107 protein-coding genes, 2 tRNA genes and 1 other annotated feature (2 of these 110 running past the window's edge) are annotated in these 115,343 nt (G+C 33.0%); of the genes, 25 read left to right on the plus strand and 84 right to left on the minus strand.

Going from position 1 to position 115,343, the window contains the following annotated elements:
• The 18 genes from asnS to L6651_RS02375 form a co-directional block, all read right to left on the minus strand.
• Positions 1 to 231, minus strand: the start of a protein-coding gene (asnS, locus tag L6651_RS02290) for an asparagine--tRNA ligase (RefSeq protein WP_237036441.1). The gene continues 1,155 nt to the left of window position 1, outside the view; 231 of the gene's 1,386 nt are visible here — the first part of the coding sequence; it begins with the start codon at positions 229 to 231; the stop codon falls past the left edge of the window.
• A gap of 1 nt (position 232) precedes the next feature.
• Positions 233 to 1,546 carry a replication-associated recombination protein A gene (locus tag L6651_RS02295; RefSeq protein ID WP_237036442.1) on the minus strand — a complete coding sequence of 438 codons (1,314 nt, stop codon included), beginning with the start codon at positions 1,544 to 1,546 and terminating at the stop codon, positions 233 to 235.
• Positions 1,547 to 1,668: 122 nt separating this feature from the next.
• Positions 1,669 to 2,118, minus strand: coding sequence for a transcriptional regulator NrdR (gene nrdR, locus L6651_RS02300; protein WP_237036443.1), 450 nt, complete (start codon positions 2,116 to 2,118; stop codon positions 1,669 to 1,671).
• A 3-nt stretch (positions 2,119 to 2,121) separates the two neighbouring features.
• Positions 2,122 to 3,198 carry a cell division protein FtsZ gene (gene ftsZ / locus L6651_RS02305; protein ID WP_334301415.1) on the minus strand — a complete coding sequence of 359 codons (1,077 nt, stop codon included), beginning with the start codon at positions 3,196 to 3,198 and terminating at the stop codon, positions 2,122 to 2,124.
• Between the two features lie 317 nt (positions 3,199 to 3,515).
• Positions 3,516 to 4,226, minus strand: coding sequence for a cell division protein FtsQ/DivIB (locus tag L6651_RS02310; RefSeq protein WP_237036445.1), 711 nt, complete (start codon positions 4,224 to 4,226; stop codon positions 3,516 to 3,518).
• Positions 4,216 to 5,319: an undecaprenyldiphospho-muramoylpentapeptide beta-N-acetylglucosaminyltransferase gene (gene murG / locus L6651_RS02315; protein WP_237036446.1), complete on the minus strand. Its 1,104-nt coding sequence runs from the start codon at positions 5,317 to 5,319 to the stop codon at positions 4,216 to 4,218. The genes L6651_RS02310 and murG overlap by 11 nt, the downstream gene beginning before the upstream one ends.
• 1 nt (position 5,320) lies before the next feature.
• Positions 5,321 to 6,439, minus strand: coding sequence for a putative lipid II flippase FtsW (gene ftsW / locus L6651_RS02320; protein WP_237036447.1), 1,119 nt, complete (start codon positions 6,437 to 6,439; stop codon positions 5,321 to 5,323).
• On the minus strand, positions 6,440 to 7,756 hold the full coding sequence (gene murD, locus L6651_RS02325) for a UDP-N-acetylmuramoyl-L-alanine--D-glutamate ligase (RefSeq protein WP_237036448.1): 1,317 nt from the start codon (positions 7,754 to 7,756) through the stop codon (positions 6,440 to 6,442). It abuts the gene before it with no gap.
• Position 7,757: 1 nt separating this feature from the next.
• Positions 7,758 to 8,723: a phospho-N-acetylmuramoyl-pentapeptide-transferase gene (mraY, locus tag L6651_RS02330; protein WP_237036449.1), complete on the minus strand. Its 966-nt coding sequence runs from the start codon at positions 8,721 to 8,723 to the stop codon at positions 7,758 to 7,760.
• A gap of 57 nt (positions 8,724 to 8,780) precedes the next feature.
• Positions 8,781 to 9,461: a Crp/Fnr family transcriptional regulator gene (locus L6651_RS02335; RefSeq protein ID WP_237036450.1), complete on the minus strand. Its 681-nt coding sequence runs from the start codon at positions 9,459 to 9,461 to the stop codon at positions 8,781 to 8,783.
• Positions 9,462 to 9,553: 92 nt separating this feature from the next.
• Positions 9,554 to 11,800, minus strand: a complete 2,247-nt coding sequence (locus tag L6651_RS02340) for a penicillin-binding transpeptidase domain-containing protein (protein ID WP_237036451.1) — start codon at positions 11,798 to 11,800, stop codon at positions 9,554 to 9,556.
• Complete coding sequence (locus L6651_RS02345) at positions 11,790 to 12,239, minus strand: septum formation initiator family protein (protein WP_237036452.1); 450 nt, start codon at positions 12,237 to 12,239, stop codon at positions 11,790 to 11,792. Before L6651_RS02345 ends, L6651_RS02340 begins: the two co-directional genes overlap by 11 nt.
• Positions 12,239 to 13,174, minus strand: a complete 936-nt coding sequence (rsmH, locus tag L6651_RS02350) for a 16S rRNA (cytosine(1402)-N(4))-methyltransferase RsmH (protein WP_237036453.1) — start codon at positions 13,172 to 13,174, stop codon at positions 12,239 to 12,241. The genes L6651_RS02345 and rsmH overlap by 1 nt, the downstream gene beginning before the upstream one ends.
• A gap of 9 nt (positions 13,175 to 13,183) precedes the next feature.
• Positions 13,184 to 13,621, minus strand: a complete 438-nt coding sequence (gene mraZ / locus L6651_RS02355) for a division/cell wall cluster transcriptional repressor MraZ (protein WP_237036454.1) — start codon at positions 13,619 to 13,621, stop codon at positions 13,184 to 13,186.
• Between the two features lie 265 nt (positions 13,622 to 13,886).
• A complete protein-coding gene (locus tag L6651_RS02360) occupies positions 13,887 to 14,867 on the minus strand; it encodes a helix-turn-helix domain-containing protein (RefSeq protein ID WP_237036455.1) in 981 nt (326 codons plus the stop codon).
• 592 nt (positions 14,868 to 15,459) lie between these two features.
• A tRNA-Leu gene (locus L6651_RS02365) sits at positions 15,460 to 15,543 on the minus strand.
• A gap of 5 nt (positions 15,544 to 15,548) precedes the next feature.
• Positions 15,549 to 15,625: transfer RNA gene (locus L6651_RS02370), tRNA-His, on the minus strand.
• 189 nt (positions 15,626 to 15,814) lie between these two features.
• Positions 15,815 to 18,694 carry a penicillin-binding protein 1A gene (locus L6651_RS02375; protein ID WP_237036456.1) on the minus strand — a complete coding sequence of 960 codons (2,880 nt, stop codon included), beginning with the start codon at positions 18,692 to 18,694 and terminating at the stop codon, positions 15,815 to 15,817.
• 128 nt (positions 18,695 to 18,822) lie between these two features.
• On the opposite strand from L6651_RS02375, the gene L6651_RS02380 reads away from it, so the two are divergent.
• From L6651_RS02380 to lgt, 4 genes are read left to right on the plus strand one after another with little or no spacing between them, the layout of a single operon-like run.
• Positions 18,823 to 19,461 (plus strand): YigZ family protein, encoded by a 639-nt coding sequence (locus L6651_RS02380; RefSeq protein ID WP_237036457.1) that lies wholly within the window; start codon positions 18,823 to 18,825, stop codon positions 19,459 to 19,461.
• An 8-nt stretch (positions 19,462 to 19,469) separates the two neighbouring features.
• Positions 19,470 to 20,198: an NAD(+) synthase gene (nadE, locus tag L6651_RS02385; RefSeq protein ID WP_237036458.1), complete on the plus strand. Its 729-nt coding sequence runs from the start codon at positions 19,470 to 19,472 to the stop codon at positions 20,196 to 20,198.
• The gene (locus L6651_RS02390) at positions 20,199 to 20,939 is read left to right on the plus strand and encodes a YebC/PmpR family DNA-binding transcriptional regulator (RefSeq protein ID WP_237036459.1); all 741 of its coding nucleotides are present in this window, start codon (positions 20,199 to 20,201) and stop codon (positions 20,937 to 20,939) included.
• Between the two features lies 1 nt (position 20,940).
• The gene (gene lgt, locus L6651_RS02395) at positions 20,941 to 21,687 is read left to right on the plus strand and encodes a prolipoprotein diacylglyceryl transferase (protein WP_237036460.1); all 747 of its coding nucleotides are present in this window, start codon (positions 20,941 to 20,943) and stop codon (positions 21,685 to 21,687) included.
• 35 nt (positions 21,688 to 21,722) lie between these two features.
• Here the strand turns inward: lgt and L6651_RS02400 are convergent, their stop codons facing one another.
• From L6651_RS02400 to L6651_RS02435, 8 genes are read right to left on the minus strand one after another with little or no spacing between them, the layout of a single operon-like run.
• On the minus strand, positions 21,723 to 23,177 hold the full coding sequence (locus L6651_RS02400) for a hypothetical protein (RefSeq protein ID WP_237036461.1): 1,455 nt from the start codon (positions 23,175 to 23,177) through the stop codon (positions 21,723 to 21,725).
• Positions 23,174 to 24,574, minus strand: a complete 1,401-nt coding sequence (locus L6651_RS02405) for a sensor histidine kinase (protein WP_237036462.1) — start codon at positions 24,572 to 24,574, stop codon at positions 23,174 to 23,176. Before L6651_RS02405 ends, L6651_RS02400 begins: the two co-directional genes overlap by 4 nt.
• A gap of 2 nt (positions 24,575 to 24,576) precedes the next feature.
• The gene (locus L6651_RS02410) at positions 24,577 to 25,257 is read right to left on the minus strand and encodes a response regulator transcription factor (RefSeq protein WP_237036463.1); all 681 of its coding nucleotides are present in this window, start codon (positions 25,255 to 25,257) and stop codon (positions 24,577 to 24,579) included.
• Complete coding sequence (locus L6651_RS02415) at positions 25,254 to 28,253, minus strand: UvrD-helicase domain-containing protein (protein WP_237036464.1); 3,000 nt, start codon at positions 28,251 to 28,253, stop codon at positions 25,254 to 25,256. The genes L6651_RS02410 and L6651_RS02415 overlap by 4 nt, the downstream gene beginning before the upstream one ends.
• Positions 28,254 to 28,258: 5 nt before the next feature.
• Positions 28,259 to 30,946, minus strand: a complete 2,688-nt coding sequence (locus tag L6651_RS02420; protein ID WP_237036465.1) for a PD-(D/E)XK nuclease family protein — start codon at positions 30,944 to 30,946, stop codon at positions 28,259 to 28,261.
• The gene (locus tag L6651_RS02425) at positions 30,939 to 31,838 is read right to left on the minus strand and encodes an ROK family protein (RefSeq protein ID WP_237036466.1); all 900 of its coding nucleotides are present in this window, start codon (positions 31,836 to 31,838) and stop codon (positions 30,939 to 30,941) included. Before L6651_RS02425 ends, L6651_RS02420 begins: the two co-directional genes overlap by 8 nt.
• A 1-nt stretch (position 31,839) precedes the next feature.
• Positions 31,840 to 33,468 (minus strand): nucleoside kinase, encoded by a 1,629-nt coding sequence (locus L6651_RS02430; protein WP_237036467.1) that lies wholly within the window; start codon positions 33,466 to 33,468, stop codon positions 31,840 to 31,842.
• Complete coding sequence (locus L6651_RS02435) at positions 33,449 to 34,423, minus strand: RluA family pseudouridine synthase (RefSeq protein WP_237036468.1); 975 nt, start codon at positions 34,421 to 34,423, stop codon at positions 33,449 to 33,451. Before L6651_RS02435 ends, L6651_RS02430 begins: the two co-directional genes overlap by 20 nt.
• A gap of 71 nt (positions 34,424 to 34,494) precedes the next feature.
• On the opposite strand from L6651_RS02435, the gene L6651_RS02440 reads away from it, so the two are divergent.
• Positions 34,495 to 34,938 (plus strand): hypothetical protein, encoded by a 444-nt coding sequence (locus L6651_RS02440; protein ID WP_237036469.1) that lies wholly within the window; start codon positions 34,495 to 34,497, stop codon positions 34,936 to 34,938.
• Between the two features lie 54 nt (positions 34,939 to 34,992).
• Here L6651_RS02440 and L6651_RS02445 read toward each other — a convergent pair whose 3' ends face one another.
• From L6651_RS02445 to L6651_RS02550, 22 genes are all read right to left on the minus strand, one after another.
• Positions 34,993 to 35,706 carry an ABC transporter ATP-binding protein gene (locus tag L6651_RS02445; RefSeq protein ID WP_255784608.1) on the minus strand — a complete coding sequence of 238 codons (714 nt, stop codon included), beginning with the start codon at positions 35,704 to 35,706 and terminating at the stop codon, positions 34,993 to 34,995.
• Positions 35,707 to 35,716: 10 nt separating this feature from the next.
• Positions 35,717 to 36,499 carry an ABC transporter ATP-binding protein gene (locus L6651_RS02450; protein ID WP_255784609.1) on the minus strand — a complete coding sequence of 261 codons (783 nt, stop codon included), beginning with the start codon at positions 36,497 to 36,499 and terminating at the stop codon, positions 35,717 to 35,719.
• Positions 36,492 to 37,466, minus strand: coding sequence for a branched-chain amino acid ABC transporter permease (locus L6651_RS02455; protein WP_237036471.1), 975 nt, complete (start codon positions 37,464 to 37,466; stop codon positions 36,492 to 36,494). The genes L6651_RS02450 and L6651_RS02455 overlap by 8 nt, the downstream gene beginning before the upstream one ends.
• A gap of 1 nt (position 37,467) precedes the next feature.
• Positions 37,468 to 38,355: a branched-chain amino acid ABC transporter permease gene (locus tag L6651_RS02460; RefSeq protein WP_237036472.1), complete on the minus strand. Its 888-nt coding sequence runs from the start codon at positions 38,353 to 38,355 to the stop codon at positions 37,468 to 37,470.
• 56 nt (positions 38,356 to 38,411) lie between these two features.
• The gene (locus tag L6651_RS02465) at positions 38,412 to 39,593 is read right to left on the minus strand and encodes an ABC transporter substrate-binding protein (protein WP_237036473.1); all 1,182 of its coding nucleotides are present in this window, start codon (positions 39,591 to 39,593) and stop codon (positions 38,412 to 38,414) included.
• Between the two features lie 60 nt (positions 39,594 to 39,653).
• Positions 39,654 to 39,890, minus strand: a binding site (T-box leader).
• A gap of 216 nt (positions 39,891 to 40,106) precedes the next feature.
• A complete protein-coding gene (locus tag L6651_RS02470) occupies positions 40,107 to 40,634 on the minus strand; it encodes a DUF6648 family protein (RefSeq protein ID WP_237036474.1) in 528 nt (175 codons plus the stop codon).
• Positions 40,635 to 40,692: 58 nt separating this feature from the next.
• Positions 40,693 to 41,115: an ATP-binding protein gene (locus L6651_RS02475; RefSeq protein ID WP_237036475.1), complete on the minus strand. Its 423-nt coding sequence runs from the start codon at positions 41,113 to 41,115 to the stop codon at positions 40,693 to 40,695.
• Positions 41,116 to 41,157: 42 nt separating this feature from the next.
• Positions 41,158 to 42,099, minus strand: coding sequence for a tRNA modification radical SAM protein MnmL/YtqA (gene mnmL, locus L6651_RS02480; protein ID WP_237036476.1), 942 nt, complete (start codon positions 42,097 to 42,099; stop codon positions 41,158 to 41,160).
• Entirely contained in the window at positions 42,092 to 42,532 is a 441-nt protein-coding gene (locus L6651_RS02485) for a peroxiredoxin (protein ID WP_237036477.1), read from the minus strand. The genes mnmL and L6651_RS02485 overlap by 8 nt, the downstream gene beginning before the upstream one ends.
• A complete protein-coding gene (locus tag L6651_RS02490) occupies positions 42,525 to 43,388 on the minus strand; it encodes a Cof-type HAD-IIB family hydrolase (protein ID WP_237036478.1) in 864 nt (287 codons plus the stop codon). The genes L6651_RS02485 and L6651_RS02490 overlap by 8 nt, the downstream gene beginning before the upstream one ends.
• A gap of 47 nt (positions 43,389 to 43,435) precedes the next feature.
• The gene (locus L6651_RS02495; protein WP_237036479.1) at positions 43,436 to 43,834 is read right to left on the minus strand and encodes a DUF1292 domain-containing protein; all 399 of its coding nucleotides are present in this window, start codon (positions 43,832 to 43,834) and stop codon (positions 43,436 to 43,438) included.
• Positions 43,835 to 43,842: 8 nt separating this feature from the next.
• Positions 43,843 to 45,255, minus strand: coding sequence for a beta-Ala-His dipeptidase (pepD, locus tag L6651_RS02500; protein WP_237036480.1), 1,413 nt, complete (start codon positions 45,253 to 45,255; stop codon positions 43,843 to 43,845).
• Between the two features lie 8 nt (positions 45,256 to 45,263).
• Positions 45,264 to 46,010, minus strand: a complete 747-nt coding sequence (locus L6651_RS02505; protein WP_237036481.1) for a peptidylprolyl isomerase — start codon at positions 46,008 to 46,010, stop codon at positions 45,264 to 45,266.
• Positions 45,997 to 46,842, minus strand: a complete 846-nt coding sequence (locus L6651_RS02510) for a CvfB family protein (protein WP_237036482.1) — start codon at positions 46,840 to 46,842, stop codon at positions 45,997 to 45,999. Before L6651_RS02510 ends, L6651_RS02505 begins: the two co-directional genes overlap by 14 nt.
• Positions 46,843 to 46,925: 83 nt before the next feature.
• Positions 46,926 to 47,810: an L-serine ammonia-lyase, iron-sulfur-dependent, subunit alpha gene (gene sdaAA, locus L6651_RS02515; RefSeq protein ID WP_237036483.1), complete on the minus strand. Its 885-nt coding sequence runs from the start codon at positions 47,808 to 47,810 to the stop codon at positions 46,926 to 46,928.
• 2 nt (positions 47,811 to 47,812) lie between these two features.
• The gene (gene sdaAB / locus L6651_RS02520) at positions 47,813 to 48,478 is read right to left on the minus strand and encodes an L-serine ammonia-lyase, iron-sulfur-dependent subunit beta (RefSeq protein WP_237036484.1); all 666 of its coding nucleotides are present in this window, start codon (positions 48,476 to 48,478) and stop codon (positions 47,813 to 47,815) included.
• A 9-nt stretch (positions 48,479 to 48,487) separates the two neighbouring features.
• Complete coding sequence (locus L6651_RS02525; protein ID WP_331473690.1) at positions 48,488 to 49,360, minus strand: YitT family protein; 873 nt, start codon at positions 49,358 to 49,360, stop codon at positions 48,488 to 48,490.
• Between the two features lie 139 nt (positions 49,361 to 49,499).
• Positions 49,500 to 49,844 carry a type II toxin-antitoxin system PemK/MazF family toxin gene (locus L6651_RS02530; protein ID WP_237036486.1) on the minus strand — a complete coding sequence of 115 codons (345 nt, stop codon included), beginning with the start codon at positions 49,842 to 49,844 and terminating at the stop codon, positions 49,500 to 49,502.
• A 50-nt stretch (positions 49,845 to 49,894) separates the two neighbouring features.
• The gene (alr, locus tag L6651_RS02535; RefSeq protein WP_237036487.1) at positions 49,895 to 51,082 is read right to left on the minus strand and encodes an alanine racemase; all 1,188 of its coding nucleotides are present in this window, start codon (positions 51,080 to 51,082) and stop codon (positions 49,895 to 49,897) included.
• Positions 51,083 to 52,285: an NAD(P)H-hydrate dehydratase gene (locus tag L6651_RS02540; RefSeq protein ID WP_237036488.1), complete on the minus strand. Its 1,203-nt coding sequence runs from the start codon at positions 52,283 to 52,285 to the stop codon at positions 51,083 to 51,085.
• Positions 52,285 to 53,646 carry a GTP pyrophosphokinase gene (locus L6651_RS02545; RefSeq protein WP_237036489.1) on the minus strand — a complete coding sequence of 454 codons (1,362 nt, stop codon included), beginning with the start codon at positions 53,644 to 53,646 and terminating at the stop codon, positions 52,285 to 52,287. The genes L6651_RS02540 and L6651_RS02545 overlap by 1 nt, the downstream gene beginning before the upstream one ends.
• A 7-nt stretch (positions 53,647 to 53,653) precedes the next feature.
• Positions 53,654 to 54,082 (minus strand): DUF1893 domain-containing protein, encoded by a 429-nt coding sequence (locus L6651_RS02550; protein ID WP_237036490.1) that lies wholly within the window; start codon positions 54,080 to 54,082, stop codon positions 53,654 to 53,656.
• 86 nt (positions 54,083 to 54,168) lie between these two features.
• On the opposite strand from L6651_RS02550, the gene L6651_RS02555 reads away from it, so the two are divergent.
• Positions 54,169 to 54,672 carry an inorganic diphosphatase gene (locus tag L6651_RS02555; RefSeq protein WP_237036491.1) on the plus strand — a complete coding sequence of 168 codons (504 nt, stop codon included), beginning with the start codon at positions 54,169 to 54,171 and terminating at the stop codon, positions 54,670 to 54,672.
• Positions 54,673 to 54,818: 146 nt separating this feature from the next.
• On the opposite strand, the gene tnpA is transcribed toward L6651_RS02555, so the two are convergent.
• The 3 genes from tnpA to L6651_RS02570 form a co-directional block, all read right to left on the minus strand.
• The gene (gene tnpA / locus L6651_RS02560) at positions 54,819 to 55,274 is read right to left on the minus strand and encodes an IS200/IS605 family transposase (RefSeq protein ID WP_237036064.1); all 456 of its coding nucleotides are present in this window, start codon (positions 55,272 to 55,274) and stop codon (positions 54,819 to 54,821) included.
• A gap of 180 nt (positions 55,275 to 55,454) precedes the next feature.
• Positions 55,455 to 57,362 carry an ABC-F family ATP-binding cassette domain-containing protein gene (locus L6651_RS02565; RefSeq protein ID WP_237036492.1) on the minus strand — a complete coding sequence of 636 codons (1,908 nt, stop codon included), beginning with the start codon at positions 57,360 to 57,362 and terminating at the stop codon, positions 55,455 to 55,457.
• Positions 57,363 to 57,399: 37 nt separating this feature from the next.
• Complete coding sequence (locus L6651_RS02570; protein WP_237036493.1) at positions 57,400 to 58,056, minus strand: redox-sensing transcriptional repressor Rex; 657 nt, start codon at positions 58,054 to 58,056, stop codon at positions 57,400 to 57,402.
• Positions 58,057 to 58,276: 220 nt separating this feature from the next.
• Here L6651_RS02570 and L6651_RS02575 point away from each other — a divergent pair, with 220 nt between their 5' ends.
• The 4 genes from L6651_RS02575 (at position 58,277) to L6651_RS02590 (ending at position 61,673) form a co-directional block, all read left to right on the plus strand.
• Positions 58,277 to 59,071 carry a M55 family metallopeptidase gene (locus tag L6651_RS02575; RefSeq protein WP_237036494.1) on the plus strand — a complete coding sequence of 265 codons (795 nt, stop codon included), beginning with the start codon at positions 58,277 to 58,279 and terminating at the stop codon, positions 59,069 to 59,071.
• Positions 59,072 to 59,179: 108 nt separating this feature from the next.
• Complete coding sequence (locus L6651_RS02580; protein WP_237036495.1) at positions 59,180 to 59,671, plus strand: hypothetical protein; 492 nt, start codon at positions 59,180 to 59,182, stop codon at positions 59,669 to 59,671.
• A 95-nt stretch (positions 59,672 to 59,766) separates the two neighbouring features.
• On the plus strand, positions 59,767 to 60,363 hold the full coding sequence (locus L6651_RS02585) for a stage II sporulation protein M (protein WP_237036496.1): 597 nt from the start codon (positions 59,767 to 59,769) through the stop codon (positions 60,361 to 60,363).
• An 8-nt stretch (positions 60,364 to 60,371) separates the two neighbouring features.
• Positions 60,372 to 61,673, plus strand: coding sequence for an aldehyde dehydrogenase family protein (locus L6651_RS02590; RefSeq protein ID WP_237036497.1), 1,302 nt, complete (start codon positions 60,372 to 60,374; stop codon positions 61,671 to 61,673).
• Between the two features lie 31 nt (positions 61,674 to 61,704).
• On the opposite strand, the gene L6651_RS02595 is transcribed toward L6651_RS02590, so the two are convergent.
• The 3 genes from L6651_RS02595 to L6651_RS02605 are packed head-to-tail and all read right to left on the minus strand — an operon-like array spanning position 61,705 to position 65,765.
• A complete protein-coding gene (locus tag L6651_RS02595) occupies positions 61,705 to 63,447 on the minus strand; it encodes an ABC transporter ATP-binding protein (protein WP_255784611.1) in 1,743 nt (580 codons plus the stop codon).
• Entirely contained in the window at positions 63,437 to 65,125 is a 1,689-nt protein-coding gene (locus L6651_RS02600) for an ABC transporter ATP-binding protein (protein ID WP_237036498.1), read from the minus strand. The genes L6651_RS02595 and L6651_RS02600 overlap by 11 nt, the downstream gene beginning before the upstream one ends.
• Before the next feature lie 58 nt (positions 65,126 to 65,183).
• Positions 65,184 to 65,765, minus strand: coding sequence for a DUF3841 domain-containing protein (locus L6651_RS02605; protein WP_237036499.1), 582 nt, complete (start codon positions 65,763 to 65,765; stop codon positions 65,184 to 65,186).
• Positions 65,766 to 65,918: 153 nt separating this feature from the next.
• Between L6651_RS02605 and L6651_RS02610 the strand changes: the two genes are divergently transcribed.
• The 3 genes from L6651_RS02610 to L6651_RS02620 are packed head-to-tail and all read left to right on the plus strand — an operon-like array spanning position 65,919 to position 69,433.
• Complete coding sequence (locus L6651_RS02610; RefSeq protein WP_237036500.1) at positions 65,919 to 66,599, plus strand: ABC transporter ATP-binding protein; 681 nt, start codon at positions 65,919 to 65,921, stop codon at positions 66,597 to 66,599.
• A gap of 9 nt (positions 66,600 to 66,608) precedes the next feature.
• A complete protein-coding gene (locus tag L6651_RS02615; RefSeq protein ID WP_237036501.1) occupies positions 66,609 to 68,141 on the plus strand; it encodes a COG1361 S-layer family protein in 1,533 nt (510 codons plus the stop codon).
• A complete protein-coding gene (locus tag L6651_RS02620) occupies positions 68,138 to 69,433 on the plus strand; it encodes an ABC transporter permease (protein WP_237036502.1) in 1,296 nt (431 codons plus the stop codon). Before L6651_RS02615 ends, L6651_RS02620 begins: the two co-directional genes overlap by 4 nt.
• A 32-nt stretch (positions 69,434 to 69,465) precedes the next feature.
• Here L6651_RS02620 and L6651_RS02625 read toward each other — a convergent pair whose 3' ends face one another.
• Complete coding sequence (locus L6651_RS02625; protein WP_237036503.1) at positions 69,466 to 70,377, minus strand: hypothetical protein; 912 nt, start codon at positions 70,375 to 70,377, stop codon at positions 69,466 to 69,468.
• A gap of 1 nt (position 70,378) precedes the next feature.
• Positions 70,379 to 70,696, minus strand: a complete 318-nt coding sequence (locus L6651_RS02630) for a YqfO family protein (RefSeq protein WP_237036504.1) — start codon at positions 70,694 to 70,696, stop codon at positions 70,379 to 70,381.
• 149 nt (positions 70,697 to 70,845) lie between these two features.
• Here L6651_RS02630 and L6651_RS02635 point away from each other — a divergent pair, with 149 nt between their 5' ends.
• The 9 genes from L6651_RS02635 (at position 70,846) to L6651_RS02675 (ending at position 80,022) form a co-directional block, all read left to right on the plus strand.
• The gene (locus L6651_RS02635) at positions 70,846 to 71,823 is read left to right on the plus strand and encodes an RnfABCDGE type electron transport complex subunit D (protein ID WP_237036505.1); all 978 of its coding nucleotides are present in this window, start codon (positions 70,846 to 70,848) and stop codon (positions 71,821 to 71,823) included.
• A complete protein-coding gene (locus L6651_RS02640; RefSeq protein ID WP_237036506.1) occupies positions 71,823 to 72,431 on the plus strand; it encodes an FMN-binding protein in 609 nt (202 codons plus the stop codon). The genes L6651_RS02635 and L6651_RS02640 overlap by 1 nt, the downstream gene beginning before the upstream one ends.
• Positions 72,431 to 73,039 carry an electron transport complex subunit RsxE gene (rsxE, locus tag L6651_RS02645; protein ID WP_237036507.1) on the plus strand — a complete coding sequence of 203 codons (609 nt, stop codon included), beginning with the start codon at positions 72,431 to 72,433 and terminating at the stop codon, positions 73,037 to 73,039. Before L6651_RS02640 ends, rsxE begins: the two co-directional genes overlap by 1 nt.
• Complete coding sequence (locus L6651_RS02650; RefSeq protein WP_237036508.1) at positions 73,039 to 73,623, plus strand: NADH:ubiquinone reductase (Na(+)-transporting) subunit E; 585 nt, start codon at positions 73,039 to 73,041, stop codon at positions 73,621 to 73,623. Before rsxE ends, L6651_RS02650 begins: the two co-directional genes overlap by 1 nt.
• An 8-nt stretch (positions 73,624 to 73,631) precedes the next feature.
• Complete coding sequence (locus L6651_RS02655; RefSeq protein WP_237036509.1) at positions 73,632 to 74,747, plus strand: NADH:ubiquinone reductase (Na(+)-transporting) subunit F; 1,116 nt, start codon at positions 73,632 to 73,634, stop codon at positions 74,745 to 74,747.
• Positions 74,748 to 75,017: 270 nt separating this feature from the next.
• Positions 75,018 to 76,241 (plus strand): IS110 family RNA-guided transposase, encoded by a 1,224-nt coding sequence (locus tag L6651_RS02660; RefSeq protein WP_237036510.1) that lies wholly within the window; start codon positions 75,018 to 75,020, stop codon positions 76,239 to 76,241.
• 234 nt (positions 76,242 to 76,475) lie between these two features.
• Positions 76,476 to 76,793: a hypothetical protein gene (locus L6651_RS02665; protein WP_237036511.1), complete on the plus strand. Its 318-nt coding sequence runs from the start codon at positions 76,476 to 76,478 to the stop codon at positions 76,791 to 76,793.
• A 32-nt stretch (positions 76,794 to 76,825) separates the two neighbouring features.
• Positions 76,826 to 79,201 carry an ABC transporter permease gene (locus L6651_RS02670; RefSeq protein WP_237036512.1) on the plus strand — a complete coding sequence of 792 codons (2,376 nt, stop codon included), beginning with the start codon at positions 76,826 to 76,828 and terminating at the stop codon, positions 79,199 to 79,201.
• Positions 79,198 to 80,022: an ABC transporter ATP-binding protein gene (locus L6651_RS02675; RefSeq protein ID WP_237036513.1), complete on the plus strand. Its 825-nt coding sequence runs from the start codon at positions 79,198 to 79,200 to the stop codon at positions 80,020 to 80,022. Before L6651_RS02670 ends, L6651_RS02675 begins: the two co-directional genes overlap by 4 nt.
• Positions 80,023 to 80,062: 40 nt before the next feature.
• On the opposite strand, the gene L6651_RS02680 is transcribed toward L6651_RS02675, so the two are convergent.
• The 25 genes from L6651_RS02680 to L6651_RS02800 form a co-directional block, all read right to left on the minus strand.
• Positions 80,063 to 81,643: a potassium/proton antiporter gene (locus L6651_RS02680; RefSeq protein WP_237036514.1), complete on the minus strand. Its 1,581-nt coding sequence runs from the start codon at positions 81,641 to 81,643 to the stop codon at positions 80,063 to 80,065.
• Between the two features lie 82 nt (positions 81,644 to 81,725).
• Entirely contained in the window at positions 81,726 to 83,075 is a 1,350-nt protein-coding gene (locus L6651_RS02685; protein ID WP_237036515.1) for an alginate O-acetyltransferase AlgX-related protein, read from the minus strand.
• 9 nt (positions 83,076 to 83,084) lie between these two features.
• Entirely contained in the window at positions 83,085 to 84,569 is a 1,485-nt protein-coding gene (locus L6651_RS02690; protein WP_237036516.1) for an MBOAT family O-acyltransferase, read from the minus strand.
• Positions 84,570 to 84,730: 161 nt separating this feature from the next.
• Complete coding sequence (locus L6651_RS02695; protein WP_237036517.1) at positions 84,731 to 85,432, minus strand: nitrilase-related carbon-nitrogen hydrolase; 702 nt, start codon at positions 85,430 to 85,432, stop codon at positions 84,731 to 84,733.
• A complete protein-coding gene (gene mprF / locus L6651_RS02700) occupies positions 85,429 to 88,002 on the minus strand; it encodes a bifunctional lysylphosphatidylglycerol flippase/synthetase MprF (protein ID WP_237036518.1) in 2,574 nt (857 codons plus the stop codon). Before mprF ends, L6651_RS02695 begins: the two co-directional genes overlap by 4 nt.
• Positions 88,003 to 88,165: 163 nt before the next feature.
• The gene (locus L6651_RS02705) at positions 88,166 to 89,869 is read right to left on the minus strand and encodes a peptide ABC transporter substrate-binding protein (protein WP_237036519.1); all 1,704 of its coding nucleotides are present in this window, start codon (positions 89,867 to 89,869) and stop codon (positions 88,166 to 88,168) included.
• A 264-nt stretch (positions 89,870 to 90,133) separates the two neighbouring features.
• Positions 90,134 to 91,159, minus strand: a complete 1,026-nt coding sequence (locus tag L6651_RS02710; RefSeq protein WP_255784612.1) for an ABC transporter ATP-binding protein — start codon at positions 91,157 to 91,159, stop codon at positions 90,134 to 90,136.
• A 9-nt stretch (positions 91,160 to 91,168) separates the two neighbouring features.
• Positions 91,169 to 92,329 carry an ABC transporter ATP-binding protein gene (locus tag L6651_RS02715; protein ID WP_331473693.1) on the minus strand — a complete coding sequence of 387 codons (1,161 nt, stop codon included), beginning with the start codon at positions 92,327 to 92,329 and terminating at the stop codon, positions 91,169 to 91,171.
• 6 nt (positions 92,330 to 92,335) lie between these two features.
• Positions 92,336 to 93,253: an ABC transporter permease gene (locus L6651_RS02720; protein ID WP_237036520.1), complete on the minus strand. Its 918-nt coding sequence runs from the start codon at positions 93,251 to 93,253 to the stop codon at positions 92,336 to 92,338.
• 9 nt (positions 93,254 to 93,262) lie between these two features.
• Entirely contained in the window at positions 93,263 to 94,195 is a 933-nt protein-coding gene (locus tag L6651_RS02725) for an ABC transporter permease (protein WP_237036521.1), read from the minus strand.
• Between the two features lie 53 nt (positions 94,196 to 94,248).
• On the minus strand, positions 94,249 to 95,934 hold the full coding sequence (locus L6651_RS02730; protein WP_237036522.1) for a peptide ABC transporter substrate-binding protein: 1,686 nt from the start codon (positions 95,932 to 95,934) through the stop codon (positions 94,249 to 94,251).
• A gap of 373 nt (positions 95,935 to 96,307) precedes the next feature.
• Entirely contained in the window at positions 96,308 to 96,907 is a 600-nt protein-coding gene (locus tag L6651_RS02735; protein WP_237036523.1) for a DedA family protein, read from the minus strand.
• 134 nt (positions 96,908 to 97,041) lie between these two features.
• Positions 97,042 to 97,662: a V-type ATP synthase subunit D gene (locus L6651_RS02740; protein ID WP_237036524.1), complete on the minus strand. Its 621-nt coding sequence runs from the start codon at positions 97,660 to 97,662 to the stop codon at positions 97,042 to 97,044.
• Between the two features lie 5 nt (positions 97,663 to 97,667).
• Positions 97,668 to 99,047, minus strand: coding sequence for a V-type ATP synthase subunit B (locus L6651_RS02745; protein ID WP_237036525.1), 1,380 nt, complete (start codon positions 99,045 to 99,047; stop codon positions 97,668 to 97,670).
• Positions 99,040 to 100,824: a V-type ATP synthase subunit A gene (locus L6651_RS02750; RefSeq protein WP_237036526.1), complete on the minus strand. Its 1,785-nt coding sequence runs from the start codon at positions 100,822 to 100,824 to the stop codon at positions 99,040 to 99,042. The genes L6651_RS02745 and L6651_RS02750 overlap by 8 nt, the downstream gene beginning before the upstream one ends.
• A complete protein-coding gene (locus L6651_RS02755; protein WP_237036527.1) occupies positions 100,814 to 101,410 on the minus strand; it encodes a hypothetical protein in 597 nt (198 codons plus the stop codon). Before L6651_RS02755 ends, L6651_RS02750 begins: the two co-directional genes overlap by 11 nt.
• Positions 101,411 to 101,418: 8 nt before the next feature.
• Positions 101,419 to 101,730 (minus strand): V-type ATP synthase subunit F, encoded by a 312-nt coding sequence (locus L6651_RS02760; protein ID WP_237036528.1) that lies wholly within the window; start codon positions 101,728 to 101,730, stop codon positions 101,419 to 101,421.
• Entirely contained in the window at positions 101,730 to 102,152 is a 423-nt protein-coding gene (locus tag L6651_RS02765; RefSeq protein ID WP_237036529.1) for an ATP synthase subunit C, read from the minus strand. The genes L6651_RS02760 and L6651_RS02765 overlap by 1 nt, the downstream gene beginning before the upstream one ends.
• Before the next feature lie 9 nt (positions 102,153 to 102,161).
• A complete protein-coding gene (locus tag L6651_RS02770) occupies positions 102,162 to 104,087 on the minus strand; it encodes a V-type ATP synthase subunit I (protein ID WP_237036530.1) in 1,926 nt (641 codons plus the stop codon).
• Positions 104,087 to 105,106: a V-type ATPase subunit gene (locus L6651_RS02775; RefSeq protein ID WP_237036531.1), complete on the minus strand. Its 1,020-nt coding sequence runs from the start codon at positions 105,104 to 105,106 to the stop codon at positions 104,087 to 104,089. The genes L6651_RS02770 and L6651_RS02775 overlap by 1 nt, the downstream gene beginning before the upstream one ends.
• Entirely contained in the window at positions 105,093 to 105,425 is a 333-nt protein-coding gene (locus tag L6651_RS02780) for a hypothetical protein (protein ID WP_237036532.1), read from the minus strand. The genes L6651_RS02775 and L6651_RS02780 overlap by 14 nt, the downstream gene beginning before the upstream one ends.
• Positions 105,426 to 105,704: 279 nt before the next feature.
• Entirely contained in the window at positions 105,705 to 106,499 is a 795-nt protein-coding gene (locus tag L6651_RS02785; RefSeq protein ID WP_237036533.1) for a J domain-containing protein, read from the minus strand.
• A 95-nt stretch (positions 106,500 to 106,594) separates the two neighbouring features.
• Entirely contained in the window at positions 106,595 to 108,331 is a 1,737-nt protein-coding gene (locus L6651_RS02790) for an NADH-dependent [FeFe] hydrogenase, group A6 (RefSeq protein WP_237036534.1), read from the minus strand.
• A gap of 8 nt (positions 108,332 to 108,339) precedes the next feature.
• Entirely contained in the window at positions 108,340 to 109,917 is a 1,578-nt protein-coding gene (locus L6651_RS02795) for an NADH-ubiquinone oxidoreductase-F iron-sulfur binding region domain-containing protein (protein ID WP_237036535.1), read from the minus strand.
• On the minus strand, positions 109,910 to 110,404 hold the full coding sequence (locus tag L6651_RS02800) for an NADH-quinone oxidoreductase subunit NuoE family protein (RefSeq protein ID WP_237036536.1): 495 nt from the start codon (positions 110,402 to 110,404) through the stop codon (positions 109,910 to 109,912). The genes L6651_RS02795 and L6651_RS02800 overlap by 8 nt, the downstream gene beginning before the upstream one ends.
• A 178-nt stretch (positions 110,405 to 110,582) precedes the next feature.
• On the opposite strand from L6651_RS02800, the gene L6651_RS02805 reads away from it, so the two are divergent.
• The 3 genes from L6651_RS02805 to L6651_RS02815 are packed head-to-tail and all read left to right on the plus strand — an operon-like array spanning position 110,583 to position 112,848.
• Positions 110,583 to 111,560: an ABC transporter substrate-binding protein gene (locus L6651_RS02805; RefSeq protein WP_237036537.1), complete on the plus strand. Its 978-nt coding sequence runs from the start codon at positions 110,583 to 110,585 to the stop codon at positions 111,558 to 111,560.
• Between the two features lie 3 nt (positions 111,561 to 111,563).
• On the plus strand, positions 111,564 to 112,295 hold the full coding sequence (locus L6651_RS02810; RefSeq protein WP_237036538.1) for an ABC transporter permease: 732 nt from the start codon (positions 111,564 to 111,566) through the stop codon (positions 112,293 to 112,295).
• A complete protein-coding gene (locus L6651_RS02815) occupies positions 112,288 to 112,848 on the plus strand; it encodes an ABC transporter ATP-binding protein (RefSeq protein WP_237036539.1) in 561 nt (186 codons plus the stop codon). Before L6651_RS02810 ends, L6651_RS02815 begins: the two co-directional genes overlap by 8 nt.
• A 14-nt stretch (positions 112,849 to 112,862) precedes the next feature.
• Here the strand turns inward: L6651_RS02815 and L6651_RS02820 are convergent, their stop codons facing one another.
• The 3 genes in view from L6651_RS02820 to L6651_RS02830 are tightly spaced (each overlapping or abutting the next) and all read right to left on the minus strand, a layout consistent with a single transcriptional unit that may run on beyond the window.
• Positions 112,863 to 114,074: an ABC transporter permease gene (locus L6651_RS02820; RefSeq protein ID WP_237036540.1), complete on the minus strand. Its 1,212-nt coding sequence runs from the start codon at positions 114,072 to 114,074 to the stop codon at positions 112,863 to 112,865.
• On the minus strand, positions 114,074 to 114,751 hold the full coding sequence (locus L6651_RS02825) for an ABC transporter ATP-binding protein (RefSeq protein WP_237036541.1): 678 nt from the start codon (positions 114,749 to 114,751) through the stop codon (positions 114,074 to 114,076). Before L6651_RS02825 ends, L6651_RS02820 begins: the two co-directional genes overlap by 1 nt.
• Positions 114,729 to 115,343, minus strand: partial view of an efflux RND transporter periplasmic adaptor subunit gene (locus tag L6651_RS02830; RefSeq protein ID WP_237036542.1) — the 3' end only. Its footprint extends 777 nt past the window's final position; 615 of the gene's 1,392 nt are visible here — the last part of the coding sequence; its start codon lies off the right edge, out of view — the gene reads right to left on this strand; its stop codon occupies positions 114,729 to 114,731. Before L6651_RS02830 ends, L6651_RS02825 begins: the two co-directional genes overlap by 23 nt.

Genomic DNA, 115,343 nt, shown 5'->3' on the forward strand with positions numbered 1-115,343 from the left:
TAGTTTCCCCTTTACAATAATAGCTGAGCTTAGTCCAAGCTTGCTAATTTCTTCAAAGTTTTTAACATCTTTATCCACAACTACCTGTACAGGTTTAAACTGAGTTCCGTCGTTTAATTCAATAAATCCCAAGTTCTTTTGAAATCTTGAATTTTTAATCCAACCTGCAATCTCTACTTCTTGGTCTATGAATTTTTCATAATCTTTTTCAATATCTCTAAGTAAAATCAATTTATTCCTCCCTTAAACTTTTAAGTAATTCATATATCTTTTTTTCATAACCTATTTCTTTAGGATTATAATACTTTTTTTCTTCAAAATTTTCTGGCATATATCTTTGCTTTACATATCCACCCTTATAATCATGGGGATATTTATATCCTATTCCATGGCCCAAGTCCTTTGCACCACTATAGTGAGCATCCCTTAAGTAGCCAGGAATTTCTAGATTTGGATTTTGTTTAACATCTTCTATGGCTTCCATTATGGCCACGTACGAACTGTTACTCTTAGGTGCAGTTGAAAGATAAGTAACCCCTTGAGAAAGATTTAGTTTACACTCTGGAAGTCCAATTACTTCCACCGCTCTAAACACATCATTTGCAACGGTTAACGCCTTTGGGTCCGCGTTTCCTATATCTTCCGACGCAAATATTATCATACGTCTTGCTATAAACTTTGGATCTTCACCAGACTGTAACATCTTTGCCAGATAAATTAAAGCTGCATCAGGATTTGAACCCCTCATGGATTTTATAAATGCAGATATGGTGTCATAGTGAATATCGCCATCTCTATCATAACCTAAATGATTTAAAAAGAAACTGTCCTTTATAATATCTTTGGTGATTTTTATCTTTCCATCAACTTCCTCTGTGGAAAGCACTGCAACCTCCAAACTATTTAAAGCATTTCTTACGTCACCATTTGAAAGCTTTGCGATAAAATCAAGTTCTTCTTCACCAATTTCAATATTGTACATAGAAAGTCCATCTTTGTGCTCAAGGGCCCTCTTTAAAGCTTTTTTTATATCTCCTGGTGAAAGATGTTTAAGCTCCACTATTTTTGTTCTTGATAATAAAGCTCTATTTACTTCAAAAAAAGGATTTTCTGTTGTTGCACCTATTAAAGTTATAAGTCCCGACTCCACGTGTGGAAGAAGAGCGTCCTGTTGAGACTTGTTAAATCTATGAATCTCATCTACAAACAAAATCGTCTTCTTGTTAAAGAAATTTTGATTGTCTTCTGCGTTTTTTACAACTTCTTTTATGTCTTTAACTCCCGATGTTACTGCCGAAAGCTTTTCAAAAACTCTATTGGTAGATTTTGATATAACATAGGCCAAGGTGGTCTTTCCCGTTCCCGGTGGACCATATAGTATTAAAGATCCTATTCTATCTGTTTTTATTAACCTAATTAAAGGGCTGTTTGGATAAATGACATGCTCTTGACCATAAAAATCTTCTATGTTTTCAGGTCTAACCCTTTCAGCCAAGGGTGCAGAATTTTTCATTTTTCTTTCTAAATCATATTCAAATAAGTCCATATTTCCCCCTAGTTTATTTATATTATCACAAAAACAGTTCTATTAACATAGAAAAGGAATTTTAATTTTTATCAAATCAAAAATATTTTTCTACATAAAACAAAAAGCCCCATTAAATGAGGCTAATCTTTAACTTCTTCCAACTCTTCGTAAAAGGATTCAACTCGTTGAAACTCTTTATACACTGAGGCAAATCTTATATAGGCAACTTTATCTATGTTTTTTAGTTTTTCCATAATCAATTCGCCAATCTCAGAAGATGGAATTTCTTTTTTATTCAAATGATTTAATTCTAGCTCTATTTCCTTAGTTGCGTTTTCCAACACCTCTAAAGGAACTTTTCTCTTATAGCAGGATTTAATCATTCCATTTAAAATTTTATTTCTATCAAAAGATTCTCTCTCTTGATTCTTTTTTATCACGATTAGTGAGTTGATTTCATATTTTTCATATGTGGTAAATCTTCTCTTACAATCATTGCATTCCCTCCTTCTTCTTATGGAGGTTTCGCTATCAACCTGTCTCGAATCTACAACCCTAGTGTTTGTAGAGTTGCAAAAAGGACATCTCATTGTTTAAAATCCTCTTTTCTTTAAGAATGAAGGTATTTCTATGTCATCAAGATCACTTGATTCTTTAGATTCGCCATCTTCTTCTTTTTCTTCATTTATACTATTTGTAAAATTATCTTTGTTAAAACCAGTGGCAATTACAGTTATCTTTATATCATCTTTTAGCGTTTCATCAATTCCTGCACCAAATATGATATTTGCATCCGGATCGACCGCTTCTCTTATTAATTCAGAAGCTTCGTTAACTTCGAATATTCCTAAATCTGAACCAGTAACGTTTATAAGAACAGCCTTTGCTCCATCAATTGAAGTTTCAAGAAGTGGACTCTTAACTGCAAGTCTTGCAGCTTCAACCGCTCTGTTTTCACCTGTAGCAACTCCAATACCCATGTGAGCAATACCTTGGTCATGCATAATTGCTTTAACGTCGGCAAAGTCAAGGTTAATTAGATTAGGTACGGCGATTAAGTCTGAAATACCCTTAATACCATTTAGCAATACTTCATCTGCCATGGCAAATGCTTCTTTCATTGTAGTTCTCTTTTCAGCAATTTGAAGCAATCTATCATTAGGTATAGTAACAAGTGTATCAACTTTGTCTTTTAAGGCTTCAATACCTTGTTCTGCTTGAAGTTGTCTTTTTCTTCCTTCGAAAGCAAATGGTTTTGTAACTACACCTACAGTAAGTATTCCTAGTTCCTTTGCTATTTCTGCAACAACTGGAGCGGCACCTGTACCAGTACCTCCACCCATACCTGCAGTAATAAATACCATGTCAGCGCCTTGAAGCATTTCAACAATTTCGTTTCTACTTTCTTCTGCAGCTTTTTGTCCAATGGATGGATTAGCTCCTGCTCCAAGTCCCTTTGTAAGTTTTTCACCAATTTGTAATTTGTTTTCAATGTCACTTGCAAGTAGAATTTGTTTGTCAGTGTTCATTGCAATTAGTTCAACACCTGTTAAACCTGTTTCTAACATTCTCATTAAAGCGTTGTTACCGCCTCCACCAACACCTACTACTTTTATATTCGCCATTGAATTATCGTTTGCGATTTCCATTTCAAAACTCATTATGTTCATCCTCCCAAATATATTGTTTCATCTCTTAAGTATTATTATATATTTAGAAAAATCAAAAGTCAAAATCAGAACCTGTATTTCTACAGCTTTCAAGGCATTGGGTATTTCTTTGTATTTTAAGTACATTGTTTTAAATTAATTTATTTAATTGTTGTTATGCTGCTGCTTGTGTTTGTTTGTCAAGTTTAGTTTAATGTTTTTTATTTAAAAAGCAAAAAAATAAGCGAAATTAATATATCTTTTAATTCCACTTATTTGAATTATTATTATGCATTCTATTTTTCATTTGTTTTATAGATACAATTTTTCTAACATCTTTAATCCGCTATAACTACAGGTTTCTTTACATTAGACACTTTTATTTCTTTTATATCTATACCTTTAGTATCATTCTCTGAAATAATTTCCGAAATAATTTCAAATTTCTTTTTTATTTGTTTTTTATCGCCAAAATACGCATCAATTCCATCAATTTCAATGAACATATTCTTTTTATCCGTTAAATTTAACTTGGTGAAGTTTATATTGTACTCCTCAACACTATCAAATATCTCCTTAATTGTAGCATCATTAAAGATACTATTGTTTACTATAAGATCTGTGTTTATTCCAACAATTTCCGGTAAATTTTCAGTATCTTCCTTAGTGTTGCTAATATTTCCCAAGGTGTCTATAAATACAATGTCCTTATTCTTAGTTACAATATAAGCGATATTCGTCTTTTCTAAAATTTCGACTTTCAACTTGTTGGGAAACTCTTTTTTAATATCAACTTCTATTATCTTGTCATTCTTAGTTAGATTTTTTTCTGCGTCCTTTATATTTGCCAAGAAGTAATTTTTCCCATATAATTTCGACTCATTTTTAAAGTCTTCAATTGTATATGTCTTATTTCCATCCATTTCAATATTTATTAAATTAAAATATGGATGTCTTAGCAAAAAATACGCCACAATAGATATTATTGAAATTATAATTACAATTGTCCAAATTAAGGCAAATTTACTTTTCTTTTTTTTATTTTCCATTACTTCCTACTTTTACTATTTCCTGTACTATTTCATATCCCGCATTTGGAGTTGCAAATTCTTTTGCTCTTTCTCCCATTTCTTTTAATCTATTGTCATCATTTAAAAGCTCAAGTATTTTTGATTTTAGATTGCTGGACTCTAAGTCTTTTTCCTCAATCATAAGTGAAGCTCCTCTATTTTTAAACTCCAGTGCATTGTATACTTGATGGTTTTCTGTTGTATATGCTTTCGGAACTAATATAGAAGGCATTCCCAAGTAAGATAGTTCTGCCAAAGTAATCGCTCCAGAGCTTGTTATTACAAGGTCGGAAATTGCATAGGCCTCTTGAATATTATCTAAGTATGGATAAACTTTTACATTAGGTAATACTTTCATATCCTTTACAAAGCTATCGTAATTGTTTTTCCCTGTTACAAAGAACAGGTTGAAGTCATCTTGGTTCAGATTTTCATTAATCATCTCTTTAAAAACTTGATTTAATTTTCCCGATCCATTGGACCCACCAAATACTAAAATATTTTTATTTTGATTTTTAAATCCCATATGAAAGTTTGCTTCATCTCTTATTTCATCCATATTTAAAAATTTATTTCTAATTGGATTTCCAGTAATTATTCCATTTTCCTGATTTTTAAAATACTTCAAACTCTCTTTAAATGTTACAAAGTACTTATTTGCATACCTTGATAATATTTTATTAGTAACTCCAGGATACGAGTTTTGTTCATGGAAAAAAACTTTTTTTCTTAATTTATGTGCCGCATATAAAACTGGGCCAGTAACAAAACCACCGGTTCCAATTACAAAATCCGGATTAAACTCTTTAAGTATCTTTTTAGACTCGCTAATTCCCTTTAATGTGTCTCCTCCTGTCTTAAAAATCTTTTTTATGGATTTTCTTGAAAGGGGTGAGGCTGTAATGCCTTTAAATTCATATCCTTGATTTGGTACAAGAATAGATTCTAAGCTATTTTTTCTTCCAATATATAAAACTTCTGTGTCGGGATAGAGTTTTATAAACTCTTCTATTATGGCTATGGCAGGATATATATGTCCTCCCGTTCCTCCACCACTTACTGCTATTTTCATATTACCTCCTGTCTGCCTGTTTTGAAATTCCTAAAACCATTCCCATCATAAACAAAAATACCATCAAGGATGTTCCACCATAGGAAATAAATGGTAGTGTCAATCCTGTTGGAGGAATAATTCCAAGAGCAACAGATATATTTATGAACGCCTGTAAACCTATTAATAACATAATCGAAATCACTAAAAGTTTTGCAAAGCTATCTTTTAGTTTAAAAGCCATTTTCATGCCGCAGTAGATTAGATAAAGATATAGTAAAATGACCATTATACTTCCTATAAAGCCTAATTCTTCTGCAATAATTGCAAATATAAAGTCATTGTGCGCCTCTGATAGATAACTAAATTTATGTCTTGATTTCCCAAGTCCTACTCCAAAAATTCCTCCATAGGACACGGCAAAAAGAGATTGGGCAAGTTGCCATCCCTTATTTGAAAAGTCTTTTAGTGGATCTAGCCAAGCTTCTATTCTTGAAGAACGGCTATAAGAACTTTTGGAAAAAACTATTCCTACCACTCCAGAAGTTACTAATATTCCAAGTCCTAAGGCAGATTGAAATAAATTTACTCCCCCAACTATAAATATACATATTATTACGGCACCCATAACCATAGTTGTTGATAAGTCTGGCTGTAAAAATACCAATCCACAGGATATCATCAAAAAGAAAAACATTGGCAAAAATCCATATAAAACATTATTGAGCTTCTTTTTATATCTATCAATATACTTACAAACTGCTAAAATCGTTCCTAGTTTCAAAAAGTCTGAAGGCATTATTGTTATTGGTCCAATGTCTAGCCACCTTCTTGCATTATATGTTTCAATATCGCCGAAAATCAAAACAAGAACCGATAGAATTATGGATAGTATGTAGAGTACATATCCATATTTTTTAAAAATTCTGTAGTCTATGTTTGAAGTTATAAACATAATAATTATTCCGACAAAGGAAAAGATTAAATTCTTATTAATAAAAAAATACGGATTTATTCCCTTTCTAACCGCATATGGCCAACTGGAACTAAACACCATAATATTGCCTACAATAATGAGTAGCATTGTGGCTATAAAAATATTATAATCTATCTTTTTCCTTCTTTTTGGCTTCTTCACCATCTAATCACCTAAGTTATTTACTAAGTCCTTAAACTCATTTCCTCTGTCCATATAGTTCTTATACATTCCCCATGATGCACAGGCAGGAGAAAGTAGTACAACATCTCCCTTGTCCATTACTTTGTAAGAAAGTTCTACTGCTTCTTTCATATCTTTGACAATATTTATATCTTTTACACCTTTTGCTTCTTCCTGCATTTGACTAGCAGTTTCTCCCATAAGTATAAGTTTTTTTATTCTATCTCCATATTGTTCAAACATCTCTTTGAAAGATACCTTCTTATCATATCCACCTGCAATTAAGATAATTGGATTTTCAAAAGAAGATAGCGCCTTTATGGTTGAATCCACATTTGTTCCCTTAGAGTCATTGTAAAACTTAACTTCATCTAACTCTCTAACAAACTCTATTCTATGCTCCACTGCATTAAAACTATAGCATGCCCTTTCAATGTCTTCGTCAGATATATTTAACGCATTTGTTATAGCCGCTGCCACAAGGACATTTTGTACATTGTGAAGCCCTGGAATACGAAGTTTCCTAGCGTCAATTATCCTCTTTCCACCACGATAGATAAATGGTTTGTCATAATAAAATAATGCATTTTTATCTTCTAGGGATATTGAGATAATTTCTGATTTTATCTCATTCTTTAATTTACATAATCTTTTATCATCAATATTTAAAATCAATTTATCATCTGGATTTTGATTTTTAAAAATATTTTGTTTTGCTTTAAAGTATGCGTCAAAACTACCATGCCAGTCAGAATGGTCTGGCGAAATATTTGTAAAAGCTGCAACTTTTGTCCTAAATGTAGTTGTGGAGTCCAGTTGAAAACTTGAGCTCTCTATTACAAAATAGTCTACTTCAGGATTTGAATAAATCTCCCACAACATTCCAACTCCAATATTTCCTATGGCAATAGATGACTTTCCACTTTCATTTAATATGTGATTAACAAGCATTGTAGTTGTAGTTTTGCCATTGGTCCCTGTAATTGATATTAAATTTCTGTCACCAAATAGTCTATATGCCATTTCCAAATCGGAAACAATTTCTATTCCTCTGCTAGAAATTTTTTGTATCAATTCGTTATGAGGTGGTATTCCAGGGCTCTTTATACATATAATTTCCTTTGAAATAACTTCTTCTAAATCAAATATTAAGGTATATTTTAAATCTTTTAATTCTTCTGGCTCGTCTTCCTTAGAGCTTATATTGCTATCATATGCATAGACATTAAGTCCCTTCTTGCTAAGCGTCTTTACTGTAGAAATTCCCGTAATACCTAATCCTATTACTAAATAATCCATCTTATCTCCCTAATCCCAATACTGTAAGTATGGAAAATACTATTGATAGCACTGTAAATGCAGCAACAATTTTAGGCTCCTTATATCCCTTTAACTCATAATGATGATGAATTGGCGACATTAGAAAGACCCTCTTTTTATTTCTAGTCTTATAACTAATTACTTGAATTATTACAGACATTGTCTCAATAACATAAACACCACCAAGTATTACTAGGTAAAGTGGAGCGTTTAATATTAAAGCCATCATTACCAAAGCTCCCCCTATGGCCATTGAGCCAGTGTCCCCCATGAATACTGATGCAGGGTTTGAATTATACACTAAAAACCCTATTAGAGAACCTACAAAAATCGTTGAGAACACTGCCATTGATGATCCTTTTAAAATGGCTATTATTGCAAGTGCAATAAATACTGGAATTGAAACGGATGTTGCAAGTCCATCAAGACCATCAGTAATATTTGTAGCATTGACAGTTCCAATCATAATAAATGTAAGTATTGGATATGTTAAAATTCCCAAATTAAATTCTATATCTGTAAAAGGAATGTTAATTATCGAAATATGTTTAGCTGATACCTTTGAAGCCAAGTAAATTAGTCCAAAACTCATAATTATTTGGAAAATTATCTTTTGTAACTCCGTAAGTCCTAGTGATCTTTTCATTACTAGCTTGAAAAAGTCATCTACAAATCCTACAAGGCCAAATCCAAGCATACTTACTATTATAAGTATGTTTTCGTGGCTATATCCTCTAAAGATAGCCAAGGTTATTAGGGTTGAAAAAATAAATATTATACCGCCCATTGTTGGAGTGCCCTGTTTTAGTAAATGGGCCTTTGGTCCGTCATCCCTAATACTCTGTCCTATTTTTGCTCTTACTAAAATTTTAATAATATACTTACCAATGACGATTGATATAAGCATACTAACCAAAAGCATCGTAAGTAGTTTAAATATATCCATTTAATTATTCTCCTTTACTCATCTTAATATTATATCCTAAAGAGTGGTTATTGTTAACTAAATAGTAAGCTTTGTCAAGCCTTCTAAGTCTAGTATCACTATGTCCCCCTTTGGAAGTAGTTTAACTAAACCCAAGTCTTCGAAATAGCTTAACTTTCTAATCACAGTTTCCCTAGCTACTCCAGAAAAACTTCCAAGCTCCATCCTATTCATATTGTGCTTGATTAATATTTCGCCGGATTCTTCTTTTATTCCATATCTATTTGAAAGATCTATTAAGCTCTTTGCAACTTTCATATCTGCATTCATTACTGAAAGCCTGTCGATTAACTCTTCGCCCTTTCTTATTCTAAGATAGGACTGAATTAATAAGGACTTTAAAAACAATTCATTATGCATCAAGATATTTGAAAAATCCTTCTTTGAAATTTTTAAAACCTGACACTTAGTAAGTGCAATCCCATTATAAAGATAGGATTCAGATGTTATTAAATTAAGTCCTCCAACAAAATCTTCATCTTTATATACATATAGAATCTGTTCTCTTCCATCAGACAGGTCCATGGATATTTTCATTGAGCCACTTTTGATAATATACATATAAAGTGCCTTGTCCCCTGGACGAAAAACATACTCTCCCTTATCCACATTGACAATCTCTACAGATTTGGAAAGTTTTTCCTTGTCCTCTTTCGACAATTCTTTAAAAAGCTTTGTTTCCTTAATTATATTCTTCATTTTTCCTCCAATATAATTATATATTAAAGACTCTGAATAATAAAATAAGGCAGAGCATATGCCCCACCTTAAGAGCGAAGAATATCACCCCATCAATTATTTTGGTTTTCTTCCCCATCATTTTGATTTTCATCTACATCTACATCTTCATCTTCTTCATGGTTATGATTATTCTTGTCATCTGTTTTTATAGGTTCATAAATCAATTCCAAAGTATCTTTTTGTCTTAAAAACTCTCCAGCAGGTGGATTTGTCTTTATTATTCTTGATTTTTGAGAGTCACCTGTATGAATTATCTTTAGATTTGTATCCTTTAATATAGATAGGGCTTCATTTTTGTACTTTCCGATTAAATCAGGTACCTTTACTGTTGATTCTCCAGAGTCATCAGCCACAAGGGTTACAACCTTAGTGTGGTTTATTTTTGTTCCAGGATCAACAGATTGACTCTTTATTATAATACCGTCATTGTCTGAAGTATTAACTATTTCAATTTTTATTCCTCTGGAGTTTGCCTTATTAACTGCGTTTCTCAAGGTTTCTCCAGTAAAGTCAGGAACTTCAACATCTGTAATATCAGATTCTTTATTTACTCTATTTAAGTTCTTTAGCTTTGCAATTTCATCATTAATCTTCTTTGTTATCTCTCCTGCCACTGCGTTTCCAGAGTTCATTCCCGTCGGTTCGTCAACTACAACAAGGACAGAATACTTTGGATTTTCCATAGGAAAGGCTGCATAAAATGATGCTATGGTCTTTTCAGATGTATATACGCCATCTTCAAGCTTTATTGTTGTTCCAGACTTTCCTCCCACGGTGTATTGAGATGATTTAACTGCATTGGCCCCGCCGTTTTCAACATTATTTACCATAAGTTGTCTCATGCGGTCGCTGGTAGTTTTAGAAATAACCTGTCTTTTTACAAGCTCTTCTTCATCCTCAATCTTCTTGTCACCAATCTTATCCAATATTCTTGGCGTAATAATATATCCACCATTAACAATTGCATTGGCTGCAGTTATTACCTGTATTGGCGTTGCAGAAATTCCATGGCCATAGGACATTGTACAAAGTTGTGCTATGTTCATGCTTGAAGCCGAGTCAGGTATAAGACCTTTTTGCTCACCAACTAAATCTATTCCTGTCAATTCTCCAAACCCAAAGGCCTTTAGATATTGATGCATCTTAGCATATCCAATTTGCTCCGCCATTTGTGCAAATGAAGGGTTACATGAGTTTGCCAAAGCTTCCTCCATGGTTTGTTTTCCATGTGGGTCATACCAACTTACACACTTTATAGTAACTCCCCTTGCAATATTATAGTATCCCTTACAAACATAGGTACTACTTTCATCAAAGACTCCCTCTTCAAGTCCAATTGCAGAAGTCATCAGTTTATATACAGATCCCGGTTCATAAATATCACTGATACTTTTATTTCTCCAAATATCATAATATTTGTTGAGCCTCTCTTTTTCAGTTAAACTTCCAAGTTCTTTCTCTTCTTCTTTATTTCTCGCTTTTCTAGGATTATTTGAATTAAATCTAGGGTAGTTTTCCATGGCAATGACTCTATTCGTCATTGGATCTGTAACTATTACAGACATGGACTTAGGCTTATATTTTTCATTGGCCTCTTTTAAAATATTACTAACCATGGCAGATATACTCTGGTCTATGTTTAATGTAATATCCTCTCCACCATCAGACTTAAGTTCCTTGTTCTCATCGAAGGATATAATACTTCCATTTCTCGAGCCAGAAAAAATATTTAATCCATATTTTCCCTTTAAATAATTATCATAATAGCTTTCCACTCCATAAAGACCTTCTCCATCGCTGTTGGTAAAACCTAAAACATAGGAAAGAGCAGAGCCTTCTGGATAGTATCTTCTATTTTCCACGGTTAAACTTAAAGAATTCTCTTCAAGATTTTTAATTTTTTCAACTTGTTCAGATGTTAGATTTTCTTTTACCCTTACAATGTCTTCGCTATTTAAAACTTCGTCAATTTCGCCATTGTCCATTCCAAGTATTGTGGAAAATCCTTGAATCAACTTGTTTCTAGAACCTTCTTTCAAGTCCTTTGGAAAAAAATAAAGACAATTAACTTTTACATTCTTCGCAATTATATTTCCCGAAGAATCTAATATCTTACCCCTTTCTGCAGGTATTTTAACAACTTTCATCCTCTGCCTAGCCGCCCCTGTCTTGTATCTTGAATTATAAAGATAGAGCATTCTGCCGGCAAAGATAAAAACCATTATAATACTTAGTAAGAATATAGCTATTGTCCTATTTTTAAATTTTTTATCAAAATTAAATTTTCTATTTTTCATTGTCATTAACAGCCAGGGAAGTTTTATCTTTATTATCTACTTTTTTGTCCTTAGAGATATAAAAGTATTGTTCTTCATTAGGATAAACCATTCCCAGTTTATACTTGGCTATTTCTTCAATCCTTTCAGCAGATGAGTATTTGTCTATTTCCATGCTGTAATAGTCTCTCGTAGCTTCCAAATCCTCTATCTCTGATTTTATATTTGAAATCTTTCCAGTAAGAACCGTGGAAGTCACATAAGTTGATAGCAAGCAAATAGAAAGAACTATATTTAAAGCCCCAAGAAAAACCAATGATTTTGTTTTAGACTTTTCTCTAGCTCTAGTCCTACTCTTGACTTTAATATATCTTTGTTCTTTTTTCAATACCCTTAGTCTTACATCTTTTCTTGGACTATATTCTTCAGGGTATATATAATCAAAATTTCTTGCTTCCATTATATCTTCTCCACAACTCTAAGTTTAGAACTTTTAGATCTTGAATTTGTCTCAATTTCACTTTCCGTTGGTACTATAGGCTTTCTAGTGATTATCTTAACTTCTCTTTTCTTATTACATACACAAACCGGAATTTCCGGTGGACAAATGCAATCGGTATTTAAATCTTTAAAAATATCCTTAACTATTCTGTCTTCTAAAGAATGGAAAGTAATTACACATAGCCTTCCACCTGGGTTAAGCCTTTTAACAATTTTTGGAAGTACATATTCTAAAACTCCAAGTTCATCATTTACCTCTATACGAAGGGCTTGAAAAACTCTTTTCGCATAATGTCCCTTTGTATTTCTTCTAACCTCTGCAGAGACAGCTCTGTCAATTATTTTAACTAAGTCAAAAGTAGTTTCAATCTTCTTTTCTTTTCTACTCTCTACAATAAACTCTGCAATTCTTTTGGACCACTTTTCTTCCCCATATTTGAAAAATATATTTGCCAAATCCTCTTGAGAGTAGTTGTTTACTATGAACTGCGCTGTAAGGTCTTGGTTCTTATCCATTCTCATATCTAAAGGTGCATCTTCCATATAGCTAAATCCCCTAGAAGCTTCGTCAATTTGATAGGAAGAAACCCCTATATCCATAAGAACTCCATCCACCTTGTCAATTTTAAGTTCATCTAGAATTTCTTCAAAATATTTAAAATTGGACTTAATAAAAATAATCTTATCTATGTGATCCTTTAATTTTTTCTTAGCTGCCTCTATTGCATCTAGGTCTTGGTCAATGCAAATCAGCCTTCCCTTGTCCAGTTTTTTTACAATTTCAAGAGAGTGATTGCCACCACCCAAGGTACAGTCCACATAGATTTTGTCCTTATCTATTTGTAAATTTTCAATTGTCTCATTTAATAAAACTGGTATATGTTTGAATTCCATTTATAACCTCTAAAAATCTATATCTAAATCAGCCATGCTCTCCGTTAACATGTCGTAATTGAAATCATCGTCGTTATTGTAAGATTGCCATCTATCCTTGTCCCAAATTTCAACCCTGGAAGATACACCAATAATAATCGCTTCCTTTTCTAAAGACGCATACTGCCTTAAGTTTCCAGGCAAAAGCACCCTTCCCATCTTATCCAGTGAAACGTCAATCGCTCCAGCATAAAATAGTCTTGCTATACCCCTTGCATCTTTTCTCGAAAGTCGAAGTGCATTTATCTTCTTGTCCATTTCAATCCATTGATCTTCAGGAAAAACAAATAAACAACCATCCATCCCCTTAGTGATGTAAAAAGTTTTTCCAAGTTCTTCACGAAATTTTGAAGGCATAGTTATACGTCCCTTTGTATCTAGATTATGTTGATATTCACCTATGAACATATTCCTTCCTCCTAAAAATTAAACACTTTTACCCACTTTCTGCCACTTAATATTATAATACCCTATATTACTGATAATCTCAATAGTTTTTAATGAAATATCTCAATATTTTTTACGAAATAATCAGTTTAAAAGTCGATAATTCCAAAGTTTATTAAAAAAACATTAAAAAGTGGGAAATTGTGTTTGATTTTTAATGAAAATTTATGAAAGAGAAATAAAAAAAGAGACTGGTTTTAATTCCAATCTCTTAAACTTAAATTTATTATTTTGATTTAAAAACACTTGCCAGGGATGATATTAAAGTTGTAATAAGCCCTCCCACAGGAAAGATTATCCAGCTGTATTGCCAATTGTTGGTTTTAAAACTGTAGTAAAAGTAGATTATAACAATACTTAACCAAAGCATTCCTATTATGGGACCTAACACTTTATTTTTACTTTTAGATTCAACAGTGAAATCACCTGTCTGTTGAAGCTGTTCATAAGTTTCTTTTATAATAGAAGATTTTACAATTAAATTAACACCAAGGGAAACAATAAAAAGTAGTAGAGCCACTGCAGAAAATAAATTGAATGGATCTGGATTATCCTTTATTCCTACAACTAAAACCGGTATTGCACTAACGATACAAAGAGTAATACCTATAACCATGCGATTAACAAACTCCGGTTGATATCTACTTTCCATTTCCTTTGCCATGTTTGCCACACCATATTCCGTTTCAAAGTATTCTCTTTCTAAAAACTCATACTTTTCTAAGCTCAGTCCAGAAATTATAAATAACGCAATGGCAATTGCTGCAACTATTATTAAACTTATAACTCCAATTGTAATAGCCATGTTTTCAGACATTAAAAATTTCTTGCCTTCCACTATGCCTAATAAAAAAATTAAAATCGAAGGTGAAATTATAAGAAGAGATACCCCTAAACTTATTTTCTTAGAAGCTTCCTGCCTTAAATTAATAAACTCATTCGCATCTTCCATAGTCACTCTTATGTCGTCATTTTCATAATCGGCATCACCAGTGTATTCAACCTCTTCTATTTCATCCTTAATTAAATAATCAACAGAAACAGAAAAAATCTTACTCATCTCGATAATCCTATTTAATTCAGGAGTCGCCCCCGAACTCTCCCATTTCGAAACAGACTGCCTCGAAACATTTAACATCTCCGCCAGTTCCTCTTGAGACCAGCCATTTTTCTTTCTAAGATAAATTATCTTGTCTGCTAATATCATACTTACCTCCTTTTGATTAAAGTATATGAAAAACCTTAGTTACATTCTATAAACTTAGGTTGGTAATTTGTCAACTCTCTATTTACAAAACAGTTTTTAGCAGTTGCAACGTTGAAATTCAAACATTTTAAAAATAAATTTATTCATAGTAATCATTAAAATAATACCCAATTTAATTATTTTTATCGCAAAGAAAAAGAGCCTATATGGCCCTTTGTGGTTTATTTATTTTATGTCAAAAATCAAACTAGCAAATATAAATTATAGGCACAGGCATAGACTCCTGCGTGCATAAATTTCTCACAATCAATATAACCTTTTTTTAATTCTCATACGTTTGTTCTATAATCACTTTCAATTATATTTTCATTTTCAGCTAAAAATTCTCTTACTTTTCGTTTGTTCTATTGCCTCTGTTTATTGAAAAATCTTTTAGCACCTTTTTTTAAACTCTTCATATGTAGGCATATCATTGTCTTTCATTTTAATCATCCTTAGTTTTTTCTTTCTAATTGGTGTAACATAACTATAATAATTTACTTTCCCCTTAAAATAAAAAAGCCTCAAATAGCCTAATCAGCTACCTGAGGTTTGGTGCGGGAAAGAGGACTTGAACCCCCACGTCAAAGACACTAGATCCTAAGTCTAGCGCGTCTGCCAATTCCGCCATTCCCGCATATATGGGGTGGGTGATGGGATTCGAACCCACGACCTTCAGAGCCACAATCTGACGCCCTAACCAGCTAGGCCACACCCACCAGATGAGTACCTAGTTATAATACCATGTTTGAAACTAAGTGTCAAGCATTTTCGGTATTATTTATATCGTGCAATGAAATCCATCAACATCACAACTATTAGTATACACTAATCAAAAAAAATTGCAAGCTTTTTTTTAATATTTTTTACATAAATTTAAAGGATCTAGAAATTCTAGACCCTTTAACTTAGTTCTCGTTATCTTCATTTTGTGGAGGTTGTTCTTGTTTTGGAGGTTGCGTCGGTTTTGTTCCTCCTTGGTTGTTATTATTGTTATTGTTGTTGGTATTGGTATTGTTATTATTGTTATTGTTATTGTTATTTCTATTATTGTTGGAATCATCTTTATCGTCTTTATCGTCTTCATCTTCCTTTTCAGGTTCGATAGTCTTAAAGATATTCCAGTCTCTAGGGTAAATTCCACTTGTACCTGGGTCGTAAGGTATTGGTCTTACTAGTTTTAGTCCCGTACTTGTGAATTGATGAACTTTACAATAACTTGTTGGTTGTGTACCTTCAACAAATATTTCGTTTTTAACAACTCCTCTATGGTCTGCATAACAAGCCTTGGTAGGTTTTGCATCTCCAATTGTGCAGACTGTCATATGAACTATTCCATCTGGTTCAACGAACTTAGAAGGTTCTTTGCCTTCTAATACTTTTTTATTTACTGCTCTCCAAAGTCTTACAGCCTGTCCTCCATTTTGTGACAGCTTAAGTTGTTGATTGTCAAATCCAATCCATGATCCAATTGTGTAATGTGTGGAAAATCCTACAAACCAAACATCTTGGTTCTCTTGTGTTGTACCTGTCTTACCTGCCAGGTCATTGTTAGGATCATAGGCAACATTACCATATGGTACTGTAAGAACATCTTTCATTATATCTGTAATCACATATGCTAGTTGAGGACTTATAACCTGTCTTCTTTCGCTTGGATCTTCTAATATTACATTGCCCTTTGAATCTTCTATCTTTGTAAATGATAGTGGTTCAATGTATTGGCCATGGTTTGCAATTGCAGCGTATGCACCTGTTAAGTCTAGGTTTGTAACACCATAAGTCATGGCTCCTAGGGCCATTGCCGATGCATTCTCGTCATTTATTTGAGGATTTTCGCTGGCTGATACATAGTCATCTTTAGTTGGGTCATTTTTGTTTATAAGCCCAAACTTTTCCCAGTATTCTTTTGACTTGTCTATTCCCACGTCTTCAACAGTTTTAACTGCTGTAACGTTTATGGAGTCCCTTAGGGATTCTCTAAGTGAAACAAGTCCTTTGTAATATCCATACACGTTCTTAGGCCATAATTCTCCCTTGTAGTAAGTAGGTGTGTCATCTATTGGCGTTGCAGCTGTATAGCCATTGTCTAGGGCTGGAACATATACTGATACCGGTTTAATAGATGAACCAGGTTGTCTTGGTACATCTGTAGCTCTATTTAGTATCATTCTACCCTTTTGATTTCTACCGCCTACAACCGCTTTAATTTGTCCTGTTTTATGATCAATTACAACTATTGACCCTTGCGGTTGTGGTATTCCTTCTTTATCAATGCTAAAGTACTCGCTATTGAAGATTAGGTTTCCACTTTCGTCTATTGTATATAGGTCTGAATTCTTATCTAAAACTTCTTTGGATAATAGTATTCCATTTTCAGTTTGTTGAACTTCGTCTTTTTCTACTACAGCTTTTCCTGATGCTGATACCATATGGGTTACTAAGTTGTTTTCATCATTAACTGTAAAGTAGTCCTTTGGGTCAAGGAAGTTTCCATACACCCCCATCTTTGCAGACTTGATTAGCACACTATCATCAGAGTTTGCTTCGTATTCTTGTGGTGTAAGTACAATTGTGTCTTCTCCACTAAATAGATTTTCGTATCTATAGTAAACTACTTTTCCATTTAAATTTGTAATATTTCCCTGTCTATCTGCTGACCAATTTAAAAATGATGGTCTTCTCTTGCTTCCTGAGTTTTGCAAAACTACTGTTGAGAAGTTTGTAAATATTTCTTCAATTTGGTTTTGCATTTCCATGTCTATGGCAGAGTAAACTCTAATTCCACCATTGTAGTATTTTGCAATGGCTTCGTCTTTAGTGTAGTTTAGTTCTGTTTGTAATTTTTCTATAACTTGTTTTGTAATTAAGTCTGAGTAGTATGAAGAAATAACTTGTTTTGTAGAGTTTCTTCCTGGGTTCAAAGCGGCTGCTATGTCTTCTTGCATAGCTTCGTCATATTCCTCTTGACTTATATAGCCTTGGTCTAGCATGTTTTTTAATGCATGCTTTTGTCTATCCATTGCAGAGTCGTTGTACACAACTTTATATACAGTTCCATTAAGTTCGATGTCTCCCTTTACAATGTCGCCTTCAACGACCTTTTCAGGTAAAATTGTTCTATACAGCGCATAGTTGGAAGGACTCTTAACTATAGATGCAATTGCTGCACACTCTGCAAGTGTTAAATCATTTACATCTTTTGAAAAATATGTTTTACTTGCCGCTTGAACTCCATAGGCATTTTGTCCAAGGAATACGGTATTCATATATTTTTCAAGTATGCCCTCTCTTCCCAAAGATTCTGTTAACTGAATTGCAAGATAAGCTTCTTTTATCTTTCTTTCTATTCTCTGTTCAGAGTTTAAGTAAATATTTCTAGACAATTGTTGCGCTAGAGTTGAAGCACCTCTTAGGTTTGACGATTTTAAATTGTCATAAACGGAGCTCAATATACCCTTTGGGTCAACTCCATTGTGTTCATAAAATCTTTCGTCTTCAATCGCTATAAATGCATTAATCAAGTTTTTAGGAATTTGATCGTATGTAATCAACTCTCTAAACTCACTTGTTTGAATAGTTTCAATCTTATTTCCCGATGAATCTAAAATTTCTGAAGTTTGGGAAAGAAGTTCGTCTATTTGGCTTGGTTCTACATGAGGTGTGTTTTCTAATACACCTACTATGGAAACACCTAGGGCTCCACACATTAGAGTAAATACGATTAAAAATAATATAACAATTAATTTAATGGTTTTTGCAAAGCCAGACTTTATAGTATCTTTCATAGTAACCTCCATCTTTTTATCTACTCTATTATAACATAGTAGTAAGTATTTTTAAATTTATCATGATTTCTCAATTTTAGTACTAACTGATATAATTACTAGTATAGTTAAATTTTGGAGATGAGTTTATGTATAAATCGGTTTTAAAATCGGAAAGCTGTGAAATAACAATAAAAAAATCTATTTTTATTGCAAATCTTTCGCCTGTTTCTAATGAAGAAGAGGCGGAAAGTTTTATAAATAAAGTAAAAGAGGCACATCCCCAAGCAAGACACAATTGTTACGCATATATTATCGGCGAAGATAGACTTACACAAAAGTACTCCGATGATGGCGAGCCACAAGGAACGGCAGGTATGCCAATACTTGATATTTTGAGAAAAAAAGAACTTACCGATGTGGTGGTTGTTGTTACAAGATATTTCGGCGGGATTCTCCTTGGTGCTTCAGGACTAGTTAGGGCTTACTCTGAAAGCTGTAACGAAGTAACTCAAATTGCAAAGGAGATTATAAAAAAAGAATTCCTAGATATTGCCATAAAAATTGATTATAATAATTTAGGTAAATTTTTAAATTACTGCGAAGATAAAAAACTTTTAATCCACACAAAAAACTTTTTAGAGATGGTAAATGTAAATGTGTATGTCCCTAAGGAAGATTATGATTCCTTTAATAGCGATATTATGAATATTACATCTGGAAAGGCCTTAATGGAAGTTTTAGATGAGATTTTAATTGATACCATCGGCGACAAGTTGTATTTATAGGAGGTAACATGGATTATCGTAAGCTTGAAAGAGATTTATGTGAATGGATAGAAAACTATGTAGCGTCCACTGGCTGCAAAGGTGTGGTATATGGTTTAAGTGGCGGTTTGGATTCCTCAGTGGTGGGAGTGCTTTCAAATAAAATTTTTAAAGAAAATGCTTTGGGGCTTATTATGCCCATAGAAAAAAAAGGCTCAGACTTTGACGACGCCATGAAACTAAAGGAAAAATTTAATCTAAATGTAGTTGTTTTAGACTTAACTAGTGCATACAATGAATTAAAAAGCATTTATATTCCAAGTACCAATACTTTAGCTTATTCAAATATAAAGCCTAGACTAAGGATGATGACTTTGTACTATCATGCACAGGTAAATAATTTTTTAGTTATCGGCACCACAAACCTATCTGAATTCACAATTGGATACAGTACAAAATACGGCGATTATGGAGTGGACTTCTCCCCTATTGCGGACATAACTAAAACGGAAATTTTTGAGTTTGCAAAATACTTAGGTATTCCAAATTCAATTATTGAAAAGAAACCTTCTGCAGGACTTTGGGAAGGGCAAAGCGATGAAGATGAACTTGGTTTTTCATATGAGGAACTAGATAAGTATATTCTTGAAGGCGTAGGCGAAAAAGAAACTGTTAATAAAATAGAAAGGCTAATCAAAATAAACAGTCATAAGAAGCATATGCCAGAAATTTTTAAATTAAATAGAGGTGATTATTAAATGTCAGGACATAATAAATGGAGTAAAATTAAAAACAAAAAAGGTAGCGAAGATAAAAGAAGGGGTAAAATCTTTACCAAGCTTACTAGGGAGATAATAGTTGCTGCTAAAGAAGGTGGAGCAGACCCTGACTACAATGCCAGCTTAAAGACTGCCATTGAAAAGGCAAAGGCCGAAAACATGCCTAACGACAATATTGAAAGGGCAATAAAAAAGGCATCTGGATCAAGTGATCAAGATAACTACGAAGAGATTATATATGAAGGTTATGGTCCAAGTGGAGTTGCAGTAATCGTGTCATGTTTAACTGACAATAGAAATCGTACAGCTCCTGAGGTGCGTCATGCCTTTGATAAGTTTGGTGGAAATCTTGGAACAACAGGCTCTGTGATGTTTACCTTCCAAAGGGTTGGACTTTTACAAATTTTAAAGGAAAATGTTGATGAAGAAGAGTTAATGATGACTTCAATTGACTCTGGTGCCAGCGACTTTAGAGAAGAAGACGATGTTTTTGAAGTATTAACTGAAGTAGAAAACTTTTCAAATGTTAGAGATACCCTATCCGACTTAGAATATAAGTTCGAGTTTTGTGACTTAACATATCTTCCAAATACCGAAGTTTCTTTAACTGAAGAAGAAGATATTAAAAATTTAGTAAAGCTAATTGACACTCTCGAAGACAACGACGATGTTCAAGATGTATATCACAATTGGAATGTGCCTGAAGATTTAGAGGTGTAATATGGAATTTAATATAAATCCTGTAGCCTTTAGCATATTTGGAATAGACATTATGTGGTATGCCATACTCATAACTACGGGAATTATTCTAGGACTTTACTTTGTAAGTAAACTTGCAGATTATAAAAACCTAGACAAGGAAATGCCCTCTGATTTACTACTATGGGTGCTTGTACCGGCAATACTAGGTGCAAGACTCTACTATGTAATCTTTAGTTGGGACTATTATAGCAAAAACCCTTCAGAAATAATTATGATTAGAAACGGTGGCCTTGCCATTTATGGAGGATTACTTACAGCTTTTCTAATAACATATATCTATTCAAAGAAAAAAAAGATTCCATTCTTAACAATACTAGATATCTTTGCTCCAGGAATCGCTCTTGGACAAGCCATTGGACGTTGGGGAAACTTTATAAATAAGGAAGCCTACGGAAGAGCTACAGACCTTCCTTGGGCAATTATTATAGATGGACAAAAGGTTCACCCTACATTTTTATATGAATCATTAGGTGACTTTGTAATTTTTATAGTTCTCTATAATCTTTGCAAAAAAAATCGTAACAAAGAAGGTACAATCATTTCACTGTACTTTATACTCTACGGAATTCTAAGATTTTTTGTAGAGGGACTTCGTACAGACAGTCTATATTTTTTAGGCATGAGAGTTTCTCAATTAGTAAGCCTTGTGCTTGTGGTTATTGGTGTTGTAATTTGTATTAAGAATAAAAAATTGAATAACAAATAATAAAAGGACTTTGTATTTCGACAAAGTCCCTTATTTTATTCTGTTTTAATTAATTTTGTGCCCGTTCCATTAATAAAGTATCCCTTCCAAAGGTCTGCGTTACTTCCCACAGGCCAATCTATTTTTATTAGTCTCTTATTGTAGTCTTTTGGAAGATCTAATTTCATAATAGGTTCATTAGATGTAATATTATAAAATATTAAATTTTCCTCTGTTAAGACCACATAGAAATTCTTTTCCGGTGAATAGGATATATCTATAAGACCTGGGAATTGTTTCTTTAAATCGTCCCATTTCTTTTCTAAAGCCGGTTCTTTCACAATATTATTATCCTTAGGCAAGTTTAAATCTATATCCTTGTAGGTAGATTCACCATTACCCCCTGTAACTAAACTGGTTTTAAATTGCCAAGATCCATTTTTTCTAACCAGTCCAAGATTAAAGTAGTCTGTCATAATCCTAATTGAATTTTGGAGCTTCGACTTTTCTTTTTCCTTATTAATTATCTCTTTAATCAGTTTCACACCTTCAGCTCCTGCAATGTCTTCTATGTCCAATGGCGGATCCTCATTAAATGAATTTATATGTCTAATCCTATAATCAATTTGGTTTTCATTAACAGGATTTCTTAAAATTATACTGTAAAAGTTGCTGGACATGTAGGTCAGTTCAAAAGGCCTTGATGATTTATAGATTTCATATAGATAAACACCTTCATCCTTTGATCCAATTTCTGTAAGGTCAAGCCTTCCAGAGTACTTTCCATTCTCCCAATCTTCAGTATAGTTCACCGTGTTAAATGTATTTTTTCTAACTAAAAATATATCGTCCATTTCATAGGCATACTTGGATTTTAAATTGCCTTCTGAGTTATTGTAATAAAGGTAGTAAGTCTTATATGATGTATCGAAGTGTCCATCAATTTCCCTTTGTAGTTTTAATGATACTGTGGCTGCAACGATTCCATTATACGCTTCCCTAGTAGGAATTTGTCCATTTTCATACTTCTTTACAATGTCGTTAGAAACTTTATCGGATGTCTTTGTTAAAAAATATGTGAATTGATTGGATTCCAAAAATATTCTATCGTCGTCAAGCTTTACAATCTCTTGATAAAATCCATCTGTATCTGAAACTACAACAACCTGTAACAACTCTTCGTCAGTTATACTCTTAGGGTCAATATTGGTTTGGTTTTTAAAGTATGAGTCCCTACTAACAAGTTTTGATTCAAACTGTGGATTTATAGAAAATCTATTTCCAAACTCAAATATTTCATTGGATATATATAGGTTTGTTATCTCTATATAGGATATGTCCGCGTTATTTATTTTTTTTGACTCTTCAACTTCCCAAGTTCCCTCTAGCATCAGGTCATTTACTTCAGGTGCAACTATGGCGGAATTTGCGTCATACTCTTCCAGTTTTACACATGATGTGAGAGTTAGTAAGAAGATAATTAAAATATAGAATCTCTTTGTCTTTATCATTCTTCCACCCCTTTAGGAATTGCAATCTTAATCGTTGTTCCTTCGCCAAGCTTTGATGAAATCATCATTTCACCTTTATGAAGTTTTACAATCTCTTCACATATGGACAGTCCAAGACCTGTGTGGGAGTTACTATTCTTACCCTTGTAGAACTTACCTGTAATAAGGGATATCTCTTCATGGTCAATCCCCACTCCTGTGTCGATTACTTCAAACAAAATATTTTTTTCATCTTCAGAGATATTTAGTATTACTACTCCACCAGATTCAGTAAATTTTAAAGCATTGTCCAATAGATTTATTAAAACCTGTCTTATTCTGTTTGGATCTATCATGCCCATTATATGATTTGGATCAAAGTTTATAATTAAATCTATCCCCAGGGACTTTGCTCTCGGTGTCAGTTGCCTTTTTATTTCAAGACAAAGTTCTGTAAAGTCCGTCATTTGCTTTTCTAGTTTAATTCTATTTGAGGTAAATCTTGAAAAATCCAATAACTCTTCAACCATTCGCGCAAGTCTGCTACTTTCATTTTCAATTATTTCAAGTCCCTCTGTTACAAGTTCTGTGTCCGTAGGGTCCACAAGCAGCGTCATGGCCCAACCACTTATTGACGTTAGTGGCGTTCGAAGTTCATGTGATACGGAAGAAATAAAATCATTTTTTAATTTTTCCTTCTCTTTAATATTGTCGGTCATATAGTTTAGAGTATTTGCAAGTGCATCAAGCTCTTTGAATTTTGAACCTTCAACAACCGTATTAAACTGTCCCTCCGCAAGTTTTTCCGCAGACTTTGTAAGTTTATAAATTGGCCTAGTCAAGTTGTTGGCAACTAGTAGTGATAATCCCGCTGTAGATATTAACACCAATAGACCAAATGCCAGAAAAATAAAAACACGATTATTTATCTTTGCATTAACCGGCTCCAGGGAAGTTAAAAATCTTATTACACCAATTTGCCCTTCCTTCGTTTTAATCGGCACCGAAACTCCCATGACCGTGTCATTTGAGTATGGCATTTTTCCAATGTACTGCCCCATGCCGCCTTCAACAGCCTTGTCGATGTCGATGTAACTCTTTAGTGACTTCCCAACCATATTAGTGCCAAGGCTGTCATATATAACAGTCTTTGAATTATTTAGTATTTGAACTTGTGGATTTAAAGATCTAAAATATCTATCCGCATCATCAATTATTAAATTTTCAATATTACCTTCGATTAAGTTAGACTTGTACTTATCCAGTGTATATAGTATCTCATTCTTTAAATTATCGTTAATTACAGAGTAGTAGTAATATCTCACAAAATAAATCGAAAAGATTTCAAAAACTATTACCGTAATTAAAATAATAAGAACGAATGAAGAAACTATTCTCCTTTTAATCGTAGCTTTCAAAACTAATCCTTCTTCCAACGATATCCTGTGCCCCAAACAGTTTCAAGGTATTCGGGCTTTCCAGGATTATCTTCTATTTTTGATCTAAGCCTTCTAATATTTACATCTACTATTTTTGTTTCTCCAATATAGTCTGAACCCCAGTTCTTATCCAGAAGTTCCGACCTAGAAAAAGCACGTCCAGGATTTTCTATAAATAGTGTAATTATGGACAGCTCTGTAGGTGTTAAGTCTATAAATTCTCCATTTTTCTTCAGTGTCTTTGCATTTAAATCTAATTCAAAAGGTCCTCTTGTTATAATTGAAGTGTCGGAGTCTTTTAATCTTCTAATTAGTGACTTTATTCTTAAAATCAATTCCTTCGGGTTAAATGGCTTTGCCAAGTAGTCGTCAGCTCCCTTTTCAAGGCCAAATATTTTATCATCCTCTTGAGTCTTTGCAGTGAGCATTATGATTCCTGTGTTTGGAATACTCTTTCTTAAAATGCTACACACTTCATAACCGTCAATGCCTGGAAGCATAATGTCTAGAATAACCACCGTTGGGTTTTCCCTTTCAGCTATTTCTACTCCCTTTTCTCCAGTTTCCGCCTCTAATACTTCAAAGCCTTCTCTTTCTAGGTTGATCCTTGTAAATTTTCTAATATTTTCTTCATCTTCAACCAGTAAAATTTTCTCGTTCAATTTTTCCTCCCATCATATTTTTCAATGATATCTATAACTTTTTCTTTAATATCATCATTGAAATCAACATAGGTCTTATACTTGTTTCTCAAATTAATCAATTGAAGTTTAATTTCCTTCTCTGGATAAAGTTTTTCCAAAACAATTCCGTAAAAGACAATTTGTATAAAGTAATTTGCTATCAAACTTTCGTTGTCTAGACTTGAAAATTTGTAGTCAGTTACTATAATTGTATCATCTTTTTCCACAATATTATCTATAATACCTCTAAAAATAAAGTTTTTATGTCTGTAGACAAAATTTGTTTCCCTTAGACCTTCAAAATATTCATAATCCAAGTCATTTAATATATTTAATAGAAGTACCCTTAACTCTTCTACATTTGAATCAAATAAAAATTCTTCTTTGACCCTTTGAAAAGCATCTTCAAAGTTTCCATCATAAATCTGTACAAATCTATGTACCAATTTCCCCAATATATTACTTGAAATATTAAAGTCCATATTTACTGAATGATCATAAACTTTTTCAACTTCATTCTTAATATTATAGTCTTGCATTATCTGTGAGATATTTAGTTTGACAGTTTTTTTATCTTCAATTTCTAAATTTTCTAAATATGGAAAATCTTTCTCAGGATTTTTGTATTTATTTTCCCTTTCAATTGGCAAAACATCTATATAGTTTTCTACATCTAAAAAGTTTTCTTCAAAGTTTTCAACAACTATCTTATCCAAAACGGCTTTGTATCCAGAACTCATTCCCGACATTCCAAGAAGTAGCCCTTCCTTTGCCCTAGTCATTGCAACATAATAAATATTGTCGTTTTCCTTTTCTTCAGTTGTTTTTTTCAAGGCCTTATTTAAATTAAAGTTGTAGCCAACTCCCAAATAATTTACACCAATTCCATTTTCCTTTGAGAAATTAATAATATTTTTGTCACTGGCAGTTCTATTACCAAGATTTGGTACAATTACTTGATTAAATCCTAAACCCTTAGATCCATGTATAGTCATTAGTTTAATTACATCGGACTTCTCATCTTCCACCTGCTGCTGACTTAGAGTAGAATATTTTTCTTCCAGGGTGTAGAAGAACTCGTCAAAGGTTTCAAGGTTTTCATCGGAAAGCCTTGAAAGTAAAATCATCTTGTATAAATTTCCCTGGGCTTGGAAGTCACTGTTTTCAAAGTTATAGATTTCAAAAATCTTAAAGCTTCTATATATCTCTTCCACAATTCTTCTATTTGATGAAAGATTTAAATTCTTTATGGAAATAATCTTTTCATGTATTTCATCCACCGCATTTTGAATTTCCTCATTTCCATTTTTATAAAACTCCAAAATTTCTTCATCACTATATGAATACAGCTTTGAATTTAAAATATAATAGTAGGAAATATTATTGTCTTCTTTCTTTATGAGTTTTAAAATGGAAATTAAAAGATTTATTTCTTCAGTGGTGAAAAATCCTGGAGAGTCAAATGTATAATAATCTAATCCCTGCTCCTTAAATTTGTTTTCAAAATCCGAAACCTTACTCCTTGATCTAAATAAAAGTGTAAAGTCTCCTAGACTATCTTTTTCTTCCTTCAAACTTTTAATTATGAACTTAGAAATTAGATTTGTCTCCAAGTCCTTAGGAGATTTGCTATCTCCAAATATTATATTAAATCTTTGTCCCCCATTGTCTTTGCTAAAGTTTAGTGGATTATATCTGTCCTCCATTAAATTTGAGTATATTAGATTTACAGGCTCAAGTATTCCCCTGTCGGATCTAAAGTTCATGTCAAAATTAATCAATTCTCCACCGGAATTTACAATGTCTTCCAAGGTTTCGCTAAACACATTGATATTCGCTCCCCTAAATCCATAGATGGACTGCTTTGGGTCCCCTACAATAAATAGATTTTCTCTATCTAAAACATTTTTAATGGAACATATTTCATAGAAGAGTTTTCTCTGTAGGTCGTTTGAGTCCTGGTACTCATCCACCATAAGATATCTTATATCACTTTGAATTTTCTCTTTAACTGAAGGGATTTTCATAAGCTCAATGCTCATTCGCAAGATGTCGTTAAAATCAAACCTGCCAAGTTCTTTCTTTTCCTTCATCATATTCGTCTTTAAGTCGTCACAAAGTTTTAAGATTTTTATATTCAAGTCCATATTTTTATACTCGATATACTGACGCTCTAAATCACTTATGGCCTTTAAATCATCGTACTTCTTTGCCGTATATCCGTATAGATGAGAAAAATATTTTGATAATGTATAATCGTCATCTTCATTTAAAAGCTTTTCTAAAGTACCTTCTTCAAATAAAAATTTTCTAAATTTATCAGCAAACTTCGAGCTTTCGTCAAAGGTAAGTACTTCTTTACAAATCTCTTCTCTAACTGATTTCTTATTTAATTTTTCTGACGCTTTTAAAGTTTCCTTTATATAATAAGAAGCCCTTTCAGTAGTCTGGTCAATTGCATTATAAATATTTTTAATATCTTCCCTTACTTGTTCCGAGTCCCTCTTTCCAGTCTTATTTAATATTTCATGAATTATTCCCTTATATTCATCGGACTTTAACAATTCATTTAATGTGTTATTAAAGAGACTATAACTTTCTCTGTCTTCCATAACTTTAAAGTTTGGATCAATATCTAAAAAATAGGAGTTTTCCTTTACAATTTTCCCACAGAAACTATCTATTGTGGAAATATTTGGATCATTTAAATCACCTGCAAGTTCTTGAAGTTTTTCATCCTTTGAGTTTTCAACAAGCTCTCTAACACGCTGTTTCATTTCACTTGCGGCCTTTTTTGTAAAGGTTATGGCAACGACAGAACTTACTTCGCCCCTGTCACCAAAGTCTCCATTTTTTAAAAGATTCACATATCGCCTTGTTAAGACTTCTGTCTTACCAGTACCTGCTCCAGCGTTTATGGCAAGGTTTTTATCAATAGTCTCTATTGCCTTTAATTGTTCATCTCTAAGCTTCATTTAAATCACCTGTATTTACAAAAATTTTTAAATTCGCAAAAATAACAATTATTTTTATTCTTTGCTCCTTCAAAAAAATTCTCTTCTCGAATATTATTTAAGTTTTCAGAAACTATTTCCTTTAACCTTTCCTCCATGGGCTCTAAGTAAGAAGTGTCAAAGGCTCCCTCTACCAAATAATTATAAAAGTCATGAACACCAGGGCTTGAAATAGTAATATATCTACAACCTCTTGCCCCTTTAACAAGTCCATAAATAGGAAATTGTAAACTCACTGCCTTTTTGTCAAAATCATCAAAACTTTTAACCCCTGAAGCACCTAGCTTATAGTCCACAAGATAAATATTTCCATATTCATCCACATCAACTCTGTCTATGCTTCCAGTGAACTTAATTTCTTCACCTTCAATCTCTAAACTCTTTATAAACTTCTCTTCAAATGAAATTGGTTTTAGATTATTATTTTTCAAATATTCCAAGTCCATTTCAATTGTCTTGTCCACTAAATCCACATATCTCTTTACAGTATCCATATTGTTTGAATTAATTGTGTAATCCTGAAGCATAAGTTCTTTTTTTAGAATTTCTTCTATTAACTTCTTGTTTTTTAAGGACTCATTTAAATTAATCTTATATTCTTCGTAGAGTATTCTTAAGGTCTCATGTATTGCAGAACCTATTTTCAAACTTTCCGTCTTTGGCTCAAAATAGTCCTCTATCTTTAAAATGTACTTATAAAAATATTTAATTGGACAGGATATATAGGTCTCCAGTCTTGATACAGAAAAAATATCTCTCTCTTTTTTATTAAAGATTTCAAATGAAATTCCATCTGTTAAACTTTCTAAGTCATTATTTTTCTCAAAACTACTTAAGTACTTTAACTTATCTTCTTTAGATATTACCTGTGTAGGGTTTGGCCTAATAAAATCTTTTATTCCATAATTTTCTTCAGGTATGTCTTCACCAATGAATTTTATAAATGGAGATACTAAACTTTCTTCAGTTCCCGAATAGCTAAAATAAATCTTTTTTGTACTTTCATCAAAGATATTCATAAAATTAATTAACTCAAAGAAATAATTTTCTCTATTATTTAAAATATCCAGTCCTATGTCTTTATATTCCGCAGTGGAAGTTTCATTAAAGTAATAGTTGGTAGCTTTTTTTAGTGGATAATTATTGTCGTCAAACCCAATAAAATATAGATTGTCATAACTCAATAGATTGAACATATTAAAAGATGTTAGTTCAATATTATAATTAACCTTTGACTTATCCCTTGTTTTAAACTTCTTAAGTAGTGACTTGAATATGTTTATAAATTTGTTAAACTGCAATGTTTCAATTGTCTTTCCAAACTTTGCATTTAAAATATTTAAAAACTCATAAAATTCATATTCTATTTCATCTTCCAAGATGCTATTAAGACTTAAATATGATTTTAGTAACTGTAATGTGAAATTAATAAAATCAATATTGTTATCTATATTCAAAATGTTCCTCAGAGTTAAATTTTTTTCCTTTATAATGGGAAACTCTTCCAGGGACATAAACTCCTCAAACATAAAAATTTCATCCACATCAATAAAACTATTTTCTGTGATTATCTTTTCAAACTCTAGACACTCTATGTTTTCTTTAAAAACAAGTGGATTGTTGTAATTTTTAAGAAGATACTCTGACAAATCTAAATCAAGGCTCGCTAAATTCCATATCCATTTTCCAACTTGGCTGTCAATTAATTTAATATCTTCATTAACTCCAAGCTCTAACCCACTTTTACTAAAGACTTCACAAATCTGTTCTATTATTTTAGGATTTCTTAAAATTATACAGCTACTAAGTTTTGGATTATGGATTAAATCCCTTTTTACTTCTATGGCAAGCCTTTCTATTTCTAAAATGTCATCCTCTGCCCTTATTAGTTTTGTTTCGTAATCCCATTTATTTAAATTTAAATCCGAATTGACTACATTAAAATTTAAATCCTTTAGCTTTTCATAAAACCTATTTGTGAAACAATTGGAGCTATTCAAAGAATTTAGATAGTAGATATCAATGTCTATATCATTACTTTGAAGTTTTTTTAAAATCTCTAACTCCAGTGGAGTAAACTTACTAAATCCACCTATTATAACCTTGGTTAAACCTTCTTTGTTATTAAAGTTTTTTAAAAATCTGTCAGTCTTTTTAAATTTATCTACAAATTCTTCTTCATCAATGTAGTGATTATATTTTTCCAACAGTTTATAAATGGCTAAATAGGGTTTTCTATCTGAAAGATTTTCAAAAAATACATCTCTATCTAGATTTGATTCATATATTATATTGTTAAACCTATTTGCAATTGAAACAAAACTTTCGGAGTTGAAAAATATATTGTCTTCAATAACCCCTTCAGCTATAGAGTCTTCCAATGCCTTTTCTAGTAAAATACTGGAATAATATTCTTTGTATTCATCTTCTTTATCGATATAATTCATGTTGACCAAGTCATCAAAGGTAAATATTTTTAAGCCTAAAATAACCTCAAACTCCTTTGCCAAGTCCTCCATAAGTTTATTTATTAGACTTTGGCTGGGAAGTAGCACAATGAAGTCCTGTCTTTTTTCTTTTAAAAGCTCCACAACTTGATTTTTTAAGTCTTCATATACTCTAGTTTTGTTTCTATAGTTTAAAATATTATGCATCTTTTTTATCCATGTTTATAAAAGCATTTCTACATGCTCCAATAATTCCAGCATCATTTAAAAACTTCCCTGTCATTATCTTCATGTCCCCTGGTCTATTGCATATTTTGATATACTCTTCGATTGTGTTTTCAAGCCAGTATTCAGATGTTTCACTAAATCCTCCACCGATTATAACAGCCTGTGGATCAAAAATATTTTTTATTGTTGACAGGTATATGGCCAAGTCCCTAGATACTTTTTTTAATGCCTCTTTTGCATTTTCATCTTTTTCAAGAATTGAAATTATCTCTGGACCTTGAAGTTCTTTTCCTGTTAATTCCTTGTAGTTTGCGCTAAGGGACGAACCTGCAATATATTTTTCAGCACAGCCCTTTTGTCCACATCCACAATCCCTTCCATCTGGATACATTATTATATGGCCAAGCTCTGATCCTTGGAATGTTGAACCTTCTAAAAATCCCGTTCTACTATCATAAACAGCTCCACCAAGTCCAGTTCCCATGGTTAGCATAACAAAGTTATCAAATTCTTTAGCACTTCCTATCCACTTTTCAGCTAGAGCCGCCATGTTTGCATCGTTTGCTACAAAAACTGGAATATCTATTACTCTTTCCAAACTCTCTTTTAAATGAAATCCCCAAAATCCCTTTATATTTGGTGAAACTAAAATCTTTCCTTGATTTGTGTCCACAAAGCCTGCCACAGAAATACTAATGGCAATAGGATTTTCGTTTTTAAACTCTTTTATCCCTTCGATTATAGTGTCTAAAATATCTTCTCTATTTAATTCAGTAGATTTTTTTGTTGTCTTTAAAAGTTCTCCCTCATCATTCATCAATCCAAAACTTATTTTTGTACCGCCAATGTCAATGCCTAAAACTTTTTTCATATTAATCCCTACCTATCATTTCTCTTAAAATTGAATTTACTGGAATATATTCTTCATCTTCTATATCCACAAAGTATTTCAAAAACGCTTTCAACTCCTTAATCATCTTAAGGTTCTCTTTGCTATATTCATACTTTTCAAACAATTCAAAGGCATATTTTTTCAAAACTGCCAATTCATATATAAGCGAAGAGTCCAGCGCTATATCTGCCAAATCTTGGTATGGAAATACATAAACTTCTTCCCCTGCTCTAACTTTATGCCATGTAGAAAGAGTTTTATCAGCGGAATTTCCTCTGAAATTATAGTCCCTTACCATTCTTCTAATCAACCTCACCATTGATGAAGAAATTCTATTGTGATTGTCCAAGTTTAAAGGTGTTAGAGCTGAGATATAGATTTTATACTTATTTTTTTCTGGGACCATCTCTGTGAGTTCTGGATTTAAACCATGAAGTCCTTCAATAATAATTATGCTATTTGAATCAAGTCTTGTTTCAGCCTCTTCAAATTGTCTCTTTCCCGTTACAAAGTCAAAATGTGGAAGCCTTACTGACTTACCTTCAATTAGAGACATTAAGTCTTTGTTGAAGAGATCTAAGTCAATTGCCCTTATAGATTCATAGTCTGGCTCGCCATTCTCATCAAGGGGAGTATTCTCTCTTTCAACAAAGTAATCGTCTGTTGAAATTAAAATTGTCTTCTTTCCCCTTATTCCAAGTTGAACTTTCAATCTATATGCTAAAGTTGTTTTGCCTGAAGATGACGGACCTGCAATTTGAACAAGATTTACATCTTGGTCACTAACTATATTGTCCGCCACATTTGATATTTGATTTTCAAAATAGGCTTCAGCCATATCGATAATGTATTTACTCTGTCCCGATAGTATATAATCATTTAGTTGTCCAACGTCTCTAATATCTAAAAGCTTTGTCCATCTATTAGAAGCTAAAAAAACTTTTGATAGCAACTTTTGCTCTTTAAAATCTTGTAACTGGCCATTTGTGGAAGCTGTTGATGTGGTTAAGACGATTCCTGGATAGTAGGCTTTAATGTCAAAGTCTTGAAGGCATCCTGTTGAAGGTGCAAGGTAACCGAAGAACTTAAATACATTTCCATCAACAACATTGTAGTCAATGGTCTCAAAATCTAAATTTTTAAAGAGATTGGCCTTTTTATCATACCCCACCTCTTCAAAAATTTTCATAACCTCGTTCTTGCTTCCCGACTTTCTAAGAATCGGATAGTCTTCCCTTATAATCTCTTCCATTTTTTTAGAAATAGTTTCTATTTCAGAGTGAAAGAAAGGCTCCCTGTCGTCCCATTCACAGTAAAGGTGATCTCCTATTGTATGTTCCACCCTTATTTTTTTATCTGCATATATCTTCTTACAAGCTAATATAAATACCAATGTTAAAGTTCTTTCAAGAATATCTTCACTTTCATCAGCATATCCATCAAAGAACTGAATTTTGTCACCTTCACTAATTTTTTCAAATAGATTAAAATACATGTCATTTACAATTGCACTTACAATCTTTTTCTCTGGACAAATTTTTTCTGCAAGCTCCAGCCCTGTAATGTTGTTTTCAACATCAAACTCTTTTTTATCTATATAAACTTTCATAGTCCTCCCCAAATAAATCAACGACAACCTTTGAAAAATCCTTTGGTAGTTTAGATATAAATGTTTTTCCATTTAAATAACTTAATTCTCCATCAAAGCCATTCAAAATAATTTTATATGCATGAAGTAGCTGTCTATTCACGCCATACTTTTCTCTAAACTCTCTATTTACTCCACCTTCGCCATACTTTCCATCACCTATAATTGGATGTTTTATGGAGTTTAAATGACTTCTAATTTGATGAGTTCGTCCAGTTATAAGATTTACTTCCACAAGAGAAAAACCTTTTTCATACTTCAAATTTTTAAATTCAGAAATAGATTCCTTCCCCTTCTTTGATACAACCGTACGATTATTTGCCCTATCAAGATTAGCAACAACTTTTTTATCCTTTAAATACCCCTTAGCAATGGTTAAATAATATTTTTCCACATTTCCATTTGCCACTGCCTTGTTCATACTATTTAAAGAATTTTTATTTTTACATCCGATTATAATTCCAGAAGTATTTCTGTCCAATCTATTTGAAATTGCAGGTATAAAAGATTTTTCAATCCTTGGAACATATTCTTCCTTCGAAATAAGATAACTTATCATCTCGTCAACTAAGTTATTTCCATAATCAGACCTAGACGCCGCATGACTAAGTTTTCCTGCAGGCTTGTTCATCAAAATTATATTTTTATCTTCGTATATGATATCCAAGTTATTTTCTAAAATTAAATTCTTTTTATCTTCTTCATACTCCGACAGTACTTCTTCGTAAATATAAAATTGAATCTTATCCCCTTCAAAAATAATATCGTCAGGCTTGGTCCTCTTTTTATTTAATTTTATTTTCTTTTGCCTAATGTACTTTTGTATAAGTGACTTAGGCGCCTTTGGTAAATATTTATTTAAAAAACGATCCATTCTTTGATTAGAGTCGTTTTTACCCACTGTAATTTCTCTCATATCTAGTCCTTTGTGTTATAATATTACTATCTAAATTATACATTGAACTAAGAGTTAATTAAAGGAGAGCCATGAGAAGATTTATTAATTTTATTAAAGATACAATTTACGATTTAAATCACTTTGTTTTTACACTTTTGATTATTGTTGCAGTTGCATTTATACTGCAAAATAGAATTAGATTTATGTTTTCGAGGGATTATAGCAAAATCGGCGGAAATGAAGTGAAGGCTGCAGAAAATGTAGAAAGGGAAGCTCTTTACAACGAAGATAATATGCCAGACATTGATATATCCGTTTTACTTCCTGAAGACAGTTCACCAGAAGATGTGGCAAGGATTTTAAATGAGTCAAATGTAGTTGAAGATATTGAAGGCTTTTTAAATATTATCAACACCTATAACTTACAAGAAAAAATTAAGTATGGTGACTATGAAATAAAAAAAGGTTCAACCATGGAAGAGGTTGTGAACCAAATTACAGATAACGCCCTTGACGAAGCTAAGAAAAATTAAAAGTATCAGCCTATTCTTTCTTGAAATAGGTTGATACTTTTTTTGTTTAAATATTTATATTCCAAGGTAAGCCGCTTTCACATCGGGATCTTTTTTTAGATCACTGGCTTTTCCCTCTTTAACAATTTTGCCAGTCTCTAACACATAGGCTCTGTCTGCTATTTCAAGGGCAAGGTTTGCGTTTTGCTCCACTAGTAAAATTGTCCTACCTTCTTCTTTTAATATCTTAATTGTATCGAATATTTTATCTACAAATAGTGGCGAAAGTCCCATGGAAGGTTCATCTAGTAAAAGCACCTTTGGGTTTGTTAAAAGTGCCCTTCCCATGGCAAGCATCTGTTGCTCTCCTCCAGAAAGGGTGCCCGCCTTTTGACTCTTTCTCTCTTCTAAAACAGGGAATAGTTTATAAATCTTATCCATTTCTGCCTTTATCTTTTCAGGACTCCACTGCGCCGATATGGAACCTAACATTAAATTGTCTTCTACAGATAGACCCTTAAATACTCTTCTTCCTTCAGGAACCTGTGCGAGACCATCTCTAACTCTCTTAAATGACTTTTCTTTTTTTATGGATTTTCCATCGAAAAAGATATCTCCCTCTTTCGCATCTAATAGTCCCGATATGGTTTGTAATGTGGTTGTCTTACCAGCTCCATTTGCACCAATTAATGAAACCACTTCTCCTTTTTCAATCTTAAGATTAATTCCTTTTAGAGCTTGGATATTACCATAAAAAACATTTAAATTTTCTACTTTTAATATACTCATATAAACCTCTCTAACTTCCTAAGTAAGCCTTCACAACTTCTTCATTTTGAATAACTTCTTTAGGATTACCTTCAGCTAAAATTTCTCCATAATTTAAAACAATCAGTCTTTCAGATATTCCAAGCACCAAGTTCATATCATGTTCTATTAATAAAATGGACACACCAGTCTTTTCTCTAATCACCTTTATCGAATCCATTAAATCTTTGGTTTCTGATTCGTTCATTCCCGCCGCTGGCTCGTCAAGTAAAAGAAGTTTTGGCCTTGTAGCCATGGCCCTGGCAATTTCTAACTTTCGTTGTGCTCCATATGGAAGGGAACCGGCAAATGCTCTAAAATATTTTTCTAAATTAAATAATTCCAAAATCTCTTTTGCTTTTTCTGTTGCTTCGTTTTCTTCCTTCCAAAATTTTGGAAGTCTCAACATCCCTGTTAAAACTCCATACTCCATATATTGGTTCATGGCAAGCTTCACATTATCAAGAACAGTCAAGTTATCAAAAAGTCTAATATTTTGAAATGTTCTTGCTACTCCAAGCTTAGATAGATTGTCTGGAGATATTCCATTCGTCTTTTGACCTTCAAGGAGAATTTCTCCACCAGTTGGCGTATACACGCCTGAAAGCATATTGAACAAAGTGGTTTTTCCAGCGCCATTGGGACCAATTAAACCCAAAAGTTCTCTCTTTTTTAGTTTAAAACTAACATTTTCTACAGCTTTAAGTCCACCAAAGGAGATGGATAGGTTATTTACTTCTAATATATTTTCATCTAATATTTCTTTATTATTCACCTTCCACATCTCCTTTCTTATATTTATCTATTTTAAGAAATTCTCTTAAGGAAAATTCTCTTCGTCCCAATAGTCCTTGAGGCCTAAAGATCATAACCACTATTAATGTAAGAGCATAAAATACCATTCTCCACTCTGCAAGTGGCCTTAATACTTCAGGAAGTATTGTTAAACCAATGGATGAAAAAATTGCACCTGTCATGGAACCCATTCCACCTAATACCACCATAACAAGGTAGTCGAAGGACTTGTTGTAATTAAAAATATTTGCTGCAAGCACTCCAAAACTTTGTGCGTATAACGCTCCTGCCACACCTGCAAAAATTGCGGAAAGTGTAAATGTTAAAGTCTTATGCTTAGTTATATTAATACCACAGCTTTCAGCGGCAAGTTCGTTATCTCTAATGGAAAGGACCGCTCTTCCTTGACGGCTTGAAGCATAGGTAAAAATCATTGTAAGTAAAAACGCCGCCACAAAATAATATTTTCCAAAGCTGTCGGTGGTAGGTATTCCCGCCATACCTTGAGCCCCTCCAGTAAACCCTAAGTTTTCAATTAGAACTCTGATTATTTCTCCAAAGGCCAAAGTTACAATGGCAAGATAATCTCCTGTAAGTCTTAAAACCGGTAATCCTATTAACACTCCAAACAATGCTGCTACAAGTCCTGCTATTATAAGATTTAGTATAAAACCTGGGAAGCCATCTACTACTCCGGACTTTAAAAATATTCCAGCAGCATAGGCACCAACTGCCATAAAACCTGCATGTCCCAAGTTGATTTGACCTAAAACTCCTACAGTAAGGTTAAGGCTAGTGGTCATTATAATGTTTATACAAATAAGGATTAAAATGTTTTGCCAGTATCTATTAACTACTCCTGCACTTATTAACCCTTGAACTATTAAATAAAATAAAAGTACCGTAGCGGTGACTATAAAATAAGTTTTCTTTCTATTTTTTGACATACTATACCTTTTCTTTCTCTAACTTTCCTAATAAACCATTTGGTTGAACTAGTAATACCACAATCAAAATAACAAATACTATTGCATCTGCATATGCACTTGATAAATAGGCTCTAGTTAACACCTCTACTATGCCTAGAATAATTCCTCCTATTACAGCTCCTGAAATACTTCCAATACCTCCAAGAACCGCCGCTGTAAATGCTTTTATCCCAAGCATTGAGCCCATGAAAGGATGTATTTGAGGGTAGGATGCAATATATAAAACCGATGCAACTCCCGCAAGTGCCGATCCAATGGCAAAGGTCATTGTCATTACTCCATTTACATTTATTCCAACAAGTTCTGCTGCTCCATAATCTTCACTAACTGCAAGCATGGACTTACCATATTTTGTCTTATTTACAAATAGATTTAATAGGTAAGTAAGTATTAGTGTTGATGCAATTGTAATAATTGTTGCAAAGGAAAAGTGCATTCCTGCAAAGTTAATTGACTTTTGTGGAAAAAGTGCAGGAACTGGTTTTGCGCTTGATGTAAATATTTTTACAAATAAATTTTGAAGAAACAGAGAAACACCTATTGTCGTAATTAAAAGTGAAATTCTAGAAGAATTTCTAAGTGGCCTATAGGCAATTCTCTCTATAATAATTCCTAATAATGTGCAAACCAATATTGCCGGTACAATTGCTGCCCATAGAGGTAATCCCGCTTTAAAAACAGACATCTGTATTGCTAAAAATACAGTATAGCCTCCAACCATGATTATGTCTCCGTGGGCAAAGTTAATTAATTTTGCAATGCCATAGACCATGGTATATCCTAAGGCTATTAAGGCATAAATACTACCTAGCTGTAGCCCATTAAATAATTGAGTTATAAAATCCATTAAAATCTCCTTATCATTTATCTAAGCCCTATTTTCATAGAGCTTAGATATTATTTTTATTCTACCCCAGCGTCACTATCAAATTTATAATTGCCATCTACTATCTTTATCATCTTAGCTGTTTTAACCGGGTTGTTATTTTCGTCATATGTGAATGATCCTGTTACTCCATCAAAAGGAAGTTTCTTTAAAGATTCAATAACCTTATTCCATTCAGTTGTATTAGCATCTTCTACAGCTTGTTTGTATAGATAAACCGTGTCATAGCCTTCAGCTGCAAAGGTTGATGGGTTTTCGCCATATTTTTCTTTATAGTCTTTTATAAATTTTTGTACCCTCTCATCTGGATCTTCTAGTGTAAACTGATTTGCAAAGTATGAACCCTCTATAGCTTTGAAGTTAGATTCATCAAGAACGGATAATACTGTATCCCATCCATCTGCACCAACTAATGTTGCATCTATACCTGCGTCCCTTACTTGAGGCACTATTAGAGCAACTTTTTCATAATAGTCGGGTATAAATAATACGTCTGGATTTTTCCCCTTTATATTTGTCAATTGCGCTTTAAAGTCATTGTCATTATCTCCATAGGACTCATCTGCCACTACATCCATTCCTACTTTTTTAGCTGTATCTTTAAAAACATCTGCTACTCCCATGGAAAAGTCGGAAGATTGATTACGTAATATTGCAACTTTTTTAGCATCTAGTTTTGTTTTAGAAAAGTTTGCTAAAACTTCTCCTTGAAATGGATCTGTAAAGCATGTTCTAAATACATTTGGTTTTCCCTCAGTTATATTTGCCTGTGTTCCTGTTGGTGTTATATATACTATTCCATCTTTTACAGAAGATTCTGCTATGGCTAATGATGGCTTAGAAGGTACTCCACCAAATATTGCTTCTACTTCATCTTGCATAAGCTTGTTGTAATTAGTTACAGCATCCGTTATCTCGCCTTTATCATCATATTCATGCCACTCTAGTTTTTTTCCAAGGATTCCTCCATCGGCATTTATTTCATCTATGGCAAGTTTTATACCGTTATTAGTTGTTATACCATATATTGATAGAGCACCAGTAAGTGGAGCCGAGTTACCTAGTTTAATAGTTTCTCCTGCTTCTTGTTTAGATGACGAACCGTCTGTTTCTTTTTTTCCTGCTCCCTCACTTGAGCAACCTGATAGTAACAATCCTGCCACTAACATTCCAACTAAAAATTTCTTTTTTACTTTCATAATTACCTCCAAAAATTTTTGGGTATAAAAAAACCTTCGTCTTTTTAACCCAATATAGGTTAAAGAGACGAAGGATATAGATAAATTTATACACTCCGCGGTACCACTCTTCTTCATCTAATGATGCACTTAAATTCATTTAATGAATAGCTCTGTAACGGGAGCTCCCGAATTTGTCTACATTTTCGACAAAATAGCTTAGTGGTGATTTTCATTAGTTTCATCCTGCTAGTTTTCACCAAACACTAGCTCTCTAAAAAGACTAACCTAATTACTCTTCCACGTCATCGCATTTATTATTTTGTATTATAGTATCATTTTTTTTCATTGTCAAACATAGTTATAAAAATTATTAAAATAATTTTGTTAGCATATTTACAAGAATATATTTATCATTTTATATAGATTTCTTTCTTTGTACTCTTGTTTTTTAATCTTGGATTTACAACAAAAAAATAGATAATCTTATTTCAAATTAAAAACAAAATCATCTACTCCAAAAAATTATTTAGATTATGGTTTGTTTACATATGTATCGATAATTGACTTTTGCGAAACTTCTGAAAACACAGAATTATCTTTGAGATTTTTTAAAATTCCCAAATTTTTAGAATGAAAAATCGCATATTTTTTATCTGTAAACACCACTTCAAAAATAGAATTTTTTAACCTTGCTGAGTGAAGTTCTATATAATATCCCTCCACATTTTCGTAGTTTTTTATTTCGAGCATTGCTTGCAGAGACTTATCTTTTTCACAGTAATAGTTGTCCCTCTTATTAAAATTACATTTTTGTTTTCGTCCCTTTGACAAATTTCCCATGTCATTATAGTACTTAGCCAACACATTGTAATAATGATAATTGTAAAGTCCCTTTTCTATTGTATCCACAGGACAAAAAGGTCTCATGGAAAGTTTTTCTACAAGATTTGCATTCTCATCTAAAAAACTTCTCTTATCAAGCTTTCCATCTTCAAGTTTTTTTATTAAGTTGTCTCTTTCTTTTAAAAAGTTTTCAATATTTTCTTTTTCCGTTGCCATTTCTAATCTTTTAAAAAAGGCATATTTTCATATGCCTTTTTATCTTTCTAATTTAAAATTATAAGGAAAGTTCAATGCTATTTTCTAACATTGCACTTGGTAGTTCACTTTTTTCTTTGTTAAGTCCTATATAGAACTCAACTTCGAACTCTTCTGAAAGCTTTGTTAACTCTTCAGATAGTTGTCCTAACTCTTCTACGCTTATATCAACAATATCGTAAATACCATCTACATATATTTTTTTAATATCGTAGTCTCTTGAAATAATTCCCGCTAAAAATCCGTAAAATCCATTTACAGAGTTTATGTGATACTTATTTGCATTAATAAGTCTTACTTGATGATCTAGTGAATAGATGTGTGAATCATCAGTGTCTACAAATACTATGTTACCGTTTCCTGAAGCCTTTTCTTTATTTGCTTCGTCAATTAACCATTTAGTCTTTCCACTTCCTGAAGGACCAATAACTAATTTAACCATTTAACCACAACCTTTCTTTAAGTTACTGTTGTTATTATTGTACTATTTAAATGGATTTTCATCAAGTGCAGTATAAAAATCTCCTTGACTATATCCATTTTCCAACATCTCTTTTTCGATAGCTTCTTTGATTAACCACCATGAAGTGTTCCAATTACAGAAAACCGTTTCCTCTTTAGGCATTCTTCCCACAAGTCTTTGAATTGCTATATCAGATTTTAAATACCTTAAAAATAAAATAACTTTTCTCTTATACTCTTCAAGGCTGATTAATTCGAATTCATTTCTTTCATACATTTCACTAAGTTTAGTATTTTTTGGAATATATAGACTGTGTATTTTCACTTCGTCAACTGCAAGCACATTTATTAGCTTTGCCGTCTCTATAACATCTAAATCATCATCACATGGCAGTCCTAAAATAACATGGGTGCATATTTTAAAACCACTTTGTTTTATTCTTATGCATGCATCTACAAATTCAGATACGCAATGACCCCTATTTAACTTTTCCAAGCTATGGTAGTTTGCAGTTTGCAATCCAAGTTCAAAAACAATTTCAAGTCCAGTTTCTTTTGAAAATTCTCTTAGAAATTCTAAATGCTCTCTATATATGCAGTCTGGTCTTGTTGAAATATAAATTCCAACGATATAATCCATTTGGCAGCTCCTAATAGAATTTTTAAATTCTTCAATTGGCATATAAGTATTTGAAAAGTTTTGGAAATAAGCTATAAATAATTTTGCACCATATCTCTTTCCAATATAGTCCATATTTTTTTCAAGCTGATTTTCCACAGACATCTTTTCACACAAGTTTTCAAAAGAACCACCGGATTCGCCACAGAATATACAACCTCCATGAGCCACAGTGCCATCTCTGTTAGGGCAGGTCAGATCCAGTTTAATCGGAAGCTTATAGACCTTCTGACCAAATTTCTCCCTTAAGTAATCACTGTAGGCCCTATATGGAAGATTAGTCATTTAGCTCTTCCTTCACAAACTCCAAAACATTTTTAACATGGTCTTTAACCTTTACTTTTCTATACTCTTTAACAAGAACGCCCTCTTTATTAAAAATAAAAGTAGATCTTTCCACGCCCATGTACTCTTTTCCATACATCTTCTTTTTCTTCCATACATCGAAGGCCTTTATAAGTTCAAGCTCTTCATCAGTTAAAAGATCTATTTCAAGATTATGATCCTTTATAAATTTGTCATGGGATTTTTGTGAATCCTTTGAAATTCCATATATTTTAGTATTTAATTTTTCAAACTCTTTTTTATTTTCTGAAAATTCTATTGCTTCTGTTGTGCATCCCTTTGTGTTGTCCTTAGGATAAAAATATATAACTAGGTTTTTGCCTTCATTTTCTTTAGCAAAATCTTCACCCATTAAATCTTTTAAGTTATTCATACATACCTCCGTATATCTTTTTTAGTTCTAACTCAACACCTTTACAGTTGTTGTCATGTTCTGTAACATGGTCTGAGACTTTTTTTAATTCATTAGAACCGTTTAACATACTTATACCCAATTTTGAGTATGCTATCATGGACAAGTCGTTATTGTCATCACCAAAGGAAACTACATTTTCCCATGTTTTTCTTTTAGTTTTAAGATATTTTTCTATGCCTTGGCCCTTGGTAGCGGATTTATTTAAAAACTCCGTCATCATATGGCCCTCTCTAAAGGCATAAATTGTATGTGTAGTTATATCTAAATTTAAAGTATCGATGGTAGAACATATTTTATTGATGTTTTCATCGGACTCTAAAAACACAATGGATAATATGGAGTCAAATAAGTATTCCGGCGCCTCACTCATATGCGCCACTTCATCTACAGTTTGAACGGAACCAAAGAAATCCTCTTTATTTTTGTCATCGTCAATTATTAAGCTATACTTATTATTTTTGTCATACACATGAAGGTAGGGTGAAATATTTAGCATCTTGCTCTCTTCATAAATTTTTTCAAAAAAATTTTTTTCTATGGGCGAAATAAAAAAAATATTTTTATGGAGATTGTCCACTGCTATGGCACCATTATTCGCAACGACTGTATATGGAAAGTCCAATTCCTTTAAAAATTCTTCCGACTTTTCTATGGATCTTCCAGTGGCAATAATTATTTCACAACCGGAAAGTACTAGCCTTCTTAAAACTTCCACGGTGCTTGATGGAATATTTTTTTCATCATTCAAAAGCGTTCCATCTAAATCAAAACAAATAGTATTAAATTTTTTTACCATTTTATCTTTAATAAACATCTTAAATCCTTATTAAGAAAAAAGCCCTGGCAAACCAAGGCTTTACTCTATTCTTCATCCATGTCTTCAAGTTCGCCATCAAAGAATATTCTTGAAAATTCTTTAACAACTTCATTGTATTCTTCTTCTGTTTCTATTCTATCTAGAGTTGCATCTCCACCAATAGTTCCACTTACAGCATCTGGTGTAAGTCTATACAAAAGCACTTCCCTGTCTTCACAGGTTACAAGGGCAATGTAGTGTTGTTTTTGACTTTCTAAATAGAAATCTCCTATGACTTCACACTCAAGGTCAGTTCCATCTTCTAAGTTTAGTTCAACAATTGTAACCTCTTCTTCACAGCCACATCCACAATCGTGATCGTGGTGGTCATGGCCACAGCCACATTCATCATGATGATCATGATTACATCCACAGCTATGTTCAAATTTTTTATCTTCGCTCATGTTTCCTCCTAGGATAATTTTTTTATTAAATGCTCTAAAAATTCATACGTTCTATTTGTTGATTCAATATCCAATTTTTCTTCAGGAGTATGAACCTTGTAGATGTTTGGTCCTATTGAAATAGGATCAATTTGTGGATATTTATCTTTAAAGATAGCACATTCAAGACCAGCATGTATAACTGAAACCTCTAATTCTTTTCCACAGTGTTCTTTATAAGCACTTACCGCAATGTCTCGAAGCTCTGAATTTTCTTCGAATTCCCAAGCTTTATATCCATTTGACTTTTCAAGTTTTCCTTCTGTATCTGAAACTATCTTTTTCAGTTCGTCTATTATTACATCTTTTTTAGATTCCACTGAACTTCTAACAGATATCTTGAAGTGAACAAAACTTTCTTTTGTCTCTATTATTGCAAGGTTTAGAGAAGATTCAACAATATCGCTATAATCTCCACTCATGAAACTTCTCACGCCATGCGGTAACTCTATTAATGCTTTGATTAATCTCTTTGTTAAGTCCTTAGAAAATACTTTTTCTTCTGAATTAGAAACTTCTTCTAAGTCAATTTCAATATTTTCTTCTACCTTTTTAAACTCTTCTAAGTCAGTTTCATAAATCTTTTCGTCAATTTTATTATTTGATAGGAAAGTTACTTCAAACTCCCTTGGAATTGCATTATGCTTAGTTCCACCGTGAATATCTATAATATTTATATCATTATCTTTACTGATTGTGTTTAAAACCTGTCCACCACATTTAATTGCATTTAAAAGAGGATTGTGAATACTCATTCCTGAGTGACCACCCTTTAGGTTGTGAACCAAAAGTTTATATACATAGCCATCTTTATTTTCTCTTTCAATGTCATATTCTAAATCCACATCTGTTCCACCGGCACATCCTGCAATTAGAACTCCCTCTTCTTCAGAGTCGATGTTTATAAGGTATTTTCCCTTTAAAATTCCAGTTTGGTAGTTAGATGCTCCCACAAGTCCTGTCTCTTCAGTTGCAGTTGCAACAAATTCAATTCTTGGACTTTGTAAATTTTCATCAGATAGTAATGAAAGTGCCATTGCTATTGCGATACCATTGTCTGCGCCTAAAGTTGTCTTGTTAGCTCTCAAAAAGTTTCCATCATATATTAATTCAATTGGATCTTCACAAAAATTGTGATTAGAGTCCTTGGTCTTTTCACAAACCATGTCAATATGGCCTTGTAAAATTATTCCAGGCTTGTCTTCATATCCCTTTGATGCCTCTTTGATAATGGTAACATTTTTGTAATCGTCCATTATAGCTTCATATCCTTTTTCCTTTGCAAAGTTTAAAAGGTATTCAGCAATTTTTTCTTCATGGAATGAACATCTTGGTATCTTTGAAATTTCTTCAAAATATTTAAAAACTTGATTTTGAGACATATTACCTCCTAGTAAAACTTTTCTACTTTGTATTCTTTTTTCAAATCTTCAGTTTTGTTTATATATATTTCCTGTTGTTTAAGTGCTAATAATTGAGATCTTATTTCTTCGATAACTTCTTCAAAAGGTCTTAGGGAAGGTTCATACTTCTCATTTACTTTGATTATGTGGTATCCAAATTGTGTCTTCACTGGTTCAGATATTTCGTCAACGTCTAAACCAAAAGCCGCTTCTTCAAATTCAGAAACCATTTGTCCCCTTCCAAATCTTCCAAGTGAGCCACCATTTTTTCCTGATGGACATGTTGAGTTTTCTATTGCTGACTCTTCAAAAGCCTTTCCATCAAGAATTTCTTTTCTGATTTCATTTGCTCTGTTTTCATCTTCAACTAAAATATGTGATGCTAAAACTTCTTCGTTTGTCCTGAAATGATCCTTATGTGAGTCATAGTATTCCTTAACATCTTCATCTGTAACCTTAGCCTCACTTAAAATTTTATTTATAGCATAGTTCTTAAGAGCATTTTCTACTATAACTTCTAATTCTTTTTTGAAAGCTTCATCTTGCTCAAATTTATTTTTAATTGCATCTAGATAGAAGAGTTCTTGATTTATAAGCTCGTCACAAACCCTTGCCATTCCCTCTTCTGAGTGAAATTGTTCACCTTGTGGTCCCATAGCATTGATAAAATTAATAACTTCCTTTGCTGTAATTTCCTTTCCATTTACATTTGCTAAAACTTTATTTTCTCCCATTCTTATCCTCCTTAATCCTTATTCCATCTTTATAAAATTCTATTTTATTTCCTTTTAAAAGTCTTCCTGTAGCTTTTTTAAATGCAGACTTAGACATACAAAACATATCTTTGATGTCGTCTGGGTCTGACTTGTCATTATAAGGCAAAAATCCGTCATAATCATTTAATAAGTCAAATATAAGTTCAGCATCCTTATCAAGTTCCAAATGGCCCCTCTCCCTTTGGGAAAGATTTAGTCTGCCATCTGGTTTTACGGATGCAACTCTTAAGCTAATTGGTTCACCAACTGCCACTACTCCCCTTTTTTGATCATTGGGTAATAGGGCTTCATAGATATTATCTATTGCAATAAAAGCACCTATATCATCAACTACATTGTAAACAACTCCTGAGACTCTATCATTCTCTTTATATTTAGAGTCGGTTCTCAAGTAGTCTCTTATCTTCATAGTTGAACATAGTCTTCCCGTCTTATCAATATAGAGGGCCACAAGGTAGCTTCGTCCCCTGTCTAGCTTACATATTTGCTCTTTAAAAGGTAAAAATAATTCTTTTTCCAATCCCCAATCCAAGAATGCTCCTATTCTTGTAATTTCTCTAACCTCTAAGTGGGCAATTTTACCCAAAGTTATTTTAGGAATTGTCTTAGTTGCAAAGATTTCTCCTTTGCTATCATTATAAAGGAATACCTTTATAATATCCCCAATCTTTTCGTTTTCAATCTCTTCATGTGGAAGTAGAACTTCATTAGCGTCTTCATCTTTTAATAATGCACCAGCTTTAATTATTTTTGTAATTTTAAGTTCTTGTACTTCTCCTAAATTTATCATAAAACACCTCACTTTCAATTATAGCACAGTCTCTTAAATACATAAAAAGCAAAATAAAAAAAGAGAAGCCAAAGCTTCCCTAATTATTGATTATGTTTTTCGTAAAATTCTCTTTTAATTCTTTCTCCAGTTCTTGTTGCAGCAATACCTCCAAGGGCCGTCTCTTTAAGTCTAAAGCTCATTGACTCTCCAACGTCATTTAACGCTTGGCATACCTCTTCAAATGGAACTAGAGATTTAATTCCAGCCATGGCAAGATCTGCTGATAGTACTGCATTTATCGCCCCTGACGCATTTCTAAAGGTACATGGATACTCTACAAGACCTGCTACTGGGTCGCAAACAAGTCCCAATATATTTACAACTGCAATTGACGCCGCGTTTAAAGATTGTTCTAAGTCCCCACCTTTTAAGTACACAAGGGCCGCTGAAGCCATGGCAGCTGCTGAACCACATTCTGCTTGGCATCCTCCCTCTGCACCTGAAAAGTTTGCAAATCTTCCTATGATTTTACCAACTCCAACCGCCGTTAGTAGTGCCTCTATAAGTTTTTCGTCGCTAACTTCTGGGTCATCCATTCTATACCTTGCAATTACTGCAGGAATTATCCCTGAAGATCCTGCTGTAGGTGATGCAACAATCTTTCCCATTGATGAGCTAAGTTCAAGGGTTGAAAAAGCCATAGCCATGGTCCTTACATTCTTTTCTCCAAGCATGCTATTTCCCTTTTTAGCATATTCATTTGCAACTCTAGAATAGCCATCAATAAGTCCAAAACCTGTTTTGCTATCTTCATTAAGGTATTTGTTTGCAGATTTTTCCATTACTGCTAACATTTCAGAAAGCTTTTCGTAGATGCTCTCCTTTGTATCATTTGATACTTCAAGCTCATCTTCAAGAACAAGCTCCCATAGATATGTATTATTCTCTTCACAATATTTTAAAAGTTCATCAGCATAATAAATCATTTCTAGAACCCTTTCTCTAAGTGTTTAACAAAAATAATATTTTCATTTTGTCTAATTAACTCAATAGTTTCTTCATCTAAATCCTTATCAAGTTCAACTACAAGTGTAACTTGATCAACCTCTTTTGTAGTTTGAAGGCTTTCAATATTATAATCATTTTCAGCAAGGCTTGAAGATATGAAAGCTATGATTCCCTTTTTATCTATGTATCTTACAATAAGCAGTGGATACTTGCTTGTAAAGTCTAAAGGAATTCCATTCATCTCTATAATTCTAATATTTCCTCCACCTATGGAAGAGCCTGTTATAGTGGTTTCCTTTCCATCTGGGTAAATCATTTCTATCTTCACTGTGTTTGGATGAACATCTCCAAGATCTGCCTTTTCAAAATGATATTCAAGTCCCTCTTTCTTTGCAATTTCAAAAGAGTCTCTTATTCTATCGTCATCTGGATCCATCATCATCGACCCTGCAAGAAGAGCTCTATCTGTACCATGGCCCATATAAGTTTCAGCGAATGAACCATGTAAAATAAAATTAATTTTATTAAATCCACCGCCTGCAACTATTCTTGCAGTTTTAGAAATTCTACAAGCTCCCGCTGTATGAGAGCTCGAAGGTCCTATCATGATAGGACCTAAAATATCAAAAAGATTATATGAACTCATTTTTCCTCCCTATTTTGTTTCGGCTTTGTAAGTAAAGCCTTCACCAACAACTTCATTAACCATATTCATTGTAACAAATGCCTTAGGGTCAATTTGAATAACTTTATTTTTTATTTGAAAATATTGTCTTCTAGTAACAACTGTATGAATTATTTCTTTTGGTGATTTTGAGTAACCACCCTTAGCAAAGTAAATTGTAGTACCTCTTGTAACATTTTTAATAATAAAGTTATTAATTTCTTCAGCTTTTGTTGAAATTATATACATGCTTATTCTAGTATTGAATCCAGTTATAAAGTAGTCTATTGACATAGAGTTTAGAACTACTCCCAGAGATCCATAAAGCCCTTCTTCAACTCCTATTGCTACAAAACCAAATAGTACAACTAGTCCATCACATATTAATAGTGCCTTACTAATATCCATATGAGTAAATTTATTTATTATACTCGCTAAGATATCTGTACCACCTGTAGTACAGTTTTGAGATATAACAATTGCCATACCTCCACCTGAAATAACAACTCCAATAATTATGCTTAGCAACACATTAGATGTTAGCGGTTCAGATAATGGCATAAAGTTTTCTAAGAATGTAATTCCATTAGAAATGAACATTGCCGAATATATGGTGTAGCCAACATACTCTTTGCCCAAAAAAATAAATGACAGTATAAAGAGTATTGCGTTTAATCCCGTCATCAAATAACCTACTTGTAGCTTTGGAAATACATACTGTAAAGCAATTGCAAATCCACTTACGCCCCCCATCGGAATATTGTAGTCCATTATAAATAAATAGACCCCCAGCGATACCAAAGCCGAACCTAAGGTTACAATTATGAATTTCTTCATGTTTTTCATCGTAAAAAATTTCTTCATGAAATGATTATACCATGTATCATGAATTTTTTTCGAATTATTTTCAAAGTTTTACATTCACATTTGTTTTGTGCTTATTTAGATTTTTATTTAAATTTTAAATAATTTGAACAAAGAAAAAGAGCTTGATGTCACTAAACTATCTAAGCCCTACAGATATTTTTAATGCATCATCTAATTTGCTCATAAATTTATTATCGAATGAACCTATCTTTTCTCTTAATCTTTTTTTGTCAATTGTCCTAAGTTGCTCCAAAAGTACAACTGAATTTTTTGGTAATCCATATTTGTCCGCTGCTATTCCTATATGTGTCGGTAACTTTGCTTTATGTAATTGAGATGTTATGACAGCAATTATAATGGTGGGACTGTATTTATTTCCTATGTCATTTTGGACGACCACTACCGGCCTTATTCCACCCTGCTCTGATCCGACGACAGGACTGAGGTCAGCGAAAAATATGTCTCCTCTTTTAATTTTCATATAATAACCTCTTGTCTATCATGCTCATTTAATTATATACAAAATCAAATCTATAAGTCAATTTTGATTTTTTCTAAGTAGTCAATAACCTTTACTAATTTACCATCTCTATAGTACGCTCTTGGAATTCTCAAAGATATTCTACATAAGATATCATATGTGATAGTGTTTGCTAGTTCTGCCACCTCTTCCAAAGGAATAATACTTTCTTCCTTTTCTCCAAAAACTAAAACTTCATCCCCAATAGCTACATCTTCTATGTGTGTTACATCTAACATTGTTTGGTCCATGCAAACTTTTCCAATTACATCTGCCCTTTGACCATTTATAATCATATATCCCTTATTGCTTAAGGCGGTAGGGTATCCATCTGCATATCCAAGGGAAACTGCAGCTATCTTTGTAACTTTGTCAGTTGTATATGTTCTATTGTAGCCAATCTGTTCTCCTGGTTGAAAGGTCTTTACAGAAGCTACGGAAGTATAAAAGGAAACGGCAGGTTTTAAATCAACTGCATTGCACTCCCTAACCACATTTGATCCATAGTAGCCATATAGTCCAAGACCACATCTTATCATATCTAGGTAGTAGCCATGTAGTATTGCCCCAGCGTCATTTGAAATATGTTTTAGTGGAATTGTTATGCCCTCTTGGTCCAAGAACATTATAAATTCCATAAATTTTTCGTATTGCATCTGTGTATAAGAAAAATCTTCTCCATCTGCGTCGGATAAATGTGAATATATTCCTTTAATTCTTACATTAGAAAGGGAATTAATCTTTTTAATTTCCCTAATGGACTCCTCAATATTTGTCTCGTCTATTAAAAATCCAAGTCTTCCCATTCCTGTATCTATTTTAATATGTACATCCACAACTGCATTTAGAGCCTTAGCCTCTTCGTTTAGTTTAAAACATTGGTTGTAGTCGTATGCAGTTATATCGATTCTATTTTGAATTACATCTCTAAACATATCGTCTTTTATATATCCAAGGACTAAAATTGGCAAATAAATTCTTGACTTTCTAAGTTCCATTGCCTCAGCCATGTTGGCAACGCAAAGATAGTCTGCCCCTTCTTTTTCAATTTCCCTTGCAATTGTAATTGAACCTAGACCATAGGCATTTGCCTTTACAACTCCTGCAACCTTTGAAGGCTTTGCAATTGCTTGCAGGCTTTTAAAGTTGTGAACTAATCTATCTAAATCTATTTTTAAATAATTTTGATATTTTTCCATCTAAATCTCCCTTAGCGCTTTAATGACCCTTGGTATTTCATTTAATATGTCACTTGCTATTATACCATCAGTTCCTAATTTTGTTTCTAAAAAATTGCCACATAGTCCATGAATATAAACTCCAAGAACAGCTGCTTGAAATTTTTCATAACCCTGTCCAAGCAGTGAAGTAATAATTCCCGTAAGTACATCACCTGACCCTGCAGTGGCAAGTCCACTTGTGCCGCTTTTATTAATATAAACTTCGTTTCCATCTGTGACAATTGTATTTCTACCTTTTAAAACCAAAATAACAGAATGTTCCTTTGCAAATTTTTTTGCAAAAACTTCCCTATTGGAACTTATTTGAGGTATTGGTACATTTAACAGTCTTGAGAACTCTCCTTCATGTGGCGTTAATATTAGGTTTTTATTTTTATCTAAAATATTTAAGTCCTTTGAAATTGTATTTAGTCCATCGGCGTCTATTACGATGGGTTTAGAAAATGTTTTTAAAATATATTCGAGCTCTTTCGCTGTCATAAGATTGGAAAGTCCAGGACCAATGCCAAGTGCATCTAAGCTTTTATAAAAGTCATTTAAGGAATTTTCGTTTTTTAAGTCAATCAATTTAATTATATTTTCTATGCACTTTATCTGCATTAACTCATAAATTTCTTCACAAACTCCAGTATATACAAGGCCTGATCCAGCACGAAGCGCCGCCATGGATGAAAGATACACTGAACCAACCATTCCCTTTGATCCTGCTATTATACCAACCTTTCCAAAGCTACCCTTATGTCCTCCAGCATCCCTATCTCTAAGGGCATATGGTGGAGTTAAATTAAAATTTTTTTCTTTTAGCTTTCCAGTAACTACGGCAATTGCGTATTCCGATTCATGGGAAATAGAAATTTCCGGTTCATCATAGAACTTTTCAAACCATAACTTCTTTCCATTTCCAAAAAGTTTTACATAAGGCTCTCCCGAATCATAATTTAAAATTTCTATATCTTTGAAACTAATTTCCCCAATTCCAGTGCCCAAAGCTTTTGAAACAGCCTCTTTTGCCGCAAACCTTCCCGCAAGATACACAGGTTTCATTTTGTTTTTTGTATTGTATTGAGATATTTCGCTATCAGTTAGGACTCTATTTATAAATTTTTCATTTGAAATTTCTTCAATTCTCTTGACATCGCAGATATCAATTCCAACTTTCACTACATCACACCTCTGCTTTGAGACATCTCTAATAGTCCTATAATTATTTCCGGATTAAAATCTTTTAAGTCAAAATCTTCTGGAAGACCTTCTATATACTCATTTAATACAAGGGAAAGCTTTCTTTGTCCTTCCTTAGTGAAGTGTTTTATATCTAAATTTTCACAATAGAAGCTCAAAATTTCATTTAGTATCTCATATTTTAATTCCTGTTTCTTTCTCTTGTTTAAGTTTATATCTTCAAACACTTCGTCTACAACTGAACTTATACAATGAACCAAGTAATTTACAAACTCATTATAGATTTGAGAACTCTTCTTTCCCTCTAAGTCGAATATTATCATCAAAATCATATTCCATCTAAAATCTACATTTGCATATTTCTTTAATGACTCACCTAGTTTTTTATTAAGCTTGTTTCTATACTTAACTTGTTCAAATTCAATATTTTCTCCAAAGACCATCTTCTTTCTATTCAGTTGATTGATACGATGAAGAATATCTATCACTTTGCTATTAACCGAATCGCTCTTCTCTTTATTATCTTTTTCTATAAGTAAAAAGTCGATTACGGTATTTGAAATTGCCCTAAGGTCAATTAAAACTCCCGTCTCCTTTTGCATTTTTAACACATAGGTGTCGTGCAGTGCCTTAGATAGAAATGACTTTAATTGGTCCAGTGTATTGTCTTCATTGGACTCTTCCATATCTTTTAATCTTTGATATATGGTGTTAAGCTGGCTATCAACCATCTCTAAATTATTTTTTATAGAGTACATTAAATTTCTTATAAAATCCTCTGTGATCATGTAATTAAAGTTCTTGTATAAAATTCTATGGTCAATTTCTCCCCAAAATACATTTACCATGGATTTAATTTGAAGCTCGAAGAATAGTTCTTCTTCCCCATCAATGTATTTGCCATCAATCTTATATATTTCGAATCCATTTTTTTGGTACTGTGGTTGAGGGTCTTTGAAATTCAAGTAGATGTATTCATTTAGTGGAGATCTATAATATACTCCATCCTCCGTTTCAGAGAAGATATCTTTTAACTTTAAAAATATTTCCTCCTCTTCAGATATAAATCTACATTCAATACGAAGTCCTAAAATATCACTAAGTGTATTAAACACATCACGAGGATGGCTCATGCCATTAAAGTCAGACATCCTAAGAAGTTTTTCTTTAATGCTGTTATCAGACTTAACTCTATAGTTCAAATTCAAGAAAAAATCGTTATCACAAAGTATTTCAGTAAAAAATCTATCGCATTCCTCTGCCACTTGATTTATAAAATCCCTCTTTAAGTTTACATATTCAACGGCAGAGTCGATAAATCTAAACATATCCAGTTTCATATTGCACCTACTTTTGTTTCATCTTGCCAATAAACCCTTCAAGTTCCTTGTAAAAATCATCAAAATTTTTATTTGACATGGACATTTTTTCAATGGGACAATAATCTGTCCTATCTTTATTTAGGATTTTGTCCACAACCCTTTCACATATAACTTCAATATTATTATTTTCCAATAGTTCCTTTGAATCTTTTGAAATAACAAATGTAAATAGAGCTTTTACCTTTACTTTTGAATTTAATAAAAGCCTAGAAGCTCCCATTCCAATAAACTTGTCAATTACATAAACTTCTTCGTGAATATTGGAATTATAAAATTCATACATAGGTATTATGCCCATTTTATCAGATTCGAAAACTATTTCTTCGTCTTTTAAAACAAGAAGATTTAAATTTTTTTCAATTAACTTTTCTTTGCCATATTCTAAAATTTTCATATCTCCTCCATCTCTTATAATAGCATAAAAGCGAAATATATAATATAATTACTGTTGTAAACCAGTGGAAAATTAGGAGGCAAAAAATGAATAACTTTGACAAAAATGTAGTAGAAGCTATAATTGAAATCCCTAGGGGAAGCAGCAACAAATATGAATACGATGAAGAAAAAAAATGTTTCAAACTAGATAGATGTCTTTTTTCTCCAATGTTCTATCCTGCAGACTATGGTTTTGTTCCTGAAACTCTAGCGGAAGATGGAGATCCTTTAGATATTTTAGTGCTAATGAAAAATCCAACTTTCCCTGGATGTCTAATAGAGTCAAGAATAATTGGGATGTTTAAGATGGCCGATGATAAGGGCAATGACGAAAAACTTATTGCAGTGCCTATTAATGACCCAAGATATGACGAAGTATATTCCCTTGGACATTTGAGTAGCCACACAGAAAGAGAATTCGAACACTTCTTTAAAGAGTATAAGAGACTTGAAAATAAAGAGGTTGAAATCGGTGGATGGTACAATGTTGACGCTGCACTAGATGCATTAGAAAAAGCTAGAAGAAATTATCAAGAAAAGAATAACTAATCATGACCACCCGTCAAACGGGTGGTTTGTTCAAGGGCTATAAGCCCGAGTGATACCAACCAGCGTCTCAAGGCGCTGGTTTTCACTCTGTTCAAACCTAACTGTTTTTGCCACTTTAGCTTATCCCTGAAAGGGATTTTTAATTTCTATTTCCCAAATGGATCTGTATATTCTTTTACACTCAACTTATCAAGTGCTATATCGTGTTGCTCTTGCTCTCTTATATATTTTGCTATTGTTTTTTCATTCAATCCCACTGTGCTCACATAATATCCTTCTGCCCAAAAATGACGATTACCAAATTTATATTTTAAATTCGCATGTCTGTCAAACATCATCAATGCACTTTTCCCTTTTAAATAACCCATAAAACTTGATACTGATATTTTGGGTGGAATACTTACTAACATGTGTACATGATCTGGCATCATATGCCCTTCTATTATTTCTACTCCTTTGTATTTGCAAAGTAATTTAAATATTTCTATGAGACTTTCTCTATATTGATTAAATATCACTTTTCGTCTATACTTTGGGGTGAAGACTATGTGATACTTGCACATCCATTTTGTGTGAGATAATGAATTAGTTTTATTTGCCACAAAATCACCTCTTATTATATTAGGTCTGAACAACTCTATTATAATACTTGGTGATTTTTTTGGTATAACCTAAGAACGCCTACCCGCATAGCGGGTAGTTTATTGTTTCGTTCGCAAGCGAACTCAACAGACTAAAGTCATTAAAATAAAAAAACTCTTACCCACTTGGATAAGAGTTTTTTATTCCACTGATTCTACAAGTTCTGCCCACTTTAAGAAAAGTTCTTCTTTAAGTTCTTCCTTTACTTTTATATCATCCACAATCTCTTGTGACTTTACATAATCATTATAAACTTCTTCTTTAGTCAAAAGATTATGAAGTTCTGAAATTTCTTCGTCAAGCTCTGCAATGTCAGATTCAAGTTTTTTTATATTTTTCTTTATTTTTCTTATTTCATTTTCTAATTGCTTTTGTTTTTTTCTGTCTTTAATGCTCTGAGTTTTATTTACGACCATCTCCTCTTTAGGAGCCTTCTCTTCTTCCAGCTTTTCAATATAATAGTCATAATTTCCCAAATAGATTTTAGTGCCATCTTCATTTAATACGATTATCTTATCCACAACTTGATTTAAAAAGTATCTGTCGTGGGATATTATTAGTGCCGTGCCCTCATAGTCATTCATTGCGGACTCCAATATCTCTTTTGAATCGATATCTAAATGGTTTGTTGGCTCGTCCATTAATAAAAAGTTGCTTGATGATAACATCAACTTCAATAACTCTAGTCTTGAACGCTCTCCACCGCTTAAATTTTCCACAAGTTTAAAGATATCATCTCCGACAAATAAAAACTTTGCTAAGTAAGATCTCACTTCATAGTGTGTTAGCCTCGGGTACTCATTCCAAATTTCATCAAGAACAGTATTGTCATAGTCTAAATCCTTTTGCTCTTGATCAAAATATCCAGTCTTAACTTGACTTCCCGTAGTAATCTGCCCTGATGTTATAGATTCATATCCCATAATCATTTTAAATAGTGTAGTCTTTCCCACACCATTTGGTCCGATTATGCCGACCTTTTCTCCTTTAAATACAGTAAAGTCAACGTCTTCAAATATTTTATGACTGCCAAATGACTTGGACAGATTTTCTACCATAAGTACATCTCTTCCACTTTCGATGGCAGGGGTCAGTTTTAATGAAAAACCTCCAACGAACTCCTTCGGTTTTTCAACCAATTTCATTTTATCCAAAAGCTTTCTCCTGGACTGAGACTGCTTTATATATCTGCTTGACCCATAGTTTGCAAATCTTTCTATAATCTCTTCCTGTCTTTTGATTTCCTTTTGTTGATTCTCATAGCTTGCCATCATAACTTCAAAATCTTTTTTCCTCTTAACAAAAAACTCTGAATAGTTTCCGTTATAAGAAAATACTTTTCCACCTTCCATAAGAAAAATTCTGTTACAAATTTTATCTAGGAAGTATCTGTCGTGGGATACTACAAGAACGGCACCTTGAAAGTCTCTTAAAAAGTTTTGCAAAAAGTTTATTGCATTTAAGTCCAAGTGGTTTGTAGGTTCGTCTAAGAATAGTATGTCTGGTTTTGAAAGCAAGAGCTTTGCTATTTGAATTCTGGATTTTTGACCTCCTGACAGATGATTAATGCTTTTGTCAAATTCATCTTCGTTAAATCCAAATCCCTTGAGCATCCCCTTTATTCTGGAATGGTATTCATAACCATCCATGGCATTAAAAGAGTCTTGCATGGTCTGATACTTTAATAAAAGGTCATCAAGAGCGTCTGAGTCCTTCATGATTGAAATCTTTTTCTCCATTTTTCTAATTTCATCTTCAAGTTTTATAGTTTCTTCAAAAACCCTTAGACATTCATCATAGATTGAACATTCAAGATCCAGAGTGGTCATCTGTTCCAAATATCCTATGGATAAATCTTTTTTATGATAGATATCTCCGCCATCCCTTGAGATTTCACCAATTAATATTTTTAAAAGAGTAGTCTTTCCACATCCATTGTTTCCAACAAGGCCTATCTTGTCATTATCTTGGATGTTAAAGCTTGCTCCAGTCAAAACATCTTTGGTAACATATGATTTTGTAATATTGTTAGCATCAAGTAATATCATAATTTACCTCAACAAAAAAAGTAGACTTTGTCTACTTTTAGTTTTTAGTACCAGGGTAGTCTTCTAAATTGTTTAAGTAATATGTCAATGTGAATAGACTTTCATCAAGATGAACATTTTCTAAAACAACGGACTTAGGTAATTTTAAATCTAGAGATGCAAAGTTCCATATACCTTTAACATTTCCTTCAACCAATATGTCACATAGTTCTTGGGCAACTTCTGTTGGAGTAGAAAGAACTGCAATGTCAACTTTTTGTTCCTTTAAGAAAGTTTCCAGTTTGTCAATATGTTGAATTTTATTACCAAGCATAGTCTTGCCTACTAAATTTTTATCCACATCAAAAAGTCCAACTATATTGAAACCTGAGTTTTCACTAAATCCAGGATATTTATATATGGCCTGTCCTATATTACCCATTCCAAGTACAATAGCATTGTATGACTTGTCTATTCCTATAATCTTTTCAATTTCATTTTTAAGTTCTTCAACATTATATCCATATCCTTGCTGTCCAAAGCCACCAAAATGATTTAAGTCCTGTCTAATTTGAGAAGCTGTAAGTCCAGTTATCTTACTAAGTTCTTGAGATGAAACTCTTATTATTCCTCTATCAGAAATTAAACCTAAATATCTATAATATTTTGGTAATCTTTTTACTACTGCCAAAGATACACGGGGTTTGTTGCTCATTTTCTTTCCTCCATATCTTTATTATTCGTAAATTGTATTATAACATTTTGCTTGGTATTAATCAATAGGATTTTTTTAACAATGTTTTTTACTATTAAGTATTTTTAAATCAATTTCATGTTCAATTATTTTTTCGAATACTATTAATAAGTTAAATGTTTCAAAATCAAATCGTTGATAGATATGTAGTTTAGATTTACAATATAGTTGGAGGTGCATAATGAAATTTTATATTTCTGCAGACATTGAAGGCACTGCAGGCTGTTTGAATTGGGAGTACACAATGGGAAACTCCACCGAATATCAAGAGCAAAAAAAGATTATGACAAATGAAGTTAATGCATGTGTAAAGGCGTTAAACGAAAACTATCCTGACTGTGAAATTGTTATTAAGGATGCCCACTATCTTGGAAACAATCTCGATATAGATGTGTTTCCTGAAAATTGTAAAATTATTAGAGGTTGGAGTCACAACCCCCACTCAATGGTTCAAGACATTGATGAGAGTTTTGACGGTATCTTCTTCATTGGATATCACAATGCCGCTAGCACTGGAACAACTCCACTAGCCCACTCATTTAATGGATCTAAATACCAAAGGATAGAACTAAATGGAGAACTTTGTTCTGAATTTCTTTTTAACAGTTGTGTTGCTCTACACCATGGAGTAAAAACAATTTTACTTTCTGGAGACAAGGGCCTTTGTGATGAAGTAAATAAAATAGATAGGGATATTAAAACAGTTTACTCCTACGAAGGCATTGGTGAATCAATTTTGACAAAGACTCCAAAGAGAGTTCAAAAAGAAATTTATGAAGCCACATTGGAAGCTTCTAAAAAAATTTCAAAAATAGATCCTGTTATAAAACCATATGAACTTAAAGTGGAGTATAAAAAGGCGAGCGAGTGTTTGAAGGCTTCAAATATTTCCATTGCCACACAAGTTTCTAGTAATACTTTAATTTTAAAAGGAAAAAACATAAAAGAAATAGAAGCTGTCTTTTATTATCTATAAAATTTTTGAATAAAGTTTGACTAAACTTTGATTTTCTTTCGATTTGTAGTATTATATATATATGCGGCGTATAGTCGACTAGTATGAACATATAAGGAGTGTATAAACATGAATAAAATGATGCAAAAATTCGTAGATCAAGAATTCTGTACAGAAAAAGAAGGCGAATACATGTTAAAAGCCATTGAAAACAAGGAAGTTTTAATGATTTCCGGACACCGTTCAGCAGGTGTTAGACCTTTCATGGCATCATGCATGGCTATTGCTAAGGGAGAATTCAATGCTGTTCAAGTTAAGAAAGAAGAAGACTTAGAAAAAGAATGTGATTTCTTCTTAATTCCAAGTATTCCAGGAATCGACTTTGAAGAATTAATGCAAAAAGCTGTTGCTACAGGTAAAGGTATTGTAACTGTAAAAGAACCAGAAACACCTTACTCAATCATGAAGATTTTAAAGAAAAACTTTAAAGCAAACGGACAAACAAACCAAGTTTTCCACATGATCGAATGTAACAAGGAAGACGGAATTCCATTTGTTCAAAAGGTTACTAAGCTTACTCAAAACGAAAAGGGTAAAATCTTAAAAGAAGATTTAGAATAAAACTTAAGTCCTGCAATTGCAGGACTTTTTTTATTTCCCATTTCTCTTCTGTTTACAATTCAAGATAAAAAGGTATATATAAGCAGGAGGTTAATATGAATTTAAAAGAATTTTATAATTATCATGTAAAAAAATATTATAAAACAGGTTTTTTAGTTTTACTATTAGTATTTTTCCTTTCTTCCTTTTTCTTTTTATTAAATTCCGATGTTGCAATGAAAGTTATCGATAAATTTATGGAAAATGTTGGAAAGAATATAGTGCTGGATGGAAAAGTTTCCGCCATAGGACTTATAAGGAATAATATTACTGCCTGTTTAGTAATGGTTTTGTTGGGACTTATTCCATATTTGTTCCTGCCATATGTATCACTCATTATTAATGGCGCTGTTATTGGTGCAGCCCTTGGAATGATAGTTGCAAAACTTGGAATGGTTGGGTACCTTGCTTTTATATTAAGCGTTGTTCCCCATGGAATATTTGAAATACCTGCCATAGTACTTTCCTTTGCCCTTGGCGTTTCAGTTTGTAAATACCTAATGGATAGGATGAATAAGGTTCCAACAACAACTGGAAAAACTTTTTTCTTAAACCTATCGAAGATGTTTTTCCTTGTGATAGTTCCACTATTATTAGTTGCAGGTGTTGTTGAAGCCTATGTTACTCCTCTTATTTCAAGTTTAGTAATGTGAGGTATGAAATGGATGTAAAGAAAAGAATAAAAATATTAAAAGAATTAAAAGTTTCTATAGTAGCCCATAGAGAGGCAGTGCTTCTCGCTTTAAAGAGAGATCTTGGAAAGTCTGAAGCAGAAGGTCTATTAACAGAATATAGCCAAGTAATTGAAGAAATTAACATGGCAATAGATAGCCTTCCCCACTGGGCAAAAAAACATAAGGTTAAGACACCACTTACCCTTTTCCCTGGAAAGTCTTACTATATGTACAGACCCTATGGTACTGTGGGAATAACATCACCATGGAACTATCCATTCTTGCTTTCAATGGTTCCTTTAATATCTGCTATTGCAGCGGGGAATAAAGTTATTTTAAAGACTTCTTCAAAGACTGTAAACACTTCTGAAATAATCTATTCAATAATTCGAAATTCAATTCCTGATTATGTAACCTACTATGGTCTTGATGAAGATGATAAAAATAGATTTATTAATGAAGACATAGACATGCTATTTTTTACAGGCTCTTCAAGGGTTGGAAAGAATATGGGCATAATTGCTTCAGGTAAGATGATTCCCTATGTGCTTGAACTAGGTGGAAAGAGTCCTTGCGTTGTTAAAAAAGGCAGTAAACTTGAAGTAGCAGCTAAAAGAATTGCTTGGGGTAAGACCATGAACAGTGGACAAACCTGCGTTGCCCCAGACTATGTATTAGTAGACAAAGGCCTTGGTGAAGAATTTAAAACTCTACTTGAAGAATCTGTAAATAGTTTTTATGGCAACAGTCCTATGCTAAATGAAAATTATCCTAAGATAATTGATGGTGCTGCCATTGAAAGACTTAAAGCACTAGCCATTATGGAAGGTATTTATAACGAACAGAACTTTGATTTTGAAAACAGAAAAATAAATCCACATTTTTTTGTTACTGATTTGAATTCTCCTTTTATGGAGGAAGAAATATTTGGACCATTCCTACCAATAATTGAATGTGATACTTGGGTTGATGTGAATAATATAATAAATACACATCCTAATCCCCTAGCCTTCTATCTATTTACAGATAATAAAGAAGACGTTAATTATGTTATGAACAATTTCAATTTTGGAGGCATGGCAATAAATGACACCATGACTCACCTTGCAAACTCAAGACTTCCATTTGGAGGAGTTAGAGAGTCTGGCATAGGAAGGTATCATGGCTTTGAAGGCTTTAAGGCCTTTTCCCATAAAACTTCTGTACTTTCGAATAAGTTTAGTCCCGATATGTCATTGAGGTATCCTCCATATGGAAACTTTATAAAAAATGTGATGAATAAAAAATAGCAAAAAGCCGGTGACCCCGGCTTTTTTAAATTTAAATTTCAACTTTATCTTCCATTTGCTCTTCATACATGGATCTATAAAATCCACTTAAATTCATAAGCTCTTCATGATTTCCCTTTTCAATAATCTTGCCCTTTGAAAGAACATATATCATGTCTACATCTTTAATTGTGGAAAGCCTATGGGCAACAATAAGTGTTGTTCTGTTTTCCTTTAGCTTTTCAATTCCCTTTTGAATAATACTTTCTGTTTCCGTGTCTATATTTGAAGTGGCTTCGTCAAGGATTAAAAGTTTTGGCTCTCTAATATAGGCCCTTGCAAATGAAACCAGCTGTTGCTCTCCCTGACTCAAGTTCTTTGCGCCTTCCTTTATCATGGTGTCAATTCCCCTACTGATAATCCTATCTCCCCCAACGGCTCTAAGTGCATCTTTTATCTCCTCATCACTAAAGTTGTCATCTAGCTTTATATTTTCTCTGATGCTTGCTTCAAACAAAAATGAATCTTGAAGCACCACCGCCATTTTTTCTCTTAGGGAAAGCTTATTAACATTTTTTATATCCTGTCCGTCAATTGAAACCACACCTTCTTGTGGACTGTAGAAGTTTAATATCAAGTTTAATATTGTGGACTTTCCACTTCCCGTTGAACCTACAAAGGCTGCGGAAGTCTTATATGGAACTTCAAAGTTTATATTCTTTAATACATATTCTTTATCATATGCAAAGTAGATATCTTTAAACTGAACTTCTCCTTCAATATTGTTTAGCTTTTCAGGAAGTTCTTCTTCTGGTTCAAGATCAAATAAGTCAAACACATGTTTTGCAGATGCATATGACTGTTCCAACTCTCCAAACCATGTAACTATGGTGGTAAGTGAACTCATCATCTTATTTACATAGTTCAACACAATATAGAGAGAACCAACATCAACTTGGTACTTTCCAGTAATTCTTCCTACACCAAAGTAGATTAAAACTATTACCGTTGCAAAATAGGACACAATATCCATGGCCCTGTATCCACCATAGGATCTAACCTTTGTCATTTCAAATTCATTATCCCAAATTGATTGGTTAGTTTCATCAAACTCTTTTTTTATCAAGTCCTCTTTATTATAGGCCTGGATAATTTCCATGTTTTGAATATTTTCATTTATATCCGCATTGATGATGGATGTTAATTTTCTGATTTCAGTTGTATACTTTCTATACTTTCTTCTCAAATCATAAAATATTAAAATCACTATCGGTAGAAGCACTAAAAGGTATATTGCAACCCTGGTGTGGTTAACTAGTAATACAATAAACATTGTAATAACCATTATTCCAGATGTTGTCATGTCACCTAGGGCGTTTTGAAACATCACCTTTAATTTATTGGTGTCATTAGTAATTCTTGATACTATAGACCCTGCTGGAAGTGAATCAAAGTATGATATTGGCAGTGACTGTACATGATGAAAAATATCTTTTTGCACATGTAGGGTTATTCCATTGGAAGCCCTTTCAAAATGAAGTACTGTGCTTCTTGAAAATAGCCCAGCAACTATATAAACCGCCAAGTATAAAACAAGATACAGTCCGATATTTATAAAGTCTTCCTTTGTCATACCAGTTTTAATGTAATTATTTAAAAGGTACCCTACAATTAGTGGTCCAACAATTTCTAAAGCCGTTCTTATAAAGGTACAAATTATTCCATAGGTTAAGTTTTTAGATTCCATTTTGGCATAATTTATAAGCCTTTTACTTGCAGAAGTTTTATTCTTCACTATATCTACCTCCTGCCATCTGTCTAACAAATTGAGTAGCGTACCAACCGTCAAGTTCCATTAGCTCTTGGTGGCTACCCTCTTCAACTATCTTTCCATCTTCAAGCACAATTATATGATCCATATTCATAACTTGACTAATTCTATGGCATGCAAGAATTATTGTGCCTTGATGCTTTCTACTATTTATATTGTTGATTATATTTCTTTCTGTCTTTCCATCAACAGCGGACATACAATCGTCTAACAATAGTATGTCTGGGTCTTTTAAAAAGGCCCTTGCAATTCCAATTCTTTGCTTCTGTCCACCTGAAAGGGAAACTCCCCTCTCACCACATAATGTTTCAAGTCCCATTGGAAGATTTTCTAAATCCTTTTTAAAATCAGCCATTTCTATTGCCTTATTTAGCTCTTCCTCTGTTGCATCAGGCTTTGAAAGTTTAATATTTTCTTCAATTGTCTTTGAAAATATCATATGCTTTTGAGGTACATAGGACAGCTTATCCCTAATTGCATAGGTGGTGTAGTCATCAAGATATTTATCATTTACTAAAATCTTCGTAAAATCGGTGTTGTAGTACTTTAGTAGTTGTTTTAATAATGTACTCTTGCCAGACCCAGTCTTCCCAAGAATGCCCAGAGACGTGCCATATGGAACCTTTAAATTTATGTCTTTCAAAATATAATCTGAATCTGGATACTTAAATGAAAAGTTTTTAAATTCAATATCTGGTTTTTCAATATGAGTTATGGCGTCTTTTCGATCTACAATATCTTCTTCGTAGTCAAGCACTTCTTGAATACGGTTCATTGACGCGGTTGCCTGGTTCTTTATATTAATAAAATTTCCCAGGGCAAACATAGGCCAGATTAACATATTCAAGTAGAAGGTAAATGAAACCAATTTTCCTATGGTTATTTCTCCACGATATATTAAAACTGCACCATAAAATATTGCAATAGCAAAGGAAATGGCTGTAATCGTCAAGTCTATCGGTCTAAAAAGTGCATTGTATTTTGCAACTTCAAGATTTTTTTCCTTAAGCTCTTCGCCTCTAACTTTAAACATTTTCCTTCTAACATTTTGTAAATTAAATACATTGATTATTCTAATTCCCACCACATCTTCAAGTACAAAGCTATTTAACTTGTCGAATGCAGCCTGGGCTGCGTCCCATTTCTTGTAAATTTTATCCCCCAGTAACTTTACAAGCACCGCAAGAAGTGGAATTGGAATAATAGTTGCAATAGTAAGTTTGAAACTAACTGAAAATATCATTACAAGTATTATAAAAAAAGGATACACCGTTGCATCAAACATTGCCAGGGTTCCAAAACCTATCATACGACTAACTGCGTTTATGTCGTTAGTGGACTTTCCCATTAGTGATCCAGTTGAGTTCTTGTCAAAAAATTCCATGGACTGACCTAAAAACTTTCCCATTAGTTTGCTTCTAAGTCTTAGTTCTATTTCATTTCCTCCTCGGTGGATGAAGAAGGACCATCCCATTGCTAAAAAATATTTTAGTATGATTGCTCCAACAAGAATAGCTATTAATTTTATAAAACCGTTTAAGTCTATTGAATTTGAAAAGACCTTGTCCGTCAACTCCCCTATTAAATATGGCGGGAAAATCCCTACAATATCACTTAATAACAGAAAAATAAGTCCCGCCATAAGATTTCTCCTGTAGGACTTAATAAACCATTTAAATTCTTTAAACAATTAATCACCCCTATATTCTTTCTCCAGGCTTTATAATTCTACGCACCCATTCCTTTTTTATTTGCCAAATATTTGCTTGAACTATAAAGTCGGACCAATTATCTATGTCAAATATTCTAACCCATGAATCTTTTATCTTCTTTTCTATTTCAGGATACATACCTTGATACTTTCCGTCTATAAAATTGAACTCATCTGTAACGCCAAGTTTTTCAATTTCTTTTTTATATTCATTTGCATCCGCTTCGTCCTTTGGTATGTAGAGATTATTTAAAACATAATCCCATTTGCAACCATCAAAATAGATTATTTCATCTTTAGGAACTTCAATTTCATATACCAATTCCTTTTCCACAGGTTTTAAGCAGTTTCTTTTACTTATAGAACACCATATGGGATATTCTATTCCCTTTGGGCGTGGTACAATCTCCTGTGCCATCTTCACAAAAATTCTATATCTCTCCATAAAAAACGGAGCAATGTCCCCCATATGTAACTTTACATATATTTCCTTATTTGTAATCTCACCTTTATTTTCCAATTCATAAAAAGAGTTTTCATGTTGTCTTGTATAAAGTATTACTTTTTCCATTTCTTGCTCCTTTTTGCTTACTATCTATTATTTCATACCCAGTGATAAAACACAAAAATCATAGTTCAAGATAAAATGTAAGATTTTTGTAACAATTGTTTAACCCATTCTATGATAAAATAATTTTACAAAGTAAAGTAAGGATGTGAAAACTTGAAAAACCTTATAGAAATAAAAAATATTTATAAATATTATCGCATGGGCGATACAGTGGTTAAGGCCATTGACGGATTGTCACTTAACCTAGACGAAGGACAGATTCTTTGTATCCTCGGTAAGTCGGGATCTGGTAAGTCCACCCTTTTAAATTCCATTGCGGGACTTGAAAAAGTTGATAAGGGTGAAATTTTAATTGGTGGTCACGACATAACTAAGTTAAGTGAAAAGGATTTAACCATCTTTAGGCAACTGAACTTAGGTTTTGTATTCCAATCCTATAACCTGCTCCCCATTCTCTCGGCTTTGGAAAATGTAAGTCTTGGACTTGCATTCAAAGGAGTTTCTAAGGAGGAACGGGAGAAGACTTCCTTTGAAATATTAAAAAAAGTTGGCCTTGAAGACAGGGTTTATCACAAGCCAAAGGAGCTTTCCGGTGGACAGCAACAAAGGGTTTCCATAGCCAGGGCATTTGCAAATAATCCTAAAATAATTTTTGCAGACGAGCCAACTGGAAACTTGGATACCAATACATCAAAGGATATTATGGATTTGATTACAGATATGATCCATAAAAATAAACAGACTATGATTATAGTAACCCACAACGAAGAGCTCACCTCATATGCGGATAAGGTCATAGAGATGAAAGACGGAAAGATTATTAGAGAGATTTAGGAGGAGTTTATGAAAGAAAGATTGTTGTCTATCTTGCTTCTTATAAGCATTTTAGCTATGTCAAATATATCTTTTGCCGCAGATGGCGCCGTAAAAGATGCAGACGAAATTAAAATTAAGGACTATAAGATTGAGCAAGTATTTAAAGAAAGCGAAAAGAAACCAAAGAATATTGAAAAAGATACGGAGTTTTCAATTTTAATCTATCCTGAAAACATAAATTACGACATCTTAAGTACTTATATATTTACTATGGTTCCAAACGACAACTTCAAAGTTTTAGGGTCAAAGGTTGAAAAGGCTGACGACAAAGGAAACGGCGTTATAGTTTTTAACCTTAAGGCCTTGGAAAAGCTTGACAAGGATTCATACAAAATAGAAGTTTTTGGAAGTAAAATAAAAGACAATTTGGAACTAAAGACAGAACTTGGTTTTAAAGATATTAATTTTAAAGAAGAAAAATCTGGCAAAGATGATAAACCTGCTACGGATAAATGTAACACAAACAATGAAACGCCAAAGGAAAGTGGCAAAGACAATTCAAATCAAAATACTAATGCAAATGGAGAAGATAATATGGTAATAGAAAACCCAAAGACAAATGATACAGGCATTTCAAACACTGGCTCTGATACTGGAAGTGAAACTTCTAACCCTTCAGTAAAAAACAAACCTAAACTAATAATAGACAACTACTCCCTTCAACCTAAAATGGTAGAAGCTGGCAAGGAGTTTACTTTAAATATGAGTTTTTACAATACAAACTCAACTTACTCTGTTAGAAATATAAAAATCTCTTTAAATAATGAAACTGGTGGCTCTGGAACCAATGGAGAAAATGTTGGAGGCTCTGTGTTTATTCCTGTGGGAAGTTCAAACACATTCTACATTAATAGCATAGCTCCTGGCAAAACTGCATCAAAGTCAATTAAGATGTCCGTTGTACCAAATGCACAGGCGCAAAATTATGTTATAACTGCAAACTTTGAATATGAAGATAAAAATGGAAACGAGTTTACCGCAAATGAAATCATCGGTATACCAGTCGTTCAACAAGCCAAGGTATCCTTTGGAGAAATTAATGCAAACCCTGGCATGGCAGGAGAACCTGCAACCATAGATATGGATTTCTTTAACACCGGTAAAGACACATTGTCAAACTTTATGGTAACCGTTCAAGGCGATGGCTTTTCCGTTGATAATGGTGGAAACTATTTTGTAGGTAACTTTGCTCCAGGAGCATCAGATCACTTCTCCTCTACGATTATTCCAACTGAATCTGGAACTATAAAGGGTAAACTGGTTATAACCTACGAAGACTCCACTGGAGAAACCCATACAGAAGAAAAAGATTTTTCCATGGAAGCACAGGAAATGGATGAAAGCACAACTGTTCCCGATGACGAGATGGATCAAGGAACAGGCTCCATGGGTGCACTTCCATTTATCTTAGGAGGATTACTTTTAGTTGCAATTATAGCTGGAATAATAGTTAAGAAAAAAAGAGATAAGAAAAAGAAAGGTTCAGACTTACAACTATGAAATTAAATGATCTTTTAGTTTTCAGTTTACGAAATCTATCTAGAAGAAAACTAAGAACAATCTTAACTTTACTTTCCATTTTAATAGGTACATCTTTTATCATCTTGATGATAAGCTTTGGGCTTGGCATGCAAAAATCAAATGAAGAAATGATTGAGAGCATGGGTGGACTTACAAATATTACTGTTAGGAGTAATGACTACTTCCGTCCAGAGATGGAAAATGATAACAAGTCCAAGGTTTTAAACGACTCTAAAGTCAAATCATTTGCCGCCATGGAAGGCGTTAAGGATGTTCTTCCAGTAATTGAAATCAACTCTGCCAGCATTTTAATTAAAAATTATGATGCCTATGCTACAATTAAAGGCGTTGACGTAAATAAGATGGAAGAGTTTGGCTATACAATTGAAGAAGGGTCAAATATAACGCAAAACTCCGATGATGAATATGTGTTTTCAAATATACATGTATACAATAGCAAAACTGGTGAACCTGTGGATAATATAGATTTGATGAAGGACAAACCTACCATAAGAATTGGATGGAAAGACCTTCAATCTGAAATGGAAACAGGAAAAAAGACATATATTGACTTTAAGTTTAAACCAATTGGAAGAACCGGCGGAGCAAATAGCTACGATTCAGAAATTTTAATGAATTACAAAACTGCAAAAAAATTATATATGGCGGAACAAGAACTTAATTTGTCGGGAGATAACAAAAAGAAAATTACAGAAAGGGATATCCCCTATTCATATATAATGATTAAAGCAAATACTTTGGAAGATGTAAAACCACTTCAAGATGAACTTAATGAAATGGGATATATGACCCAGTCCAATCTTGAATTTAACGAGAGTATGCAAGAGCAAGTAAGAACAATACAACTTGTATTCGGCGCCATAGGTGCAGTGGCACTTTTAGTTGCCGCCATTGGAATTGCAAACACTATGATAATGTCAATTTATGAAAGAACTAAAGAAATTGGAATTATGAAAGTTGTTGGCGCTTCAATTAAAAACATAAGAGATATATTTTTAATTGAGTCCACTATGGTTGGTCTAATCGGTGGCATATTAGGAGTTTTATTATCGCTGTTGGTGTCATTTATCCTAAACAAATATCTATTTGGTGGTGGAGATGATATGGGTGGTGGTTTTAGTTCCTACATCCCTGTTTGGCTAATGCTTGTTTCAGCAATATTTTCTGCTGTTATAGGACTATTGTCAGGACTTCTCCCTGCCATAAGAGCAACCAAAATATCCGCCATTGATGCAATTAGAACAGAATAAAAAAAGAGTCGGGGCGTCTCGACTCTTTTTTTCTATTCAAATTGATTAAGAAGATACTCTCCATTATTATTTGTAAGTATTACTTTTGCGTCACTAAACTCTAAAAATTTATGGGATTTTATCTTCTTGGCCTTTAGCAAGTCAACCAATGACTCTATAAGAGAATAATGAACATTTGTACTAAAATAAAAAGTTATGCCATCCTCTTTTTCCACTGTATCATCCCAAGAAAATTCTGGAAACATACCAGTAGATGTAATTTTTCTTTTAACGCCATTTCTATAAATTCCAGGAACACTTTCCCTTCCATCATAAATAGCTGGTTTAACATTAACTACTTTGTCAAATTCATCTGAGTAAATTTTATCACTTGCATAAAATAATAAACTTTCTATATCCTCCCCGGGGATTATCTTGTCTTTATCTTCAAAATCAAAATGTTTATATATTTTTTCCAAATGAATTTCTTCACAAAAGCGAACTAAGTCCACTAAGAATTCGTAGTCAGATACATTAATAAGCATAGAAGTATTAAGGCTTGGATACTTACTAACTATTTCCTCCGCCTTTTCAATAACCTGAGGGATTAAAACATTATTATAACCTTCAAAATTTACATTGTAGTTGCCCTGCCAAATTAATTTGGGTTCCTTCATCTTATTTATTTTTATATTTGGAAAGTCTTTAGTAGCCTCTGGAAACTTTTCTAAAAAATCATCATTAAAATAACATTCATATCCCTTGTAAAAGTCATTACATTCTACACCAATTGAGTTTAAAAAGTCAGATCCATCTTGGTCAATCTTTGCAGAATTTAAAAATACATATTGTCCCTCTGTAGAATCGATTCGAAAAATCAATTCAAGATAGTATAAAAAATCATTTAACAAATCTTCAAAGGCGTTATCATCTAAGTCTTTCATATTAAATTTTTCTTCAATCATTCTACACCTCCAAAAGCTTGATGTAATTTATAACTGGAACTTCATAAGGATGATTTTCTAAAATGCATCTATGTACCCTATTTAAATCTTTTTCAGATATTCTAAACTCTAACTTACTTTCATTTACGATTTCTCTCTTATTAACTTCCCCTATTGTGGGGTTTGCTCCATCTAGTGGTCTAAAGTTTCCAAAAACCTTCGTCTCACTAAAACAGTAATCATAATTATCTTCCTTAAGTACTCCCAGATTATTTATTTCTTTTATGAAATCTGACACAGAAACTTCTGGAATAAATACTTCTACTTTAATATAGCCCACAAACTCCTCCATTTACATATCTAATAGTATTATACAACATATTGTTTTCTGTTTTAGAAATAAATATATGACTATTTTTGTAATAAAAACAAATTGACATGAATTTCAATCAAGAAAAGTGTTATAATTATAATAACGGGGGTGATTTAATGGTTTCATTGTACGAAAAATATTTTATGAAACAAAAAATGATGAGAACAGTTTTAATTGCTCTTCTTCCAATTTTGTTATTTTCAATATATGTATTTGGATGGAGAGTGCTTGCTTTAACGGTTTTCAATGTTATTATAGCTTGCTTAGTTGAATTTATATGCGAAAGCAAAATATATAACAGAAAAAAAATCTCTGAAGCGGCAATCATATCCTCTGTTCTCTACACGATGACATTGCCGGTATCCATTCCATTTTGGATGTCTGCAGTAGGAATTGCATTTGCAATTTTCTTTGGTAAGGCGGTATTTGGCGGGTTTGGTAAAAACGTATTCAACCCTGCACTAGTTGGTAGAGTTTTCGTTTACGTTAACTTCCCACAACCACTTACAATCAACTGGAACGAAGCAGTATTTGGAGGAATTGGTGCTTTAAACAAATGGGCCAATCCATTAATTGACCAAGTTACAACTGCTACACCAATGCTTGCATTTAGAAATGCAGGACAGATGACAAACTATCTTGATTTATTTTTAGGTAGAATTCCCGGTGCCATCGGAGAAACTTCAAAGCTATTAATCCTTATTGGTGCAGCTTACCTAATCTACAAAAAGGTAGCTTCTTGGGAAATAATGTTATCATCTGCAATTGGTCTTACTATTATGACTTTAATCTTTAACTTTATGAAGGTTGAGTCCATACCTAATCCTATCTTCCAAATGTTATCTGGAGGATTCTTACTAGGTGCTGTCTTTATGGCAACAGATCCAATATCAGCTCCTAAGACAAAACCTGCAAAATTTATTTACGGAATTATTATAGGGATTGTTTGTGTAATCATAAGAGGTTTTGCCCTATTCTCAGAAGGTATGATGTTCGCTGTTCTAATAGGTAATATTTTTGCACCTATCATGGACTATATAGTAAGAGAAAGAAAAAAAGCAAAAAAGAATAAATTAGCAAAGGAGACAAATTAATGAAAAAGAAATCTGTAGTTTATCCTATTGTCTTTATGCTAGTTCTATCAGCGGTGCTTGTTTTTATCTTGGCATTTATAAACAAGTTGACCACACCAATAGTAGAATTCAATTCTGAAATTGAATTAAAGAACAAAATTCTTTATGTTTTTGATATTCCTGTAGATTCAGAAAATCCTGAAGAAATAGATAAAGTATTCAATGAAAATGTTGAAGAAAAAGACTATGAGGATACTAAATACTATGTTTATAAGAAAGGTGACGAAGTAGAAGCCTACGCTGTTCCAATTGAAGGCCCTGGCCTTTGGGGAACCATTACAGGTTACATTGGAGTAAATAAAGACTTCACTGAGACAACTGGTATCGAGTTTATTAAACAAGATGAAACTCCAGGCCTTGGTGGAAGAATTGCGGAAGCTCCATATAAGGAACAGTACAGAGGAATTGACATATCGACTCCAACTGATGGCAATTACGTTATCAACAAGCCTGCAAATGGTGGAAATATAGATGCAATTGCTGGAGCTACTCAAACTTCAACCTTTGTAACCGATATGATAAACGAAGACTTAAAGACATTTATTGAAAAAGAAGGAGGGGCTAACTAATGAAAAAGTATAAAAAGATACTTAAAACGGGTATCATCACTGATAATCCTGTTCTTATACAAGTAATCGGTATTTGCTCTGCACTGGCTGTAACAAACTTAGCGTTAAACTCCCTAATAATGGGACTTGCTTTAACATTTACTACAGCACTATCCTCTTTCTTTATATCAATGTTGAAGGATATTACACCAAAGCATATTAGAATGGTTGTGCAAGTATTCATAATTTCATTCTTCGTAATAATCGTTGACATATTCCTAAAGGCATACATGCCTTCAATGAGTAAGACTCTTGGACCATATGTCGGACTTATTATTACAAACTGTATCATAATGGGTAGAGCTGAAGCCTATGCAATTTCAAACCCACCACTAATGTCACTTGTGGACGGTTTTGCAGCGGGTATTGGTTACACATTAGTACTACTATGTGTTTCTATCATCAGAGAAATTCTTGGATTTGGATCTGTATTTGGCTTTAGAATAATGCCTGAAGGCTTTGTTCCATGGACACTTATGGTAATGCCACCGGGAGCATTCTTCGTACTACCAATCATTATGTGGATAGTTTATAACTTAGTGAATAAGAAAAACGAGGTGAAAAAATAATGACCATTAATCCATTAGTAATATTCTTTGCCTCAATCTTTACTTCAAATATGATTTTCTCAAACTTCTTAGGAATGTGTTCCTTCATAGCAGTAAGTAAAGAAGTTGAGACAGCAACAGGATTAGGAGTAGCTGTTACATTTGTATTGACAGTTACCACAGTGCTAAACTATTTTGTTTATCAACTGCTAGAACATTTTGGCTTAGAGTACTTGAGATTTATAGTATTTATCATAGTAATTGCAGCATTCGTTCAATTACTTGAAATGCTTTTAGAAAAATATGTTGAAAATCTTTACTACGCTCTTGGAATTTTCTTACCTCTTATAACTGTAAACTGTGCGATCCTTGGGGTTTCACTATTTATGGTAATCAGAGAATACAACTTCCTACAATCACTATTCTTCGGACTAGGATCAGGACTAGGTTGGGCACTTGCAATAATTTCAATGGCAGGCATTAGAACAAGAGTTAACGAAAACTCAATTCCTGAAGGACTTAGAGGAGCTCCTATCACCCTTATCATTACGGGTATAATGGCCCTTGCATTTATCGGTTTCTCAGGAATAGTTTCAATATCATAGGTGATAGTATGGATAAGATAATTATTTCAACATTAGTTATAACTGCTATCTCAGGAGTAATTGCACTACTTCTTACTTTGGCAGATAAATATATTGCAGACTATGGCGAAGTTAAAATCACCATTAATGACGAAAAAGAATATGTTGTTGAAGGTGGAGATACTCTACTATCTTCCCTAGTTTCACAAAAGATATTCATTCCATCAGCATGTGGTGGAAAGGGTTCATGTGGATACTGTAAGGTTAAGGTAATGGACGGTGCAGGTCCTGTGCTTGCGACAGAAAAGCCTTGGCTTTCAGCTGAAGAACTAGGTGACAACGTTAGACTTTCATGCCAAGTTAAAGTTAAATCAGATATGCATATTCAAATACCCGAAGAGTTGTTTAACGTAAAAGAATACGAAATGACCTTAGTAGAAAAAATTCCTATGACTGACAAGATTGTCAAACTTAGATTTGAACTACCAGAAGGCGAAACAATAAACTTCAAGCCAGGTCAATTTATGCAAATAAAAACAGAACCTTATGACGGTGGAGATGACTTTGATGGCTGTGACGAAGAAGTATTTAGAGCATACTCCGTTGCATCTTCAATTAAAGATACAAAACATGTGGAATTCTTAATTGGATATACAATGGGTATTTGTTCAACATATGTTCATAAAGTTCTTAATGTTGGTGACAAAGTTCTAATCAACGGACCTTATGGTGACTTCTACTACCATGACGATGACAGTGAAGAAATTCTTCTTATAGCAGCAGGTACCGGATTTGCACCTATAAGATCAATTCTAAACCACATGAGAGACAACGACATTAAAAAGAAAGCAAGATTCTACTTTGGTGCAAGAACACCTGAAGATTTATTCTTAGTAGATGAAATGAAACAATTTGAGGAAGATTTATACGACTTCAAATTTATGCCTACCCTATCAAGAACAACTCCTGAACACAACTGGGAAGGCGACACTGGAAGAGTTAACAACTCCATAGATAAATATGTAAATGAAGACACAACTTACACTGCTTATCTATGCGGTAGCCCTAGGATGATTGAAGGTATTGTTAAATCACTAGGCGAAAAGAAAGTTCCAGAAGATAGAATCTTCTTTGACGAATTCTAAATTATTTAAAACTGCTACAATCGTGGCAGTTTTTAGTACCATAAATAGTGTAAGAAAGGAAGTAATTCCTATCTTGCACTATTTTTGTATAATGAAGATGTAGTATGACGAGGCGTTTTTAGGGTTGAAACATCCGCCAATAAAACTGTCAACTACCTTTTCATTATTCATATTCGGTTAAGCAGGTTGGGCAAAACGTCCGTGTCACAAGCTAAAAAGAGTGTAATGGTGCAGGTAGAAACTACAAAATAATAAGAAAGAAGGAAAATTATGATATCTGTAGGAATAGACATATCAAAAGAAAAAATAACAGTTTGTGCATTAGAACAAGGAAACAAAATAATTTGGAAACCCTTTGATGTTTCTCTTAAAAAAACAAAAGTAGAAGAATTAATAGAGAAACTAGAAAAATTAAAAGAAGAAGTAAAAATAACAATGGAAGCAACAGGAAAATATCATCTACCAATACTTTATGAATTAAAAGATAGAGGATACTTTGTAACAGTAATAAATCCATTAAAAATGAAACAATATTGTCGAGCATTAAACTTTAGAAAAGCAAAAAATGACAAGATGGATGCAAAACAAATAGCAGAATATGGACTAATGTATTGGAAAGAATTAGAAGAATACAAAGTAGATGAAGAAAACTACAGAGTCTTAAAAGAATTAAACAGAAACTACCAACATTACATGGAGCTAAGAATCGATCAAATGAACTACATAGATCAAACAATACATCAAACATTTCCAGGCATAAAAAAACTAATACTACATAATTCAGGAGACTTTTCAAAAGACAAACTCTTAGACTTTTTAGAAAAATGGTGGCATAAAGACCTAGTATTAAAAAAAACAGAAAAAGAATTTATAGAAGAATATAAAAGGTGGGCAAAAGAAAAGAGATACCATCCAAATGCAAACAAAGCAAAAGCCATTTACCAATTAGCAGAGGATAGTATCTCAACACAACCTTCCCATAACTCAAAAATAGAAACAAATATCAGAGAAGGAATAAACCTGATAAAACAAATAAATCAGATTCTAAATAGAATTTTATCACAAATGATAGAAATATCCGAGCCCTTAGAAGAATATCAAGAAGCAAAAAAATTCTCAGGAATATCAGAAAAATTAGCAGTACAAATAGTAGCAGAATTTGGCGACCTATCAAAATTTAAAAACAAAAAAAGCCTAATATCCTTTATAGGAATAGACGCACCACCATATGAATCAGGAAACTTTAAAGCAGATCAAAGGAAAATAAGTAAAAGAGGAAATGCAATACTAAGAAAAGTAGGCTACCAGGCAATGAAATGTATGATGAGTGCTAAAAAACCAGAAAATGAAATATATAAGTACATGATAAAAAAAGAAAAAGAAGGAAAAGCCAAAAAAGTATGTAAATTTGCAGGATTAAACAAATTCTTAAGAATCTACTATGCAAGAGTTATGGAATCAAAAGCTCAAAAACAAGAATTAAAAGTAGCATAAAATCTAAAATTACACTAAACAAACCGATTGATTACACTCGGTTTGTTTGCCATGCAATAATTTAATTACTCAAATAATCAAATAACCTGAAATTAATTTCAGGTTATGCTTGACTTTTGTTAGCAGGTTTTATTGCCCTTTTATTTGAAAAGATTTTTATTTATGTTTTTTTTTTTTTGAATTTATAGTATACTTTTTATAAGGGCAGAGTATTAATAAATTTTGGAGGAAGATATGAACAAAAAATCTTTTTTAAAAACTATTTTTCTAACTTGCATACTATTGGTTTTTACTTTTATCGTTGAAAACGTTTTGTCAGTTAATCCATCAAAAGAAAATGAACCAATTGATGTTTCTACAAAAAATATAGTTGTGCAAGAAACACATGAAAGAAACACAAGAATTCCATCATCTATCTCCTATGACAGGGATGGATATGTGGGAACTTTAAAAAGGCATGCTAGGCCTGATTACACTGATATAAGCGCCAATAAAGTTACCTATACCTACTCTGGTGTAGCCTATAAATCTAAAAGTGATATTACAAAATAATCAAACTCTGCCTTTATTTCTATGGAGGAATTATGTTTAGTTTTAAAAAAATTTATAAAAACAAAATCTGGGTATATATCTGTGTTTTCTTTGCTATTTTATCTATGGGGTACTTGTTAAATCAAAAAGGTTATGCTATAAAATCAGAAAAATTTTTAGCACAAAGCATCGAAAGACTCCCCTATAATTTTCTTGATTTCAAAATTAGATACAAAGAGACAAAAGATCTTGAACTAAAAAAAGAAATGGGTGTTTACATAGAAAAGTCTGATGCATTTTTAAACCATCTAAACATTGCCTATGGATATTTGTTTGCAAATGAAGAAGAAAATTATTATGGTGAAATAGACAAGGCCTACTCCCTATTTGTAGAGCTTAAAGATATTGAAAAATCTCTTTTAGAAAAGTTTGATTCAGAGTATTCCATTGCAACTTTTTCAGATGAAAAAGGAGAAGTTGCAAACTTCATGAATTTATATAATTACCATAAAGAACATCATATTAATACACATCCAACTAGAGAGACTTTTCTTAGTCTGTTTGAAAGATCATGGGAGTTTATATTTAGTCCCCTATTCTTGCTCTTAATACTCTTTGTTGCAATTTTCGTAACAGAACTAAAACAGCTGGACTTTAAGGTGGATGATGCATCTTATGATTTTCCTAAAGAAAATTTAATGGAGAGTTTGAAGGTTATCTTTATACCATCTATTATGATTTTATCTTCAGCTCTTGGATGCGCCATTATTTCAATTTATAGGAAGACTCCCTTTGGGAGTTTTAGGGAAATTCTAACCTATAATGTGCTTAAGGGAAACTCCTTTAGCATGACAAATCCTGATGTGAATTGGGGAATATACCATAACTCATACATTTTGATTTTTTTACAACTTCTACTTACAACTACCCTATGCTTTTTAGTGATGTATTTGATTTATAAGTTTGTAAGAAAGTTTTTAAATTTTGGTCTTTCCTTTTGTATAACATTTTTCATAGCATTTTTAATAATATTTTTGAGCCGAAGGTTTATAAATATAGAATTTTACTTCTCCTTCGACTCTATAAAAATACTTTCAAGGATTATGAACCTAGTACTGCTTGTTGCCTTTGCGCTGTTTTTCTTCTATTTAAACTATCTATTTAGATTTAACAGAGAACCAAAGTTCAACAGAAGTCGCTACTATGATTCTAAAAACATCAAGGGGCTCAAGTCTTTTGAAATTGTAAAGCTTAAGAGAAGTCAAATCTTAAAGTTTGTAAGTGTTTTTGTAATAATATCATGTGTAGTAATTTCATTTTCCTTTTCTAAAAGTTCTAAGAAATTAAAGGAAAAATCCTTAACAAATTTAGGACTTTTAATAAGCTCACAAGAGATGATTATGGAAGAATTTAAAGATATTCCAGAAGATCAGATGCTAAATAATCCAAAGAAGACATTAGAACTTTTAAATAATTTAAAGGAAAGTTATTTAGAGAAAGATAAAAATCCTTCTAAGTACCTTGAAAATTATTTAAAGTACTATCTTGAAGGCGATACCGTTCAACTTGGAAATGACAGCAATACAGATTCATTTGATAATTACAATATTGATAGAATAAGGTATTTTCTGGAAAACAAAATAAAACCAGATGATGAATTTGGAACTAATGGCGACATGGCAAACCTATACGCCCAAAAGGATCCTTTAAATTTATACCTTTTAAATATGCACTATGGTAATTTTGAAGCGAGAGGTTTCGTGGGAGAGTTTATTAAAGCAAATAGAATTGGGTTTACTGCCCTTTCTCTACTAATCATCAATTCAATAATATCTTTAAAGATATGTGATGACTTTAAGAAAAATAAACCTGCACTGCTATTTACTTCTGGAGCTTCAAAAAGAAATATTTATATTTCAAAATTTGTAACCTCCATTTCCATAAGTTTTATCATGATACTTTTGATATATGCTTTACTTTTTATATTGGGATTTGTTAAAGGTGGTATTGGTGAATCTCTGTATCCCGTTATAAATTACTCACCTGTTAAAGGCACAGAAACTTTCATAGGAACAAATGTAGCTGCAGTAAGTATGATTCCTAAAGTAATAATCTCAAGTCTTTTGTTTTCACTAACAATGACAAGTTTTATATTTATGGTTTCTTCAACTGGATATAAAAGTTCAAATGTAATTGGCGTGGTGCTTTCAATTACAGGTGTATTTATTGCAAGTAAAGGATTTTTAGGTAAATTTGCATTAATAAATCCATTTACCTACTTTGACCCAATGCTATTTGCATCTGGTGGAATGAACTTTATAAACACCACAAGTTCAATTAACTTTTTATTTGGAAGTATTGTTATGGCTGTTGAAAGCATATTGTTTTTTATAATTGGAGAATCTATTTTTAGTAGGAGGAGCTTATGATTGAAATAAAGAACCTTAATAAGAGTTATGGAGAAAAGATAGTCTTAAACGATTTAAACTTAGAACTTGATAAACCTGATATATATGCTTTAGTGGGTCCAAACGGAACTGGAAAGACTACTTTAATGGATATAATGGCAAACTTTGTAAAGAGAGATTCTGGAATGGTTAAAATATGTAATATGGATCCTTCTGACTTTGCTGTATTTAAAAAATTATCCTATGCGAGAAATTTAAATATGCTCTACGACAATTTAACTGGCCTTGACCATCTTGAACTTGCAAAGAGTTTGATGAATGTAAGTGAAAGCGACTTTAATGATGCAATAGACATCTTTGGAGTATCAGATTTTATGAAGAAAAAAGTTTCCACCTATTCCCTTGGTATGAGACAAAAGATGTTACTGACATACTTTTTTATAGGTGACTACGATATTTACGTAATGGACGAACCTGTTACAGGTCTTGATCCATCTTCAATAATTCTACTTAGGGAGTATTTACATTATCTTAAGTCAAAGGGAAAGATGGTTATACTTTCATCCCACACACTTTCAGAAGTTGATAAAACAACGGATGAAATATTATTCTTAGTAAATGGAAAAATATTAAGAGAAAATTTAAATTCTTTTGCAGTGGAAAATTATTTAATAAAAACAAATGTGAATTTAGACTATGAAAAGCGTAATGATTCATATTTCATTCCACATGATAAGCTTGACTTTGCTTTAAAGGAAATTTTTTCTAAAAATGGAAATGTCTATTCAGTTGAAAAATATTTAAGATCTACTGAAGACAGATACAAAGAATTATACGGATAAAAAAAGAGGTATGTCAGAGTTAATAACTCTAACATGCCTCTTATTCTTCGTTAATTATTATTACCTCGTCACCTGGATATATTACGGTACTTCCCTGTGGAACGATTATTTCTCCATCTTCTCTTTGAATCATTATAATAAGTTCTTTGTCCCCCATTGGTATTTCTGAAACCATTTTATTGGCCCATTTATGTTCCTTAGACAGTGTAATCTCGACAAGGTTATGTCCAGTCCTGTCAAAGTGGGTTTCTCCTCCAAGAACCACTATATCATTTTCTTTAATGACGGTGTTTCCCTTAGCAACCACCGTTTTTCCTTCCCTTTCAATCTTTGCAACGATTATATTAAACGTATGGGTAAGTTCTTTTATCTGCTTACCAATCCATTTATTTCCTGGAAGTATTTTAGTTTGGATAAACCCAAGATCCGACTTATCTTGATAGTAATTAAAGGTCTTTAAAACCGTATCATTTGGTTCAAGCATATTTATTTTTTTTGTTACTATTGGCATTAGTGAACCTTGAATAAATGATGAAAATAAGCATATACCAAAGACTATGTGGAATATGTCTATTGATAGGCTTGCTCCCGAGTTTACCACAAGTATTGCAAAAGCAATTGCCGCAGCTCCTCTAAGTCCTGCTAAGGATATTATCCCCAGTTGGCTCTTATCAAGCTTAAATGGCAACATCAAACCAATTACCGTTACAGGTCTAATTATAATTGCCATGGCCATCATAATTATAAATGCTACAGGAAGAACTGCTATTAGCCTTTCTATATCGGATAAGAAACCAAGTAAGAAGAAAAGTCCAATTTGGACAAGTGATGATAGTCCATCAAAGAAAAACACTATATCTCTCTTACCTACAAACTGTTTATTTCCTATATAGATTCCAAGGATGTAAAGAGCTAGGTATCCATTTCCTCCAATCATTTCCGTCAAACTAAATGTACCAAGAACTATAGCTGCAAATAGCACAACTAATAGACCGTCATCTTGAAGTCTACCAAGATTTATAATCCTCATGTTAACACGGCCCATTATAAATCCTAAAACAACACCAAAGCTAACTTGTTTTAGTACCATTAATGGAACGGAAATATCAGAACCTGCAATAAGCGCCAAAAACACCATGGTCATTGTATAGGCCGCCGGGTCATTGGATCCACTTTCAAGTTCCAAAAGTGGTGCAGTATTGTATTTTAAATTCAAATTCTTTGAAACAAGTATTGATGACACTGATGCAAAGTCGGTGGAACCAACCACTGAACCAAGTAGCATGGCTTCATAGAAGTCAAACTTAAGAATAAAATAACAAAATGCCCCTGTTAAAAGAGCTGTTACTACAACTCCAAGGCTTGAAAGTACTATGGCCGGCTTTGAAACGGGCTTTGCCATGTTCCAATTTGTACCAAATCCACCATAGAACATTATTATCATAAGTGACACTTTTGCTACTTTGTCAGACAATTCATAATTTGAAAAATTATATCCTAAAAGATTAAAAGACATACCAAGCAAAATAAATAGAAGTAGCGATGGTAGTCCAAACTTATCTGAAAATCTGTGGGCTACAAGAGCCAGTATTAAAACTAAAGTAATTATTAATAAATTCATAGGCATTCCTTTCTATTTTAATATTATAACATATGTTATATGAAATATTAAAACCGTAGATTACTACGGCTTTAAACTAAAATTATTTTCTTTGGATAAATAACTCAAATTCCTCATTACTATTATCGAACTTAGAGTTCTCCACTGTTACTTCATATCCATCTTCAACCTTTTGCATATCATAGAAATCTTCAAGCTTTATCCATACATAATGGTAGCTGTTTTCTGTTTTGTATTTGATTTTAGTCAATAACTCTCCCCTATCGATGGATATTTTATCCAAATCAAATTGTAGATTTTCATACTCACTTTTATCCATATTTAAGATGTTAGGGTTGTAATCTATTTCCTTCATCTTTTCAGTATTGAAATACATATCTAATAATGTATACTCTGCTACTTCAAATACCACAACTTCTGGTTTGAATATATTAAAATAGTATGGAAAGTTTATTACATTTTGATAATCATGTACATGCATATATTCTCTAAATGCATTGATGGGAAAGTTCAAAAATTTATTCATATAACTTCCTTGAAACACTAGTACTTTTGGAGTGTCTTTAACATTATCTAATTTGTTTATATAGTATCCAAAACCAGGATATGACTTGTCCAGCATAAGTTCTTTTGCGTATTCTTCATTTAGATTGTCTGGTTTTCTCTTTAATTTTAATTTTGGTACCTTTTCGTTTATAGGAAATTCTGATACTGGTAAGTATTCCTTTATTTCTTCTAAAGCAATAAACTCTTCTAAGTTATTAATATGAATATTTTTATTTTGTTTGCTTAAAGCTTCAAGCATTGCATTGTTACCATAAAATGCTCCCATATCATTCCAGTGATTGGCGTCATACTTTTTATTAAAGCCTTCAATGCCTTCTCTTCTAAGCTCAACCATTGTTTTTGTATTGTCTACATATTTTATATTTCTCTTATCAAGTTCATTAAAAAATAGGTCTACCCATGTTCTGTCGTAATTTATACCATCTGCAATTTTTTCTGGATATATGGCGGGTTTAGCTGGATTAAATACAAATAAAAACGGTACATTTCTATCTTCACAATAGTTTTGAATTTCTAAAACCATATCTGCAAAGACTATATGAAACTCACCGAAGTCATTACTGGTAGTTATTCCTCCGCCAAATATATATCCATCCTTGCCATATGTATAAGAAGGATGAACCATTTTATTAAACATCTTATCATTTAAAACTGTATAAGATTTAATCATCTTATCTCTAAAGCCAATTCTATCTTCAATGTACATTTCAATATTATCGCTTACACTTCCCTCTTGAGTAAAGGGATTTTTTGCAAGTTCTCTATTGTCAATGGAAGAAACGGAAGTTTTCCTGTCAAAGAAAACCAAAGGAAGTATTATTATTGCAAAAAATATGATTGTTGTAATTATTTTTGTCTTTTTCATAATACCCTCCTAATATTGAAAATATATGAATGGGCTATAGTTTGAATTTACCATGAATAATAGAGAGATTACAAACATTGCCGTAATTATAATTTGATTGATAATATATAAACTCTTTTTTTCTAAGGCCTTTTTATAACTATTTTGTATCTTTGGTAACCCAAATACTGTTGAAGTTATAATGCCAATAATAGCTAAAAATATTATCCTTCTATCAAAATAGTATTGCCATGTGTAAGGAATATTATCAAAAGTTGTAACGCCAAACATAATCTTAATCCAGTTTTTAAATGAAGTCATGTCACTGAATCTAAATAATTCCCAACAAAAAAATGTAACACTCATGGCGTAAAGCCATTTAATAAACTTTGGAGTTTTTATATACCAATTCTTTTTAGAAACCAGTCTTTCTACTGCATTACATATACCATTTATCATTCCCCAAAGCATATATGTCCATCCTGCTCCATGCCATACACCTGTGATTATGAATACTATTAAAATATTTATAATCGACCTCTTTTTCCCCTTTCTGCTTCCTCCCAGTGGGAAATAGATATACTCTCTAAACCATCTTCCCAAGGATATATGCCATCTTCTCCAAAATTCAGTTATTGATAGGGAAATATATGGGAAGTTAAAGTTTTCAAAGAAACTATAACCCATCATATTTGACATTCCAATTACAATATCGGAGTAACCTGAGAAATCAAAATAGATTTGTAGCATATAAAGTAGTGCTACACCCCAGGAAGTGAAGATGTCTATGGATCCATTTGCAGTTGCAATTAATCCACCAAATGTATCTGCTAGTATAAGTTTTTTAGAAAACCCAATCATAATCTTTGTGATACCACGAGTCATTAGATCTATATTTATTTTTCTCTCATCAATCTGGTTTGAAAAATCTTTCCATAACACAATTGGCCCGGAAACGACTTTTGGAAAAAATATTAAATAAAGGGCGCAGTCAATTAAGCTTCCTGATTTTGCATCTCCTCTGTATATATCCACCAAGTACGAAATGGCAGAAAAAGTAATAAATGAAATGCCTAGAGGAGCAATATAGTTCTTAGCCACAATGTCTGACTTAAAGAAAAAATTATAAAGTCTAGCTAAAATCCCCGTGTATTTAAAGTGTACCAAAGTATACACAAGAAATATAACTCCAAGTGCCAATATTGGAACTGCCAAGGATATTCTTTTATTCCTTTCTCCCTCATAAACAACTAAATGTTTGTTCTTTTGTTTTAGAATTTCTATAATTTTCCCAAATAGGTAAACTATAAAAATATAGGCATAAAACCTAAAGATGTCATCAAATATTGCCCAAATATAAAAAATGCTACTTATTGCTATAACAGTTAGATCCAATATTCTAAATTTTTTTAAATTCTTAAATTTATTTTTAAATTCCAAAAAATAGACAAGATAGTAGAGTGCCATGCTTATTGGAAAAAATACAAAAATAAATGTTACTGTTGTAAATGACATAAGTCCTCCAAATTAATTCCATGAACGAAAGTTAAAAATTAAATTTTGTTTTCTGTTTATAGTAAGTATTATATCATAGGTTAAAGGAGTATTTTTAATTCTAGTTTTTTAAATGCAAAATTATTCTAAAAACAAAAAGCCAGGTTGCCCTGGCCCTTTTACTAAATAGTAAAAATATATTCATCTTCCATTTTCAAATTATCTTCTTTTAGTACTTTCCCATGTTTTAGTAATAAAACTAATCCACAAGTCTTATCCCTTAGATAAAGCAAAATAGGTTTATCAAATATTTCGGAAATCTTTAAAAATTCTTTTTCTCTTTCTTTAAATTCCTCTTTACTTAAATTCCCCATACAGCAAAATAAATCTACTTCTGCGTCCATATTTATTAGTTTAGATAAGCTTGTTTCATCTAATAAATCAAAATAACTTACAACACCAACTTCACTATCTTTCACTCTAAAGCTATATAGTCTTTCTCCTTCGCGGTAGTCGGCACATGCATTTTTTGCTTTCCAGTGGGTGGAGTTTGTCCTGTAGTTAATTATTTCTTTTCCATTTTTTCCAAGTACGATGAAGGAATTGTAAAGGCCACCTTTAAAGTTTTCATAGTAGCCAAAACCAACTGCCATGTTTTTTTCCTTTAATGTATCTTTTATACTTGCAATTTCCATACTATTTTGAAATCTAGCAATTTCCACATCATTTTTGTATTCAAAACTAAATGCTTCAAATCCCTGTAGAAAGCCTTCATTAAATAAAATCAAATCTACTTCACTACTGTCCTCGATTTCATTTAGTATAACTTTTAAATTATTTTCAATATCATCATAATTTTCTCTAATTGGTATTTTTATAATCATATATCATCACTTTCCTTAAATTCCTTAGTAAATTCTTCAAAGTAATTCTTTTCTTTTTCATTTCCAAATCCATACGAAACGTTAACCATCTTTATTAATGTGTCAGGAAGTTGGAAGTCGTCTTTATAAGCAAGGAACACCGAAGACCACTCTGGAGTGAATTTGTCCTTGAACTTTCTAAGGCCTTGGAATCCATATATTTTATTTCCATACTTGTAAGCAAGTTTTACTGTTTTTTCTTTATTGTTTGAATATAATTTATTTCCCACATTGGAAAGTGGTGCCACTCCCAAGTCAAATCTATTATATCCTTGTTCCTTCCCCCAGTTTATTATGTTTAGGAACATCATGTCCATAATTCCATCTGGTCCATCTTTTACATGTCGCATAAGATCAATGGATATTGTTCCAGTTCCCTTTATAGGAAACATATTTGCAAATGCATATATCCTTTTATCGTCTTCGATTATAAATATTGGCGCCTTTTGTAGGTATGCCTTATCAAAATATCCAATTGAAAACTGCATTTCTCTTCTCTTACCCAACCATTCATCGGAAATATCTTTTAACTTTTCTAAGAATTCATCTGTAAATGGAGGTTCAACAACTGTAAATTTCAAGTTTAAAGTTTCCATGGAGTTTAGTGTTCTTCTAAGTATTTTAAACTTCTTTCCCGCCATGGAAAATGTTTCAAGGTTAACCTGTGCATCTTCGCCCATTTTTAATAGTGAAAATCCTTGATTAATAAAGTTTTCTAAATACTTTCCTGTTATTTGGAAGAAAACTACATCCATTTTGTTTCTTGATGCCATATAGATAAGTTCATCAAAGGCTTCATCAAAGTCCTCTTCCGCACCCGCTGGGTCCCCCAGCACAAATATTTTATCCTTATATGGTCGATAGATAAATAAAACTGTATTTTTGCTATTGATAAACATGTTCTTGTCTCTTAAATAAAAAGAGTGGGTGTTTGAAACATATGGATAGTTTTCAAAAAATCCTTCAAACCTCTCTATGTCATCTGCAGTAACTTGTTCAAACTCCATGTACTTTCTTTCCACGCCAAGTATTATGGCACAAATTGAAATTGCAATAATCGGTGGAAATAGTACATGTATCAAATTATTCTTTATAAAATGTAGGCTAAACTTGTCCATTCCATAGAAGAAATTCACATTGTTTTTAGCATTGTAAACTATTATTCCCACAATAAATGCACAAATTATAAAGGCAGATGCTTTTATAAATTTTCTTATGGAAATTCTCTCTGAAAGTCCATCAAAGTAATCTCTATTAATATATAGTCCAATAATTAAAACCAAACAAATTGCCGTTTCCAAATATCCCTTATCCATCTTGTAATATAGTATGGATATCATAATTAGAAGAAATATTACAAGTCTGTGGGCTACTTTAACTCTATTTTTTATTCCTGTAGATAGGGCCATAAGTAATAGTCCACATATTAGTGTAAATCTTCTATTGAGAAGAAGTAGGTAGTTTGGAAATAGTTTTGACATAAATTTAAACTTAACAAATAGCTGAGGCACTACCATGGATGCAACAATTAATCCACCTGTTGCTAACACCGAATAAGACAAAACCGTACTAATTGCATTTTGTTTTTTTATACTTGCCTTGTCTACCTCGCCCCTTGTTGAAAATACAAGTAATAATAGCCCAACTATCCAAGGTACTATGGTGTAGCAAATTCTACAAATTAGTAATGACAGTACTATTTTTGGTGTACTATAGCCCATTAAATTAAATACAAATACACAACAGGCTTCGAATGATCCAAGTCCTCCTGGAATCATAGAAATAATCCCAACGATGGTAGCAATTACATATACTGTGCATGCCGTTAGGATTGAAATGTCACTTTCGTAATACCTTATTGTAAATGCAAAGAAAAGCGCCGCTAAAAACCACTCAAAAGTAGATTGTAGTGATATGTATAGCCTAAGTTTTCTCTGTGCCCTTATGAAAATAGAACCTTCGTCCTTAACATATTTTTCAACGGGAAACTTATCTATAAATATAAATGCAATTACCATTAAAAACATCATTACAAGAAGGGGGACAAGCTTATACTCTCCTCTTTGAACAAGCCCAATGGCTGATGGTAGTCCCAGTGAAAACAGTCCTATCATATCGGAGAAGATGACTATAAATAGAATTCTATTTACAATCTTCTTGTCCACTTTGTATTTGTCATACATTAGCTCTCTAATGGTTAAACCAGCAACTCCACCAAAACCTATAAAGTTATTAAAAGATTGTGATATCCAACCTATGGTGAATACATCTTTAAATGGAATTTCCATCTTATAATACTTTGCAAGTAAAAAGTCATATATGGTTGCAAAAGAAAAAGTTACTAGACCTAGGATTACAAAAAAGATTTTTGCCCTAACGTCCGTATCCTTTATTAATTCCTTTATCTCTCCCACATTGATTCCCTTAATCTCTTTACGAATTATTATAGTAGTTAAAATTATGATAAATAGGACCAAAAAAGTCCTTATGTAATTTTTATATTTCTTGTAAAAGTCTTTTAATTTAGTCATACTTCCTCCTCACTATTTATATAATAACACAGTTACTGTATATAAAAGTGTGGAATTTGCAATCGTAAGAATATTGTAAGAATTAAAAAGAAAATGGATTTGAAACTCGCAATGCAAATTTCAAACCCATTCCTTTTCTTATCTATACTCTTTTATTTTCTTATTACTTTCTTGCAGATGTGTCAATTGTCTTGAATCCTGTTGTAGTAAATTCGTTAAATGACATACCCTTTACAAAGTCATAGTAGAATTGGATTGATCCACCATGAGTTAGTGGGATTATAACTGTTTCATCAGCAAGGATTTGTTCTGCTTCTTCGTAGTTCTTTAAAGCTTCTTTAGAGTCAGTTGCCTTAATAGCATTTCTGATTAATTCATCATACTTGTCGCTCTTCCAGTATGTGTTAACTGCGTTTGCAGTTGACATGAATAGAGTAAGCATAGCTGATGGATCGTTGTAGTCAGCTGTCCAGCCAAGGTATGCTAATTGGTAGTCACCTTTTTGTACTCTACCTGAAAGAATTGGCCATTCCATAGTTTCTAGTTGGATATTTGTTCCTAGTTTTGAGTTAACTGATTGTTGAATAAATTCACTGATTTGTTTAGTTATAGGCGCATTTGTATAGATTAATGTGATTTCAGCCTTTGCAGGGTCTTCGTCTTTACCAAGTTCTTTAAGACCTTCTACAAATAGAGCCTTTAAGTCTTTGTTGTCTTCTCTTAACTTAGCATAAACATCCCCAGCGTCTTTTCTGAAGTCTGTTCCGTCAAGTTCCATACCGCCTGGTACCCAACCAGTAGCTGGTTTTTGAACTCCCTTAGATACTAAGTCTGCTAGTCCTTCTTTATCTATTGCAAGTGAAAAAGCTAAACGTATTTTATCATTCTTTAAGAATTCATCATTATGATTAACTGCTAAATAACCTACTGAAGGTATAGCAACGTCTTTGTTTTTAACTTCGTCCATTCCTTTGAACTTATCTACCCATTCAGGTAATGCTGTTCTAACTGCGTCAACTTCACCAACAGAGAATGAGTTCATTACTGTGTTTGTATCACTCATAATTGGAAGGTTTACAGTTTCAACATGAACATTTTCCTTATCCCAGTAGTCGTCGTTTTTAACTAGAGTAACTCTAGAGTTGTGAGTCCATTCTGAAACTTTGAAAGGTCCACAAGATAATACTGTGTCAGCTTCTGCACCATATTTGTCTCCGTATTTTTCAACTAAATCTTGTCTACAAGGTAACATTACTCTGAAAGGTACAAGAGTTGGGAAATAAGTTGCAGGGTTTTCCAAAGTTACTTCAAGAGTTAAATCGTCTATAGCTTTAACTCCAAGTTCGTCCATATTAACTTCGCCTTCTGCTCCATTAAGTTTAGCAAAGTTCTTAATAGGATCTAATAGGAATGCCATTTCTGAACCTGTAGCAGGATCAACTGCACGTTTTATACCATATTCAAAGTCCTTAGCTGTAAGTGGTTCGCCATCTTCCCATTTCATTCCTTCTCTTAAGTGGAAAGTATATACTAAACCGTCATCTGATACTTCATACTTTTCTGCTGCTGCAGGTAGTATTTCGTTTGTACCATCTTCTTTTTCTCCCATTCTAAGTAATGGTTCGTTAATGTTGTTTACAATTTTGTTTCCATAGATATCTGATCCTCTTTGAGCATCAAGAGTGTTTGGTTCGTTGTCTAGAAGGTGGTTAAAATATGTTCCTTCTGTTGAACCTCCGTTATCAGCTACTTTTCCACCTGTTGAATCAACATTACCAGTGCTTCCTGTGTCTCCAGACTTACATGCTGTTATAAATAACATTGAACATGCAAGAACTAAAGCCAGAATTTTTTTCTTACTTTTCATTATAATTCCTCCTATGAATAATATGTAGTGAATTAGTTTTGAAATCGTTTTTCATTTAAGAATAGTTTTGCAAAAACGATTTCTTTTAAATAGGAATAGACTATTCACTTAATTAAATTATACCACATTAGAAATAAAAGAAAAGGATTTTCTAAAAAGTTTGTCTGATTCAATTTTATAATTATTACAATTGCTCCTTATTATGACAAAATAAAAAGCCGTTGAGAAGTCCCCAACAGCTTATTATATTCGCTTTGTATACAATTATTTTTCGGAAAGTTTTTTAATTCCTTCTTCTAAACCATTATTGTATAGATGGCAAGCTACAAAGTGATTATCTCTAAGTTCTTTTAACTCAGGTCTATTTTCTTTGCAAATATCCATACAATATCTACATCTGGTATTGAACTTACATCCCTTTGGCGCGTTTATTGGAGAAGGAATTTCTCCTTCTAACTTTATTCTATCCTTTGACTTAACAGATGGGTCTGGGATAGGAATAGCTGATATAAGTGCCTTTGTGTAAGGATGAAGTGGTGCATAGTATAAATCTTCCTTAGGTGAAATTTCAACCATTGATCCAAGATACATTACACCGATTCTATCAGATATATGCTTAACCATTGACAAGTCATGTGAAATGAACATGTAGGTTAAGTGTTTTTCATTTTGTAATTCTATTAATAGGTTAACTACTTGAGCTTGAATACTAACGTCAAGGGCTGATATCGGTTCGTCGCACACAATAAACTCTGGTTCAACGGCTAGTGCTCTTGCTATACCGATTCTTTGTCTTTGCCCTCCTGACAATTCATGAGGAAATCTTGCACCGTGCTCAGAGTTAAGTCCTACGGTTTTTAATAGTTCAGTAACTCTTGCTTGAATTTCGTCTTCTTTAAGATTCTTAAAGTGTACCCTTAGTCCTTCACCTATAATGTCACCTACTGTCATCTTAGGGTCAAGGGACGCGTAAGGGTCTTGGAAGATCATTTGAGCTTTTTTCTTAAATTCTCTTTCTTCCTTAGCAGTGAACTTTGTAATGTCCTTGCCACTATATAATATTTGACCATTTGTTGGGTCATATACTTTTATAACGGTTCTACCGCAGGTTGTCTTTCCACATCCTGACTCCCCTACTATACCAAGGGTTTCACCTTTATAAATTTTTAGTGATACGTCTTCAACTGCCTTTACTGTTTTTTTATTTCCAATAGGGAAGAACTTGTCTAAGTTTTTTAACTCAATAAGTACTTCTCTATCTTTATTTTCATTCATTTGTTCTGTATTCATTGTTCACCTCTAGTATGGTCTTTCTACTTCAGGAGCCAATTCATGATGTAACCAACACTTACTACAATGAGTTTCAGAATACTCATGAGTTGGAGGTTTTTGTTCTCTACAAATTTCCATTGCATAGTCACATCTTGGTGCAAATGGACATCCAGGTATATCAAGTAATAAGTCCGGTGGTGTTCCCCCTAAAGCATAAAGAGTTTCTTTGTCTTTAGAGTCCAGTCTTGGTACTGACATTAGTAGTGCCCATGTATATGGATGCTTTGCGTTTCCAAATATTTCAGTCACAGTACCTGTTTCCATAATCTCTCCAGCATACATTACCTGTATTCTGTCTGCAAAGTCAGCTACAACCCCTAAGTCGTGAGTTACAAGAACTGTTGCTGTGTTGTTCTTTTCCTTCAACACTCTTAATAAGTCAAGAATTTGTGCTTGAATTGTTACATCAAGTGCTGTAGTAGGTTCGTCTGCTAAGATTACCTTTGGATTACATGCAAGTGCTATGGCTATCATAACCCTTTGTCTCATTCCACCTGAAAGTTCGTGAGGATATTGTTTAACTCTCTCTTCAGGATTTGGAATATTAACAAGTTTTAAAAGTCTAATAGTCTCTTTTTTTATTTCGTCACTTGAAAGTTTAGTGTGAAGCTTTAAAGACTCGCCTATTTGCTTTCCAACTCTCATTGTTGGATTTAGTGAGGTCATAGGGTCTTGGAATATCATAGCCACGTCAGAACCTTGATAATCTTTGATTCTCTTTTTAGACATCTCTAATACTTCTTCATCCAAAAACTTTATGGATGATCCTTCTTTTATAACAGCTGATTGCTTTGGAAGGATTTGAAGTATCGCCTTAGATGCAACAGTCTTTCCAGAACCTGATTCCCCTACTATGGCAAGTGTCTCACCTTCGTGGATGTCAAAGCTAATTCCTCTTACTGCTTTAACTTCACCGGCATATGTGTTGAATGAAACATGTAGATCTTTAACATCTATTATCTTTCTTCTTTCATGCATCACTTCTTGCTCTTTATTTATAGTGTCTTTAAGTTCACTTTCTGATTCATAAGCCATACCAGCTACTCTATCAGTAGTTTCCATTGAATCTTCTTCTAAAATTTCTTCTACTTTTTCTTTATTCTCAATATTTGTATTGTTTTCTGTCATGATTACCTACTTTCTAAGGTTTGGATCCAGTGCGTCTCTTAGACCGTCACCTAATAGTGTAAATGAAAGCATTGTCAATGCTATTGTTAGTGCAGGGAAGAATAATTGATAAGGATAGAATTGGAATTTTTGTTGAGCGGACGCCGCCATAGCTCCCCAAGAAGTTTCTGGAGGGGCAACTCCAAGTCCTAAATAACTCAAGAATGCTTCACTGAATATATATCCTGGTATATCGAAGGAAATTGAAACCAAGATAACATTTAATGTATTTGGAATTAAATGTCTCAAGATTATATTCTTGTTTGATACACCAAGTACGTCTGCAGCTAATATAAAGTCTTGTTGTTTTAGTGATAGAATTTGTCCTCTAACAAGTCTTGCAAGTCCACACCATCCTGTTATGGTCATGGCAATAATAAGTGTATGAATACCTTGTGAATCCATGGCAAGTCTTACTATGATAACAACAAGAAGATATGGTAATGAGAAAAGAATTTCTACGATTCTCATCATTATATTATCCACTCTACCACCAAAGTATGCAGAAACTGCACCATAGATAGAGCCTATTATCGTACTTATGATAGCACCACAGATACCAATGAAGATGGAAATTCTACCACCTCTCCAAAGTCTTGTGAATACATCTCTTCCTATTTCATCTGTTCCAAACCAAAATTCAGATCCTGGCTTAGTATTAGGCGCTCCTACAATGTCCTTAAAGTTATACTTAGAAATCATAGGTCCTATAATTACCATTATGGTTAAAAATATTAGTATTATAAATGCAAGCATGGCAGTTTTATTTTGTTTAAATCTTCTCCATGCATCAGACCAATAGGTTACAACAGGTCTTGCTATAAATTCCGCATCTCCCTGGTCCTTAGGCACTCTTTTAAATTTACTTTTATCTATAGTTTCCATCTTTGCCTCCTAGTTATCTACTCTAATTCTTGGATCGGCAACGGTATATAGAATGTCAACTAATAGTTGTGCTACTAAGAATAATGCAGCATAGAACACAGTTGTACCGATAATCATTGGGTAATCACGAGTTTGGATAGCACTTACAAAGTAGAAACCAAGTCCCGGAATACCAAACATTGTTTCAATAATGAATGAACCTGTAAATATACCTACTATTTGTGGTCCTATTATTGTAATAACAGGTAGTATGGCATTTCTAATAACATGCTTAACTATAATGTTAAATCTTGAAACACCCTTAGCTTCAGCTGTAAGGATATAGTCTTCATTCAACACTTCAAGAACATTACTTCTCATATATCTTGCATATGTTGCAATTGAACCAAAGCACATTGCAAGGGACGGTAAAACAGTATATTTGAACATACCTGGTCTAAAGCCGGATGTTGGGAACCATTTCAATTTTACCGCAAAGTAAAGTTGAAGTAGTGAACCCATTATAAATACCGGGATAGTTACTCCTAGTATAGCGATAACGCTTACTATGTAGTCCGGCCATCTACCCCTGTTTAACGCCGCTATTATACCAAGAACTATACCTATGGTTAGCCCTATAAGCATGGCTTGTCCACCAATTCTTCCTGAAACTGGTGCAGTTTCCTTTATAACTGTGGATACTTCTCTACCTGGATACTTGATTGATGAACCTAAGTCTCCCTTTGTTAATACATTTTTTAAGAAAATTGCATATTGTTCATGGACCGGTTTATCAAGACCATATTTCTTTTTATAGTTTTCTATGGTTTGTGGTGGTAATGTCTTACCCATTGCAGATAGTGGGTCCCCTTGAATGTTATGCATTAAAAAGAATGTTACAGTGGTAATTATGAATAAAGTTATTACCATGTATAAAAATCTTTTCCCTATATACTTTAACATCTTAACCTCCTAAATCAGGTGGCTCTCGCCACCTGAAATTTATTTTTCTTCAACTATGGTCTAGCTGAAGTATCAATTGTTTTAAAGCCAGTGCTTGTGAAGTCTGAGAATGTTACTCCCTTTACGAAATCGTAGTAGTATGAGTTTGTACTAGCACCGATTAGTGGGATAATAACTGATTGATCTACAAGCATCTTATCTGCTTCTTTGTATAACTCAGTTGCCTTAGCTGCATCTGTTTCAACAGCTGCGTCGTCAACTAACTTATCGTAGTCTGCACTTTCCCATCCTGTGTTAACAGCGCCTGCATTTGTTTTGAATAATGAAAGCATAGCTGATGGGTCATTGTAGTCTGCTGTCCATGCAAGGTATCCTAGTTGGTAATCACCTTTTTGGATTCTACCTGCAAGAATTGGCCATTCCATTGTTTCTAGTTCAACGTTAATACCTAAATTGTTGTTTAGGTTTTGTTGAATAAATTCGTTAATCATCTTAACTCTTGGGTTGTTTACATAGATAAGAGTTAATTTAACTTGTGCTGGATCTTCTCCAAGTCCTAATTCTTTTAGACCTTCAATTAAAAGAGCCTTTGCATCAGGATTTGCAGATCTTAATCCGTCAAATGAATCGCCGATTTCATCTCTGAATTCTTTACCATCTAATTGGATTCCGTTTGGTACCCATCCCTTTGCTGGAGGAGTAAATCCTTCAGAAAGTAATTTTGAAAGGCCTTCTCTATCAACTGTAAGGTTAATAGCTTGTCTTACCTTTTCATTTTTTAATATTGGGTCAGTGTGGTTTACTGATAGATAGTCAACTGCTGGAATGCTAACTGGTTTGCTATTAACATTTTCAATATCTTTGAACTTTTCTACCCATTCAGGAATATTAGTTCTAACTGCGTCAACTTCTCCTACTGAGAAAGAGTTCATGATTGTGTTTGTATCTCCCATGATAGGTAGATTTACAGTTTGTAGATGAACGTTTTCTTGATCCCAGTAATCTTCATTCTTTTCAAGAGTTAATCTTGAGTTGTGTGTCCATTCAGTTAATTTGAAAGGTCCACATGAAAGAACTGTGTCTGGTTCTGCACCATATTTTTCACCATATTTTTCAATTAAATCTTGTCTACATGGTAGCATTACTCTAAATGGAACTAAAGTTATGAAGTATGATGCAGGAGCACCTAAAGTAACTTCTAGAGTCATATCATCAACAGCTTTTACACCTAGTTCGTCAACAGGAGCTTTTCCTGAGTTAACTTCATTAAAGTTTTTGATAGGTGCAAGTAAGAATGCTGATTCAGAACCTGTATCTGGATCTGCTGATCTCTTGATCCCATATTCGAAATCCTTTGCTGTTAGTGGTTCGCCGTCCTCCCATTTCATTCCTTCTCTAAGTTTGAATGTATATGTTAAGCCGTCTTCTGAAACTTCGTAGCTTTCAGCTGCTGCTGGAACTACTTCATTTGATCCATCTTCTTTTTCAGCCATTCTTAATAGTGGTTCAGTAATATTGTTTATTATTTTATTACCATATACGTCAGATCCCTTTTGAGCGTCCAATGTAGTTGGTTCACTGTCTAGTAGGGAGTTGTAGTATTGTTCTCCACCATTTCCTCCTGCTACAGGTTTACCATCAGAGCCAGTAGCGTTGTTGTTAGCTCCACCACCACATGCAGTTACAAATAACATCATACCTGCAAGTACTAGTGAAAGAGCTTTTTTCTTTCCATTCATCTTGTTATTCCTCCTTAAGAATATAAATAAGAATTTAAATTATACAGAACTTTGAACAAGCTTGAGAAAACGATTTAAATTTTATTTAAATAAAAAACATTTTCAACATCATTTTTCAAATATTCTGTAGAACTCAATGTTAATTATAACACATGTTTACGCCATTTCAACCATAAATAACGCTAATTAATGAATAGGCAAATATATGTATCTATTTAAAACTTAACACCATAAAAATACTTAAGCCACGCTTATTCTATAAGTTATATAGCTTTAACGTGGCCCACCATTCTCCTTAGCGAAATACCAATATTTATAAGAGATCGATCTTTTTATTATTAATTTACGAATCTGTAATCGGTACAAAAATTAATTAAATTTCTTTTTTTCTTTTTATAAAGAAAATAATAAAAATTATTACAACTAGTGCTATGATAACTAAAGTGTAATCCTTTATAATTGTTTCAATATAGGTCCAGTTTTCTCCAAGCTTCATCCCTGCAAAAATAATTATGGCATTCCAAATTAATGATCCTAGAGCCGTCAAAACTATAAATTCAATCAAGTTCATACCAAACATTCCAGCGGGTATGGACACAATTGATCTAAAGATTGGAACCATTCTTAAAAAGAATACAGATATTCTTTCATGCTTAACGTAAATATTTTTAATTTTACTAAGAGAGTTATTATCAACCCTCAATAACTTATCTTTTCCAATAAAAACATTTCGAACTTTAGGGCTGTTTATATACTTCCCTATATAATAAAGTGCAACAGCACCTAGTACAGATCCCATTGTTGCTGCAAATAGTACGGAAACAAAAGTAAGTTGTGTTTTTGATATAAAGAGTCCACCAATTCCTAAAACCGCCTCCGATGGTATAGGTGGAAAAATATTTTCGATGAAAATTAATAAAAAAATTCCTAAACTTCCAAAATTTTCTGTTAGATTTAAAAATAATTGATTCATGCCGTCCTCCAAGCTAAATTATATCAAATAGCAGGACTCAATACTAATTTCTAAAACTTTATCTTTTTTTCTTACATCTCACTTCTACTTCTTTCTTCTAATTAAAAAAGAAACCTCTTTTCTAAAGGTTTCTCTTATTTCTTAGATTTAACTTTTTTCAATCGGAAGAACTCTTCAATATCTTTTTCTTCCAATATCTCTTCAAGTTTTTTTATATTTCTTTGTAGTTTTGGTATTTGTATCTTATCCAGTGCATTGGCCCTCTTTTGCGTCTTATTTATTTCATTGGCCAAATTGTAAACTGCATTTTCAATTTCAGTCAATTTATAAATCAACTTTCTAAGCTTTTTAAATTCCATTAAAAGCCTGTCAAAGCCTGGGTAGGTGTCGTGAATACCAAAGCTAAGGGAGGTTTTTTTATCGTCTTTATCAAGTATTATCTTAGGAACAGTTGCCCCCATGACAGACTTATAAAGAATTTCATAGTCCTTTTCCGAAGATATGGCATCGATTATATTGTCCAAGTTTTCTTTACCAAGCACCATATTCACCTGATTTAAAAGTTCATATGCCTTTGAGAACTGTTCTTCAATATTTTTTTGAACTTCCTTAGCTTCATCAACTAAGGTCATCATTTCCTTTATTAAAACGACCCTCTTTCTATCTAAAAGATTGTATCCTTTTTTGGCAAAGTTCAAAGACTTCTTTAATTTAATTAAGTTGCCCTTGGTATATGCCATGTTGTTTTTAGCCATTTAAATCACCTTTTCAGATACTTTTCTTTTAATTTTGGATCCAGTCTATCAAGTTGTTCATCGGGTAAAATTTTCATAAGCTCCCATGCAAGGTCAAGTGTCTCTATGATACTTCTATTTTCATATGGATCTTGTTTTACAAATCGCTCTTCAAACTCTTCACCAAATTCCAAAATCTTCTTGTCCGAATCCTGCAGGTCGTCTTCTCCAAGTATTTGAGCAAGGTCTCTTACTTCTTGCACCTTTGAATAGGATGCGAAAAGTTGGTTTGCCACATCTTGATGATCCTCCCTTGTGTAGCCTTCTCCTATACCGTCCTTCATAAGTCTTGATAGTGAAGGAAGCACATTTATTGGAGGGTACACGTCTTTAAAGGTAAGTTGTGGATCCAATGCGATTTGCCCCTCTGTAATATAACCTGTTAAGTCTGGAATTGGATGTGTAATGTCACCATTTGGCATGGTAAGAATTGGAATAAGTGTAAGCGAACCCTTATGCCCCTTAAGCATGCCCGCCCTTTCATATAGACTGGCAAGGTCTGAATACATATAACCAGGATATCCCTTTCTACTAGGCACTTCTTCCCTTAGTGAAGATACTTCTCTAAGTGCTTCTCCATATGAAGTAATGTCTGTCATAAGCACAAGCACATGTTTATTTTCTTCAAATGCAAGATACTCCGCCGCTGTAAGGGCACATTTTGGTACAATTAGTCTTTCCATAATTGGATCATCTGCATAATTTAAAAACATTACTACATTTCCAATTACACCGGAGTTTCTAAATTCATTTTCAAAATAAAGTCCTTCATCATGCTTTACACCTATGGCTGCAAAAACTATGCAAAAGTCTTCATCTTCATTGTCGTCGCCACTAACTACCTTTGCCTGTCTTATGATTTGTGATGCAAGTTTGTTGTGGTCTAAGCCGTTTTCAGAAAATATAGGAAGTTTTTGTCCCCTTATAAGTGTAGTTAAGCAGTCGATTGTTGAAATTCCCGTTTGAATAAAGTTTCTTGGATATACTCTGGCAACTGGGTTCATTGGTCTACCGTTGATGTTATATAGTTTTTTAGAATAGATATCTCCAAGGCCATCTATTGGCTCGCCTATTCCATTAAACTTTCTGCCCAATATGTCCTTTGATAGCGGAAGTTCAAATGGTTTTGTTGTAAATGAAACTTCTGTATTATTTGAAGACATTCCAGTTAAGTCACCGAAAACTTGTATTTGAGCTGTCTCTTCTCTTATGGCTAAAACCTGTCCAAGGAAAGTTTTGTCTTCAAACTCAACCTTTACAAGTTCTCCATAAAACATATTCTTAACATTTTCTATTTCAATTAATGAACTCTTTATCTTTGAAGCTTTAATGTATTTCTTAATCATCTAAGCCTCCTTCGTCGTGTCTGCTTTCCAGATTTTCAAAAAATTGTTCTATTTCTTCTTTTAATTCATCTATCTTTTCAAGCTTGTCGTTTTCGATATTGTACTTCATTCCAACTATACTTGTATAAATTGTGGAAGATGTGATTTCATTTATAGGAATGTTCTTCTTCACCGCTTCAAGACCAAGGTCGTAAAACTCTTTTATTACTTCAAGCATCTTGTACTGTTTCAACAATGGCACATAGGAATCTATTTTGTTAAAGGCATTTTGTTGTAAGAATCCTACTTTAATCATCTTTGCAACAAATAGAGTAAGCCTTTGGTCATCCGGTAGTACATCTTCTCCTATAAGCATTACAATCTCTTGAAGTTTGTCTTCTTCAAATAAAATCTTCATCATTTTATTTTTCAAAGTGACCACATCTTTGCCAATTAACTCAACATAATCCTCTTTGAGTTCGTCACTGTATTTTGAATACGAAGTCAACCAGTTAATGGCAGGGTAATGTCTTGCATATGCAAGATTTTTATCAAGGCCCAAAAATACATTTACATATCTCTTTGTATTCTCAGTAACAGGTTCTGAAAAGTCTCCTCCCTGAGGTGAAACCGCACCGATTATGGTTACAGATCCAAGCTCGTTTCCTAAAGTCTTCACATATCCGGCTCTTTCGTAAAAGCCTGCAATTCGTGATGGCAAATATGGAGGGAAACCTTCTTCCGCTGGCATCTCTTCAAGTCTGCCTGAAATCTCTCTAAGGGCTTCTGCCCATCTTGATGTAGAGTCCGCCATTATTGCAACATCATAGCCCATGTCTCTAAAGTATTCTGCAATTGTGATTCCAGTATAAATGGAAGCCTCCCTTGCAGCTACTGGCATATTTGAGGTGTTTGCTATTAAAACAGTTCTCTCCATAAGAGGTCTTCCTGTGTTAGGGTCAATAAGCTTTGGAAAGTCTTCAAGAACTTCCGTCATTTCATTTCCTCTTTCGCCACAGCCGATATAAACTATTATATCCGCATCACAATACCTTGCAAATTGATGTTGTGTCATGGTTTTACCTGTACCAAAGCCTCCAGGTATTGCAACTGTTCCACCTTTTGCAACTGGGAAAAATACGTCTAAAATTCTTTGTCCTGTCTTTAATAGTTTTGAAACTTCAAGTCTTTCTTCAATTGGCCTTGGAAATTTTATTGGCCATTCTTGATATAGCTTTATTTCATGAAGCTCTCCACTTTCATCTTCTATCTTTAAAATAACTTCATTTATATTATATTTTCCAGAGGGCTTTACATCTAAAACCCTTCCCTTAACTCCGTATGGAACTAGGATTTTATGTGTTATGGAATCTGTTTCTTTTATAGTTGCAACCACTTCTCCTTGGGAGATTAGTCCACCTTCTTTTACTATAATATCCACATCCCAAAGTTTTTCTTCATCAAGGGACATAAGGCCAATTCCTTCTGGAATAAACTCTCCGAATTTTTCTTCAATTACCTTTAGTGGCCTTTCAATTCCGTCAAACATATTTCCTATAAGTCCTGGGCCTAGCTTTACTGAAAGTGGCATATTTGTATGAATCACATCATCCCCTGCACTTAGCCCCTCTGTATCTTCATAAACCTGTATGGTCCCCTGGTCGTCGTCTAAAGAGATTACCTCTCCTATTAATTTTTTCGGTCCAACTAGAACCATCTCTTTTGCTTGGAAGTTTGACATGTTATTTGCATTTATAACTGGTCCATTTATAGATGTTACTACCGCATTATTTTCCATCTACCTTACCTCCCACCTTGTTTATGAAATCTTGAATAACAAAACCAATAACCTTTCTGTTATTCTTCACAAATTCACTAATTGTGTTATCTTCAATGCTATTTTCTTTTTTATTCTCTAAAGTATAGCCACCTATAACATCATCTTTTAAAATTTTAATCTTCGATTCATCAAGAGAAAGTCTCTTTATATCATTTAAAGTTAATCCTATTATAAAATCTGGGTCGTTATAAAAAGGCATAACTTTATCCTTTAAACTTTCCACATATTTTTCTTCTGCAACATAGGACTTATATTGATTTAAAACATCTTTGTTTATATCTTCAATCATTCTCTCTCTAAATTTTAGAATTTCTTCTCTACTCTTATTTTCTTGAATTTGAAGTTTTTCATTTATATCTTTAGTGATATCTCTTTTTTTCTTTGCAACTTGTAGCTCAAATTGATTTTCCTTTTCTTCTTTGAAGCTAGTAAAGTCGTCTCTTAATTTAGAATAGAGTTTTTGATAATGTTCTTCCAGCTCTTCTCTCTTTTTATCATAAGTTACCTTTTTAAATAACTCATATTTATTTTCAAGTAAAATCATAATATCACCTAGTCAATCTTTACGCCTAAGGACTCTTTAACAGATCTTAGTATAAAATCCTTATCTCTTAATCCACCTTGTCCTGGAATTATAACAATCAGTGGTTTTGCTTTACGCTTTTTCCTATGTTCAATAAGCAAATCATGTACTATTTCAGAAACATCTTCCGTCAATATTACTGTGCCGATTTTTTCATCTTTTAAAGTATTTTTAAAAATACTTCTCAAATTTTCTCTGTCCTTACTGAATGTTCCCCTAATTCCTGAAAGTTTTAATCCCTGAACAATGCTTTCGTCATTTGATATAAGGTAGGAATACATTATAATCTTCCAAGAATCATGATGGAAATTACAAGGCCGTAAATTGCGATACCTTCTGCAAGACCAACATAGATAAGTGTTTTACCAAGAAGCGTATCATCTTCTGAAACAGCACCTAGGGCCGCAGATCCTACAACACCTACTGCATAACCTGTACCTATTGTTGCCATACCAGTTGAAAGAGCTGCCGCCAACATTCCAAGTCCATTAGCTGAAGTTTCAGCAGAAGTTGCTGCAAGTGATGAGTCTGGTGAAATTATGATAAGAGCCATAAGTATTAATGGTATAAAGCTCATTAGATTTGCACCTAAAGCTTTTTTTAACTTTCTCTTTGAGTTGTCTCTATTGTTATTTTTTAAATAAATTCCTGATGCTATTGTGGTTAAGACCACGATTATTGATAATCCTATAATTAATTCCATTTCTTCCTCCTAAAATATGTTTTTGTCGGGAACAAATTCCCTTCCGTCTCCAATGTAATATTTACTAAACATTTCGTAATATTCAAGTCTTAGTGATTGAATAAATACAATTAACCCTTCCAGGCCAAGTATTACAATATTTCCTATGATAATCATTGCGATTGATCCAGTCTTTGTACCAATCATATTTCCAATGGTTGAAAAAGCTAAGAATAAACCAACGTGGTTTATTGCAAAAGCTCCAACCCTTATAAAGGAAATTGTTCCAGAAAATATTGAAATTATGGTTTCAACAATTGAAAAGCTAGATTCTATAAAATATCCACTTGGTAAATTAGTTTCTTCTTTTAATACAAACTTTTGATATAGTACCTTTTTAAACACCATTGCCAAGATACATAAAACTGCAACTATTATAAAAACATTAAGTACTATGTTACTTAATCTAAATAGCTTTGTACTGGCAATTCCTAAAATTGATAAATATAACAAAAATCCTGCAATACCCTTTTCTCCAAAGTAAAGCTCTTCAAAATTTTTAGTTCTAACAAAGTTAGTGACTCCAAGGGAGTAACTCATTATAAGTAAGATAACCCCAAGGACTATTGCCATTATAAGAATTGTGTTTATATTTTCATATGGATTGAATAAAATTGGCTTTACAATGGTTTCAAGACCAAACACAGAGCCATATAAAAATCCAAATATGGTTGAACTGATTCCAAGTCTAGTCACAAGTCCTCCAAAGTCTCTATTTACAAACTTGCCAACCAGTATGCCTGCTAAAGCAAAGAAAAGTCCCTGCCCAACATCGCCAAACATTGAACCAAATAAGAGCATATAAGTTATTGCAAAGAAAGGTGTTGGGTCAATCTCTTCATAATTAGGCACACCATACATCTTTACAAGTAATTCAAAGGGTTTAAACACATTGTTGTTTTTCAACTTTGTCGGTGGTTTTATTTCATAGTCGTCAACTTCGTGGAAAGTTACATCAACCTTGTACTTGCTTGTTAATTCGTTGTAAAGATATTCGCTGTCCTGTTTTGAAATCCAACCGGCCAAGTAAAAATATCTATCTGAAACCGCCAAAGAGGTCTTTGTGTTTTCAAGATTTAATTTATTATACTTGTCCTTTAAAATTTGGACTATGCCATCTTCGTTGTTCTTTTTATAATCTTCAATGAAATTTTTACTCTTTTCTATTTCAGTTTCAAGCTCTTTACTTTCTTTCTTTAGTCTTTCAATTATCTCTGAAGGCTTTCTTTCAAAACCTGAAGGTATTTTAATTTCCTTAAAGTTTAAAGATCTTAAAACCCTACCAATATCAACCTCCATGTCACTAGGGTAAATAATAAAATAAACTTCCCCTTCTTTTAAAGCCCCCATATGAAAAATTGCTGCAAAAATATTTTCATAGTTCTTCTTTATCTTAAGCCTATCTTCCTTAGATAGAATTCCAAATTTAAAGTTGAAATTTTTTAAATCCAAAAGTTTTGCCATGGAGATATTTATATTGCCAAACATGTGGAATATATCCATGTCTCTATTTTTTTCTTCTAATCTTTCTTGAAGTCTATCTAAATTTTCCATTTCATCGGAAATCTTTTCAAAATCAGACTCTGAAATAGGCGAACCTGAACTTCTTAAATACTTTTTCTTATTTAAGTCAATATTCAAATGATTACAGATGCTATCAAGCTTTTCTTTTTCTTCATTTAAATTTAAATCGCTATGATATTTTTTTATATAATTAAAGTCGATGGCCATATTTACATTTTCACTGCTTATTGGAAACATAAATTGGCTATTTTCTATTAACTCAGATGCTTCTATTATCTCAGTGGTTTTTGAATTTACAATATCATTTAGGATATTTTCCATATCTTCAAACTGCCCGATAACATTCATCATGTACATTCTTTGAGATTTCATTAAAACCTCCTTTCTTCATAACAAATCAAATAATTTTTTATATCTTCCTTATCCATATTCAATTCTTTCCCCTGCATTATTACCATGATATCTTTAATTTGAAACTCATAGATTAAAATATATCCCAGTGCCTTGCCAATGTCGAAATTCATACTTTTAAAATATTCTTTGAACTTTGAATATAAAAACTTATCATTTGTAAGGCTCATTTCAATATCTGTGCCTTCTCCTGCAAAGAACTTCACACTATACTCAGTTCCCTTAACAAAATTCAAAAATGAATCAAGGTCCATCTTTGACATTTCTAAAAGGGCGTCTTCTCCAAACTTTAAACCTCTAAATATACTATAGTTATAGATTAAAGTATCATCAACATCGTAATACTTCTTTGCCCTATAAATCCAAGTGAGATTTTTTAAGTCTATAATTGTTCCAAAGAGTTCCTTTGCTTTTTTTCTGCTCCTTTTATCAAGCTTGTCACAATATTTATAAAGATCTGAATAATGAAACCTATCCAAAGACATCTCCAAGTAAAAAAGAATTTCTCCGCCTATCTTTTCGTTATAACTTCTTATATAGTCGTAATATCTTTCTTTACTTAAAGATTTTATAAAGTCAGAAATAGAAATCCTTGAATTAACAGAGTTATAAAAGCCTTCTTCTATAATAAAGTTTTCTTTGGCTAAGTTTTCATTGCTGTTATATATATTCCTTACGGCTTTTTTAACATCATCAATTTTATATCTATCTATCATTAAATCCATAAGTACTTTATAGTCATTAGCCATAAAATTACTTAAAGCCTCCATCTTTTCAATTAGAATTCTCTTAATATGCACAGATAGATAATCTAATTCTTGAAAATCGGTGGCTTTAATAAATTCTTTCTCCATTAGAAAGTTTAATATTTCTCTTTGTGATAAATTCAATATATAATCATAGTCAGAACTCTTTAGCAAATTCTTTCCCATGCCAGATATCTTGGTGTTAACAGCAGAAAAATCTTTAGCTCCTGCCATCTTTATAATCACCTTCCAAAACCGTTTTGGTTATATAATCTATTATTCCCGGTTTTTCTAAACGGTATCTCTCCATAATAAGGTCCAATTTCTTTTCCAGTGAATTTTTAATCTCATGCTCCCTAGATTTAAAATCACTCTTAGCCTCTTCTTCAAAGACCTGGATCCTTTCATCAAGCTTTTGTTCAAGTTTCTTTTCAAAATCTGCCTTTGACTTGTTGAAACTAGCTCTTAGCTCTTGTTCCTTTAATCGATACTCCTCGTCTAGAGATGAAGTCATTTCATCAAGCTCTACAATTTTTTCTATAAATTCATTCATCTCTTACCTCCTCCTAATTAATCATATACCTTAATAAGGAATATGTTAAATTCGAATCGTTTTCTTTTTTAATATTTTTTGCTATTTGTTACATTTTCTTAATAATTTTTATGTGGTATATTAGATTATTATTCATAATCACAAACTAATATATTTTTCTGAACAGCTAAATTTAGAGGATTAATTTTTAATCCGTAAAAGATGTTTAATAATTATTTGCTTTAGTAAATTTAGATTATCAAAAGAAAAAGACCCGCTCACGCAAGGTCTTATCGCAAATTAATTTGTATATTGATTGTATCTCTTTATATTTTCTTCAGTTAAAAACTCATAGGCTTCATTTACCTTTTGAAACATCTCCGTTGCAGATTCACTCTTATTTATATCTGGATGATACTTCTTTGCCATTTTTCTATAAGCTGTTTTTACTTCATAGGTATTTGTATTAACTGGAACTTCCAAAATAGCACAACTATTTTCATACTTCTTTTTAAAATCTTCCAGTGGATTGGAGTAATTTTGACTTTGGTTTTGATAGTATCCACCATATCCATTTGAACTCTGTTGCCCAGTTCTATAGGTCCTATAATAAGTTCCAGATCCTGAAGAACCTTCTGAGAAGTTTCTAAATACCTCTTCCCAAAATTCGTTTTGAGCTCTCTCTTGCTCCCTTCTTTTTCTTTCCTCTTCTTCTTTCTTATCTCTATAGGCTTTTTTAAATTCTTCGTAGCTCTTGTAGTTTTCCCTGTTATTAATTAAATAGTCTCCGTAGTTTCTCAAGTATTCAACTGCGGAGTAATGTAAAAATTCCAAGTAGCTAATAAACTTTCGACCAAGTAGTGGTATTACAATAAAAAATACAAATACAATTAAAAAAACCGGTAGGTATATAATTAAAATCGGTAAGAAAAATACAAAGCCGGAGCAGGCTAGTAGCGCCACTATACTAAGTACGCTTTTGCCAAGTCTCGAAATTACATCTACAATTACTTGAAGTATCTTTATTAATCCACCTATTAAAAAGTCCAGCACATCTGCAAGCACTAAGATGAACTTTCCCCAAAATTTTCTCATATTTCACCTTCTACTACATAATATTAAAATTATATCATCTAATAACTCTTTTTCAAAATAAAAAAGAGATAGACTTTCGCCTACCTCTTTATAGTTTATAGTTTTGGTTTTTTCTCATATGAAGTGTGAAGTAATTCAATAGCAAGTGGACTTGCAACTCCACCAAAGAACTCATCATAAAGTTTTTGTACTTTTTCGTTCTCATGAGATTTTCTCTTTGCTTTGCCCTTGTCTATGGAATAAATTCCTTCAGCCCTTCTTTTTAATACGGATAGGTCGCCGTGGTGATACGGTTGTCCACCTCCACCTATACAGCCTCCTGGACAAGCCATTACTTCTATTGCGTGAATTTCTTCTTCTCCACTTTGTACTTTTTCAAGTAATCTTCTTGTATTACCTAGGCCGTTTGCAACTGCTATTCTGATTTTTTTGCCGTCAATTTCAACTTCAGTTTCTTTAATTCCCGTTAGTCCTCTAAGGTCTGTGAATTCAAGCTCCCCAAGTTCTTCACCAGTAATCTTTTCATATGCAGTTCTTACGGTAGCTTCAATAACTCCACCTGTTGCTCCGAAGATTGCTCCCGCTCCTGTTGACTCTCCCAGTGGATCATCAAAGTCTTCGTCATCAAGCTCTTGGAAATTTATTCCCGCTTCTTTTATCATTGAAGCAAGTTCTCTCGTTGTGATTACAACGTCAACGTCTGAGTTTCCGTCTTCTGATTCAAGTTCTGGTCTTGCTGCTTCAAATTTCTTTGCAATACATGGCATAACTGAAACTACAACTAGGTCTTTAGGGTCTATGTCCATCTTTTTACATAGATAAGACTTTGCAACCGCTCCAAACATTTCGTGTGGACTCTTACAGCTACTTGGAATGTCGATTAAGTCACTAAATTGTTGCTCCATGAAGTTTACCCAACCTGGACAGCATGATGTTAGTATAGGAAGGGTTCCATTTCCCTTTAATCTTTCCACAAATTCATTTGACTCTTCCATTATTGTAAGGTCTGCAGCAAAGTTTGTGTCAAATACCTTTTTAAAACCAAGTCTTCTAAGGGCATTTACCATTTTGCCTGTAACTACAGTGCCTGGTTCTAAACCGAATTCTTCTCCAAGAGCAACTCTAACTGCAGGTGCCGTTTGAACAACTACAATCTTATCTGAACGAAGTAGTTCCCACACCTTGTCCACGTTTGATACTTCTGTTAATGCTCCTGTTGGACATACTGATAGACATTGTCCACAGAATGTACATGTTGTTTCAAACATGGATCTGTCGAAAGTACTTCCTACATAGGTATTAAATCCTCTACCTACTTCTGCCAACGCCCCAACTGTTTGAACTTCGTTACACATGGTTTCACATCTTCTACAAAGAATACATTTATTTGCATCTCTAACTAGTGATAGAGAACGGTCATCTATTGGAAGGTCTCTCTTCTCTCCTTCATATGGAATTTCCCTTACATTTAAATCCCTAGCTAATGTTTGTAGTTGACAATTTAAGTTCTTTGGACATGTTAAGCAGCTATTAGGGTGATCTGAAAGTAGAAGCTCTACAATGGCCCTTCTAGCCTTAACAGCTTTAACGCTGTCAGTATTTATATCCATGCCTTCTTTAACTGGAGTTGCACATGCTGGAAGAAGTTTACCGTTTCGTAAATCTTCAACCATACAAACTCTACAGCTGGCAAGTTTATTTACAAATTTTATATCATGAAGATTCAAATGGCAAAGCGTAGGTATTTTAATACCAATGGTGTTTGCAGCTTCTAATATGGTAGTGTTTTTTTCAACCGCCATTTCTACTCCATTTATTTTAATATTTACCATTTTTCCTCCTAAGCTAAAATAATAGTTCCAACTGGACATGCATCCATACATTGACCACATTTTATACATTTATCTTGGTCAATAACATGTTGCTTTCTAACTTCTCCTGAAATACAATCCACAGGACAGTTTCTTGCACATTTAGTACAGCCAATACACTTTTCAGTAATAACGTAATTTAATACGCCCTTACATTTCTTTGCAGGACATGTTTTATTTTCGCCTACATGTGCATAGTACTCTTCTGGGAAGTACTTTAGAGTTGAAAGTATTGGGTTTGGACTTGATTGACCAAGGCCACAAAGACTTGTAGATGCAACTATTTCTGAAAGTTCTTCAAGTTTTGCAATAGTTTCTTCAGTTGCTCTACCTTGAGTTATGTCATCAAGCATTTCAAGTAGTCTCTTGTTTCCAATTCTACATGGTGTACACTTTCCACATGACTCGTCTACGGAGAACTCCAAGAAGAATCTGGACACGTCAACCATACAGTCATCTTCGTCCATAACAACCATTCCGCCTGAACCCATTATAGAGCCAATGGCCTTTAATGATTCGAAGTCGCAGCCAGTGTCAAAAAGACTTGTTGGTATACAACCACCAGAAGGTCCACCAGTTTGAACCGCCTTTGCCTTCTTATCATTTTGGATGCCCTCTCCTATGTCATAAACTATTTCTCTTATGGTTGTTCCCATTGGAACTTCCACAAGGCCAGAGTGATTTATCTTACCTACAAGGGCAAATACCTTTGTCCCAGTAGACTTTTCTGTACCAATTGACTTAAACCAATCGCTACCTCTATTTAAAATTTGAGCTATATTTGCAAATGTCTCAACATTATTTATTACAGTAGGTTTCCCCCAAAGTCCTTTAGTGGTAGTTCTAAATTCCTTGTTTCTAGGCATACCTCTCTTACCTTCTATGGACTCCATAAGCGCAGTTCCTTCACCACATACAAAGGCTCCCGCACCAAGTCTTAGGCTAATGCTAAATGAGAAGTCTGTTCCCATTATGTTGTCCCCTAAAAGGTTTAGCTTTTCAGCTTCTTCTATTGCTTTCATAAGACTCTTTACTGCCTTTGGATACTCGGCTCTAACATATATATAGCCCTTTGATGCTCCAATGGCCTTACCACATATTGCCATGCCTTCAAGAACTGAATGAGGATCTTTTTCTAGTACAGATCTGTCCATAAATGCACCTGGGTCTCCCTCGTCTGCATTACAGATAACATACTTTTGATCTGCATCTTGAACTAAAGCTGACTCCCACTTGATTCCTGTTGGGAAACCTGCTCCACCTCTTCCTCTTAGGCCAGAGTCTTTTATTATGTCAACAACTTCTTGTGGAGAAATACTATGTAGAGATTTTTCAAGTGCAAAGTAACCATCTCTCGCAATATATTCTTCAACTGAGTCTGGGTTTATTACGTCACAGTTTCTTAAAACAACCCTTGTTTGACTCTCATAAAACTTACCTTTAGGGCAAATGTTTTCTCCATCTATAACAAATTCCTCTTGTTCAAGTCTTTTTAATAGAACTGGGTAAGTTTTTTCTTTTATACTTAAAAGTTGCTCCTTATTCACTGTCGCCTCCTTTTGCATCATATATGATCTTGTGAATCATATCAGGCTTAACATATCCAATGTTTTCTCCATCAACAGTTACAACCGGTGCTATACCACACTCTCCAACACATCTTGTTTCAATTACAGAAAACTCGCCATCTTCCGTTGTTTGTCCCGGTTCTATTTCAAGAGCTTCACAGAAGTCATTAAGTAATCTGTCAGCTCCCTTAACATAGCAAGCTGTACCTAAGCATACACATATTTCATGTTTACCTCTAGGTTCAAAGGTAAACTGTGAATAAAATGTAGCTACCCCATAGATTTCGCTTGAATGTTTTTTTAACTTCAAAGCCATAAGGTCAACAATCGGTTCTGGAATGTATCCAAATACTTTTTGTGCTTCTTGAAGTACTGGCATTACAGCGCCCGGCTCGTCCTTATGGTCCTCAATGAATTGAACAAAGTTATCAAACTTGTCCCTATCCTTTTCTAAACAAAAAGCCATATTTTCCCCCTATTTTTATATTCCATAATATTTTAACATATTCGGAGATAAAAATCATGCTTAGGAAAATATTTTCAAGATTTTAAATACATATGTTTTATCTATAATTAAAAATAGTGTAAAAAACTTTTTTTGTGCTATGATAATGATGTAGTAATTTTTTAAAAAGGAGAATCAAATGAAAAATAAATTATTTAGTATTTTGCTTTTACTTACACTGATACTTACTTCATGTGCAAGTAAAGCGCCAATTAATGAAACAGAAACAAATTCTGTCGCTGAAACTAACGCTACTGTAGAAGAAGTTTCAAGTGAACTAACGATTTCTTCCATGAAGGGACCAACTGGAATGTCTTTGGCTCCACTAAAGGAAGAAGGCTACAACATTTCAATTAAGGGAAGCATAGAAGAGCAAATGGCAGCCATACAAAAGGACGAGGCTGATGTGTTTTTAATTCCATCAAACCTATATGCCAAGCTCCAAAATAAATCGGGCAATTTAAAGCTGTTAGCGCCTAATGTTGGAATGGCCCTTAGCTTAGTTGGACAACATGAAATAAACTCTGTGGAAGAATTAAAGGGAAAGACAATTGCCCTTACTGGACAAGGTGCAATGCCAGAAGTTATTTTAAGAACGCTTTTAAAATCTTTCAATATGGAAGATGAAGTGAACTTAAATTTCGTAAAAGATCCTACAGAGGCAGTGCCAATGCTTATTAAGGACGAAAACTCTTTTGCGCTTTTACCTGAACCATTTGCCACAGCAGTGCTTAGTAAAAATGAAAATCTTTTAAAGGTAATTGATTTAAAGGAAATTTGGAAGGAAAAAGAACTTCCAAATATAATTACATCTGTTATTGTTGCAAAGTCCGATGTGTATGAAAGTAAGAAAGATGATATAGACGCCTTTGTCACAGACTATCAAAACAAAATTGTAGATTTTGTTAATAGTCCTCTTTCAAGCACTAACGTAAACTACGGAAAAGCTATTGAAGAACTTGATATTATAAAGGCACCTATTGCAATAAAATCTATTCCTTCAATTGAGTTCTTAGGTGATGTTAATAATTATAAAGAAGATTTAAAAGCGTTTTTAGAATATGTTTTGGAGCTTAATCCTGAACTAATCGGCGGAAAAGTTCCTGATATGGAGTAAAAGATGATTAATTTAAAAAAGTTTCTAGGATATATTTTTTTAATACTCATTTGGACTATAGCTTACTATGTAGTAAATAATCCAATAATACTTCCATCTATTTGGCAGGTACTTGTGAGAACCTTTGAACTTTTTAAAACCGGGGAGATACTTTCTCCCCTATTGTCTTCTCTATACAGAGTCTTTGCGGCAATTTTAATCTCTGTTCTATTAGGTGTACTATTCTCAATGATATCTTATTCATTTAAGATGAGGGATTTTTTCTCTCCACTGATGTCTATACTAAAGTCAACTCCCGTGGTGTCCTTGGTTTTGATTATTTTATTTTTTACAAATAGCGAAAACCTATCATCCATAGTTGTCATACTTATAATTACGCCAATAGTCTATGCAAATATTTTAAATGGACTGGACAGTATAGTTAGGGAAAAGTTTGAACTTGCGAAAGTCTTTAAACTCTCTCCCTGGGTGAAGTTTAGATATATTGAGCTACCTGTTATTATAAATAAAATACTCTTTTCTGTGGTTTTATGTGTTGGAATTGCACTAAAGGCGGCGGTTACTGCAGAAGTTATTGCCGGTGGGTCAAAGGGGCTTGGGAGTATGCTATACCTATCAAAGATTTCATTTGAAATGGTGGACTTACTTTCCATTACAATTATAATTGTCTTGAGTTCATATATTATTGAAGAATTCTTTAAAGTTTTTCTTAGAAAGTGGTGTAAATATGATTAATCTTAATTTAAAGGAAAAGTCATTTGACGACAAAGTTATTTTAAAAGATATTTCACTACAGATTGAAAAGGGAGATATTTTATCCATTACGGGCCAGTCGGGCATTGGGAAAAGCACCTTGCTTCGAATACTTACTGGCCTTGACAATGACTTTGTTGGAGAAATTACTAATACTTTCAAATCAGCTTCCATATCCTTCCCAGAAAAAATTTTTTTTGGAAGACTAAGCGCCATAAAGGAGATAAAGGCCGTTACAAAGAAAAATAGTTCTGATATAGAAGAGGCAATGGAATATTTTGGACTGTTAAAACAAAAAAACAATTTAGTAAAGACCATGTCCACTGGACAAAGGACACGGCTTTCACTAATAAGAAGTTTTCTAAGTGACAGTGAGATTATTTATTTAGATGAGCCTTTAATGGGCCTATACTTTCACAATAAGAAACTTGCCACTGAGTATATTATAAATAATCTTAATGGACGGGCTTTAGTGTACACTGGCTCACCACTTAATTTTAAAAACGAAAAAATTATCGAATTAAAAACCAAGTAAGAATACTTGGTTTTTTATGATAGTATTTCAATAACATTTTTATTTGCGGCGGACTTTGCTGGAGCATATGAGAACACAACTCCTATTACAAGGGATATTAAAAGTGCCACAACTATTGGGCCAACTTCAACCGCTGCTTTAAATGGAAGAAATGCGGAGATAACCATGGCCATTAGTAGACCAAATAGGTATCCGAAGATTCCTCCAATTACTGTAACAACTATGCCTTCCAGCAAAAACTGCATTGTAATATTTCCCTTTGTTGCTCCTATGGCACGCCTTATTCCAATCTCTTTCGTTCTTTCTGAAACTGAAATAAACATCATGTTCATCATTCCTATTCCCGCAATAAATAGAGATATGCCTCCAATTAGTGCAATGAATATGGTTATTTGATTTAAAACCTTTGATATACCCTCCAGCATCTCAGAGATATCAAAGTAGTTATAAGTTCCTAGGTCCTTCATTGAACCACTGGATTTTAATTTGTCCACAACTTCTTTAGCAGTGTCCTTCACACTAACTCCCGATTCTAAAAACACTTGAATTCCTGGGGAGTTTCTCTCTTCAGGTCTAAGGCTCTCGTAGGTTTGTTTTGGAATGGATATATCCGAAAAACCTCCTCCACCTATTCCCATACTAAAGGCTTCGTCTTTATAAATTCCAACGACTTTGTAACCGACTCCATTAATATTTATTGAAGAGCCAAGTTTTTCGTTATAGTTTTTTAGAATTTCATCCGCCTTGTCTTCGCTTAATATGGCAACTCTCTGTTTCATGTCGTTGTCCAGTGAGTTTAGGTTTCTACCTTCCACCATTTCCTTATCAGTGTTCTTTACTGTTTCAACCATGGAAGAAGCTTTTCCATTTCGTGTTTCCACTTCCAAATTCTGACTTGCAGACTCGTTGTCTTCGTTTCCAAACTTCACATCCTTAACCCCGGGAATACTTTTTATTGTAGATATATCCTCTGAATTAAAAAATACAATATTTGGATCTTCATACATGCTCTGTTTATTAGGCACAAAGGAGATGGCAATGGATACACTTTCGTCTCCCTCTTCAGTCAAGTTTTCCATAACATAGTTTTGAAAGCCATTACCTATGGAAATTATTGTAATTACAGCTCCTATTCCTATGATTATCCCAAGCATTGTAAGGATGGATCTCTTCTTGTTCCTCTTCAAGGCATTTAATGCATCATAAAATAGTACAGAAAATTTCATTACACATCTGTCCTTTCTTGTAAGTCTCCATCCTTCATAAATAATACCTTGGAGCAGTAACTCTTCAAACTTCTGTCATGGGTTACCATAACCACAGTTGTATTATTTTCGCTGTTAAGTCTTTTAAAAATATCCATTATTTCAATGGAGGTTACCGAGTCCAGGGCTCCCGTAGGTTCGTCAGCCAATAAAAAGTCTGGCCTATGAACAATTGCCCTTGCTATGGCAACTCTTTGCTTCTGTCCTCCAGAAAGTTGATTTGGATACTTGTCAATCTTGTCCAGTATTCCAACGGACTGAAGGGCATTTTCAACGGAAGTCCTTATGTCCTTTGGCCTCTTGCCTGCATATAGTAGTGGCAACTCCACATTTTCTCTTACAGTGTAGTTTTCAATTAGATTAAAGTTCTGAAACACAAAACCTACCGCTTTATTTCTAAGTCTTGACATTTCATCATCATCTAAGTTTTTCACAGATTGTCCATTAAATATATAGCTTCCTGTAAACTTTCCATCGATGAAACCAATTATATTCATAAGTGTGGACTTTCCAGAACCAGACTCACCCATTATACCGACAAATTCACCTTTTTCAATGTTAAAGCTCACATCCTTCAGTACATGAAGTTTTTCTTCCCCAGTGGTATAAACTTTATTAACCTTTTTGACTTGAATCATTTTGGTCATTGTCCTTTTCTATATTTTCACTGTCTGTATCTTTTTCAGTTGAATCTGTCCTATCCTTTACTTCCACATTTACATTGCCAGATTTTTCATCCTTGCTTTTGGAATCAGTATTATTTTCAGTTTTATTTTCTTTTTCATCCTTTGTATCTTCACTGTCGCTTATCTTTACATCAATCTCTTCACCATCTGAAACGCCAGTAATATCTTCAATAATACTATCTCCAAGTTTTAAACCCTTAAGTACCTTGTATGCGCCCTCATCTTTCATAAGTGTAACTTCAACTTTTTTAGCCTTTCCATCTTCATACATGTACACATATGTCTTTCCATCTTCCTCTTCCACTGAAGACTCTGGTAGATATAGTCCATCTTCTGTGATTTCAACATTTACTGAAAACCCATATTGTATAAAGCCATCTGGAATTACATTAAATTCAAACTCTGACATACTATTTCCCGATCCAGTTCCTGGTATGGCACCGTCTTCCTTTGGCATATTTGATATATAGGACACCCTTCCCTTTTGAGTTTCGCCGGTGGATATAACCTTTAAGTCGACAACGTCGTCTAAGTGAAGTTTGTC

The sequence above is a fragment of the Mediannikoviicoccus vaginalis genome (assembly GCF_928097925.1).
Lineage (GTDB): Bacteria > Bacillota > Clostridia > Tissierellales > Peptoniphilaceae > Mediannikoviicoccus > Mediannikoviicoccus vaginalis.

Excerpts from the sequence above, each read along its gene's own strand:
- nadE (WP_237036458.1), top strand. The coding sequence starts at position 19,470 with ATGGATTATCGTAAGCTTGAAAGAGATTTATGTGAATGGATAGAAAAC.
- sdaAB (WP_237036484.1), bottom strand. The coding sequence starts at position 48,478 with ATGAGTTCATATAATCTTTTTGATATTTTAGGTCCTATCATGATAGGA.
- L6651_RS02460 (WP_237036472.1), bottom strand. The coding sequence starts at position 38,355 with ATGGATTTTATAACTCAATTATTTAATGGGCTACAGCTAGGTAGTATT.
- L6651_RS02415 (WP_237036464.1), bottom strand. The coding sequence starts at position 28,253 with ATGAAGCTTAGAGATGAACAATTAAAGGCAATAGAGACTATTGATAAA.
- L6651_RS02295 (WP_237036442.1), bottom strand. The coding sequence starts at position 1,546 with ATGGACTTATTTGAATATGATTTAGAAAGAAAAATGAAAAATTCTGCA.
- L6651_RS02775 (WP_237036531.1), bottom strand. The coding sequence starts at position 105,106 with ATGGCAGGAGCTAAAGATTTTTCTGCTGTTAACACCAAGATATCTGGC.
- L6651_RS02750 (WP_237036526.1), bottom strand. The coding sequence starts at position 100,824 with ATGGAAAATAATGCGGTAGTAACATCTATAAATGGACCAGTTATAAAT.
- L6651_RS02680 (WP_237036514.1), bottom strand. The coding sequence starts at position 81,643 with ATGAATTTATTAATAATTACTTTAGTTTTAATACTGGCTCTTGTAGCC.
- L6651_RS02715 (WP_331473693.1), bottom strand. The coding sequence starts at position 92,329 with ATGACAGAAAACAATACAAATATTGAGAATAAAGAAAAAGTAGAAGAA.
- lgt (WP_237036460.1), top strand. The coding sequence starts at position 20,941 with ATGGAATTTAATATAAATCCTGTAGCCTTTAGCATATTTGGAATAGAC.
- L6651_RS02655 (WP_237036509.1), top strand. The coding sequence starts at position 73,632 with ATGGATAAGATAATTATTTCAACATTAGTTATAACTGCTATCTCAGGA.
- L6651_RS02730 (WP_237036522.1), bottom strand. The coding sequence starts at position 95,934 with ATGAATGGAAAGAAAAAAGCTCTTTCACTAGTACTTGCAGGTATGATG.
- L6651_RS02765 (WP_237036529.1), bottom strand. The coding sequence starts at position 102,152 with ATGGAATTAATTATAGGATTATCAATAATCGTGGTCTTAACCACAATA.
- L6651_RS02485 (WP_237036477.1), bottom strand. The coding sequence starts at position 42,532 with ATGAATAACTTAAAAGATTTAATGGGTGAAGATTTTGCTAAAGAAAAT.
- L6651_RS02550 (WP_237036490.1), bottom strand. The coding sequence starts at position 54,082 with ATGAAAATTTTAGAATATGGCAAAGAAAAGTTAATTGAAAAAAATTTA.
- L6651_RS02810 (WP_237036538.1), top strand. The coding sequence starts at position 111,564 with ATGATTAATTTAAAAAAGTTTCTAGGATATATTTTTTTAATACTCATT.
- L6651_RS02820 (WP_237036540.1), bottom strand. The coding sequence starts at position 114,074 with ATGAAATTTTCTGTACTATTTTATGATGCATTAAATGCCTTGAAGAGG.
- L6651_RS02360 (WP_237036455.1), bottom strand. The coding sequence starts at position 14,867 with ATGATATTAGCAGACAAGATAATTTATCTTAGAAAGAAAAATGGCTGG.
- L6651_RS02435 (WP_237036468.1), bottom strand. The coding sequence starts at position 34,423 with ATGAGAGAAATTACAGTGGGTAAAAACGACTCTAATCAAAGAATGGAT.
- L6651_RS02665 (WP_237036511.1), top strand. The coding sequence starts at position 76,476 with ATGAACAAAAAATCTTTTTTAAAAACTATTTTTCTAACTTGCATACTA.
- L6651_RS02425 (WP_237036466.1), bottom strand. The coding sequence starts at position 31,838 with ATGAAAAAAGTTTTAGGCATTGACATTGGCGGTACAAAAATAAGTTTT.
- nrdR (WP_237036443.1), bottom strand. The coding sequence starts at position 2,118 with ATGAGATGTCCTTTTTGCAACTCTACAAACACTAGGGTTGTAGATTCG.
- rsmH (WP_237036453.1), bottom strand. The coding sequence starts at position 13,174 with ATGGAATTCAAACATATACCAGTTTTATTAAATGAGACAATTGAAAAT.
- L6651_RS02335 (WP_237036450.1), bottom strand. The coding sequence starts at position 9,461 with ATGAAGAATATAATTAAGGAAACAAAGCTTTTTAAAGAATTGTCGAAA.
- L6651_RS02740 (WP_237036524.1), bottom strand. The coding sequence starts at position 97,662 with ATGGCTAAAAACAACATGGCATATACCAAGGGCAACTTAATTAAATTA.
- L6651_RS02770 (WP_237036530.1), bottom strand. The coding sequence starts at position 104,087 with ATGAAATCTCAAAGAATGTACATGATGAATGTTATCGGGCAGTTTGAA.
- L6651_RS02440 (WP_237036469.1), top strand. The coding sequence starts at position 34,495 with ATGAGAAGATTTATTAATTTTATTAAAGATACAATTTACGATTTAAAT.
- mnmL (WP_237036476.1), bottom strand. The coding sequence starts at position 42,099 with ATGACTAATCTTCCATATAGGGCCTACAGTGATTACTTAAGGGAGAAA.
- L6651_RS02745 (WP_237036525.1), bottom strand. The coding sequence starts at position 99,047 with ATGATTAAGAAATACATTAAAGCTTCAAAGATAAAGAGTTCATTAATT.
- L6651_RS02670 (WP_237036512.1), top strand. The coding sequence starts at position 76,826 with ATGTTTAGTTTTAAAAAAATTTATAAAAACAAAATCTGGGTATATATC.
- L6651_RS02790 (WP_237036534.1), bottom strand. The coding sequence starts at position 108,331 with ATGGTAAATATTAAAATAAATGGAGTAGAAATGGCGGTTGAAAAAAAC.
- L6651_RS02600 (WP_237036498.1), bottom strand. The coding sequence starts at position 65,125 with ATGGCGGGACTTATTTTTCTGTTATTAAGTGATATTGTAGGGATTTTC.
- L6651_RS02640 (WP_237036506.1), top strand. The coding sequence starts at position 71,823 with ATGAAAAAGAAATCTGTAGTTTATCCTATTGTCTTTATGCTAGTTCTA.
- L6651_RS02530 (WP_237036486.1), bottom strand. The coding sequence starts at position 49,844 with ATGAAAATTAAAAGAGGAGACATATTTTTCGCTGACCTCAGTCCTGTC.
- alr (WP_237036487.1), bottom strand. The coding sequence starts at position 51,082 with ATGGAAAAATATCAAAATTATTTAAAAATAGATTTAGATAGATTAGTT.
- L6651_RS02345 (WP_237036452.1), bottom strand. The coding sequence starts at position 12,239 with ATGGAAGCAAGAAATTTTGATTATATATACCCTGAAGAATATAGTCCA.
- L6651_RS02815 (WP_237036539.1), top strand. The coding sequence starts at position 112,288 with ATGATTAATCTTAATTTAAAGGAAAAGTCATTTGACGACAAAGTTATT.
- L6651_RS02510 (WP_237036482.1), bottom strand. The coding sequence starts at position 46,842 with ATGATAAATTTAGGAGAAGTACAAGAACTTAAAATTACAAAAATAATT.
- L6651_RS02580 (WP_237036495.1), top strand. The coding sequence starts at position 59,180 with ATGAATAAAATGATGCAAAAATTCGTAGATCAAGAATTCTGTACAGAA.
- L6651_RS02805 (WP_237036537.1), top strand. The coding sequence starts at position 110,583 with ATGAAAAATAAATTATTTAGTATTTTGCTTTTACTTACACTGATACTT.
- L6651_RS02430 (WP_237036467.1), bottom strand. The coding sequence starts at position 33,468 with ATGAAAGTTTATATAGATAAAAAAGAGTTTGATGTTGAAAACAACATT.
- L6651_RS02725 (WP_237036521.1), bottom strand. The coding sequence starts at position 94,195 with ATGTTAAAGTATATAGGGAAAAGATTTTTATACATGGTAATAACTTTA.
- L6651_RS02675 (WP_237036513.1), top strand. The coding sequence starts at position 79,198 with ATGATTGAAATAAAGAACCTTAATAAGAGTTATGGAGAAAAGATAGTC.
- L6651_RS02590 (WP_237036497.1), top strand. The coding sequence starts at position 60,372 with ATGGATGTAAAGAAAAGAATAAAAATATTAAAAGAATTAAAAGTTTCT.
- ftsZ (WP_334301415.1), bottom strand. The coding sequence starts at position 3,198 with ATGAACATAATGAGTTTTGAAATGGAAATCGCAAACGATAATTCAATG.
- L6651_RS02780 (WP_237036532.1), bottom strand. The coding sequence starts at position 105,425 with ATGAATGAATTTATAGAAAAAATTGTAGAGCTTGATGAAATGACTTCA.
- L6651_RS02565 (WP_237036492.1), bottom strand. The coding sequence starts at position 57,362 with ATGATATTACTTGATGCTAACAATATTACAAAATCATATGTTACCAAA.
- L6651_RS02635 (WP_237036505.1), top strand. The coding sequence starts at position 70,846 with ATGGTTTCATTGTACGAAAAATATTTTATGAAACAAAAAATGATGAGA.
- L6651_RS02380 (WP_237036457.1), top strand. The coding sequence starts at position 18,823 with ATGTATAAATCGGTTTTAAAATCGGAAAGCTGTGAAATAACAATAAAA.
- L6651_RS02605 (WP_237036499.1), bottom strand. The coding sequence starts at position 65,765 with ATGGAAAAAGTAATACTTTATACAAGACAACATGAAAACTCTTTTTAT.
- sdaAA (WP_237036483.1), bottom strand. The coding sequence starts at position 47,810 with ATGATTTATTATGCTGATGAACTTTTAAAATATTGTGAAGAGAATAAT.
- mraY (WP_237036449.1), bottom strand. The coding sequence starts at position 8,723 with ATGGATATATTTAAACTACTTACGATGCTTTTGGTTAGTATGCTTATA.
- L6651_RS02825 (WP_237036541.1), bottom strand. The coding sequence starts at position 114,751 with ATGATTCAAGTCAAAAAGGTTAATAAAGTTTATACCACTGGGGAAGAA.
- L6651_RS02755 (WP_237036527.1), bottom strand. The coding sequence starts at position 101,410 with ATGATTTTACTTGAAAATAAATATGAGTTATTTAAAAAGGTAACTTAT.
- L6651_RS02310 (WP_237036445.1), bottom strand. The coding sequence starts at position 4,226 with ATGGAAAATAAAAAAAAGAAAAGTAAATTTGCCTTAATTTGGACAATT.
- L6651_RS02495 (WP_237036479.1), bottom strand. The coding sequence starts at position 43,834 with ATGAGCGAAGATAAAAAATTTGAACATAGCTGTGGATGTAATCATGAT.
- L6651_RS02375 (WP_237036456.1), bottom strand. The coding sequence starts at position 18,694 with ATGAAAGATACTATAAAGTCTGGCTTTGCAAAAACCATTAAATTAATT.
- pepD (WP_237036480.1), bottom strand. The coding sequence starts at position 45,255 with ATGTCTCAAAATCAAGTTTTTAAATATTTTGAAGAAATTTCAAAGATA.
- mprF (WP_237036518.1), bottom strand. The coding sequence starts at position 88,002 with ATGACTAAATTAAAAGACTTTTACAAGAAATATAAAAATTACATAAGG.
- L6651_RS02720 (WP_237036520.1), bottom strand. The coding sequence starts at position 93,253 with ATGGAAACTATAGATAAAAGTAAATTTAAAAGAGTGCCTAAGGACCAG.
- L6651_RS02705 (WP_237036519.1), bottom strand. The coding sequence starts at position 89,869 with ATGAAAAGTAAGAAAAAAATTCTGGCTTTAGTTCTTGCATGTTCAATG.
- L6651_RS02490 (WP_237036478.1), bottom strand. The coding sequence starts at position 43,388 with ATGTTTATTAAAGATAAAATGGTAAAAAAATTTAATACTATTTGTTTT.
- L6651_RS02800 (WP_237036536.1), bottom strand. The coding sequence starts at position 110,404 with ATGGCTTTTTGTTTAGAAAAGGATAGGGACAAGTTTGATAACTTTGTT.
- L6651_RS02785 (WP_237036533.1), bottom strand. The coding sequence starts at position 106,499 with ATGAGAAAATTTTGGGGAAAGTTCATCTTAGTGCTTGCAGATGTGCTG.
- L6651_RS02585 (WP_237036496.1), top strand. The coding sequence starts at position 59,767 with ATGAATTTAAAAGAATTTTATAATTATCATGTAAAAAAATATTATAAA.
- L6651_RS02625 (WP_237036503.1), bottom strand. The coding sequence starts at position 70,377 with ATGATTGAAGAAAAATTTAATATGAAAGACTTAGATGATAACGCCTTT.
- ftsW (WP_237036447.1), bottom strand. The coding sequence starts at position 6,439 with ATGGTGAAGAAGCCAAAAAGAAGGAAAAAGATAGATTATAATATTTTT.
- L6651_RS02615 (WP_237036501.1), top strand. The coding sequence starts at position 66,609 with ATGAAAGAAAGATTGTTGTCTATCTTGCTTCTTATAAGCATTTTAGCT.
- L6651_RS02660 (WP_237036510.1), top strand. The coding sequence starts at position 75,018 with ATGATATCTGTAGGAATAGACATATCAAAAGAAAAAATAACAGTTTGT.
- L6651_RS02525 (WP_331473690.1), bottom strand. The coding sequence starts at position 49,360 with ATGAAGAAATTTTTTACGATGAAAAACATGAAGAAATTCATAATTGTA.
- L6651_RS02570 (WP_237036493.1), bottom strand. The coding sequence starts at position 58,056 with ATGAGCAACAAACCCCGTGTATCTTTGGCAGTAGTAAAAAGATTACCA.
- L6651_RS02455 (WP_237036471.1), bottom strand. The coding sequence starts at position 37,466 with ATGTCAAAAAATAGAAAGAAAACTTATTTTATAGTCACCGCTACGGTA.
- L6651_RS02400 (WP_237036461.1), bottom strand. The coding sequence starts at position 23,177 with ATGATAAAGACAAAGAGATTCTATATTTTAATTATCTTCTTACTAACT.
- L6651_RS02545 (WP_237036489.1), bottom strand. The coding sequence starts at position 53,646 with ATGAAACTGGATATGTTTAGATTTATCGACTCTGCCGTTGAATATGTA.
- L6651_RS02470 (WP_237036474.1), bottom strand. The coding sequence starts at position 40,634 with ATGGCAACGGAAAAAGAAAATATTGAAAACTTTTTAAAAGAAAGAGAC.
- L6651_RS02710 (WP_255784612.1), bottom strand. The coding sequence starts at position 91,159 with ATGAATACAGAACAAATGAATGAAAATAAAGATAGAGAAGTACTTATT.
- L6651_RS02650 (WP_237036508.1), top strand. The coding sequence starts at position 73,039 with ATGACCATTAATCCATTAGTAATATTCTTTGCCTCAATCTTTACTTCA.
- L6651_RS02620 (WP_237036502.1), top strand. The coding sequence starts at position 68,138 with ATGAAATTAAATGATCTTTTAGTTTTCAGTTTACGAAATCTATCTAGA.
- L6651_RS02505 (WP_237036481.1), bottom strand. The coding sequence starts at position 46,010 with ATGGGAGAAAATAAAGTTTTAGCAAATGTAAATGGAAAGGAAATTACA.
- L6651_RS02340 (WP_237036451.1), bottom strand. The coding sequence starts at position 11,800 with ATGAAAAATAGAAAATTTAATTTTGATAAAAAATTTAAAAATAGGACA.
- L6651_RS02445 (WP_255784608.1), bottom strand. The coding sequence starts at position 35,706 with ATGAGTATATTAAAAGTAGAAAATTTAAATGTTTTTTATGGTAATATC.
- L6651_RS02475 (WP_237036475.1), bottom strand. The coding sequence starts at position 41,115 with ATGGTTAAATTAGTTATTGGTCCTTCAGGAAGTGGAAAGACTAAATGG.
- L6651_RS02555 (WP_237036491.1), top strand. The coding sequence starts at position 54,169 with ATGAATAACTTTGACAAAAATGTAGTAGAAGCTATAATTGAAATCCCT.
- L6651_RS02760 (WP_237036528.1), bottom strand. The coding sequence starts at position 101,730 with ATGTATTCCTACCTTATATCAAATGACGAAAGCATTGTTCAGGGATTA.
- mraZ (WP_237036454.1), bottom strand. The coding sequence starts at position 13,621 with ATGTTCATAGGTGAATATCAACATAATCTAGATACAAAGGGACGTATA.
- L6651_RS02465 (WP_237036473.1), bottom strand. The coding sequence starts at position 39,593 with ATGAAAGTAAAAAAGAAATTTTTAGTTGGAATGTTAGTGGCAGGATTG.
- L6651_RS02695 (WP_237036517.1), bottom strand. The coding sequence starts at position 85,432 with ATGATTATAAAAATACCAATTAGAGAAAATTATGATGATATTGAAAAT.
- L6651_RS02735 (WP_237036523.1), bottom strand. The coding sequence starts at position 96,907 with ATGAATCAATTATTTTTAAATCTAACAGAAAATTTTGGAAGTTTAGGA.
- L6651_RS02420 (WP_237036465.1), bottom strand. The coding sequence starts at position 30,946 with ATGCATAATATTTTAAACTATAGAAACAAAACTAGAGTATATGAAGAC.
- L6651_RS02575 (WP_237036494.1), top strand. The coding sequence starts at position 58,277 with ATGAAATTTTATATTTCTGCAGACATTGAAGGCACTGCAGGCTGTTTG.
- murG (WP_237036446.1), bottom strand. The coding sequence starts at position 5,319 with ATGAAAATAGCAGTAAGTGGTGGAGGAACGGGAGGACATATATATCCT.
- L6651_RS02690 (WP_237036516.1), bottom strand. The coding sequence starts at position 84,569 with ATGTCATTTACAACAGTAACATTTATTTTTGTATTTTTTCCAATAAGC.
- rsxE (WP_237036507.1), top strand. The coding sequence starts at position 72,431 with ATGAAAAAGTATAAAAAGATACTTAAAACGGGTATCATCACTGATAAT.
- L6651_RS02685 (WP_237036515.1), bottom strand. The coding sequence starts at position 83,075 with ATGAAAAAGACAAAAATAATTACAACAATCATATTTTTTGCAATAATA.
- murD (WP_237036448.1), bottom strand. The coding sequence starts at position 7,756 with ATGGATTATTTAGTAATAGGATTAGGTATTACGGGAATTTCTACAGTA.
- L6651_RS02390 (WP_237036459.1), top strand. The coding sequence starts at position 20,199 with ATGTCAGGACATAATAAATGGAGTAAAATTAAAAACAAAAAAGGTAGC.